Below are 103,816 nucleotides of genomic sequence, written 5' to 3' on the forward strand. Positions count from 1 at the left end.
TACCAGCGTACGGCCCACAGAATGATGTCACGCTGAAAATGCCGGCCTTTGAATGGGTTCATGTGCAGCTCCATCAGCAAAAGGGGATGATAAGTTTATCACCACCGACTATTTGCAACAGTGCCATCGATCTTGAGCGCGACATCCTGGCGCATATGGATTTTCGTCCGGCGATCGCCGCGGATCTTCAGGTTATGGACAGTCGCTTGTTCACCCCGCAGCCCTGCGGCCTCGCGGAACATCTGTCCCGGAATTCATCCTCTGACTCACAAGGAAATTAGCTATGAAACTTGCCAGTAAAACCGCCATTGTTACCGGCGCCGCGCGCGGTATCGGCTTTGGCATTGCTCAGGTGCTTGCGCGGGAAGGCGCGCGAGTGATCATCGCCGATCGCGACGCGCACGGCGAAGCCGCCGCCGCGTCCCTGCGCGAATCGGGCGCACAGGCGCTGTTTATCAGCTGCAATATCGGTGAAAAAGCGCAGGTCGAAGCGCTGTTTTCCCAGGCCGAAGAGGCGTTTGGCCCGGTGGATATTGTGGTGAATAACGCCGGAATCAACCGCGACGCCATGCTGCACAAACTCTCCGAAGCGGACTGGGACACGGTGATCGATATCAATCTGAAGGGCACTTTTCTCTGTATGCAGCAGGCCGCCGTCCGCATGCGCGAGCGCGGCGCGGGCCGCATTATCAATATCGCTTCCGCCAGCTGGCTTGGCAACGTCGGACAAACCAACTATTCGGCGTCAAAAGCCGGCGTGGTGGGAATGACCAAAACCGCCTGCCGCGAACTGGCGAAAAAAGGCGTCACGGTTAACGCCATCTGCCCGGGCTTTATCGATACCGATATGACGCGCGGCGTCCCGGAAAACGTCTGGCAAATCATGATCAACAAAATCCCTGCGGGCTACGCCGGGGAGGCGAAAGACGTTGGCGAGTGCGTGGCGTTTCTGGCGTCTGACGGCGCGCGCTATATCAACGGTGAAGTGATTAACGTCGGCGGCGGCATGGTGCTGTAAGGAGAAAAACGATGACACAGGCTAATGATATTGTGGTTGTCAGCGGCGTCCGTACCGCTATTGGCACGTTTAACGGCAGTCTTAAGCATACCCACCAGCATGACCTCGGAGCAGCGGTCATTCGCGAAGCGATCGCCCGCGCCGGACTTGCGCCGCAGGATATCGACGAAACGATCGTCGGCAACGTCGGGCAAATCGCCGAAAGCGGTTTTATCGCCCGCATCTGCCAGCTGCGGGCGGGGATCCCGCAGGAGAGCACCGCGTATTCGGTTAACCGCCAGTGCGGCTCCGGACTTCAGGCCCTGGCGGACGGCATGATGCAGCTGCAAAGCGGCCAGGCCGAGGTGGTCGTCGCCTGCGGAACAGAAAATATGACCCAGCTGCCCTACTACCTGCGCAAAGCGCGCGATGGCTATCGCATGGGCCACGGCGAGCTGGAAGATGGACTGATCTCCATCCTCACCTGGCCGGAAGGGCCTTATCACAACGGCATCACGGCGGAAAACGTTGCGCAACGCTTCGGTATTACCCGTGAAGCGATGGACGATTTCGCCTGGTCGAGCCAGCAGAAGGCGCTGAAGGCGATCGCTGAGGATCGCTTCCGTGAGCAGATTCTGGCCCTTGAGGTGCCGGACGGCAAAAAAGCGACCCGCCTGTTCGCGACCGATGAACACCCGCGCGACACCCCACGCGAAAAGCTCGCCGCGCTGCGTCCGGCATTTAAAGCCGACGGCGTGGTGACGGCAGCCAACTCCTCCGGCATTAACGACGGCGCGGCCGCGCTGGTGATGATGACCCGCCAGCAGGCGGAACAGCGCGGCTTAACTCCGCGCATGCGCATTCGCGGCTGGGCGGTCGCCGGCTGCGGCGCGGAGATTATGGGGTTTGGCCCCTCTCCCGCCACCCGACGCCTGATGGACCGTCTCAATATGGATGTTCACGCCATCGATTTAATTGAACTCAATGAGGCCTTCGCCGCCCAGGCGCTGGCGGTGATGAACGATCTGCGTCTCGATCCAGCCCGCGTTAACGTCAACGGCGGCGCGATCGCCCTCGGCCACCCGGTGGGCGCCAGCGGTGCGATCCTGCCGGTCAAACTGATGTATGAAATGGCGCGCAGCGGCGCGCGCACCGGTCTGGTCACCATGTGCATCGGCGGCGGCCAGGGGATTTCTATGCTGTTCGAGCGCGAAGGCGCTTAGGAAAAGACGGCCCGAAGTGGGGCTTCGGGCCGGGCGTCGTTCGGGTCAGCACCCGGCGACAACCTGTGAGCTGACGAACGGGATCGTCTCGATCCCGGCAAGGCTTCTGACCACGAATACGGGGAAATAATAACCATGTCCGCAATAAATGAAAAGGCGGTAAACGGGACGCCGCTACAGCGCACCCATAAAAAGATCTACCGCCATTTGATGCCGCTGCTTATCGTGGCGTACATCATCAGCTTTATTGATCGCACCAATATTGGCATGGCGAAAGCGACCATGTCGGTGGATATCGGCCTTTCCGCAACCGCATTCGGCCTCGGGGCCGGGTTGTTTTTTCTCACCTACGCGGTGCTGGAGATCCCCAGCAACCTGTTTTTAACCCGGATTGGCGCGCGGCGCTGGATCGCCCGCATCATGATCACCTGGGGGATCATCTCCTGCGGTATGGCGTTTGTCACCGGGCCTACGTCCTTTTACGTGATGCGCCTTTTGCTCGGCGCTGCCGAAGCGGGGCTCTATCCGGGCATTATTTACTACCTGACCCTCTGGTTTGGCCGCGAAGAGCGCGCTAAAGCCACCGGTCTGTTCCTGCTGGGGGTCTGCCTGGCCAACATTATCGGCGCGCCGCTGGGCGGTTTGTTATTAAGCCTTGATGGAATGTCCGGCTGGCACGGCTGGCAGTGGATGTTCTTTATCGAAGGGCTGCCCGCGATAGCGCTGGCTTTCGTCGTCTGGCGCAGACTGCCGGATAAACCGGCCGACGCCCGCTGGCTGGACAGCGACGACGTGCAGGCTATCAACGCGGTACTGGAGAAAGAAGCCGAGGAGACGCGCCATACGCCAAGCCGATTTTCCCTGAAAACCGCGCTCACCACCCGGGTGTTTTTGTTACTGGTGCTGATTTACTTTACCCATCAGTTTTCGGTTTACGGCCTGAGTTATTTCCTGCCGGGGATCATCGGTAGCTGGGGCCTGCTTACTCCGCTGCAGATCGGTCTGCTGACCGCCATCCCGTGGATCGCAGCCGCCGCTGGCGGGATCCTGCTGCCGCGTTTCGCCCGGACGGAACAGCGTTCGCGCAGCATGCTGATGGCCGGATATCTGGTCATGGCGACCGGCATGGCGATTGGCGCGATTGCCGGCCACGGCGTGGCGCTGCTTGGCTTCTCGCTGGCCGCCTTCATGTTCTTCGCCATGCAATCCATCATTTTTAACTGGCTCCCCTCGATCATGAGCGGGCATATGCTGGCGGGCAGCTTCGGCCTGCTTAACTGCCTCGGGCTGTGTGGGGGCTTTCTCGGGCCGTTTATTCTCGGCGCGTTTGAGGATCGCACCGGCGCGGCAACGTCCGGCTTATGGTTCGCCGTCGCGCTACTGATCATCGGCGCGCTGGTGTCTCTGTTCATCAAAAGTTCGTCATCTCCTGGCAGAGCATCGGCAAAACAAGCCGGCGGCGAAAAAGCGTAATCAGGAGGTCCTTATGCGCATCGAAGTCTTACTGGATTTAAAAACTCGACTCGGCGAAAGCCCGGTCTGGGATGTCGAACAGCAGCGTCTTTGGTGGGTGGACAGCCTCGACGGGCGCCTGTTCGCCTGTAACGCGCAGGGCGACGCGATTAAGAGCTGGGACGTGCGGCAGAAAATTGGCTCGTTCGCCCTGCGCCAGAACGGCGAAGGCGCGGTGGTGGCGCTACAGAATGGCGTGCATCTGCTCGACTTCGCCAGCGGCGAGCTGACGCTGCTGCACCATCCGGAAGCGGACCGGCCCTTTAACCGGCTCAACGACGGCAAAGTCGATCGTCAGGGACGTTTTCTGTTCGGTTCGATGGATATGCGTGAAGAGGAGCCGAGCGGCGCGTTATATCGCCTGGACGCCGATCTGTCACTACACGTGCTGAAGAAAAATATCATCGTCTCTAACGCCCCCTGCTGGAGCCCCTCCGGCGAGACGTTCTATTTTGCCGATACCTGGACGGGCGAAATCTGCGCCTGGGACTACAACACCGCGACCGGCGATCTCTCCGGAGAACGAGTCTTTTGCCGTGTCGATAGCAGCGAAGGCGGCGCGGCGGATGGCGCCACCGTGGACAGCGAAGGCTATCTGTGGAACGCGCTGGTCTACGCGGGCAAGCTGGTGCGCTACACGCCGGAGGGCAAGATCGATCGCATCATTGAGATGCCGGTGAAAAAAGTGACCAGCGTTATGTTCGGCGGCGAAAACCTCGACGTGCTGTACGTCACCTCAATGGCGCAGCCGCCCCTCCCGCGCTTCCCGGAAGATAATCAGCTGCGCGGCAGCCTGTTCGCCCTGTACGACCTGGGCGTGACCGGCGTAGCGGAACGGCGTTTTGCCGGCTAAGCGAACCTCCGGCTCGCCGCGATAACAATAATACCCGGCGAACTGACTCTGACCCTGACACCAGGCGGCGCGCATCATGCTGTCGCGACGCCGCGGAGTAAACACGACTATGACAACAATCAATCACACACCTGCCGGCGAACAAGGTGGAAAAAAGCGGCTGATACATCGTTTCTCCTGGGTTTCGCTGCTGGTTTGCTGGCTAATCTGGGTGCTTAACGCCTACGATCGCGAGATGATCCTGCGCCTTGGCCCGGTCATCTCTAAAGAGTTTTCGCTCTCGCCGGAACAGTGGGGCAACGTCGTCGCCCTGATTATGGTTGCCCTCGCGGTGCTGGATATCCCCGGCTCCATCTGGAGCGATCGCTACGGTTCAGGCTGGAAACGAGCGCGCTTTCAGGTACCGCTGGTGCTGGGCTATACCGCCCTCTCTTTTCTTTCCGGTATTAAAGCGATCAGCCACGGGCTGACGGCCTTTGTGCTGCTGCGCGTTGGCGTCAACCTCGGGGCCGGCTGGGGCGAGCCCGTCGGCGTCAGCAACACCGCAGAGTGGTGGCCGAAAGAGAAACGCGGCTTCGCGCTGGGGGTGCATCATACCGGCTATCCGATTGGCGCGCTGCTGAGCGGCGTGGTGGCAAGTCTGGTGCTTTCCGCATTTGGCGAAGGCAGCTGGCGCTACTGCTTCCTGCTGGCGCTGATCGTCGCCATCCCGCTGATGATTTTCTGGGCGAAATATTCCACCGCCGATCGCATCAACACGCTTTATCTGCATATCGATAGCCAGGGGATGACGCGCCCGGCGACCCAGGAAAGCAGCCATGTTGCCAAAGGCGAAGGGATGAAGACCTTTTTACGCACCCTGCGCAACCGCAATATTTCGCTAACGGCGGGCAATACCCTGCTGACGCAAATTGTCTATATGGGCATTAACGTTGTGCTGCCGCCGTATCTTTATCACGTCTCCGGCCTGTCGCTGGCAGCATCCGCCGGGCTAAGTATTATCTTCACGCTTACCGGTACCGTGGGCCAGATAATTTGGCCCTGGCTGTCCGATAGCTTTGGCCGTAAACGTACTCTGATCGTCTGCGGTCTGTGGATGAGTATCGGCATTGCGCTGTTCTATTTCGCCACCAATATGCCGCGTCTTATCGCCATTCAGCTATTTTTTGGCCTGGTGGCCAACGCCGTGTGGCCTATCTACTACGCAATGGCTTCGGACTCCGCCGAAGAACGCGCCACCTCTACCGCCAACGGCATTATCACCACGGCGATGTTTATCGGCGGCGGCATTTCGCCATTGCTTATGGGCTGGCTCATCCAGTTCGGTGGGGGATGGGAAAATCCGGCGGGTTATATCTACGCCTTCTTTACCATGGCGGGATGCGCGCTGCTGGGGATGTTATTGCAGCTCATGACCACCGATAAAACGCCGCGCAAAGCGCATTAACGCAGGAGAACGCATGAAGATTGTTATCGCGCTGGATTCGTTTAAGGGTAGCTGTAGCGCGCAGGCCGCTTGCGCAGCGGTAGCACAGGGGTTGCGCCGGGTTGACGAGGGGCTGGAGCTGGTCGAAATGCCCGTGTCGGACGGCGGAGAGGGGCTGCTCTCGGCCCTTGCGGAAAGTCCGCAGCTGAAGGGCGCAAGGTGGCAGCAGCAGCATTGCACCTCGCCTTACGGTCTCTCCGTAGAGGCCGCGTTTCTGATCCTGCCCGGCGAACGGGCCATTATCGAGATGGCGCAAAGCTGTGGGCTGGAGCTCACGCCGAAAGCGCAGCGGGATGTGCGTCTGGCCAGCAGCTTTGGGCTGGGCGAGCAGGTAAAAGCGGCGCTGGATGCCGGTTGTCGGCGTTTGATTATCGGGCTGGGCGGCAGCGCGACCAACGATGGCGGTATCGGTTTTGCCCAGGCGCTTGGCGCCCGCTTCTGGCGCGAGGACGGCACGCTGCTGCCGGTTCCCGCAGCGGGTCAGGATCTTGCGCATATTCAGCGCATCGATTTAAGCGCCATGGATCCACGCTTACGACAGGCCGAAATACAGGCCTCCTGCGACGTCACGAATCCTCTGCTTGGGGAAAATGGCGCCACCTGGGTGTATGGCGCGCAGAAAGGCGCGGACGAGGCCGCGCTCAGGGAACTGGAGGCGGGTATGGCGCACTACAGTCGGCAGCTTACGCAAACGCTCGGCTACGACGTCAGCGAACGGCCCGGCGCCGGGGCCGCGGGCGGTATGGGGGCCGCGCTGATCGCTTATGCGGGCGCCACGCTGCGCCCGGGCATTGACCTGGTGCTGGAACTGCTTAACGCCGACCGCCATCTTAGCGATGCCTCGCTGACCATCGTCGGGGAAGGCTGGCTCGATCGTCAGAGCGCCTTTGGTAAAGCCCCGGTGGGCGTGGCGGGCAAAGCGGCGCGCCACGGCGTACCGGTTGTGGCCCTTTGCGGCGGACGCGATGAGAGCAGTCGGCAATTGTATCAACACCATATTGACGCGATGTGGTCTATTTGCCAGCGCCCTATGCCGCTGGCGGAGTCGATGAACACATGCGAACAGCTCCTCGCCGACGCAGCGGAGAATGTTCTACGAACCTTTCTGAGCGGGCGGCGCGGAGAGGCACATAAGCGGATAACTGTATGATTATTACGACGGCGCTGGCTAATGAAATTGTCGCCCGGGCAATGGCGATAATTCATCATAACGTGAACGTGATTGACCATCATGGACAGATCATTGCCTCAGGTGAACGGCATCGTATCGGCGAGCAGCATGAGATCGCCCGTGAGGTGATACGCACCGGTAAACGCATTTGTATTAACAACACCGCGGAAGCCGCGCGTTTCCAGAATGTGCATCCCGGTATTAATCATCCCATTATCTATGACGATCGCGTGGTGATGGTGGTGGGCATCAGCGGCGATCCCGCAGCGATCAGCCGCTATGCTGAACTGGCGGTACTCACCGCCGAGCTGCTGGTCCGCCAGGCCATAGAGATGCGGGAAACCAACTGGCGACAGCGTCTGCGCGATACCCTGTTTGGTCAATATCTTGATCAAGGCGCTTCGCCCGCCGGACAGGAAGCGCTTCATCGCCTGATGGAGCTTGGCTTCGCTTTTGATGCGCCGCTGGTGCCGGTCGTGGTGACCGTGCAGGTTGAACAGCATCAGCTAAGCGAAATACTGAGTACGCTGCTGCGAGAATTCTCGCAGTTGGCCGGGGTAAGAGACGTCATTTTGCTGGGCAGCAATGAGATCCTGATCCTCAATACGCTGAGCGAATCCCAGGAAACGCTGCTGCGGGGCATCGAGTTTGTCCTCAGCAATCAGATCAGCCATTACCATATCGGCATTGGCGTGCAGGCGGACAGCGCTCCGGATATTCGCGAGGCCATCCGATTCGCCCGTTCGGTGATTGAGGTCGGGAGCAAAGTACAGCCGCAGCGGCAGATCTACTACTTTCGCGAAATGGCGATGCTCTGCCTGTTCCGGGTGCTGGAAGACAGCTATATGGTCAATTTTTTTATCAATAACGTACGCCAGCTGCTTGAGCATGATTCCGGCGAAGTGCTGCTGGATACCCTCAGCAGCTTTATTGCCAATAACGCCGAGCCGGGAAAAACGTCGCTGCTGTTGGGGATTCATCGCAATACGCTCACCTACCGGCTGCAGCAGATTAAAAAGCATATTCAGCTCGATCCGATGGTTTTCACCGACCTGACGCAGCTGGCGGTGTCGGTACACTGCTATCGTCGGCAGAACCCGCGCCAGAGCGAATGGATTGATACCTTAAGCTAACGTGCGCCGGGCGAGCAGGCCGGTACGCGCCCTCGCCCGCCCTTCACAGCAAACACCGTGCCGGTCGCGTTCTGCTGGCCAGCAGAGGAGAGCGCTGACGTCAAAGACGCTCAGCGCCGCACGCCATCGCCACCTCGCACCGCGTATCACTCTGAGATCGACGTTTATCAAAATAATAGCGCGCCCGGCGATTTTATCCCGACAGGCGCCTTCGTTGCCGAGGGCTGGCTTTTCGCCTCATCCCTTCAGCGAAGCTTGCTCGCTTCAGTCGCCATTTTTGTACACAAATTAATCAAATGGCACCTTTCTTGCCTTTTATCTACGTTCCCCGACCGCAGCATTCGTCGGCCAATGTAGATAAAAAGGACAGGAAAATGGCGCAAATGAATGAAAACATCGCGACCGCACCGGTCTCTCCCCTACGCGATTTTTTCGCGAAACCACGTATCATCGCCAGGCCCGGTTTTAACCGCTGGCTGGTGCCACCGGCCGCACTGGCCGTTCATCTCTGCATAGGTATGGCCTATGGGTTTTCCGTTTACTGGCTGCCTATGTCGCAGCTCATAGGAGGAAGCGAGTCCCTTCAATGCCCCGTCAATATGTCGTTCTGGCAGCAGCTGTTTACCCGCGATTGCGACTGGAAAATCTCCATGCTCGGCTGGACCTACACGCTGTTTTTTGTTTTTCTCGGCTGTTCGGCGGCGCTGTGGGGCAGCTGGCTTGAGAAGGTTGGACCGCGGCTGGTGAGCTTTATTGCCACCTTATGCTGGTGCGGCGGCCTGCTGCTATCCAGCGTCGCCATCTATTTCCATCAGCTATGGTTGCTGTGGCTGGGGGCCGGGGTCATCGGCGGAATCGGTCTCGGACTGGGCTATATTTCACCGGTTTCGACGCTGTTGCGCTGGTTCCCTGACAAGCGCGGAATGGCGGCCGGGATGGCGATCATGGGTTTTGGCGGGGGAGCGCTGGTGGGGGCGCCGCTGGCAAATGGTCTGATGAATTACTTCGCCGGTCCGACCGGCAACGGGGTATGGCAAAGCATTCTGGCGCTGGCGGCGATTTATGCGCTATTTATGCTTGCCGGTACCTTTGGCTATCGCCTGCCGCCCATGGGCTGGCACCCTTCGGGCGAGAAGGCGCAAAAAACGATCCGCAATAATCCCACGATCCAGGTGCACGTCCGCGTCGCCTGCCGTACCCCACAGTTCTGGCTGCTGTGGATGGTGCTATGGCTCAACGTCACCGCGGGGATCGGTATTCTCGGTATGGCTTCGCCGATGCTGCAGGAGATCTTTGCCGGCAAACTGCTGTCGCTCGATCTCAGCTGGCATGAGCTGAACGGCGAGCAGCTGAAACGCATTGCTACCATGGCCGCAGGATTTACCGGCCTGCTCAGCCTGTTTAACATCCTGGGACGGTTTTTCTGGGCATCGGTATCCGATCTGTGCGGGCGAAAAATGACCTTTGCGATCATTTTCTGCCTGGGCGCCGTGCTGTACGGGACGTTGCCGCTGGTGAATCACGGCGGCTATATCGCGCTTTATGTCTGCGCGATGTGCATTATCATTTCGATGTACGGCGGAGGTTTTGCCAGTATTCCCGCCTATCTGGCTGATGTCTTTGGCTCACAAATGGTGGGCGCGATTCATGGACGCTTGTTAACCGCCTGGTCGGCGGCCGGGATCAGCGGCCCGGTTCTGGTGAACTATCTGCGCGAGTATCAGTTGACGCACGGGGTCCCGCCCGAGCGCGTCTACGATATAACGCTGATGGTCCTGACCGGCCTGCTGGTGTTGGGTTTTATCTGTAATCAGCTGGTGCGTCCGCTGACGGAAGAGCATGCGATGACCGCGGAACAGCAGCAGCAGGCGAAAGGTCTGTATACCATCAATAAGGATGCTCAGCTCACGTGGGAGGCCCGCCCGTCCACGCTGCTGTTAACCGTAAGCTGGTTAGCGGTGAGCGTGCCGCTTTTATGGGGCGTCGGCACCACCCTCCAGCAGGCCGTGAAGTTCTTTATGTAAAGTCTTGCCGCCGATGCCGGGCGGCATCGGCCAGACGAGAGAAAGCGCACTTTGCCGCACGTAACATAGTCAGCATCCATCGATAAAGTTATTCTAACGACTCAGGTGAATAGACTAACTGCCTATCAGGGAAGAAGACTGTCAGGCGAACTTTTACCGGTCGACTGCAGCCTTCAATGAATCTTCAGGAGAATCGATTGATGGTAAATATTTATATTGCGAGTCCTTTTTTCAGCGACGACCAGGTTGATCGCGTCCAGCGCGTCGAACAGGCGCTGACCGTCAATAAAACGGTAGATAAATTTTTCTCACCGCGCCTGGCCGATGCGGAGAATCTGGAATACGGCACTTTACCCTGGCGCGATTTCATCTTTAAGAACGATATCAAGCATCTCGACGAAGCCACGGTGGTGGTTGCCGTTGTTGATTTCTTTGACGATCACGTCAATAGCGGTACGGCGTACGAAATCGGCTATGCCCACGCGTTTAAAAAGCCGTTGATTATCGTTCAGGAAAAAGGGAATAAGCTAAACCTGATGATTTCAGAAAGTCTGACTTACTATACCCAAAGCGCTGAAGAGCTGGCGACTTACGACTTTACTCAACTGAAAAAGAATATCTTTACCGGCGACGTTTTCTGATACCACGCGGTCGTCTGAGCGACCGCTTTTTTCCCTCGCCTGGGGAGTGTTCATAGGCTTACCGGCGGTGCGACTCAATATGCGCAACGATCCGCTCTACCGCCTCTTCGGCGCTCAGTACTGAGGTATCCAGCACCAGGCTGGCAGAATGCCAGGGTTCGTAATCACGGGTGATGACCTTTTGCCAGTCCGGCAGGATATGGCCGCGAATGTCCGCTGCGCGGTTTTCCACGCGATACCGATGCTGCGTTTGGTCGGAGCAGGTCACTTCTATCTCCAGATAAGGCGCGGCATTCTCGGTCGCGACCTCTCTCCAGGCCTGGCGGGTAATGGCGATGGGATTCACCGCATCGGCAATCACCACGTTGCCCAGCCTGAGGTTATCCGCAGCAATGGCGTACGCCGCCAGATATCCGGCCGGTCCTATATCGTGCCGGGTGACGGTTTCGGCGCGGATCAGCGCCTGTTCAATCGAATCGATTCGTAACCAGACGGCCCCCAGCCTGGCGGCCAGCAGGCGAGCAATGGTTGATTTCCCGGTACCGGGCAGGCCGCCAAAGATCAGTAACATAGATATCCCGTTATTCAAGAGCCTTTAATGGATGACAATTTCCGCACGTTGATGACAATAGAGCGCCGATTGCCTCACGTCCAGCGCTGATGCGCGCACGTGGTATAAGGCCCAAAAACCACACAAAAAACAGGATTATTTTATCTCCGTTTAGGGTCGGTTGAGTTGGTTTACAGATACTAAGATGCAGGATGGCAGATCCCCGGAGCCCGCATGAATACCCCGCCACGGCGTTTAATCCAGTACGGCAGCGTCATGTTGTTTCCGCTGGCGATGATTATTTATGATTTTTCGGCTTACCTGACCACGGATCTTATTCAGCCAGGCATCATTCATATCATCAACGAGCTTCAGGCTGATGTCACCCTTGCTCCGGCATCGGTCAGCCTGTATATGGCTGGAGGCCTGGCGCTGCAGTGGCTGCTGGGCCCTCTGTCAGATCGTATCGGCCGCCGCCCCGTTCTGCTCACCGGCGCCCTGGTTTTTGCTCTCTCCTGCCTGAGCATGCTGTTTGTCGCTTCGATCGCGCAATACTTCGTCGCCCGCTTTATCCAGGGAACCAGCATCTGTTTTATCTCGACCGTGGGCTATGTGTCGATTCAGGAAGCGTTTGGGGAAACCGATTCAATCAGAATCATGGCTGCGCTGACCTCTATCGTCCTGCTTGCGCCGGTTATCGGACCGCTGGCCGGCGCGGCGCTAATGACGGTGATGCACTGGAAACTGCTGTTTGCCATTATTGGCGCGCTGGGCCTGGTGGCCTGGGCCCTGCTGCTTTTTAAGATGCCGGAAACCGTTATCTCTCAGGGGCGGGGATTTAAACCGGGGGAAGTGCTGGCTGATTTCATCGCGGCGTTTCGTCATCCCGTGGTGCTGACAGGTTCGCTGGCGGTGGCCTTTGGCAACGTGCCGATGATCACCTGGGTGGCGCTCTCTCCGGTGATTCTGATTGAGCACGGCGGCATGTCTCCCGCGGCATATGCCTGGACTCAGGTGCCGGTGTTCAGTGGGCTGATTATCGCCAGCGCGATCGTGGCGAACGTGGTAAAAGACCCCACTTCGCCGCGCTTTATCTGGCGTACCGTTCCGATACAGCTGACCGGCCTGCTGATCCTGCTGGCCGGTAATCTTATGTGGCCGCATGTCTGGTTCTGGTCGGTGCTGGGTACCAGCATTTATGCGCTGGGGATTGGGCTACTTTACCCGGTGCTGTTCCGCTTCACGCTCTTTTCCCATCATCTGCCAAAAGGCACCGTGTCCGCCACGCTGAATATTCTGGCCCTGAGCGCGTTTGCCGCTTCCATTGAGGCAACCCGTTGGATCTACTTCCATGCCGGTGGCAGAATCGCCTTCCACTGCGCGGCGCTGATGGCCGGTCTCGCCGTGGTAATACTGGTTTCCCGGCTGCTGAAACTGCGTAAGCGGTATCAGGATAGTTCTGCGCCGCCGCAGACCGACGCTCAGAAACTGTAGTGCAAAACGAGGAGGTCGTATGCCTTCCTGCGAGAGCGGATGCCAGCGATTTGCCGCGCGCAGGCTCTAGGATCTCCTGGCATTCATCGACACAAAGTTCCCGTCTACGATCCTCTTATAGCGCAAGCCTATTTCATTCATTTCTAATAAATCGCGGCAAAGTAAAAAGCCATTCATTTTCGTGGATTTAAAACCAAATTTTTTTATAGTGTGATTCTTAATGGCATAAACAGCTTTTTGCGTGATATTCAAGGTTTCCGCGAGATCCTTCACACTGGCTCCTGCCGACAGTCCTTTAAATATCCTTTTAGACCGCTGCGAGCTTTTTCTATACACGCTTCTCTTTGCTGATTTTATTTTTTGCAAAAACTCTTTTTTCGATAGGAATGAAGGAATGATCATAGGGTCCTTATCATTGTTGCAATCTGATACTTTACAATGAGTAATAACAAACACCTGCAGATTATAAGCCGCAACAAGGCGTAATAATACTCGTCGTTTCCTGATGCAATGAATATATAAAATAACTTTTTGATCGTAGGTAGCAAAAGATCTCACCACCGCTCTCAGTCCCGATGCATTTATGTCATTGTATAACACGGCATGATTTTCTGCCGCCTCATTCAATAAATGCCTGGCCCCCTGCAAAAAATACACATCGTCGGTAATTATGTTGATGATGTTCAAAGCTATTAAACTCCGGTTTAATATTTATTAATAAACAATATAAATCACCGACCACCAGCCTGTTAATCACAGAAGTCAAAAACAAAGTAAAAAACCAATATAAACAATAGGCTGCATGAGAAACCAAATGGGTAATGCCCTGCAGGTTTAAGAGGTTAAGAAACTTAAATCATATAAAATGGCGGGGGGTACGTCGTTTAAATTTTCAATCGTTCAAGGCCGTGAGCAGACATCATAACCGAGTATGGTCATTTAGAATGGCACCCCGGTCGTCAACATAGTAGAACTGAATCTCGCTGGCGCTCGTCACCGGTATATTCCCCGAAAGAGCATAACGGCGCTGACTAAAAGGCGCGGTCATCATATCCATTTCCCGCTCAACATGCCGTTGCGTTTTTCCGTGACGAACAATAATGTCCGTAAACGATATATGCCAGGGCGTGGGATTGTCGCACTCCACGTACCAGCGCCCGCCTTCTTGTACTGCCCGGAATTTAAGACGTGCGGCCGCACTCTCGGGAGCGGGAGAGAGACCTTGCGGACGATAAAATATTTTTAACTGGGTGTTCATTGCCAGCTGCAGCCGGGATTGCTCCGGCATATTTTTACTGACGGGCGGAATTTCATAGAGGTTAATCCAGAACACGCTCTCGCGGTCTCGTGGCAAAGGGGTCTGGTTATAGACAATCCGCAGCCCCTGTATTCCTTCCGGCTGCAGGCGAAACACGGAAGGCAGCACAATAAAAGGCGCCCCCGTATAGGCCGGATTGCCGCTGCCGTCATCAACCCAGCTCTGCACAATGACCGGCCAGGAATTGGTATTAGCCAGCATCAGGCTGATTTCCCGGGTTCCTTCGGTATAGATGACTCGCGTGCCGCTCGCTATCAGTCCGGCATAAACACGTAATGGCGCGAGAAACATTATCAACAGCACCGTTATCCAGCCAACGCGGCGAACTTTGTTCACTGTATTTTCACCAGAACATAGGCTGTGGCATAAACTTTACCGGGGGTGACCGCCTGGCCGTCCAGTTTCTGCAGGGTGGCTAAAAATGTGCTGCTGTAGTGCGTATATCCCGCCATGGTGCTTCCAGCGTTATCGGCCGCCTCCAGTACCGGATACCATCCGGCATTTTCGCCACCGGGCGTGGTCAGGGATACCGTCCCCGGCTGGCCCACGAAGTTCATTCTTTTCCCCTGCGCATTCTGCAGGGTAATTCCCACGCCCTGGGCCATGTTTTCGCCAAAATAATCATCAGAGAGCAGATACGTCACGCCGCCGCTGCCGTTCACCAGCCCCAGCGTGCTGGCCGCGCTGTATGACCCCGGCGAAACCTGAATACCAATCGCCGTCTGGCCTGCAGCCGTACCCGACTCGGCTGAATCACTGCACTCTACCTGCACGGTGAAGCTGGCGCTGGCGCTCCCCCCCTGTTCGAGTTCAGCAATAGAAATTGTGCGAAATAAAACCTGCGGGGTGGCATTGCGCGCCACGCAGGTAGGCAGGGAATAGAGGGTGTTCGCCAGCCGCATGCCGTAGCCAAAACCGTTATCCGCTCCCCAGAAATCGTAGTTATAGGCGCTGTCCTCACCCGGGAAATCGCGTGCGAAACTGAAGCTGACGCTGCTGTCGCCGGACAGCTGGATGTAGGCGTTGGGCTGAGTCATGACGGAATTTTGACAGTAATAGTTACGCCCCGTCGCGGAAGCATAGCCAATACCAACCCCATCATCATTGTTGTTACCACAATAGGCCGATGCGGCGGAGGTTCCCGGCAGGCTGCTGATCCGGTACAGCTCGGCGACCAGAGGCGGGATATCCTGCAGACGGATCTGAATCTTCCCCGTTGAGCTTGTGGCGTATGATGTGATGGGAACCTTCTGCCAGTGGCGGGTCAGCGTGACGCCGGACATGGTCTGTCTGATTCCGACGTAGGCGAACCAGGTGGCATAGACGTCGCTCAGGCCGTCGACCGTGCCAATATCATAAAAACCGCCGACGCGATCGTCGCCATTCGTGGCGACCAGAAAATAGATATTGGGAAGATCCGCGGCATCACATTCCCAGAGTACCGAAGCGCCGTTAGCCCCGCCGTGAGTGTAATTCGTTGGCGGCACCACGATGCTGGCCAGCATGGTACCGACCGGCTGCAGATAAGTATCCGTCAGGTTAATTTTCCCGAACGGTATCTGCGCGACATAGGAGTCTTCGGTCTGGGTAACCAGGGTCAGGGAACAGCTGGCGCCGGCCCGGAGGCTGAAAAGCGTCAGGCAGGCAAACAGCAAGTTAAGCAGGAAAGTTCGTCTTTTCATCATCATTATCTTCATCGCTGCGCATCAGGCGTCTGTCGGCAGACTGCGCTGAGTTTTGTCAGGTGCCGGGTGGTTTCTTTGGGGTTTATGCGGTAGGCCAGACGGCAGCGATCCCGCTCGTCGTCACCCCAGCGAACGATCAGCTCTCCCTCAGCGTGCTCCGTACGTAAATAGAGCTGTCCGTTCTGTCCGGCCATACCGATAATCGTCCCGTCCGGTTCAGTGACATCCGCCCCGAGCGGGACCGGCTCTCCGTCTGGCAGACGAGCATTAATCAGCATGGCATGGCCCGTCCTGGTGCGGAATACCACCCTGACGGCAGCGCCGGCCACCGGCGCGACCCGCCGCTCGCTGTCAACCAGTTCTGCGTTGCCATCAATTCCCTGGGGATCGAGCGTTACCCTGCTGTAACGATAGGGTGTGACGGAGGGCACCAGGGCGTAACCCTGGCTGTCAATAATCGACTGGCCGGAGTTATATACGCTTGCCCCTGAAGCGCCTTTAGCCTCAACCAGCGCGAAGGTGTCGCTCAGATAAGGTCCGAACGTCACGCCGCCAGAATGAATGGCGAGCGCCCCCTGCGCATTACCCGACGCCTGCCAGTACCCCTCACCCCGGGAGGCATTGAGCCCCACGCTGACGTTGGGCAGCCGTTTTTGCAGGCCGCCGCTTATCGTTGTCTGATGATACTGCTGGTCGCGCATCACCCCCAGGTTATAACTCAGCGTCCGGGCATCATCGATCATGCCTGAGGTATTGCTCTGAAACTGGTCGCCGCCGCCGGAGGCGTGGGTCCAGGAGTTGCTGATAATCTGGGTGTTATTTTTATCGCTGAATCCCAGCGGAAAGGAGACGGATACTGCGGTCACGGTTTCCTTTCTGCCGGCCTCATAGCTCCCGCCTGCGTGCTGGCGGGAAAGGGAAATGTTGAAGCTCATACCGTTATGAAAACTGTTGCTGTAACCCGCCTGCAGCTGCGTATCCCGGCTCCGGCCGTCCCGGTAATTCTGCGTGGAGCCTGAGAGATAAATATTGCCGAAGGAACCAAACCCCTGGTTAAGGGAGATATCAAACCGGGATTGTTGCTGCCAGGAGGATGAGGTCCAGCGATCGTGGTCGCGCATGGCTTTTCTTACGCCCAGGACGTCACCAAGTTCGCGATAGCCTGAGGTCGAATAGCGGTAGCCCGCAAGCGTCACGGTGGTTGCTGTCGGCTGGAATGTTTTACTCCAGGAAATGTGGGCCATGTAGCCCTTCACGTCATCGCCCTCCGGCATCCCCGCACGGGAGGCGGTGATGTCCAGGCCCAGAGCGCCTACAGAAGAGGCGTAGACCCCACCGCCAATGACCGCCTGATAGTCATCCGCGATCCGCAGCCCCGTATTGAGCGTCAGGGCATTGCTCAGCCCGTACTGCCAGGTCAAGTCGCTGAACAGAGAGTTATCGCCGGCGTCAACGGTACGCCCGACAGCCAGTCCATAGCGTGAGATCCCCGGACGCATGGACTCCGGTACGGCGGAGAACGGCACGCTGAACCGGCTTACGCTGCCGTCGGCCCCAGTGACTTCAACATCCAGATCGCCGCTGTAGCTGGTCGGATAGAGATCGTTAATATCAAACGGGCCAGGAGCGACCGTGGTCTGGTAAATCTGCCGTCCATTCTGGGAGACCGTCACCTTCGACGTACTGCCTGCCACTCCGCGAATGGCCGGGGCATACCCTCGCATGGAATCCGGCAACATTCTCTCATCGGTGGCCAGGCTTATCCCCTTATAGCTCAGACCTGAAAACAGACGCCCGGTCGTGCTCAGTTCACCGGCGGTAAGCTGGCTGTTGAATGCCGGCAACGGGCGCTGCAGATACCGGCGGAGGGTATTCCAGTTTGCGCCCGAATCACGATTCCACTGTACATTTGATAACTGGCGGAACTGCCACAGCCCCAGATTTATCCCGCCGTTCATGGACAGCCAGCCGGAGTCCAGGTCCCGGGCGTTATTACCGGAGTAAGAGACGTGATAATAGTTTGTGATGTAGTTAATAAATCCCAGAGAACTGCCGGCTTCCAGTTCGCCGGGATCAACATAGCCGCGCGGCCGGATATTCATGTCAGCCTGCGGTATACTCAGCTCGAGCCGCAGCCGGGATGTGTCAAAATGGCTGCTGCTGCCTTCAATCAGCGAGCTGAGGGAGAGACAGGTATTGTTCTCTTTTGCGCCGGCAGGCAGACCGTTGCGGGGCGCAATCCCGGCTGCCGCAAGCTGACCGGGCGTCAGGCACGGCCGCACCTGCCCGCTTTCTGTTTCACTGAAGGTAATATTATCGCTGCTGACGAATCCACCATTCACGTAAACATCTACTTTGAAGTTGCCGGGGGCAATATTTCCCGGTTTGCTCAGCCGCATCAGCGCGGTTTCACTGAAACGACCGCCGCGAAACAAAGCAGGGTCAAAAGTATAATCATTTTCTTCAGCTATCCCTGCCGCTCCGGTAATACTCGTGCCGGAAGCAAACGTTACGGAAGCGGGGATTAAAAGGGTCAGGAGAAATAACCTGATACCTGCCATGGGATATTCGCTCAAATAAAAACGCATTACAATCGACGCTCAGTCACAATATCCACCCCATAGTCGTTAACAAGCACAAGACGTAAAAGAAGGCCTCTGAGGCTGGTTATTTCTGACGACGGGGTAACGACCAGTCCGGATTTAGGTGAAATCATCACCCCTTCCGCGAGGCGAATATCCTTTCCGTTGCGGACAAGCGTGGCCCGACGAACAGAGGCGTGATATTCGCTCTGGTTTACTATCCTGATCTGCTTACCTTCCATGCTGAGATGGATATGCTCTGACGTTTTTTCCGGATGCCCCGAAAGCGACGCCGGGCGGTAGAAAACTTTCACCCGATTAGTGATGGCGAAAATTAACTTATTTTGTTGCGTCGTTCCGGCTTTTAACGACGGCAGCTGGCTGAAATTAAAATAGAAGACAGATTCCCGATCGCCCGGCAACGGCTCTCCGGAATAGGTCAAACGGACAGACTGACCGCTATGAGGCTCCATACGAAAAACCGGCGGAGTGACTATAAACGGGGCAAAACCCTCCGGCGTTCCATTGTCAATCTGTACCTGTACAATATAAGACTGAGACTCCTGGTTAGTTAACTGGAGCGTTTTATCTTTGGCGCCTTCCGGATAAATAATTCGCGTACCCGTTAATATCACGCCTGCATTTGCATAGCCGGTAAAACCGAATATCAACAGAACAAACAATCGCAGTATCAATCGCATCGGGAAAATATTCCGCAAGATTATTTTAATATTAATATCATTTACTTTTTAAAACACAGGCCGGGTATACGGCCTGTGTTTTTATAAACTCAGAGGTAGCTCAGGGTATATTCCGCTACGGCAGTAATCGCACCCGGCGTAGCAGAAGCGGCATCAATAACATAATATTGTGCCCCAAAGGAGTGGCTGGTGGAGGTGTCTCCCTCGGGTAAAGAGAGGCCTGCAACATCGGTTACTCCTGACAGCACGACAGGCGTCGTTCCGGCATCGGTGGTGGTCAGCTGGATACCATAACCGACCGCAGCATCAGTGACTGCGCGGTTACCCAGCGTACCGCTGGCGCTGTCGACATCAAACCCCAGGAAACGGGTTTTAATCAACTGAGGGCCCTCGCCTGCCGCCGGGGCAGTACAACCGCTCACCGTCACGGTAAATGGCGTCAGCCCGGCGGTCTGTCCATTCGCCAGGTTTCCGCCAAAGTCAGCGGTAGAGACTGTCGGTAACAGAACAACGGAGTTTGTCTCACCATTGATGCTGACCGAGCAGGTCTGGCTGGTGACTTCGCCCTGGAATGTGACCGTCGGCGTTACCGCAAATGCAGACCCGGATAATGCTGCAAATGAAAATAAAGCCAGCATTGTTTTAATTGAAGTTTTTGTGTTCACTTTTTCCTGTCCTTTGTTTATTGATTGTTTATTGAAATATTTTATGTAGTGCCTAGAATCAATCGTTTCCATGCACTCTGGATTTAGAGTGCCCCCTGGTAGTGACGCCATACTGATGTGATAAAAGTGACTTAAAATTCATAAATCATCTATAATATTCCCTCGTGAAAATCATCAAGAACCCACCATTACCATGGCTGTTCAGGCCTGTGCGCTGGAAGATTCTTATGATGCGGGAAGATTCCTGGTCGGGGTAGTTTATTAACTAAAAATGAATTCAAAATACAATTAAAACAATGAGTTAAAAACCATAACAAAATTTCATCATTAGTTGTCAAAATTATTTTTTTGGCGAATTTTCATATTTTTCCGGGCTCCAGTGAGAGAAAATATTTAAGGTTAAAGGTTTGGAATTTGTTTCATAAATTTTAGTTTTTGGTGATTTTTATGGTTAAATACATCATGAATAAGCAAGTTATTTTCCTTCCCGGTGAGAAACAATTGTTATCGATAAAGGATGGGACCCGATTTACGATACTTAAGAGTAGCGCCCATTGCCTGGAGTTACTTCTGGAACGGCAAGGACAGCTGGTATCGCACTCTGATTTAATGGTTGCAGGTTGGGGTGAGGATGCTAAGCGTACGGTATCAAATTCGGCTTACTATCAGTCCTTTGTTAATTTACGCAACGTATTAAAAAAACTGGGTTGCCCGGATAACATTCTGTTGACTATTCGTGGCAAGGGTGTGCGGCTGAATGCCTACATTGCCGTGGAAAAGTATGAGGATAATCCACAAAATTCGATAGAGCGTATCCACTCAGTCTCAGACGATCGTAATATCTTTCCCGTTACAGATAACCGGTATCAGGATGACCAGCTAGCGGATAAAAAAGGCATACAAACCGGTGAAATTTTCGCGCAGCCTGACACAGTAGCACCGCTTACGCCTGAAAATAAAAAAACCATCAAAATGATCTCGTATTGTCTGGCAATTTTCCTTCCATTGATAGGTTTGTTCGCCTTTTTTTTATATCGTTCCCCTTTTCATCATGAATTCATTATCGAAGGTTACTCGCATATCAACGGCACGCCACCTTGCTACTTTGCCAATGCCAGAAATATAAATAACGATTTTGCCATTAACTTTATTCATGACGAAGGGTTAGTGTGTAATAAAGACATCAAATATTTCATTTCATATTTTTCAACGTCACCACGGTTAACCGTGTTTACGTGCGGAAAGGAAGCGTCTTTAAAATGTGACTCAACAACTTACATTGTGGCAAAAAATGAAAAAAATTAAATGGCTCGCTTTCTTATTGTTCTTTACAGGGTTACCTCAACAGGTTAACGCCAATGCTAATGACAAAATCGTTTGCGAAGCGAAACACTCTTTATATCATGGCCAATTTGCAATTAAAGCAACTTACCGGTTTATCATGAATGATAACAGCGGCGTTATTTTGATTAATGGTACCGCGCACCTTGGCCCGGAACGATATGCGATAAGTCGCGAAGTCTATTTTAATTATAAAAGACAAAGCGGTGATGACTATCTTCTCACCAGCCAAAGAGTCTATACCAATCCGATTGATACGTTGCCGGAGTTATTAGCACAACAACACTACCCCTCTTTTTTCCTTAAAGAAAATAAAAAGTTAAACTTCCTCATTAATTCCGTTAATCAAACAGACTATATCATCAGCTTTGTCAGCACGCCTTTATTTTATTGCAATGGGGAATAATGCAGACAGAAACTCAACGATTTTTTTAAGTTATAGCAGATTCTTACTATTAGATAACCTGGAGTAAACCCAAATATAATTTTATAAAAAACCATATTTGGGTTCGCATCAATCCGAAATGCTCACTCTTGCGCTAACAATGTTGCACTGGCAGGCTTGATCTGCGGCAGTTTCATCACAGCACACCGCGTCATTCCCCCTGCGGCATGCTGCTCTGCCTGCTTCGTCGCCTTTTATCTCTTCCGCCCCCGCCCCGGCGACGTCACCAGAATCATGCGGGTTAGCCCGCTCAAGTGATGCCCGGGTCAATCCTGGTCAATATTAAACCACAGCCGTCACGCTTATGCAGCCCGGCGTGAGGAAGGGATGCGCGACGGAAACATCCGTTACTGCGGCGCGGGGAGGGATGGGGTAAAAAAACAGGGTTCAACTCTCTTTCGCCATAATGATTGCGGTATAGGTTCGCCAGTTTCCGGAGTCATTGATCACCGCATAGTTTACCGTCGTTCCCACGGCCGGTGCCTGAGAGAGCACCACATCCCGCCGCTCATACGGCGCGAGCATCATGTAACCGATCCTGATTCCTTTTGTTGCCGTTACTGTCAGGCTCATATACCACGGCGTTGGGTTGGTTATCGTGATGCCCTGCGAAGCGATGCTGAAGCGCAGTTTCTGTTCATCATTGACGGTGGGCGCCTTTAAGCCGGTCGGACGAATAAATACTTTCAACCGCAGCCGTAGGGGTAACACTAGCTTGCGGGTAGCGCTTTTCGTCGCGCTCAGTTCGGGCGGTATCTGGTAAATGTTGAGCCAGAACAGGCTCTCCCGATCCTCTGGCAGACTGCGCCGCGAGCTCAGCATCACGCGAAGCGTTCTCAACTCATCCGGCTGCATTTTAAAGACGGGCGGCAATACCACCAGCGGCGTACGGCTATTATCGGGTGAGGAGGCGGTCTCTCCGGCATCGGTCCAGACTTGTAACAGCATTGGCGTTACGCTGTCGTTTGCGAGCGTCAGCGACTGGGCAATATCGTTAGCGGCGAATACGAGCCGGGTTCGGTCAACGTTAACCGCAGCAAACGGCGCGGAATTGACGCCTGCCAGCAACAGCAGCGCTAACACCGCCTTACTGAAAACTAACCACTGCCTGTAACTGCGCATTCACGCTCCCTACCGTTACCGGTTGTCCACCGAGCGCCTCAAGGGAGGCGGTAAAATCACCATGCCAGACCTCTACCGAACCACGGTCTTTTTTGCTCGTTAGTACGGTGAGCTCTTTATATCCATACCAGCCACGGGAGTTGCCCGTCCCGGTACTCACTTTGTCCGGCAAAAGGTTAAGCGGCACACCGCCCTGATCGTAAATCCGTATTCCTACTCCGGAAGCCACGCCCTTTCCGCCATAATGCGTGTCCAGTAACCAGGTCAACCCACCGCCGGTGGTCGTCAGGCCAAGGCGGCGCGCGGCGGCCACGGCGCCGGGCTGATTGACTAAAAAACCCATGGCTACGTTAGCGACACTAGTGGTGGGATGAGTCGAGGACATCGCGCCAGCTTCGCACTCCAGCGTTATGCTGAAAGGCGCTTCGCTGCTTTCGCCAGAAGAGAGCGCCTCCGCTGTAATGGTAGGAAGCAGCACCGTCGCGGGATAATCTTCAATGGAGCAGGCCGCGCCGCGAATATAGGTGACCTGATTGTAGCTACTCCACGCACCGGGCCAGGATTCGGGCCAACCATAATAACTTGAAGCATGATCCATACCGGGTTGAATAGCGGAGGTCAGTAAGCCAGGCCCCTTGAATGCGATATAACCGCGCGGCTGGTTATAGGTGTCTTTGTTAATTCTGTCGTTAAAAATATATTGATCCGAGGCGGCGATTTTAAGCATCTCATACAGGACATTACTAAATGCGCCTGCGGGAATATAAATTGCGCGATCGTCCTGAAACCAACTATCCGCAGTGAGCTGGCGCTGCTTCCAGAAGCGGCTATAGTATTCGCCGGTACTCAGATTCGTCATGCGTACCGCGACGTTACGTTCCGCGTCATAGTAGGCTCCCTCCACTTCTTTCGCCCGACGCCCGCCAACAAAGTAGTTATCGCCGTTGGTTGAATACAATTCATACAGCTTCCCGGCGTCCTGCAAATCACAGCGGTAAAGCACCTGCTTTGCCGTATAGGACGTCTGAACGCCTGCAGTGAGGAAATTACCCACCGTACTGGCAAGCACGGTGCCGGAAGGCTGAAACTTATTATTCGCGCTAACGCTAATGACTGACGGCAGACCAAGATGACCGATATTGTCATCAAAGGCGCCGCGCCAGAAGCGCGCGGTATAGCCTGCTTTAATCGCCGCCTCCGAAAGGAAACTATTATCCGTCACTTTAACGCAGTTAGCCCAGGACGCGGTGCTGAAAAGCAGGGTAGCAGCAAGTAGCAGCGTTTGGCGAAGATAACACATGAGACTATTCCCTCTCGCAGGTCGTTGTAAGATAAATCACGTTTTCAGGCGAATGTAGATCGAACTGGTAGGGCACATGGCAACGTCGATCGGTCCCTTTTCCCCAACGCACCAGCAATGAGCCTGAGGGAGTGCTGATACGGGCATAAACCTGCCCACCCTGCCCGACCATCCCAATGACGGCCCCTTCGCTGTTAATGACCTCGGCCCCCATCGGCGGGATGCCGCCATCCGCCATTTTCACCGCGATAAGCACCGCTTTGCCGGTAATCGTGGAGAAGTTCACCCGCGCGATCGCGCCGGCATAGGGAACAACTTGTTGGCTTCCCCCCGTCAGTTCAGCATCGCTGCGCATCTGGCGAGTATCGAGTGAGACGTTGTTGCGACGATACGGAGATAGCGCAGGTAAAATGGCGTAACCGAAACTGTCGATTACCGCCCCCTGACCGTTCTGGACGACTGCGCCCTGCGCGCCATCGGCGTGAATTAATGCAAAAGTGTCGCTGGCGTAAGGACCGAGCGTTACGCCACCGGAATGCAGCACCAGGGTCCCGGAGGAGCCCAGCGCCACCTGCCGATAGTCCTTTCCCTGGTCGTAGCCCGCACGCAGCGCGCCAAAACGGGTGTTTTGCTGGAGATTACCGCCGAAAGTCGTCGATGCCCCTTCGTCCCCATTGCGATAGCGCTCATAGCCGCCATAAACAGACCAGGAGAGTTCGCTCTGCTCGCCACGGGTCCCGGTCATCGACAGGGTTGAAGAGTGATTCGCGCGCGACTGGTTATAGTTCATCGCTACGGATGTCGGGCTATCGCCCCAGTCAAATGGAATGGAGAGAGTAAAAGACAGCGTCGTCTCGGTATATTTTTGCCGCTGGCTCAGATCCTGCGGTTCGTTAACGCTGCGGTAGAAGCGGCCATAGTCCCAGGTGGAACGCTGCCTGGCGAGGTTAAATCCATAACTCACTTTTTGCCACTGGTTGCTGTAGCCTAGCTGCAGCTGCGTGATCCGCGACTGATTATTGTAGTAATCGGCGGTACTGGCGCTGAGATTGAGCGTACCTGAATGGCCTAAGGGCTGGCTGACGGTCGCCGAAAGGCGTTGACGTTGATGCAGCGTATCGGAGTAGTAATCAATGCCGTTTTGCGCCTGTCGACGTACGCCAAATACATCCTCCAAATCGCGGAATCCACCGGTTGAGTAGCGATAGGCCGCCAGCACCAGATTCGTGCCTGTGGAAAAGGTCTTGCTATAGCTCAGCTCCGCTCGCCAGCCCTGCTGACGGTCATTATGCTCCACTCGCGCGCCAGACCAGGTGGCGTTCATGCCGAATGCGCCAAGGCGGGTCGCCCATACGCCGCCGATCAGCCAGGCCTGATAATCATGCGCCAACCGCGATCCGAGGTTAAGAGTGAGATTATTATTTACCCCGTGCTGCAGCGTCCCCTCAAGGAAGCGGTTGTCGATGCGGTAGTACTGGCGGACCTTGCCAACAGCAAAAGAGTAGTGCCAGTTGCCTGGTCGCACCGAGTCGGGAACCGCAGAATAGGGCACGGTAAAGCGCGATACTTTTCCGTTAGCCTCAATCACTTCAACCTGCAAATCACCCTGATAGCGGGTGTTGTAAAGATCGTCAATAGCGAACGGTCCGGGCGGAACATGGGTTTCATAGATAACTTTGCCCAGCTGTTTGACGACCACCCGCGCGCTGCTTGCCGCCACGCCGCGTACCTCTGGCGCATAGCCGCGTTTGCCCTGCGGCCACATGCGCTCATCCGTGGCGAGTTTCATACCATTAAACGACAGGCTGCCGAATAAACTGGAGTCAGTGTAGTTATCGCCAAACGTCAGGATGCTGTCGATTGCGGCGAGTGGTCGCTGCACCCAACTGCGTACGCGATTGTAATGCCAGTCGCTACCGCTCTGGTTGCTGTCGGCATAGCGCAGGTTACCCTGATGGCGGAGCTGCCACAGTCCAATGTTGCTGCCAGCGTTGATCCCGCTCCACAAATACTGGTAGCGGAAGTGCTGGCGGGTGTTGCCCGTGTGGGTCCAGTTGGTGTTATGGCGTAAAAACAGAGCCAGCACGCCGCTGTCCCACTGCGAAGGCGGAAGATAGCCGCGCGGCCTGTGTATCAGCTCGCTCATCGGCAGCGTAAGCCGGAGCTGTAGCATCGCGCTATCAAATTGCCATTCGCCCTGGGATACCCATTCCCTGAGCGGACGACAGCTATTTTGAGGCGCTTTGTCCGGGAGCGATTTTACCCGAGCGGCCTGCATCAGCGATAACGGAAGGCAGGGCTCCGTGCGTTGTTCGCCATTGACTGGAGTAAAGCGGATCTTTACGCCGGATTTTAGCAGCGAGCCATTGACCATAACGTCAACCAGATACTCTCCGGCGGGCGTACCGGGTCCGTTAACGCTCGCCATACCTTGCCCGTAAGCCGTCCCCTGCAGCAGAGAAGGATCAAAATAGTATTCTTCGCCAAAAGCCTGACCGGAGCAGGCTACGGCTAAGAAAACGAAGATGTTTTTGCGACAGAACTTAACCTTCGGCGACATGATAACGCTCGCTTATCCTTGCACCCTGGTCGTTAACCAACGTCACGGTGACGGTACCGTTAAGCGAGTTGGCGCTGAATTTTCCAGGTATCCAGAAAGTACGGCTGGAGAAAGGTGGAACCATTTCGACATTAAGCTGACGTGATACGCCGCTTGCCGTCACGCTCAGGTTGCTGAGGGATGCATACCAGGGCTGCGGGTTGCTGATAACAATACCGGCACCTTTTCGGGCATTACGCACTACGGTAACGTGCAGCTTTTTAGCCAGATTGCCCGGTGAACCAATCCCTTCCGGCCTGTAAAAAAGTTTGATCCGCGTCCGTAACATCACCAGCACTTTATTCTGCTGACGGCCGCCGATATTGGCCGGCGGTACCTGCAATGCATTGAACCAGAAGACAGATTCACGATCGGGCGGCAGCACTTTACGCTGGCTATACACCACGCGCACCACCTGGCCTGCTTTTGGCTGGATACGAAATACCGGCGGCGTCGAGATAAAAGGAATGCCGCTCGCGTTCTCTGGCCCAATACGCATATCGCCATCGTCAAACCAGGTTTGTACGACATAGGGAAAGTCATCGTTATTTTTTAGCTGTACATCGACAGAGGGTACGGTCGACGGGTAGATAATCCGACTGCCTACAATGGTGACGCTGGCCCATACCGCGGCAGCGGGAAGAAACAGGAGTAGCAGCGCCATCAGATAGCGCAGCCCTGAACGGGTAGCATCCTTTTTCATTGCAACAACTCCATTGCTATCAAAAGGGTCCGACGACAAGCACCGGACCAGGAAGCGTTTTTACAGGTAGGAAACGGCGTACTGGAGAGTGGCTTCGACCGTACCAGCCGATGCCGCGCCGTTGGCGTAATACTGCGCGGTATAAGTGGCGCTGGCTTCCGTCTCTCCCGGCTTCAGCTGCAGATCGCCTTCACCTTTGAAACCGTTGGTCAGATTGATAACTTTCTCAGCCGTATCGAGAATCTGGACTTCTACATTGGCGGCGTCCCCGGTATTTCCAAGATTACCGTTGCTGGTCACCTGGTTACCGACAAAAACGGTAGAGATTTTGGTCGGTTTATCGGCATTACCCGTACAGCCGGTGAGACCAATATCAAATGTCACCTGACCTGCGGTATCGCCGCCTTTCGCCAGTTCTTTGGCACTCACCGTCGGCAGAATAACTACCGGTTTTGCCTGATTACCGTTAATGGCTACAGAACAGGTTTCATCGGAAACTTCACCACGAAAGGTAATGGTATTATTGGACATCGCAAATGTACTGGTAGAAATAAAAAGTGAGGCTGTAAGCAAAGCCAGTGTCGTTTTCTTGAACATGGTCGTTTATTCCTTTATTGCTGTTTATTTTCAACTAACGCTACTCGCTCTGCTAATAAAGCAGATAAAGCAAACGTCCTTTGGTTGAGGCCAAACAAAATAGCTTGTCGCCGGGCAAGTTTTATTGTGCGCCCCTTTGAAACAGGGCGTATAGCAACTGGCGTTATAGCCCCGCGGCGCTATCATGCTTAAGGCCAATCTTAGAAATAATTTTCGGAAAAGAGCTTCCTGACGTGCTGAATAACCCTTAAATTTTCCTTACTTACCTGGCATGCGGAAATTCATAAATTCAAATGCCGGTAAGAAAAATTCACAAAAACCAAATAACCACATGATTTAAAAGCAAGTAAACTAAATAAAAAACATTTTTAGCATCAGTATGAATGTCGTCACAGAAGGCTACTGATGCAAAGAGGGATGAAATCCTCCTGCCCCATGTTAATATAGCAAGCGACAGCAAAACGTATTAAAGATCGGGTTTGCCATGGATGAGAAATCGTTACTAATAGCTAAAAAGGTGATATTTGACAGCGCTAAAATGACATTAACCAACGGTGATAAAATCATTAAAATTTCAGAATCGGAGACAAATTTACTCCTTGCCTTCTATCGCGGAATATATAAAAAGGAAGATATTATTAATTTTGTCTGGAAGAACCGTGCGGGTTGTGTTTCCGAATCGAGTTATTACAAGCTCATTAACCAGATGCGGAATAACTTTGTTCTTGTTGGCCTGAATGCGGCCGATATTGTTACGCGACCACGAATTGGCGTCTCGTTATCATTGGCGTTAGAACCCATCAAAAAAGAACCTACGCCACGATGCGAAAACGTCAGGGATGCAGGGTGCGAAAAAGATAGCCAACGGGCTCTCACGCCGGACGTTAAAAAGATTTCAGCCAAAATACGCCCTCTCGTCCTGACCATTACACTATTGTTGTTAACGGGTGTTGCGATGCTATTTCAGCATGCGCCAGAGCAAAATAAACACAACAGTAGCTTCAGGATGCTCGGTAATGAGGATGACTATATCTTCTTTAAGATGGCCACCGATAAAGTGACATTTAAGGAGGTGGTTTCGGCTTATCACACCCTGACGCTGCCGCTATCTCGCCAGAACGGACATTATCTTTATTATCTCCGCGAACCGAATATGAATCTTTTTTTGCAGTGTCTGAACCCTGTTGAAACGGCGGTACCTAAATGCATTACCATCAAAGAACGCTACTAGTCATCCTGTGCGGTCTGCTCTGCGGATGTATCATGCTGGCAACGCTGGTATATCAAGGAGCCAGGCGCGACGCAGACGAAATACATAATCTTATTTGCACTGCCAAATCAACTATTTATATAAAGCCGAGAGAGCTCATACTGAACGGAACTTTGGTGCTGGATCTTAAGTCGAACCGCATTGCTATTCATTATTCCGTGCAGGATCAACGGCGAGAGCAGCGGTTATTCTTTCAGGATGTTGCAATCACCCCGCTTAACCGCACCGGCATGAAAACCTACACCTTTCGGGTTAAAGCCGTGCACAAATTTAATTCTGATACGACGGGTGAGATGTTTTCCTGGCTGCGTCTCCTGCAGCCGGCAACCGAGAATGAGCTGACGATAAATAAAATCGGTCCGAGGGCCTATCTTTTTTCACTGAACCGGCAGATCTATAATTTCTGCACCACCAGCGGCGGCGCTAAAGCATAATGAGTATTGCGACCATCGAGACAGCCGCGCATCCCTTCGTGAATGAGAGACAAAACCAGTGAAACTAAAGCTATCTTTTGTGATTTGTTCAGTGCTTTTGCCGCTGGTCGTGATGATTATATTAGCGCTGCTGGTCAGCGTACTACAGTTTAAACAGGACGTCGCCCTGAGCGCGAATACCTTATTACGTTTCAGTAACGATGTATCAACCGCCTCATGGCGGGTCACCGCAAAAACCGTAAAAATAGCGGACAGACCCTGCGCTGAAATGCTGTCGGAGCTTAACCGAACCCGCGCCTTTACCCCTTATATCCGCGATATCGGTCTGCTGGAAAACGGCAACCTGCTCTGTTCCTTTGTTACCAGGGAGCAGGCGCACCCTTTTCCTTTGCCGCCGGGTAAATCGCTCCCGACGCCATTACCTGCCAGATGGGTCCGTTCATTTGACTTGATGGCCGGAGGACCAGGCAGACCCGCGGTGGTTTACACGGAGCAGGTGACGGCGCAAAAATCAGCGTTTGTCATCGTCGATTCTCGCTATATTCAGGAACTGATGGATGTCCTCGCAGAGGAAAGAGCCGCCGTATTCAGCCTGCGGTTTGGCGAGGGCGATAGGATTATCAGCCAACCAGCGCAGCGTGACAGAATAGTGATGACCCAGCATTTCGTCACCGCCGACGGTAAGATTTCGCTTACCGTCGGCGCGCCTCTCGCGGCATTGATGGCTCTGTGGATGAAATCTCTGCTTATCTTTATCCCTTTCTCGCTTTGCTTCTCATTTATGACCCTTTTTCTTTACCGACATTGGGCCCAGAAACGGCTATCCATGGCCCGAGAAATCACCCGCGGTATGAAAAACGGGCAGTTCACAGTGCATTATCAACCTGTATTTAACGTCAGCCGCGCTCATTGCGGCGGCGTGGAGGCATTAATGCGCTGGCCCCTTCCGGATGGGAGTTTTATTACTCCCGACATCTTCATCACCGCGGCAGAAAACGAAGGGATGATCGTTCCGCTTTCGCGTCACTTATTTAAGCTCATCGCCCAGGATGTCGAACGGTGGCAGGTTGCCGGGGATTTTTATATCAGCGTAAATATTTCACCTGAACATCTGGTGCATGAGAGTTTTATTGCCGATGTTGAATCGCTACTGGCAAGCTTAGGGAAACTGCGCCTCATGCTGGAGCTCACCGAACGCAGCCTCATTGTCCAACCGGCTTTAGTGTCAGATAAGCTCATGCAGCTGCGTGAGAAAGGCGTACTGATAGCGATTGACGATTTTGGTACCGGCTACTGCTCGCTTTCTTACCTTCAGCAGCTTCCGGCTGATTATCTGAAAATCGATCGTACTTTTGTCGATACGATTGATACCAGCGGCAGCGACGTGCCCATTCTGGATACCATTATTATGCTTAGTCAAAGACTGGGACTTAATATCGTTGCGGAAGGCGTCAGTTCAGAGCATCAGCTGCGCTATATCCTCGATCATAACGTAGGTTTTATACAGGGCTATCTTTACGCAAAGCCGATGAATTCAGCTGATTTTACGGTCTGGCTTGATACACGGGGCAATGAGCAAAATGAAAGGATTAAAAGTAAAAACCTTTCAATAGATCGGTAGGCGCTGAGGTAACATAATGGTTAAACCAGAACGACTCATTCTTAGCAGAAGGCCCTATGAGTAAGAATAAGTACCTAATTGATAAGAAAGTCATTCTTGATTGCGAGCGGATGACCTTATCACGCGATCGCGAAAGCTTAAAAATTTCTGAATCTGAATGCAATTTGCTCCTTGCTTTTCATCAGGGACTCTTTAAAAAAGATGATTTAATCGCCTGGGTGTGGGGACGAAAAGGTGTGGTGGTTTCCAGTGCCAGCTATTACAAATTAATCAATCAATTACGCGGTTCGTTTGAAAAAATCGGCCTTCCCAGTTCTGCGGTATTAACGCGCCCTAAGGTTGGTGTGACGCTCTCGGTAACTATCGAACCACTGCCAGATGAATCAACACCCGTAACGCAAAATAGAGCCAGCGACACCGTTGCGCCAGTTGCAGAATCGTTGCCTGAGCCAACGCAGTCTTCGCAGGCAGTTTCAAACCGAAAAGAGTGGCTATTTTTAATCTGCGCAACGCTGTTCCTGCTGATGGTCATTTATCTCTACAGCAAACGCCATCCAGACTACTTTTCTGAGCTGGGAACCTATAACGGATATACCTTTTATGGTGTCACTGAAGATAATCGGTCTCTCGAGGATGCGGTGGGGGCTTTTTCCGAACTGAGTCAGCAAGTCTATAAGCAAAACGGCAATTTCATTTATTATATTCGCGTTCCTGACACCAATATTTTTGTTCAGTGTCTGAATCAACTGAATGTTTCGGAGCCCAAATGCATCACTATCAAAGAACGGTATTAAGAGGCATTACGCTACTTATTCTGGCAGCATCTTTTGTGCTGCTGATTTTACAGACACGCCAGCAGCGCTATCCTCTGTCAGATGCGGATTCATTTCTATGCACCACTAAAACGGTAACTTCAGTCCTGCCTGGCAATTTTCTCGCTAATGGCAATATCGTCCTCGATTTCAAAAACAAACGCATTACATTGCAGTATGACATCACCACTAAAGAGCAAATCAAAAAAGTGTTGTATCGCGATGTGTATATGAAGAACCTGCAAATGCCTGGCCCCGGCATTTATACATTTGATGTCGATTCGGTAAAAGTTTTTTCTACCGACACCGCCGGTGATTTTTTAGCACATTTTCGCGTATTGCACCCCGATGCCGCCAATGAAATTCGCATCACCAGGGTCGGTAACAGCACTTATTTGTACTCAATCAATCGGCAGATATATAACGTATGTACCGCGCAATAAACCAACGCCGGCGTGAAAGAATTGATATAAAACCAGTAATATCAAAAAGTTATAAAATCTTACTTTTTTCTGAAAACGTCGGTAAAATACATGTAAGACTAATTTCATAACTTTTACTCGCTTTTTCTGGTTATATGGCTGCCGCAATCATCCTTCTACGGTTATTGCTTATACATAAGCATTGTTCTTTTCACCAACAAGGAGCTTTACATGCAGCGTGCTTTTTCACCATGGATTATGGCAGCACTATTATTTTCGCCCTCATTAGCGTTGGCGATGGAAAACCATACCCTCTCCCTTGGCTATGCCCAAACGCATCTTAGCGCGTTAAAGAAATCTGCAAGTAAGGATCTTCGCGGGCTCAATCTAAAATATCGCTATGAGTTCAATTCTGACTGGGGTGTATTGACCTCTCTCACGGCAACTCGTCATGAAGTACAACATTACCGTTGGGACGCAGGAAAACTACATAAAGATGGCGATAATACCACTAGCTATAGTTCGTTAATGGTAGGACCGACCTACCGGATTAATGACTATGTTAGTTTATATGGTAATGTAGGTATGGCTGGTATGAAGGTCAAAAACCGTGACAATCAATCTTCCTCAGAAGATGCTTTTGCCTATGGTGCAGGTCTTATTTTTAATCCATTCACTAACCTTTCCCTGGATGTGTCATGGGAAACAGCCAAATTACTTTACGTTGATACAAACACATTTGGCGTGAGCGTAGGTTATCGTTTTTAATAAATAAAGATGCCTCTGTTTATGGCAAGGAATTCATCATCTCTGACAAAAAAAAAGAATATCATCACTACGGTAAGAGACGTTATAGCCCTTTTAAGTATTTATATAAAATTATTCTTATAAGCTATACACCCCTTAAATCCTCCGGGTAGAACATTTTATTGCCAGCACGATGCGCCTCAACATCCGACTGGCTTCGCACCCTATTTGATTATTTTTAGCGATTTTGATTAAGGATTTTACATGAACAAAAAATTAGTCTTTCTCTCCGCTCTTATGCTCACAGCTTGCAGCGCTAATTCCCTCCAGCACGGTGCTGAAGGCGTGCGGGTAACGCATAATGAACCGGACACTTCGTGCACCTATTTAGGCGATGTCACCGGTAGCCAGGGGAATTTTTTCACGGGAGGCTGGACGTCAAACAGCAATCTGGAGACGGGTGCCCGTAACGATCTAAAAAATAAAGCGTGGAAAATGGGGGGGAACGTGGTGGTACTGTTAACCCAAAGGGCTGGCCAAACCGGAAGCGCCTATCATGGCACAGGCTCAAGCCAGCAAACCAATGTGACATTAAGCGGAACCGTTTACCGCTGCCCACGTTAAAATACGCTATTCTGGCTCACCATCCGGCGGCCCTGCCAAAGATATCCCTAACGCAGTTGAGATGCTCATCGACCCGTGAGCATCTCAACTGCGATTCTCGCATTGGAGAACGCATCTTGATCCAGTCTGGCTGAAGAATACGCCTAACCCCATAGCAGAAAAGGGATTTTTTCTTACAATTGCACTCCTGCCAAACTACAGATTCTGCGCTTCATATTGTTTTATGTACGGGTTACGCCTCCCTCGGCCTGACGGGACAATAAGGTAGATGGCAGAAAATGAATGTGACAAGAAGGCTTGCAACCACCTATGTCCTGCTGGTTGAACCCCTCAACGGGTTACTGAAAAACACCAGTGCTTCCCGGGTTGTTACTGAAGTGCGTAAAGCCGTACTGAAAATTTCGGAAGCGCAGAGGCTTAACCTGACGGCTAACGCTCATATCGGGATTGCCATGCATCTGTCCTGTCTTATCGATAAAAAGTTGACTGAAGGACCTGCTTCCGCTCCCATTCGTCAAACACGTGCCGGAAATCAGGCCTTTTCCAGGGATCCGGTACTGAAGATTTTCTCAAAAGAGCTACATGCTCTGGAGACTAAGTTTCAGATAGAATTCAGTGATGATGAAATTGTGTACCTGAAATCACTGTTTGAACAGAATACTTTTTAAAGAGCTGATGAAAAGAGCCTTCATTATATTGAATCATGTGAATCCAGGGCTTCGATATGCTCATGTATGCCATCTCATGGATGGCAGTAGGCAGTTGCGCGCAGTTCATTAAGCTTTACTGGCGACATGGCGTTAATCATATACAAATCAGGGGGGGCTAATTGTGGCTCAGCATGCAGGATCAATCTGCAACCGCATGATATACCGCCCCAGACCTGGTGCCTGTTATCCCACTGAACGTTAATTACTTTCACGAGAGCAAAAATGAAATTTCTACCTGCAACAAACTTGCGGTCGGCGAAACCATGCCTGTCCCCCGTTGCTGCCTGACAAATGCTGCTTGCATGCTTGCTGGAATAACATTATGACCGACACACCATTCAGTGATGAAACGGTAATTCAGAACATATCGATCCCGGTATTACTCTCGCTAATGCCATTAACTTTCTAGTGGAAAAGTACGAACTAGTTCGTATCGATTGCAGAGGGTTTAGCTGGCAAGAACAAACGCCATATCTCACGATTATTGATATCATGAGGGCCCGCCGCGATCTGGGTTTAATGAATCGTAATTAGTCTGATGTTAACGGTATCGCTGCTTTTGAGTATGCCTGCCATTTGGTATCTTCTCGCTTCCTGCTGATTCATCGACAAAGGTAATTGCTTGAATTTAAAGCCTCTGTGCTTTGGGGGTATAAGTAAAGTTATAACTTGAAAACTTCATATTTTTCAATTTACTGAACAGCTTGTTCTAATCCCTTCGCCCTCCAGAATATCTCTTAAATTTCACTAATCTACTGAATCCGCAAGGATAGGTTTCAATGTCGATAATCGCCTGAAGAGTGGTAATGTTTTCTTCCCACAATATTTCATCGAGACGCAGGGTACGCCACTGACTCGGGATTGGAATATTGGTAATAACCGATACAATAACCGACTGATGCACCTTGGTCTGTCCGTCAGCGTGGTAGGAGAAATTAGCTCTCCACATTCTCGCAAAAACGACTTGATGATCGTTGGTTCAGGCTCCGGAGAGACCCAACGCCTGATCAACCAGGTGAAAATAGCAAAGAATAGATCCAGATGTCCCTATTGAAGATGTTGCGGGAACGGTGAAAGACCTGATCGCTGAAGGCAAAGTTAAACATTTCGGTCTGTCCGAAGCGGGTGCGCAAACTATTCGTCGTGCGCATGCCGTACAACCTGTCACTGCCCTACAAAGCGAATACTCAATGTGGTGGCGCGAGCCTGAGCGGGAGATCCTGCCGTTGCTGGAGGAATTGGGTATTGGTTTTGTACCCTTCAGTCCATTAGGTAAGGGCTTCCTGACAGGATCGATTAGGCCAGGAACCACTTTTGGCAAGGATGACTACCGCAGCACAGTACCGCGTTTCGCCGGGCAGGCGATTGAAGCCAATGAAAAGCTGGTTTCATTGCTGGGTGAACTGGCGGCAGAGAAAGGTGTGACGTCTGCACAAATCGCGCTGGCGTGGCTGCTGGCACAAAAGCCGTGGATTGTTCCTATCCCTGGTACCACCAAACTGCATCGACTGGAAGAAAACCTTGGGGCTGCCGACATCATCCTTTCTCAGGATGACTCACGGCAGATAACCCAGGCGCTTGAAACCATTAAAATCGTCGGCGAACGTTACTCCCCTGAACATCAGGCTCGCGTGGGCCGTTAATACCCGGACGGGTCCGTGCTCTATTGCGGACCCTTATTTCGTTTGATTAATCAGGCAGATAACTCAGATAGTTTTGAATCAGATACATATCTGCTAACGCCATAGTGATAGATGCCGCCGGAGAAGTCGTGAATAGACATGCCGGAAACAGATTATCCTGCCTACCCCCGCACCATTTCATGAACCTGTTTGTATTAGCTTTAAATTTGTGATCCATATTGCAAAAACGGTTCAAAAGCCAGAAACAAAAAAACAAACTAAATCAAACAAGTAATTGAGAATTAATCATTCATAAATATGACAAAAGTCACAAAATCACAATCAGGTTACTATTTTTAAGAAAAGGTCACTTTTTTACTATGTCATCACCGTTGCGAACAGGGAAAGATAGCGAGATCGGCAACACATTGACGCGCGAAGGCATTCAGGAGTCGAGATGGCGGTGGTTATAACCTATGTATGTGAGCTTCACGAAGGTGTTCATGCCCGGCCTGCCGGATACATCGCGCGGCTATGTAATCTGTTCCGGGCAGATATCGACTGGGAAAACACCCGTACGGGACTACTGGCAAATGCGAAAAGCGCCCTCTCGCTGATTGCCAGTGACACGCTGGTAAACGATACATGCCGCATCACCCTTTGCGGAGAGTTTGATACGATGGACGCAGTCAAGTTGCTCACGCTGCTTTCGGATCTCCCGACTTTTAGCTTTGAACCGGAACCAATAACCACGCAGGGGTATCTGCCCCGCTGCCTGCGCGAGTTGAACCCACAGGTGATTCAGGGAACTCGCATAAATAAAGGCGCAGCCATCGCCAGACCACAGATAATGCAGAGCCTGACTTTCACCGATATTATCGCCCGCAATCCAGGGTATATCGGCAATATTGAAAGTGAAAAAGCCCGCTTTCTTACCGGATTAGATGCGTTACGCGTAGAGCAAGAGGCCGCACTCGGAAAAAACCAGGGTATTGAACACGATCTTATTGCGGCACATCTATCTCTGATAACCGACATCGCATTTCAGGATAGTGCGATCGGTTATCTGAATAACAACATGAATGCCTGGTCGGCCATCGCGCAGGCGTCCCTTGACTTTTGCCATCAGCTTGAGCGCTCGCCTAGCCAGTATCTGCAGGAGCGCGCCCTGGATATTCTTGATATTGCGACGCAGCTCATCAGTGCGATCTATGGCGAACAGGCTCTGGCTTACCACCCACCTTTGCTAAATGAACCGACAATTGTTTTCGCCAGTCATCTGACCCCCAACCAGTTTCTGGCGCTAAACCGCAAACACCTTGCAGGTCTGGTGCTCTCCTCTACGGGGAAAACCTCCCATACAGCCATACTGGCTCGTTCGTCAGGTATCCCAACCCTGGCGGATATCGATTTTTCATCGCTGGATTTCGATGTCGATCAGCTGATAATCATTGATGGTGAGCCGGGGATCCTGATTACCCATCCGGATGAGAAAGTTCTGCGCTACTACCGTCATGAAATTGCCGTCCAGCAGGATATGCAGCAGCGGCTGCGGGAAAATGCTTTAGCGCCCGCAAGAACCCGCGATGGGCATCGCGTAGAGGTAGCCGCTAATATTGCAAGCCTGGCCGAAGCGCAGGCGGCCTTTGAAAACGGCGCGGAAAGCATCGGCCTGTTTCGCACCGAGATAACCTATATGGGCCGCGATTACCCGCCCTCCTGCGCTGAACTGACAAACCTGTATAAACAGGTTGTTACTCTGGCAGGGGGGAAGCCCGTTATCTTTCGCACCTTCGATATCGGCGGTGATAAACCGGTTGGATACCTAAGCGTCGACAATGAAGAAAACCCGTTTCTTGGTTTCCGGGCAGTGCGTACTTATCCGCAATATCGCGACCTTTTTTCCACCCAACTGAAGGCTATTCTGAGCGCCTCAACATCAGGTAAAGCCAAAATTATGCTGCCGATGATTTCTCGGGTGGAAGAACTTATCTGGTGTCGTGAGGTACTGGAATCGGTTAAACAGGAGATGCGCCACGAGGGTCTGGCATTTGATGAACAGACAGCGCTCGGAATCATGCTGGAAGTACCTTCGGTACTCTTTTCTATGGCAGAGATGGCAGAACATGCGGATTTCTTCAGCGTGGGCAGTAATGACCTGACGCAATACTTTTTCGCCGCAGACCGAGGTAATGCACAGGTAAAAACGCTTTATGACAGTTGCACGCCACCGTTTTTACGCGCCCTGCAATTCGCAGTGAAAGAGGCTCATCGCGCCGGTAAGCCTGTCGGGTTGTGCGGTGAACTCGCTGCTGACGAAACCATTCTCCCACTGCTTATCGGCATTGGCTTTGATGAATTGAGTATGAACTACACCGCGATTCCGGGGATTAAGCACGCCCTGGGCCAACTCAGTGCCGGAGATTGCCGGTCGCTGACGCAGAATCTTTTGCAAAATCACAACGCACAACAGTTCAAAGCCGCATTACAAAACTCGAGCGTTAGTGCGGCGCAAAAGCCGCTACTGTCGCCGGAGATGGTTTTATGGGGAATTGACGCCGCTGATAAAAACGAGGCTATCAAAATGATGGTTGATAACCTGTGGCTTCAGCAGCGCACCAATACACGTGACAGGCTCTGCAGTGATATCTGGGCTCGCGAAGTGCCTTTTCCTACCGTCGTTGGCTCGGGCTTTGCTATCCCCCATGCCCAAACGGACGCTGTCAGGGATTCCTCCGTCAGTATTGCCACGCTCAGGCAACCTATCGCCTGGGGCGGCGTCATGGTGGATACCCTGTTCATGCTGACGATTAGCAAATCCGCGCAGGATAACGAGCATATGAAGTACTTCTCCAGCCTGGCGCGCATGCTCATGAATGATGAATTTGTCAGCCAGATTAAAGCGGCAAAAAGCCCGGAAGCGCTTTACACGCTGATATCCAGAACTCTGGTCTTCTGAGCAGCAAACGTTACGAGGCTGACATGTTAAAACTATTAAAAAATACTAAACGACATTTTATGACCGGCGTCTCCTACATGATCCCGTTTGTCGTCGCTGGTGGTGTTCTGTTGGCGCTCGCGGTGATGTTTAACGGGGAAGCCGCCGTACCGGACCATGGTTTCCTGAAGGCCATGTCGCAAATTGGTATGGCTGGCTTAACCCTGTTTATCCCCATCCTGTCAGGATTTATCGCGTATTCGATGGTCGATAAACCGGGCATCGCGCCGGGTGCCATCGGCGGCCTGATGGCTTATCAGATGGGCGCCGGATTTTTAGGCGGCATGCTCTCCGGGATTATTGCCGGGCTGGTCGTCTATGTTCTGTTGAACCTGATCGCCCGGCTTAAAATCCCCCACTTCCTGCGCATGGTATTACCGATATTTATTATTCCGCTGATCGGGACCTTCCTCACCGGCATGGCGGTGTATTACATCATTGGCGACCCGATTGCCGGGCTGATGAAGTGGCTTAGCGTCTGGCTTGGCAATATGCAGGGCGCGTCGTTTATTATCCTCGGTACCATCCTGGGCTGCATGATCGCCGTTGACATGGGCGGCCCAATGAATAAAACCGCTTTTTTCTTTGCTGTTGCACTGATCTCAACGAACCCGCAGCTGATGGCGGCAGTCGCTGCCGCCGACTGTACTCCGCCTCTGGGGCTGGCGCTGGCAACCTTTCTGTTTAAAGACATCTTTAATGATGTGGAGCGAGAAGCCGGTAAGCCAGCGATAATTATGGGCTTTATGGGGATAACAGAAGGGGCAATTCCGTTTGCGGCGGCGGATCCGGTACGGGTGATCCCGGCAATTATGCTTGGCAGTGCGGTTGCGGCGATCCTCTCACTATGGTTTGGCGCAACCAACGCCGCCCCGTGGGGCGGACTTATCGTATTACCGGTAGTCAGCAACCATTTTGGCTACATCGTTTCGGTGGTCGCCGGGAGCATCACCACCGCCTTTGCGGTGAAAATCCTGAAGACAGTTATCAAACCTCGGGCATAATATGGCTACATTTATTCAATCTATTCTCAGTGAATTCAGCGCTCAGGGCTCGATAGACAAAGGCGTCATGGTAGCTAACGGCAATACGCAGGCTCCGGCGATGGCCTACCATCTGCACGTTCCGCGCATTGAGTTGACGGTAAAGGGCACACTTCGCATGCTGCTGCCGAAAGGCGTGGACCGCATCGTGAAATATGAACGTCCGGTCGGCACCATCACCTATATCCCCGCCAATAGCTGGAACTCGCCGCTGTGGGAAAGCCCGGTTATTTGCATGTCGATAGTCTTCTGGAAGCAGGACGTCGGTTTCAGCATCAGCAACTGGGATGGCACGCAGTTTAAAGAGGTAGAGAAGTACAATCTGCAAAACTCAAGCAGTACGGTTCGCGATCGGCTTCTCGACCTGGCTGAATCGCTGGCGTGGTCGCAAGATACCACCAGCGAGACCTTTGCCCACGTGGTCTATGCGCTGCTTAACGACCTGCTATATCAAATTACCGATGGCCTGAATAACCAGCGGGCTCCCTTCTCACTGCTGGACGAAATTAAGAGCCATATCGATAGTCACTACCACACGGACATTAGCCGGGAAAGCGTCGCCGAAACGTTTAATATTTCCCCAGGCTATCTGTCGCGTCTGTTTTCGAAGGAGTCAGACGTGAAATTTAACGAATATCTCAAGTTAGCCCGCATTTCACGTTCAAAAACGCTGCTGACCAATACCAATCTGAAAATAAACGAAGTTTCAGAAAAGTGCGGTTTCACAGATACTAACTATTTCTGCAAGGTGTTTCGCGATATCAACGACTGTACGCCGCTTGAATACCGCCGCAAAAATAAAGGAGCAAGATCATGACCACTCGTGCAACAAGAGATGAGATTCAGCCTTTCTCCAGCGAACGTCATCTGCATATTGTGGCGGTGACCGCGTGCGCGACCGGCGTGGCGCATACGTACATGGCCGCAGAGCAGCTGGAAAAACTGGCGAAGCAGTATCACTTTGCGATCAAAATTGAGACTCAGGGCGTACTGGGGCTTAAGAATCCAATTACCGATAAAGATATTTTCGAGTCTGAGCTCACCATCATCGCATCCGATATTACTATCGATAATCCTTCACGCTTTGAGGGTTGCCGTATTCTGAATGTTTGTATTAATTCGCTGTTACTCAAACCAACTGAGGTTATCGCCGCCATTCGTAAGTCTTTAAATCTGCCGCGAGGCAACGTTATTGACCTGTAGGTGGTTTTCCCTGGCTCTAACAGTCCAGTCTCAAAACCGCACAGACACGCCGAACTTCCTCTCCCATTATTGGGAGAGGGTTTAACCCACAAGATTTTTAGCCAGGAAGCGCATAAAGCTCGGCTATCCGCCCCCCGCCGTGCTGTTCCAGAAACGTCAGCACTCGTCGCACAGAGGTATTCAGCACTCTTGATGCTGGAAAATCAGCCTCCACCAGCAGATGCTGACAGGCGCTAAAGTCCCCCAGAGAAAACGCGCTGTGTGAATCGCTACCCAATGAGAGAAGTCCGCCGCTGTCGCGCACGGCTGCTACAATTTTGCGACAGTTCCCCTCACTGCCCTTACGTGAATGGACGAAAGAGGCGTTATTGACCTCCAACGCCACATGACACTCCTTAGCCACGGCCACCACCGCCGGGATATCAATCGGATACTCCGGGTTACCGGGGTGGCTGATAATATGCACCTTACCGCTCGCTATTACTGCAATCAGCGCATCGGTATTGGTGGTAATGTCCGCTGGCGCAAACACCTGCTTATGGAATCCAGCAATCACTAAATCCAGCGACGCACGCATTTTGTCGCTACAGTCGGTCTCACCACCAGGTTTGATATTGGCCTCAATACCGCGCAGGATCCCCACACCATCGACAACGCGCGGCAGCACACGCAAATTATTAAAGTGAAACGGATGCGGCGCATCAACCATTTCCGGGCCATGGTCGGTAATGGCGATCAGGCGAATATGTTTACGCACCGCGGCGGCGATATAGTCATGAACCGTGCTATAGGCGTGGGTGCTGGCCAGGGTATGCATATGAAGGTCAACGGGATACATGTTATCTCTCCCTTTAATGAAAAGCGGCCCCTTAGCATGTAAGGGGCCGTTAAAGGTTAAGCCAGAAGCGCTTTTGCCTGCTGCAACACCACCTCAACGGTAATGCCAAACTCCTGATAAAGCTGTTCCGCCGGGGCGGACTCGCCGTAGGTCTGCATACCGATAATCGCGCCATTCAGCCCGACATATTTAAACCAGTAATCCGCGATCCCCGCTTCCACGGCAATACGCGCAGAAACCGCCTGCGGCAACACCGCTTCACGATACGCCGCATCCTGCTTGTCGAAGACATCGGTGGACGGCATGGAGACCACCCGTGCCTTCACACCTTCAGCCGTCAGTTGCTGCCATGCGGCTACCGCCAGCTCCACCTCCGAGCCGGTCGAGATAAGGATCAGCTGCGGTTGCCCCTCGCAATTCTTCAGTACATAGCCGCCGCGCGCGATATCCTGCACCTGCTGCCAGGTCCGTTCCTGCTGGGTCAGGTTTTGCCGGGAAAAAATGAGCGCAGTCGGACCGTCCTGTCGCTCAACACCATATTTCCACGCCACCGCCGATTCAACCTGATCGCAGGGACGCCAGGTGCTGAGGTTCGGCGTCATGCGTAGTGAGGCAATCTGCTCGACCGGCTGATGGGTCGGGCCATCTTCGCCCAGGCCAATGGAGTCATGGGTATAAACCATCACCTGACGCTGCTTCATCAGCGCCGCCATGCGCACCGCGTTGCGTGCGTATTCGACAAACATCAGGAACGTCGAGGTGTACGGCAGGAAGCCACCGTGCAGCGCAATACCGTTGGCGATAGCTGTCATACCGAACTCACGCACGCCGTAGTGAATGTAGTTCCCGGCGCTGTCTTCGTTAATCGCTTTAGAGCCGGACCACAAGGTCAGGTTCGATGGAGCCAGATCCGCAGATCCGCCGAGGAATTCCGGCAACAGCGGACCAAAGGCTTCAATCGCATTCTGCGACGCTTTACGGCTGGCGATTTTCGCCGGTTTGGCCTGCAATTTTTCAATAAACGCCTGCGCCTTGCTGGCAAAATCTGCAGGCAGTTGCCCATTCACCCGACGGGTAAATTCATCTGCCAGCTCGGGGAACGCTTTCGCGTATGTGGCAAACTGCTGGTTCCACGCAGCCTCCTTAGCCTGCCCTGATTTGCGGGCGTCCCACTGCGAAGCTATCTCAGTGGGGATAACAAACGGTGGATACGGCCAGTCCAGCGCTTCACGCGTTGCCGCCACTTCAGCCTCGCCCAGCGGCGCGCCGTGGACATCATGAGTACCCGCTTTATGCGGAGAGCCAAAACCAATCACCGTTTTGCAGATAATTAACGTCGGCATGGTGGTAATCGACTTTGCAACATCAATCGCGGCACGGATGGATTCAGGATCATGCCCATCGACTCCGCGTACCACATGCCAGCCGTAAGCCTCAAAGCGTTTGGCGGTGTCGTCGGTGAACCATCCCTCGACGTGACCATCGATAGAGATGCCGTTATCGTCGTAGAACGCCACCAGCTTACCGAGCTTCAGCGTCCCGGCCAGGGAGCAAACTTCATGAGAAATGCCCTCCATCATGCAACCGTCGCCCATAAAGGTATATGTGAAGTGATCGACAATGTCGTGGCCCGGGCGGTTAAATTGCGCCGCGAGAGTTTTCTCGGCGATAGCCATGCCGACCGCATTGGCTATCCCCTGCCCCAGCGGCCCGGTGGTGGTTTCGATGCCCGCGGTGTAACCCACTTCCGGGTGCCCCGGCGTTTTCGAATGCAGCTGACGGAAGTTTTTCAGCTCATCAATCGGCAAATCGTAGCCGGTAAGGTGCAGCAGGCTGTAGAGCAGCATTGAGCCGTGACCGTTGGAGAGTACAAAACGGTCGCGGTTGGCCCACGCGGGGTTATTCGGGTTATGGTTGAGAAAATCCCGCCACAGGACTTCGGCAATATCCGCCATTCCCATCGGTGCGCCCGGATGACCGGAATTTGCCCGCTGAACGGCATCGACACTCAGCATACGGATGGCATTGGCCAGGGTTTTTCGTGATGACATTTAAAACTCCCTCTGAATCTTAAGTAAAAAATCTGCCTCGCCCTTGCGCGTTACGCGCAGGTCGAGGTAGTTATCAATGGTTTTCCAGGTATCGATATCGTGAACTACAGACTGGCGGGTCAGGACTTCAACCACCACGCACCCTGCCTGGGTGGCAGAAAGCAGACCGGCAGTGGAGTCTTCAAAAGCGAGGCAATTAGCGGGAGAAAGACCGAGTCGGGCTGCACCCGTCAGGAACGGCTCCGGATGCGGCTTGCCATGATGAATATCTTCGCTGGTCACCAGCACCGGCGGAACGGGGAAACCGGCTTGTCGGATCCGTGCTGAGGCAACCTTCAGCGACCCGGAAGTCACAATGGCCCAAGGGACCTGCAACTGCTCAAGCTGGCGGAGAAAATCAACAGCCCCGTTAACCGCAGTGATGCCGTCAGTATTGCTCGCTTCAAACTCTTCCAGCGCGAGAAATTCGTCGATGATGATCTGTTCGCTGGCATCGGGCATAAAGTGGCGCAGCGTACTCAAAGCGGGTTTACCGTGGAGATAATGGCATACCGCCCTCGGATCCAGCTCTTTTGTAGTGGCCCATAAACGCCAGGAGGCCTCAACGAAATCCAGCGAGTTCACCAGCGTCCCGTCTAAATCCAGTAATATTCCACGAAAATGCATCGTAATTACCACAACGAAATAAATAGAGTGTGTATTATTTTGTACTCCATTACCCATGACCATTGAATAGAAAGAAAGTCACTTTAATAGCAATTACGTGACCACTGCTCACCCGTTAATAATAGTACGGCTGCCATCACAATTACTTAAATCATCTCGCAATACACACATCACAGTAATTCTATATAATTTCATGACCTCGATCACAAAATAATAATCAGGCTTTTTTATTCAAGCAAAGGTCACTTTTTTTCTATTCAAAGCTAGCTGAGAACGATGAAGGATATAAAACATGAAAGGCAGGCACTCAAACCTGCAGAAAAAATTAATTAGCCAGGGCTAAAAGATTATCGGGAGCAATGATGTCACAGATAATTACGTATCAATGTGAGCTGAAGGATGGTATTCACGCCAGACCGGCGGGACATATCGAACGATTGTGTAATACCTTTCAATCTGAGGTGTGCTGGAATAATATTCGCAGCGGCATTCAGGGTAATGGTAAAAGCGCTCTCTCGATTGTCGCCACCGATACCTTACTCAACGACGCCTGTGAAATTACCATCAGCGGTAAAGATGCTGCAAACGCGGCTCAGCAGCTGAGTGCGCTGCTTAAAAAACTGCCCTCCTTCGAGGTTAGCCATGCAGATGAAGCCGCAGTGCCTGCGGGTTATCTCCCGCGTTCGCTGCGGGAGACTCAGCTCAGTTTTATTCAGGGTTCACGCATCAGCGGCGGTGTTGCCATTGCCAAACCCGTTCGTATTCAGAGTCTGTCTCTGGACGAAATGCTGGCGCGTAACCCGGGCGGTGAGTATTCCACGGAGCATCAGCAGCGTATTTTTCTGGCGGGTTTAGAGGCGCTTAAGCAAGAGAAGCAGGCTGCGCTGGAAATTAAAAAAGGCGTTGAACACGATATTTTACAGGCGCATTTTTCCATTATCACCGATGCGACCTTTCAAAGCCATATCTCCTCGGCGATTTCCGGTGGTGACAATACCTGGGATGCGGTGATTAAAGCTGCAATGGAATTCTGTGAAATTCTTACTCGCTCATCAAGCAAATACATTAAAGAGCGGACCCTGGATGTTCTCGATATTACCGGACAATTACTTTCTGCGATCTATGGCCCGGGTATATTACCGCAGAACAGTCTTGAATTAACGCAACCATCGATTATTCTGGCCAACAGTCTGACACCAAGCCAGTTTCTCGGGATCAATAAAGAGTTTCTTGCCGGGATGGTATTATCCGCCACGGGTAAAACGTCGCACACCGCTATCCTTGCACGTTCGCTCGGTATCCCGACTCTGACAGATATTGATTTTTCGACCCTACAGCTGAATGCAGACATGGACATTATTATCGATGGCAATCCGGGTATTTTAATTATCGCACCGGATGAGAAAGTTCTGCGCTATTACCAGAATGAAATTGCCGTTCAGCAGAGTATGCAGCAGCAAATGCTGGCTAACGTCTATCAGGCAGCAACCACCAGCGATCATCATAGCGTTGAGATAGCCGCCAATATTGCCAGCCTGGCGGAAGCCGAGGCAGCCTTCAGTAACGGCGCTGAAGGCATCGGACTATTTCGTACCGAAATGTCATTCATGGACCGCGAATCCGCACCGGACTACCACGAACTGGCTGAGCTCTACAGCCAGGTGATACAGGTTGCACAAGGGAAGCCGGTTATCTTCCGCACCTTCGACATTGGCGGTGATAAGCCTGTCGACTATATGAGCATCGGCGAAGAAGAAAACCCGTTTCTCGGCTTCCGGGCGGTGCGAACTTATCCGCGTTATCGCGACCTTTTCGCCATGCAGCTCAAGGCTATCCTCAGCGCCTCGGCTTTTGGCGATGCCAAAATCATGATCCCGATGATCGCCAACGTTGATGAAGTTATCTGGTGCCGTGAAGTCCTCGAAGAGGTCAAAAGTACGATGCGTGATGAAGGGCTGGCATTCAACGACAGCATCTCGCTCGGCGTGATGCTGGAGATCCCCTCCGTTATCTTCGCGATTAGTGAAATAGCGGAATACGCAGATTTCTTCAGCGTGGGCAGCAACGACCTGACGCAGTACTTTTTTGCCGCCGACCGTGGAAATACGCAGGTTGAGGCGGTATACGATAACTATGCTCCGGCATTCCTGCGCGCCATGCAGTATGCCGCCGCCGAAGTCCACCGCGCGGGCAAGTGGATAGGTATCTGCGGAGAGCTGGGTGCCAGCAAAGATTTTCTGCCGCTGTTCGTTGGCATGGGCTTTGACGAACTCAGCATGAGTGGCACCTCTATTCCGGGTGTAAAACATGCGCTGCGGGAGCTGAGTTTTGCCAAATGCCAGGGGCTGGTACAGGATATTGTGGCGTTAAAACGTTCCGCTGATGTCAAAGTCGCGCTGAGTTCACCGGACGTAAAAGCGGTCAGCAAAAAGCCGATCCTCGCTCCAGAGTTTATTCTCTGCGGACTACAGGCCAGCGATAAAAACGAAGTTATCAAAAAGATGACCGACAATCTGTGGCTGCACCATCGCACCGATAATCGGGATCAATTAACCGATGATATCTGGGCCCGCGAAGACTCATTCTCCACCGCCGTGGGCTATGGCTTCGCCATTCCGCACACCAAGTCAGACCATATTCACTACTCCACCATCAGTATGGCAACCCTTGCGTCGCCCATTATGTGGGGCGATCAGGAAGTCGAAACCGTATTCATGCTGACGGTGAGTAAATCCGCCGACCCTAATGAGCATATGAAATATTTCTCCACGCTTGCCCGAAAGCTAATGAAAGAGGATTTCCGCAATGAAATAAAACAGGCCGAAAACGTCAACGTACTCTACAACCTGATGGCCAATACTTTGGCCGTATGAAATCAGGATTTATTAAGCAATGTTTAAAACCACAGCCAAATAAAAAATCAGGAGTCACTCATGAAGATTGTCGGAGTCGCAGCATGCATTACCGGTGTCGCCCACACCTATATGGCACAGGAAGCTATCGAGCAGGAGTGCAAAAAAAGAGGTTATGACGTCAAGGTCGAAACTCAGGGCGGCATGGGAATTGAAAATGAATTAAGCGAAGATGAGATTGCCGAAGCGGACGTGGTTATTCTGGCGATTGCTATTGGTATAGAAGGCGTCGAGCGTTTTGAAGAAAAAGAAGACGCCGGACTGGTTATTTCGCTGAACCCGGCAGAAGTGGTTCGCGATCCAGCAGCGATTATTGACCGGGCTGAAAAACTGGTGCAATAAAACAACCCACCGGTCCTTATTTACTTTCGACATTCGGTACCGGTGAATAATAACGTTAATTAAATTTCTGCGAACTCTTTATTTAAATTACGACGCAAACGCGTCCGGGGATGATTGTGCCTGAATATCGCAGTCATCATAAAAATAAAGGGTCCTGGAGGATGAAAATGTCGGAAAAAATGAAAGTCATCAAGGATGATTTAGTTAAAGCATTCAGTACCGGGGTGTCATATATGATGCCGGTGGTGGTGGTCGGCGGTATCTGCCTGGCACTCTCCTTGATTGGGGGTGAGCCGGTCGCGGGTAAAGGCATGGTGGTGACCAACCCATTCTTATTAAACCTCGGCGCTATCGGCAGCGCGGGCCTCGGAATGATGATCCCGGTGCTGGCGGCTTATATCTCCTACTCTATCGCCGGTAAACCGGGGCTGACTCCGGGTTTAATCACCGGTTTTATGGCCAGCACGCCGCTGGGCGCAGATCACGTGGTAACCGGTTTTCTGGGGGCGATGCTGCTCGGTATTCTCAGCGGCTACGTGGCTAAATGGGTAAAAGGCTGGAAAGTCGGTAAGGTGCTGATGCCGGTTATGCCGATCATGATTATTCCTATCGTCTCAAGCGTCATCGTCGGCATGCTCTATCTGTATGTACTGATTGGACCCATCGGTTTTGCCATGAAATGGCTGGTTTCCATGCTCTCCCATATGCAGGGAAGCAGTGGACTGGTACTTGGTCTGATTGTCGGTGCCATGGCAGCCTTTGATATGGGTGGCCCGGTAAATAAAACCGCAACGGCATTTACTCTCGCATTAATGGCTGAAGGTATTTATGGTCCTAACGGCGCTTACCGTGTTGCCTGCGCTATTCCGCCACTGGGCATTGCTCTCTCTACTTTTATTTCACCACGTAAATGGGCTGAAGATGAAAGACGAATGGGAACCTCTGCTGCCTTTATGGGGTTAATTGGCATTACCGAGGGCGCCATTCCTTTCGCCGTTAAAAACCTGAAGACCGTTCTGCCATCAATAATTATCGGCAGCGCTGTCGGTGCTGGCCTGGCAATGGTTCACGGCGTTGAATCTATGGTTCCCCACGGCGGGTTAATTGCTATCGCAGGCGTCAATAAAGCACCTGTATGGTATGCCATCGATATGGTTATCGGCGTTATTGTCACCGCAATCTGCCTATATATTCTGCGCCCCAACATAAGCGAGCCGGTAAAAAAAGAGTCGGCTAAAAAAACAATCACTTCTGATATGAATAAAGTCTGAGGAGTCATCATGAAAAACACAATGAAACAGTACGTCGATTATATTGTTAACGGTGGAAAATCAACAATGCTGGGAATTGGCCCCATGTCTCCGGCATTAATTCAGGCCTGTTTTGAGCTGGGTAAAGAAAAAGACCTGCCGCTGATGTTTATTGCCAGCCGCAACCAGGTTGATGCAGATGAGTTTGGCGCGGGTTACGTTAACAACTGGGATCAATTTCGCTTTGCCGCCGACCTGAAAGCGATGGCGGAAAAAGTCGGCTTCGACGGTGATTACTTCCTCTGTCGTGACCATGGTGGCCCATGGCAGCGTGATAAAGAACGTAAAGACCATATTCCGGAAGCCGAAGCGATGGCGCTAGCGCGCCGCTCTTATCAGGTAGATATGGACGCCGGTTTCGACCTGTTGCATATCGACCCGACAAAAGACCCGTATGTCGTCGGTAAAGTCATTGATATCGAACTGGTGCTGAGTCGTACCGTTGAGCTGATCCGCTTCTGCGAAGAGTACCGTAAGGCAAATAACCTGAAGGAGTTCTTCTATGAAGTCGGAACTGAAGAGACCAATGGCGGCCTGACCGACGTCAGCGCCTATGAAGGGTTTATTATTGAGCTGAATAAGCGTCTTGCTGCCGAATCGCTACCGCAGCCGCTGTTTATCGTTGGTCAGACCGGTACCCTGACCCGCCTGACCAAAAACGTTGGCCATTTTAACGATAAGCAGTCCGCAGAGCTTTCGGCTATCAGCACCCGTCACGGCGTCGGTCTGAAAGAGCATAATGGTGACTATCTTCCGGATGAGATCCTGTTGAAACATCCAGGTCTGGGCATCACGGCAATGAACGTCGCCCCAGCCTACGGCACCATTGAAACCCGCGCTTATCTGAAGCTGGCGGAAGTCGAGAAAGATCTGGCAGCGAAAGGCTTTATCAAGTCAGCATCTGATTTAAAAACCGTCCTGACCCGCGAGTGCGTGCTGAGCCACAAATGGGAAAAATGGATGACCGATGAGCACAAAAATAAGTCCGAGGAACAGATCTTTAACGAGCCGGAATTGTTGAAAGAGATTCTCGAACTCAGCGGCCACTACAACTACGAAAAACCAGCGGTAGTCAAAGAGATGCAGACCATGTTTGCTAATCTGAAGTCGTTTGGTGTCGAACCCGAGCGTTATGTGGTTAATAAAATTAAAGATATGATCCAGAACGAAGCAGAGTGCTTCAATATGCCAGGCCTGACCACCCGCGTCGCGCAGGCAAAATAACCACCTATCCAGCTTAGCAATAAGGAGCGGGCTCTGGCCCCTCCTTGCTATTTGCTGCCCAATTATGAAATACAGGTTTATGCCATGAATCAGCTTGAACAACTAAAGCAGCGAACCACAATTGTTGCCGACAGCGGGGATATTGACAGCATTATGGCTTACCAGCCTGAAGATGCGACCACCAACCCTTCGCTTATTTATAAAGCGGCGCAGCTTCCGCAATACCAGAAACTGGTGAAAGATGCCGTCGCGGCGGTGAAGTCCCGCCAGAATGGAAAGCCGGTACAGCCTGCGGATATTGCCGATTACCTGGCGGTGAGTATCGGGGTGCTGATCCTGAAAAACGTTCCGGGTCGTATTTCAACTGAAGTGGATGCTCGCCTCTCGTTTGATACCCAGGCCAGTATTGCTAAAGCGCGGGAAATTATTGCACTGTATGAAGAGAAAGGTATTGGTAAAGATCGGGTTTTGATTAAGCTTGCTGCCACCTGGCAAGGGATCCGTGCCGCAGAAACGCTGGAAAAAGAGGGTATCCAGTGTAACCTCACGCTACTGTTCTCCTTTGCCCAGGCCAGAGCCTGTGCCGATGCCAATGTTTTCCTGATTTCCCCGTTTGTGGGCCGTATCTACGACTGGTACAAGAAAAACAACCCTGATACCACCTTCACCGTCGAGAACGATCCGGGTGTCGAATCAGTGCAGAAGATCTATCGCTTTTATAAAATGCACGGCTACCGCACCGTGGTGATGGGGGCCAGTTTCCGTACGCCGGAACAGGTGCTGGCGCTTAACGGATGCGATCGTCTGACCGTTTCCCCGGCGTTGCTGGCGCAGTTGCAGCAAACTCAGGGGGCGGTACCAATGCCGCTGACGTATGAAGGTGAAATCCAGGCGAAGCCCACAGCGATGACCGAGGCTGAGTTCTACTGGGCTCATAATCAGGATGCGATGGCAGTGGAAAAGCTCGCCGAAGGTATTCGCCTGTTTGCCGTGGACCAGAACAGTCTTGAGGCACTGCTGAGTCAATATCTGTAAGCTCCCCTTGCAAATATCCTATGCAGGTAGTTGATTCTTAGACGGGTCCGCAGTAAATATCGGACCCATTATTCCACGTAGCGAAGTGCATCGATCATCAGCGCAAAAGCGGGCGGATGCTGCTTACGGCTCGGGTAGTAAAGATAGTATCCGGGGAAAGATGGGCACCAGTCCTGCAGAACCTGAATAAGCTCTCCTGACTTTATATAATCCTGCACCCTGTCTTCAGGTATACAGGCGATGCCAAAACCGGATAACGCCGCATCAATTCGTTCCGCCTGCAGATTAAACGTAACCTGCCCTTCCACTCTAACCCGTAACGGCTTCCCATCCTTCTCAAACTCCCAGTGGTAAAGCCCACCGGCTGTCGGCAGGCGCATATTGATACACCGATGATTTTGCAGCTCGTGCGGCGTTTCAGGTGCAGGATTTGCAGCGAAATAAGACGGCGCTCCTACCACAGCCATTCTCATGTCCGGCCCAATTCTTACCGCAATCATGTCCTTATCCACGCTTTCGCCCAGGCGGATCCCGGCGTCAAAACGCCCCTCAACAATATCGACAAAGCCGTTATCCACCACCAGTTCGAGATTAATTTCCGGATATTCCCTGAGGAAGGGTTTTAGCTTCGGCCATACCAGACTTCGCACGGCATGCTCCCCGGCAGATAAACGGATATTGCCAGAGGCGGTGCCGTTCAGTTGAACCAGCGATTCTAGCTCCTGCTCGAGATCGGCAATACGCGGTTCAAGGCAGGCAATAATTCTCTCACCGGCTTCTGTAGGGGCAACGCTTCGGGTCGTACGGGTCAGAAGGCGTATATTCAGCCTTTCCTCCAGGGCCTTCATCGCGTGGCTGAGTGCAGACTGAGAAACGCCCAGTTTACCCGCCGCTTTGGTGAAACTTCGCTCCCTTGCTACTACAAGAAAGATTTGCAGTTCGTTGAAATTTTCTTTGAGCATCGGCGATTTCCTTAAAAACCAACGCTATCGGCCAGTTTCCAAGGGTTCTCTTTGGGTTTAGCAGTTTCAACCTGACGAGCAGTCAGCTTCATTGGGGTACCTCTCAGCAGGGGGTACAATTATACCCCCATCCATACCCCCACATTGAGCTTGACCCTGGGGGAGTACAATTGAGTTCAATAGACTAATAGAATGCTATAACTGCTGATTTATCAAGGGAAAATTGAGTTGAGTGGACTTCAGGAGACTTGAGTCTGGAGCGGGCGAAGGGAATCGAACCCTCGTATAGAGCTTGGGAAGCTCTCGTTCTACCATTGAACTACGCCCGCGAGGAGGTGCGAGGGTCATTATAGACCTTACGCACCCGCTGACAAGCCCATAACAGGCTAACTGTCGATAAAATAACCTTTTAGCACTTAGGCTTACTGCCCTGCGGCGGCAAATAGCGCAGCGGGTCGATCGCCGTCGCCCGGTAGCGAATCTGGAAGTGCAGGCGCACGGAATCCGCATCCGAGCTGCCCATGGTGGCAATCTGCTGGCCGATCTTCACACTCTGGCCGTTATTCACCATCAGCTTGTCGTTGTGTGCATAGGCGCTGATATAGTCCTCATTATGTTTAATCATAATCAGGTTGCCGTAGCCGCGCAGCTGGTTACCCACGTACACCACTTTGCCCGCCCCTGCCGCATACACCGGCTGGCCGCGCTTACCGGCAATATCGATACCTTTATTGCCGCCATCGCTGGTGGAGTACGGCAGTATAACTTTGCCGCTGGTCGGCCAGCGCCAGCAGCGTTGCCCGACCGGCGGCCAGGAGGATTGCGGCACCGCCGAAGATGGCGTCACGGCAGCGGTGCGCTTCGCGGAGGATTTCTTGCCGGATGCCCCCGCCTTCGCCGTGGCCCCTGAACCACTGTTCAGCTTCAGCTTTTGCCCAACCTCGATGGTATAGGGAGGTGAAATATTGTTGAGACGGGCGAGATCCCTGACGCTGGTGCCAGTGGAACGTGAAATAGCGTACAGCGTGTCGCCGCGCTTCACGGTGTAGGTGGACCCGGAATCGGATGAGCTGGAACACCCCGCGACGATCAGGCTGCTCAGCAACATTATTGCAATAACAAAGCGTTTTCTCATCAGGCGTCCTGCGCTTAACACGTACATTCACCTCTCAACCAGAGGCGATTATCATACCAGTCCCTAAGGCAATCCCCAATCGCTACCCTTCATACAGAAGTATTAAACGGATAGCCATGCGTAATAATATCCATCAACGCGGGCAGATAAGGCATAGACGGCAATTTTACCAGCGCCGGGTAGAATATTTGCGGCGAGGGGAAAACATCGACCACGTAGCACTGGTTAAGCTTATCAGCATCCACTTCAGAAGAAGGTAGCAGCGTCGCAGCCTGCAGTCCGGACTCCAGCCAGTCGAGAATTACGCCCGGCTGCGTAATGTGCATAATCACCTTCGCGTTGACCCCGGACTTACGAAACAGCTCCATTAGCATCTCGTAAGTCCCTGAATCTTTTGCTCTATGAAGTAATACCAGCGGCAGCGCCGCCAGCGATGTGTAGCTATACGGATTAGACGGCGGCTCCGGCAGGCAGCTTTTATTGATCACCGCGACCAGCTTAATCGGGTCAAAAGAGACATAATCAAAGCCTTCGCTACGGTAGGGGCGCTGGATTAAGGCTAAATCAATTGCGCCCTCGGTTAATAACGTTTCGAGATGGCTGGAGTCAGTAACGGAAATATTTATGGAAGTGTCGGGATGACGTCGATATACCTCCATCAGCAATGCTTTAAAATAATTCTGATAGAGATGAGTTAAGCCGATTCTCAATTCAGTTCTGTTTTTGTGCGCAATATCCGTCGTTTCCCGCGCCGTATCCTCTACCTGGCGTAATATTTCACACGCTTTTCGATAGAGAAAAAAACCGGCTTCCGTAGGCTCAATGCGGTTTCCCCGGCGAACAAAAAGCGATACCTGAAGCTCCTCTTCCAGCTCCTGAATTCGCTTGCTGAGCGGCGGCTGCGCCATGTTCAGCGACTTCGCCGCCTGGCTCACCGAACCTTGTTCCACCACCCGACAAAAATAGCGTAAGCGCTTTAAATCCATCATCATTATCCGCAGTGTAATTTATCACCAGTATCACACTTAGCCGGAGAAATAAAAAGCCGCAGCGTTGCTCCTCATATTAATTAATCATTATTTAACACCTTGTTAAAATAAACTTTTTTGATCTACTGACCATCCGGTAAACGGTATTTGTTTATCCGCGCCAGGGAAAATATTGTGCCGGGAGCAAAGCTTCTTTTCCGAAGGAATATCCCATGACAAATAGTGATAACAAAACACCCTCATCGGTACATGATTTACGCTCCGCGCTGGAGCTGCTGAAAACGCTTCCCGGCGAGTATGTTGAAACCAATACCGAAGTCGACCCGCACGCCGAACTCTCCGGCGTCTATCGTTACGTAGGCGCCGGCGGGACCTGCCAGCGTCCGACCCGCAAGAATGGCCCGGTCATGGTCTTCAATAAAATCAAAGGTTTTGAAAATATCAGCGTGGCGATTGGCCTGAATGGCTCCCGCCAGCGCGTCAGCCATTTTCTCCAGTGTGAACCGGCTAAACTGGGGCATCTGCTGAAGGATTCAGTAGAAAACGCAATAGCCCCGGTGATGACCCAGGGCGCAGCGGTATGCCAGCAAGTGGTCCATCTGGCAAGCGATGCCGATTTCGATCTGCGCAAGCTGCTGCCGGCACCGACGAATACCGAAGAAGACGCCGGCCCCTATATTACGATGGGCCTGTGCTACGCCTCCGATCCAGAAACACATGAGTCCGATATCACCATTCATCGCCTGTGCGTCCAGAGCCGCGACGAACTCTCCATGTGGCTAACGCCCGGCCGCCATATCGATGCTTTTCGCATGAAGGCGGAAGCGGCAGGCCAGCCGCTGCCGATTTCAATCAGCATCGGCGTCGATCCGGCCATTGAAATTGCCGCCTGTTTCGAGCCGCCGACCACCCCGCTGGGCTTCAACGAGTTAAGCATCGCCGGCGCGCTGCGCGGCAAAGCGGTGGAGATGACGCAGTGTAAAACCATTAACGAGAAAGCGATCGCCCACGCTGAGATCGTGATTGAAGGCGAACTGCTGCCCAACGCGCGCGTACGAGAAGATCAGAACACCCATACCGGCCGCGCGATGCCTGAGTTTCCGGGCTATACCGGCGAAGCTAAAGAGGCGATCCCAGTCATCAAAGTGAAAGCCGTCACTCACCGTATCAATCCCATCTGGCGCACCACCGTTGGACCAGGCGAAGAACACGTCAATATGGCCGGTATCCCGACCGAAGCCAGCATTCTGGATATGGTCGAACGCGCGATGCCTGGCAAGCTGCTGAACGTCTTTGCCCATTCGGCTGGCGGCGGCAAGCTGCTGGCGGTGCTGCAGTTCAAAAAATCCTCCCCGGCGGACGAAGGGCGCCAGCGTCAGGCTGCTCTGCTGGCGTTCTCAGCCTTCCCGGAACTGAAGCACGTCATTCTGGTTGATGAAGACGTCGATATTTTCGACAGCGACGACGTGCTTTGGGCCATGCAAACCCGCTACCAGGGCGATGTCGATACAATCACTATTCCCGGCGTTCGCTGCCATCCGCTCGATCCGTCGCAGGTACCGGAATACAGCCCGAGCATCCTGCAGCAGGGAATGTCCTGCAAAACGATATTCGACTGCACCGTGCCGTTCCATCTGAAGCACAACTTCCAGCGCTCCAGATTTAAAGAAGTGGACGTGAAGCGCTTCCTGCCGGATTTCGAATAAAAGGAGAACCTCATGACGGCACGCATCATCATTGGTATCAGCGGCGCATCCGGGTTTCAGTACGGCGTTAAGGCGCTGGAGCTACTGCGCCCGCATCCCGTTGAAGTCCACCTGGTCGTCTCTAAAGGCGCGGAAAAAACCTGCGAGCTGGAGACGGATTACCGCCTGGACGAGGTGATGGCGCTGGCCGACGTGGTGCATCCCATCGCCAATCTTGGCGCAGCTATCTCCAGCGGTTCATTTAAAACGCTGGGGATGCTGGTCGCGCCGTGTTCAATGCGTTCTTTAGGCGCCATCGCCCACTGCCTGACCGACAACCTGCTCACCCGCGCGGCAGACGTGGTGCTGAAAGAACGTCGCCGCCTGGTGCTGCTGGCCCGGGAAACGCCGCTGAACCTCGGCCACATCCGCAATATGGCCGCCGTAACCGAAATGGGCGGAATTATCTTTCCGCCGGTCCCGGCGCTTTACCAGCGTCCGCAAACGGCGGACGACATCGTTACCCATAGCGTCAATCGCGCGCTCGATCTGTTTGACCTGCAGGTCAACAACATCCCCCGCTGGGGTGAAGGCGAGCTACGTTTTAATTAACCGGAAATTATTCAATGTTAATCGGCCCATATGTAAACGGAGCCGCCGTGATTATCGGCGGACTCATCGGCGCTGCGGCGGGCGGCAAGCTCCCCGAGCGCGTCAAAACGGCGCTGCCGATGACCTTCGGCCTGTGCTCCGTTGGTCTTGGTATTACGCTGGTGCTCAAAGTGAAATATATGCCCGCCGTCGTGCTGGCAATGGTGATTGGCGCCATCCTCGGCGAACTGCTGCATCTGGAAAAGGGCATCGGTAAAGCCGCAGGTTCCACCCGCGGTTTGATCAACAAAGTGCTGCCGCCGGTCAATGGCCTCGGCCATGAAGAGTTTACCGAGAAATTTGTCGCCATCCTGGTTCTGTTTTGCGCCAGCGGCACCGGTATTTTCGGCGCGATGACCGAAGGCATGAGCGGCGATCCGTCAATTCTGTATATCAAAACGATTCTCGATCTATTTACCGCCGGGATTTTCGCGACGCTGCTGGGCTACGCGGTGATGACCATTGCTATCCCGCAGGTCATTATTCAGGTGGCGCTGGCGATGCTGGCGGTGGTTATTCTGCCGTCGATCTCGCCTGATATGATGGCGGATTTCTCCTGCGCCGGCGGGCTGCTGATGGTGGCGACCGGGTTGCGTATCTGTAACATTAAGCTCTTTCCGGTAGCCAACATGTTGCCAGGGCTTGTTTTGGTAATGCCTTTGTCCCATTTATGGGCTACCCTAGTGGCCTGAGTACATGACCCGGCGGGTTTGTGCCGGGTCATTTTCTATTTCAGGAGTTGTCATGGCCGGGGAACATGTCATTTTGCTGGACGAGCAAGATAAGCCTACAGGTATGCTGGAGAAGTATGCCGCCCACACCCTCAATACCCCTCTGCATCTCGCGTTTTCCAGCTGGCTGTTCAATGAACAAGGCCAACTGCTGGTCACGCGCCGCTCGCTGGGCAAAAAAGCCTGGCCAGGCGTATGGACGAACTCAGTCTGCGGGCATCCGCAAACCGGTGAAACCTTTGAACAGGCCGTTGAGCGCCGCTGCCGCTTTGAGCTCGGCGTCGAGATAACCCGTATCGTCCCGGTCTTTCCGGGGTTCCGTTACCGGGCCGTCGCGCCGAATGGCATTGTCGAAAACGAGGTCTGTCCGGTCTATGCGGCACGAGTAGCCAGCGCGTTACGGATAAATCCTGACGAAGTGATGGATTTTCAGTGGAGCCATATTGAGGATGTTTTAAGCGCAATTCGCGCGACGCCCTGGGCTTTTAGCCCGTGGATGGTCATGCAGGCTGCGGATGATAATGCGCGTAATGCCTTAATAAGCTTTAGCCGCCAGGCATAAAAAACCCCAGCAGCGCTGGGGTTTCGTTTATTACAGTCTACCCGCCATACTTCAGGTTGCATGTGCGTTGGCTTTCATGCAACTCGAATGATTCAGGGTTCAGAACTTATTTTACCGGACGCATCGCCGGGAACAGGATCACGTCGCGGATAGTGTGGCTGTTGGTAAACAGCATCACCATACGGTCGATACCGATACCGAGGCCCGCGGTCGGCGGCAGGCCGTGCTCCAGCGCGGTGACGTAGTCTTCGTCATAGAACATGGCTTCGTCGTCACCGGCAGCTTTCGCGTTAACCTGATCGAGGAAACGCTGCGCCTGGTCTTCCGCATCGTTCAGCTCGCTAAAGCCGTTACCGATTTCACGCCCGCCGATGAAGAATTCAAAACGATCGGTGATTTCCGGGTTCTCGTCGTTACGACGCGCCAGCGGAGAGACTTCTGCCGGATATTCGGTGATGAAGGTTGGCTGAATCAGATGCGCTTCCGCCACTTCTTCGAAGATCTCGGTCACGATGCGGCCCAGACCCCAGCTCTTCTCAACGTGAATGCCGATGCTTTCCGCAATGGCTTTTGCAGAATCGAAGTTATCCAGATCGGCCATCTCGGTTTCCGGACGGTACTTCTTGATCGCTTCGCGCATCGTCAGTTTTTCAAACGGCTTGCCGAAATCAAAGGTCTGATCGCCGTAAGGCACTTCGGTATGGCCGAGAACGTCCTGCGCCAGGGTGCGGAACAGGGATTCGGTCAGCTCGATCAGGTCTTTATAGTCCGCATAGGCCATATAGAGTTCCATCATGGTGAACTCTGGGTTATGACGAACGGAGATACCTTCGTTACGGAAGTTACGGTTGATTTCGAACACGCGCTCGAAGCCGCCAACCACCAGACGCTTCAGGTACAGTTCCGGCGCGATGCGCAGGTACATATCCAGATCCAGCGCGTTGTGATGGGTGATGAACGGACGGGCGGAAGCGCCACCGGGGATCACCTGCATCATCGGGGTTTCCACTTCCATAAAGCCGCGGCCGACCATGAACTGGCGGATGCCGGCCAGGATCTGCGAACGCACTTTAAAGGTGTTGCGCGATTCATCGTTGGAGATCAGATCCAGGTAGCGCTGACGATAGCGCGCTTCCTGATCCTGCAGGCCGTGGAATTTGTCCGGCAGCGGGCGCAGGGCTTTGGTCAGCAGGCGCAGCTCGGTGCAATGGATGGAGAGTTCACCGGTCTTGGTTTTGAACAGCTTACCGCGCGCCGCGATGATGTCCCCGAGGTCCCATTTTTTGAACTGCTCGTTGTAGACGCCTTCCGCCAGATCGTCGCGGGCGACGTACAGCTGAATGCGGCCGCCAACGTCCTGCAGCGTAACGAAGGAGGCTTTACCCATGATACGGCGGGTCATCATGCGGCCAGCAACGGCGACTTCAACGTTCAGCGCTTCCAGCTCTTCGTTTTCTTTGGCATCGAATTCAGCGTGCAGTTGGTCAGAGGTGTGGTCACGACGGAAATCATTCGGGAACGGGATACCCTGCTCACGCAGCGCAGCCAGCTTCTCACGACGGGCTTTCAGTTCATTATTAAGGTCAATTGCCGCGTCAGCGCCCTGTGCTTGTTGTTCAGACATGTTGGTTCCTCATAACCCTGCTTTCAAACTTGCTTCGATAAATTGATCCAGGCTGCCGTCCAGCACCGCCTGAGTGTTGCGGGTTTCCACCCCGGTACGCAGATCTTTAATGCGGGAGTCATCCAGCACGTAAGAACGGATCTGGCTGCCCCAGCCGATGTCGGATTTGGTATCTTCCATCGCCTGCTTCTCGGCATTTTTCTTCTGCATTTCCAGCTCATAAAGCTTCGCTTTCATCTGCTTCATGGCCTGGTCTTTGTTCTTGTGCTGTGAACGGTCGTTCTGGCACTGAGTCACTAAGCCGGTCGGAATATGGGTGATACGCACCGCGGATTCCGTACGGTTAACGTGCTGACCGCCCGCGCCGGATGCGCGATAAACGTCAATGCGCAGATCCGCCGGGTTGATTTCGATATCAATATCGTCATCCACTTCCGGATAAACGAATGCGGAGCTGAAAGAGGTATGGCGGCGGCCGCCGGAATCGAACGGGCTCTTACGTACCAGACGATGAACGCCGGTTTCGGTACGCAGCCAGCCGTAAGCGTAGTCGCCAATAATCTTGATGGTCACGGACTTAATGCCCGCCACTTCGCCTTCAGACTCTTCGATGATCTCGGTCTTGAAGCCGCGCGCTTCGGCCCAGCGCAGATACATGCGCATCAGCATGCTCGCCCAGTCCTGCGCTTCCGTACCGCCGGAACCGGCCTGGATGTCGAGGTAGCAATCGGCGCTGTCGTATTCGCCGGAGAACATGCGGCGGAACTCAAGCTGCGCCAGCTTCTCTTCCAGCACATCAAGCTCAGCAACGGCTTCGTTAAAGGTCTCTTCGTCGTCGGCTTCAACGGCCAGCTCCAGCAGACCGGAAACATCCTCCAGCCCCTGAGACATCTGATCCAGCGTATCAACGATGGCTTCCAGCGAGGAACGCTCTTTGCCCAGCGCCTGCGCACGTTCTGGTTCGTTCCAGACGTCAGGCTGCTCCAGCTCGGCGTTTACTTCTTCAAGACGCTCTTTCTTAGCATCGTAGTCAAAGATACCCCCTAAGAACGTCCGAGCGCTCCGTGAGGTCCTGAATACGGTTTTTTACCGGATTTATTTCAAACATGGTCGGTTTCTTTTAATGGATTCGTCAAAATGCGGTGATAAGAGCGGAATTCTACCGGATTCGCGCTCTCATTAATATACTGTTCTCAATTTGGCCAGAGGTGGTCAATGATCAGCTGCAGGCTGCGGTTGCCGCGGAACTCATTGATATCCAGCTTATAGGCAAGCTGAACTTCGCGAACGCCGTTATCCGGCCAAATGGAAGTATCCACATTGAACGCAATACCGTCCAGCAGCGGGCCGCCGCCGACCGGCTCAACCATCACCTTCAGGTGACGCTCGCCGACCAGACGCTGTTGTAGCAGACGAAAACGGCCATCGAACAGCGGCTCAGGGAACATCTGCCCCCATGGCCCGGCGTCGCGCAGCATTTGTGCGACCTCCATGCTCATCTCTGCCGCCGCCAGCGGGCCGTCGGAGACCACTTCGCCCTGCAGTAGCGCAGGATCGAGCCACTCGGTCACCAGTTCGCCGAAACGCTGCTGAAACTCCTCAAAACGCGCCTCTTCTAACGACAAACCCGCCGCCATGGCATGACCACCGAACTTCAGAATCAGCCCGGGATAGAGGGTATCCAGACGCTCCAGCGCATCGCGCATATGCAGCCCCTGAATCGACCGACCTGAGCCTTTGAGCGTACCGTCACCGGTGGGCGCAAAGGCGATAACCGGGCGATGGAAGCGCTCTTTAATACGCGAGGCCAGAATGCCGACGACGCCCTGATGCCACTGCGGGTGGTACATCGCCAGGCCGCCGGGCAGCGTCTCGCTGCTGCGTTCCAGCTTTTCACACAGGGTCAGCGCTTCCGCCTGCATCCCCTGTTCTATCTCTTTACGCGTCTGGTTTAACGCGTCCAGCTCATTGGCCAGCACCCGCGCTTCGCCGGTGTTGTCGCACAGCAGCAGCGCCACGCCGACGGACATGTCGTCCAGCCGCCCTGCCGCATTAAGGCGCGGGCCAAGCGCGAAGCCGAGATCGCTTGCCGCCAGCTTTTGCGGATCGCGGTTGGCGATTTCCAGCAGCGCCTTGATGCCCGGACGGCATTTACCTGCCCGAATGCGGCTCAGCCCCTGCCAGGTCAGAATACGGTTGTTGGCATCCAGCGGTACGACGTCCGCCACGGTGCCAAGCGCCACCAGATCGAGTAAATCCGCCAGATTCGGCGGCGCAATGCCGCGCTCATCAAACCAACCTTTATCACGCAGAAAAGTGCGCAGCGCCAGCATCAGATAAAAGGCCACGCCAACCCCGGCCAGCGATTTTGACGGGAACTCGCAGTCCCGCAGGTTCGGGTTAATAATCGCTTCGGCGGCAGGCAGCGTATCCCCCGGCAGATGGTGATCGGTCACCAGCACCGGAATACCCAGCGCATGGGCGCGCTCGACGCCGGCGTGGGAGGAAATGCCGTTATCCACGGTCATTATCATCTGCGCGCCGCGGGCGTGAGCCTGATCGACCACTTCCGGACTCAGGCCATAGCCATCCTCAAAACGGTTTGGCACCAGGTACGAGACGTTGCCGTAGCCCAGCCCCCGCAGGGCCAGAACGCTAAGCGCAGTGCTGGTAGCGCCGTCGGCGTCAAAATCGCCGACCACCACAATGTGCAGCTCCTGCTTAAATGCGCCGTAGAGCATCTCTACCGCTTTTTCGACGCCGGTCAGCTGCGACCATGGCAGCATACCTTTTACACCGCGTTCCAGCTCCTGCGCGCTACGCACGCCGCGGCTGGCGTACAGCCGCTGCAGCAGCGGAGGGAGATCGTCAGGTAAATCGACGCCGTCAGCCGCCTCGCGGCGGCGTAGTTGTATCTGTTGTTTCACGCGAATCAGTTACCGCTTATCTGTTTTTGATGCTCATCAAGGAGCGCTTTCAGGTCTTTAGGATCGCGATAGCCAGGCATCAGCGTACCGTCGCTCAGCACCATCGCCGGCGTGCCGTTAACGCCAAGCTGCACGCCGAGCGTGTAGTGTTTAGCGATATCAACATCGCAGCTCGCTGGCTGCACGCCTTTGCCGCTCATCGCGTTATCCAGCGCTTTGTTGCGATCTTTGGCGCACCAGATAGCCTTCATATTCTGCTCGGCTTCGCTTTGCAGCCCCTGGCGCGGGAAGGCCAGATAGCGCACGGTAATCCCCAGCGCGTTATAGTCGCTCATCTGCTCATGCAGCTTGTGGCAATAACCGCAGGTAATATCGGTGAAGACGGTGATGACATGTTTTTCCTGCGGCGCTTTGTAGACGATCATCTCTTTTTCCAGGGCGTTTAGCTTCCCCCCCAGCAGCGCATTGGTAACGTTTACCGGCTGCGCGCCGCTGACATCGTACATCGGCCCCTGGATAATGTGTTTACCATCATCGGTGACGTACAGCACGCCGCTGTCCGTCAACACGGTGCTGATGCCTTTGACCGGCGAAGGCTGCACGTCCGAGCTCTGCACGCCAAGCTTCGCCAGCAGTTGCTTGATCGCCGCGCTATCGGCATGCGCCGCACCGGATAAGGTGGTCGCCAGCAGAGTGAACATCAGTAAACCTTTTTTCATACTCAGTCCTTTTTTTCAGCACTCACGCACGCGGGTGATGCTGTTGATGGAGTTGTCGCAGACGCTCGGTCGCCACGTGGGTATAGATCTGCGTCGTGGAGAGATCGCTGTGTCCTAACAGCATCTGCACCACGCGTAAGTCGGCGCCGTGATTAAGTAAATGGGTAGCGAACGCATGGCGCAGCACGTGCGGAGAGAGCTTTTCGCTATCAATTCCCGCCAGTACGGCATAGTGCTTAATTCGATGCCAGAACGTCTGGCGCGTCATCTGCTGCGCGCGCTGGCTGGGAAAAAGCACATCGGAAGCCACGCCGTTCAGCAGCCAGGGACGCCCGTATTCCAGGTAATTCTCAACCCACAGTACCGCCTCTTCGCCTAACGGCACCAGACGTTCTTTATTTCCTTTACCGATCACGCGCAGCACGCCCTGACGCAGGCTGATATCGCTCATGGTCAGGCCCACCAGTTCAGAAACGCGCAGACCGGTGGCGTACAGCACTTCCAGCATCGCTTTATCACGCAGTTCCAGCGGTTGTTCAACCAAAGGGGCCTGAAGCAGGCGTTCAACCTGCGCCTCGCTCAGATCCTTCGGCAGCCGCTGCGGCAGCTTTGGCGATGCGAGCAGCGCGCTGGGGTCATCGGGGCGAATTTTTTCCCGGTACAGATGCTGGAAGAAGCGACGCACGGCGCTTAGCAGGCGCGCGGTGCTGGTGGCTTTATAACCGCCGGTTTGCCGCTCCGCCAGCAGCGACTGGAGATCTTCGCCGCTGACGCTAGCAAGCGACAGGCCACGATGATGCAGCCATTCCACGACCATCGTCAGATCCCGGCGGTAGGCGCTCAGCGTGTTTTCCGCCAGATTCCGCTCCAGCCACAAGGCATCAAGAAACTGCTCGATTTGTGCGAGATCCTGTTCCACTCCGGCCTCTTTGTATATTAAAACGGCGCCATTATACCCTAAATAATTCGAGTTGCAGGCGGGCGCGGCCTTTCTGGTACACTAAGCGCAAAGTCACAGCAAGAATTGAGACGTTTCCGCGATGAACATAGGTCTTTTTTACGGCTCCAGCACCTGCTACACAGAAATGGCGGCGGAAAAAATCCGCGATATCATCGGCCCTGAACTGGTGACGCTGCATAACCTGAAAGATGATTCCCCTGCCCTGATGACGCAATATGATGTGCTGATCCTCGGCATTCCAACCTGGGATTTTGGCGAGATCCAGGAGGACTGGGAGGCGGTCTGGCAGCAGCTTGATACGCTGGATCTGCAGGGTAAAATCGTCGCGCTCTATGGCATGGGCGACCAGCTAGGCTACGGCGAATGGTTCCTTGACGCGCTCGGCATGCTGCACGATAAGCTGGCAACAAAAGGGGTTAAGTTCATCGGCTACTGGCCAACCGAAGGCTATGAATTTACCAGCCCGAAACCGGTCATCGCCGACGGCCAGCTGTTCGTTGGTCTGGCGCTCGATGAAACCAACCAGTATGACCTGAGCGATGAGCGTATTCAGAACTGGTGCGAGCAAATCCTCGGCGAAATGGCTGAGCAGTTCGCCTGAGTCCAGGCTTAATCTTGCGTCGGTTTCTGTAACACCAGCCGACGCAGATCGCGCCACTCGCCCGCGTCCATGCTATCCGCCGCCACCCATAGATGCTGAGTGCGTTGGTTTTCCGTATTTCGCAGACGCAGCAGCATTCCGCTATTGATTACCCACGGGGTGCCGACGATATCCCACTCCGCTTTTTGCCAGCGCAGGCGAGAGTCAATCAGCAGCTTTATTTCCCCCTGTCGGGCATGGATCCGCCGCTGGCTGCGCACGCAGTCGAACACCACCAGCGACAGCAGTATCAGCCACAGCGGGGTATAGCTCAGCGGCCAGGGCAACACCAGCACCAGCGCCGCCACCACGCCGTGCATCAACAGTGAGAACCATTGCGCTCGCCACGAGATGCGTAAATCAGATTGCCACAGGACCACGTTCCCGATTCCGTGTCTGAATTAATTTTACCATCCGCTGCAGTTCTGCATCAGCCGGTTCGCCATGGTTCATCAACCAGTTGAACAGGTCCGGATCGTCATTTTCCAGCAGGCGGATGAACAACCGCTTATCGTCATCACTGAGCGTATCGTACTCATGCTCAAAAAACGGCATGATGGAGATATCGAGTTCACGCATTCCCCGGCGGCATGCCCAGTGGATGCGAGCTTTATTGTTAATATCCATGTTTTACTTCCTGCTTATAAATATTGCTTAGTTTAACCCGTTTTCGCCGCTGACTTCACTGGAATATCAAGATTCACGAGCGCTATTCCATGAAATCTCTAAAATAATCAGGTTATTGATAATTTCGTTCGCGTTAGCGCCCAGTTTTGAGGGCACGAATGGCCTGGCAAAAGCGCTTGCATTGCACCATAGCTCTTTTACCATTAGTCACACACTCTGCGTTAAGCTATTCAGGATATGACTATGGCTTTTACACCTTTTCCTCCGCGTCAGCCCTCCTCTTCCGCTCGTCTGCCGTTAACGCTGATGACGCTGGATGACTGGGCGCTGGCGACGATTACCGGGCCGGATGGCGAGAAATATCTGCAGGGGCAGATCACCGCTGACGTCAGCCACCTGACCGACGAGCAGCATCTGCTTGCCGCGCATTGTGACGCCAAGGGCAAGATGTGGAGCAATCTGCGCGTTTTCCGTCGCAACGAGGGTTTTGCGTGGATTGAGCGCCGCAGCCTGCGCGATGCGCAGCTGACTGAACTGAAAAAGTATGCGGTGTTCTCTAAAGTGACCATCGCCGCCGACGATGAATCCGTGCTGCTGGGCGTTGCCGGGTTCCAGGCACGCGCTGCGCTGACGCCGCTGTTTAACGAGCTGCCAAATGCCGATAAACAGGTTGTCAGCGAAGGTGCCACCAGCGTGCTGTGGTTTGAGCATCCCGCCGAGCGCTTCCTGCTGGTGACCGATGTGGCAACCGCCACCCGCATCACCGACGCGCTGCGCGGCGAAGCACAGCTAAACAATAGCCAGCAGTGGCTGGCGCTGAATATTGAAGCTGGCCTGCCGGTCATCGACAGCGCCAACAGCGCGCAGTTTATTCCGCAGGCCACCAACCTGCAGGCGCTGGGCGGCATCAGCTTCAAAAAAGGCTGCTATACCGGTCAGGAGATGGTTGCCCGCGCTAAATTCCGCGGTGCCAATAAGCGCGCCCTGTGGTATCTGGCCGGGACCGCCAGCCGCGTGCCTGAAGCCGGGGAAGACTTGGAAATGAAGATGGGTGACAACTGGCGTCGTACCGGTACCGTTTTAGCGGCCGTGCAGCTGGATGATGGTCGCCTGCTGGTGCAGGTAGTGATGAATAACGATATGGAGCCGGGCAGCGTATTCCGCGTGCGCGACGATGCCGGCAGCCTGAGCATTGAGCCGCTGCCGTATTCGCTGGAAGAGAGTTAAAGCGATATTCCCCGCCGCCTTCTTCCTGGAGGCGGCGATAACGCGCCTGTCCCGGCTACCAGCCCTCAGACGACGGTGAACCTGTAGCCCGGCTAAGCGTAGCGCGAGCCGGGAGATTTCTCAAAATTTAAGCCTGCCCGACGTACAAATAAATCGCCAGGAAGTGGCACACGCTGCCGCCCAGCACAAAGCCGTGCCAGATAGCGTGGTTGTACGGAATACGCTTACAAACGTAGAAAATAACCCCCAGCGAATAGACGACCCCGCCCACCGCAAGCAGCGTCACGCCGCCAATCGCCAGCTTAATCGCCAGCTGATAAACGACGATCAGCGACAGCCAGCCCATAGTCAGATAGGTCACTAAAGAGAGGATCTTAAAACGATGCGCAATCGTCAGCTTAAACAGGATCCCCAGCAGCGCCAGGCTCCAGATGACGATCATCAGCCCGCGCGAGAGCGGCGAATTTAGCCCCACCAGCAGAAACGGCGTGTAGGTTCCGGCAATCAGCAGGTAGATGGCGCAGTGGTCGAATTTTTTTAGCCACAGCTTAGCCCGCTGATGCGGAATCGCGTGATAGAGGGTCGAGGCGAGGAACAGCAAAATCATGCTGCCGCCGTACAGACTGTAGCTGGTGATAGCCGTTGCGCCGGCGTTGCTATCTACCGCCTGCACCAACAACAGCACCAGACCAACGATACCGAACACCAGCCCGATCCCGTGACTGATGCTGTTGGCAACTTCCTCTGCCAGAGAATATCCCTGTGTGATTAACGATTTGCGAACCATATTTGACTCCGAAAACCCGTACGCTTTCAATGCACACTTAGGTTAACTGAGAATGATTCCAGTGAACACCTGTTCGCTAAAATAAAAAGGTGAATATTTATGAACAGTATAAAATCAAAAGCTTACATAAAAATTTCAACTAACAGACGTTCACTATTTTATTAAAGCTTTTCGAATTCAATAACATAAAACTGCTTTTCTTCAGGATAGATCTCCGCAATCACCTCACGCAGCTGCGCCAGCGTCATGTTTTCCTGCTGCGCATGCAGTTCGGTCAGCGTATCCAGCGTTACCGTTGAGGTGGCCACCACACGAATAGTGCAAAAATAGCCGTCATCTTCATAGCGGCCAACGCGCAGCACATCGCCCATTTTAAAGTGCGATTCAGCAGCATCGCGGATGGTAATCGTTTTGCGTCCGGCGAGAATGTCGTCCTGAAAACGCTGAAAAAAGGTTATGTCATTTGGCTGCATGATATCATTCCGTCCTGGTCATTATGAATTGTGAGTTTGCCACTGTGAGTATCTTCTCCCACGCCGCTATCGCCAGTCTCAATAATCTTGAGATGATGGTCTATCACTACGTCATTAAAAATCGCGACAAAGTGATGTACATGACCATCCGCGAGCTGGCGGAAGCGGCCGGAGTCTCCACGACTACCGTTCTGCGCTTCTGCCGCAAGCTGCAGTGCGAAGGCTACTCGGAGTTTCGCGTACGCTTTAAATTATATCTGGAGCAGAATGAGCCTCAACAGGCAAATATCGGCGCCAGCGAAATAATGAGCTTTTTTAAAAGCATCAATAACGATGAATTTGACCAACTGCTCGAGCAGGCGGTTGATATTATACTCGCTTCGGAAAGAATTATTTTCGTCGGCGCCGGCACCTCCGGCGCGCTGGCAAAATATGGCGCACGTTTCTTTTCTAACGTCGGAAAATTCAGCAATCATATCGACGATCCTTATTTTCCGGTGACCAATGATATGGCGCGTAATGCTCTGGCTATTGTGCTGTCGGTCTCCGGTGAAACCGAAGAAATCCTGCGCTTTGCCAGCCAGTTCAGCCTGCATCGCTGTAAAGTGATGTCCATCACCAGCCACGAGCACTCGCGGCTGGCAAAGCTCGCCGACTTCAATCTCTCCTGGCACGTTCCGCAAACGCGCATCGGCGGCGTCTACGATATTACCACGCAGATCCCGGTTATTTATATTCTGGAAACGTTGGGCCGTAAATTAGCGCGCAAACTCGTCTGAAAATAACAGGGTGTTTTTCCGATGTAACAAATTCCATTTCAGGCAAATTGTTATATCGTGACATTTATATTCCCTTTGTTAGACTCGCAGCCAACAGCCATTATGACGAGATGAGCAAAGATGAAAAAAATCCCTTTACCAAAAGACTTTTTATGGGGCGGTGCGGTCGCCGCACATCAGGTTGAAGGCGGCTGGAATAAAGACGGCAAAGGCCCGAGCATCTGCGACGTGCTAACCGGCGGCGCGCACGGCGTACCGCGTGAGATAACCCAGCAGGTCGAGCCGGGTAAATACTACCCCAACCACGAAGCCATCGACTTCCACGGCCGCTATAAAGAAGACATCAAGCTGTTCGCCGAGATGGGCTTCAAGTGCTTCCGTACTTCCATCGCCTGGACGCGCATCTTTCCGCAAGGCGACGAAACCCAGCCAAATGAAGAAGGGCTAAAATTTTACGATGACATGTTCGATGAACTGCTGAAGTACAACATCGAGCCGGTTATCACCCTCTCCCACTTTGAGATGCCGCTGCATCTTGTTCAGCAGTACGGCGGCTGGACCAACCGCAAAGTGGTCGATTTCTTTGTGCGTTTTGCCGAAACGGTCTTCGAGCGCTATAAGCACAAAGTGAAATACTGGATGACCTTCAACGAGATCAACAACCAGCGTAACTGGCGCGCGCCGCTGTTTGGCTACTGCTGCTCCGGCGTAGTCTATACCGAACATGAAAACCCGGAAGAGACCATGTACCAGGTGCTGCATCATCAATTCGTCGCCAGCGCGCTGGCGGTGAAAGCGGCGCGTCAAATCAACCCGGAAATGCAGGTTGGCTGCATGCTGGCGATGGTTCCTCTCTATCCGTACTCCTGTAAGCCGGAAGATGTGATGTTTGCGCAGGAATCGATGCGTGAACGCTACGTCTTTACCGACGTACAGCTGCGCGGCTACTACCCGAGCTACGTCCTGAACGAGTGGGAACGCCGCGGTTTCAATATCAAAATGGATGAAGGCGATGCGCAAATCCTGCGTGAAGGCACCTGTGCGTATCTCGGTTTCAGCTACTACATGACCAACGCGGTGAGAGCGGAAGGCGGCACCGGCGACGCAATTTCCGGCTTTGAAGGCAGCGTGCCCAATCCGCATGTCAAAGCCTCCGACTGGGGATGGCAAATTGACCCGGTTGGCCTGCGCTATGCGCTGTGCGAACTGTATGAACGCTATCAGAAACCGCTGTTCATCGTCGAAAACGGCTTTGGCGCGTACGATAAAGTAGAAGAAGACGGCAGCATCAACGACGACTACCGCATCGACTATCTTCGCGCTCACGTTGAAGAGATGATCAAAGCGGTGACCTACGATGGCGTTGAACTCATGGGCTACACCCCGTGGGGCTGCATCGACTGCGTCTCCTTCACAACCGGTCAGTACAGCAAGCGCTACGGCTTCATCTACGTCAACAAGCATGACGACGGCACCGGGGATATGTCCCGCTCGCGCAAAAAGAGCTTTAACTGGTACAAAGAGGTTATCGCCAGCAACGGCGAGAAACTGTAATCATCTTGCCCCTCCCCTCGGGAGGGGCAAAACTTCCCACAAAACAGACACTTCTTTACAGCATTAGCGTTGCTTACGCGCCCTCAACCGATAAGATAAACCGCAACAATCGTTGAGCTGCTGACGTTTACTCAGTGAATCAACGCCGCACGCTGCCGGCCGTTACGGCGCATTACAATGTAGAAAAATGATGCTTAAAGTCTTCAGACAGCTCCTGACATGGATCCTGATTGTTGCCGCCGTCAGTCTGACGGTGGATTATCTACGCAGGCCCGCACTGCCGCAGAATTTCTCCAGCATGCCGCTGCAAACGCTTGATGGCCGAACGGTCGATCTGGCGGCAATGAGCCAGGAGCGTCCCTTATTGCTATACGTCTGGGCAACCTGGTGCAGCGTATGCCGCTATACCACCCCGTCGGTGGCTGCTTTAGCCGACGATGGCGGTAATGTTATGACGGTAGCGTTACGTTCGGGCGATAACGCCACCCTGGCGCGCTGGCTGGCGCATAAAAAAATAGCGCTGCCGACGATCAATGACGCCAGCGGTCAGCTATCCCAAGGGTGGGAGGTACAGGTCACGCCGACCCTTATCGTTATCTCGCGCGGTGAGGTGAAGTCAGTCACCACCGGCTGGACCAGCAACTGGGGAATGCGCCTGCGGCTATGGCTGGCGTCATAGCGTATTTCCCTGCTCGCGCTGCGCTTAGCAGGGCTACCCGTTCGCTGCGATATACCGATTTTGTTCCCTGGGCAAGGCGTTAGCCGCGCCCCGGGAAATGGATTGCCTGCTATCTCCCGCCCGCCAGCTCGAGGAAGCTGCCGGTAACGTAGGAGGCCTTATCACTCAGTAGCCAGACGATCGCCTGCGCCACCTCTTCCGGCTGCCCGCCGCGCTGCATGGGCAGCATCGACTTGACGCGATCCACGCGTCCCGGCTCGCCGCCGCTGGCGTGCATATCGGTATAGATTAATCCGGGGCGCACGCCGTTAACCCGAATGCCCTGCGCCGCGACCTCCAGCGACAATCCGGTGGTCAGGGAATCAACCGCGCCTTTTGAAGCGGCATAATCCACGTACTCTCCCGGCGCCCCGAGGCGCGATGCTGCGGATGAAACATTCACAATCGCCCCACCTTTACCGCCATGCTTGTGTGACATCCGCTTTACCGCCTCCCGGCAGCAAAGGAAGTAGCCGGTAACATTGGTGGCCAGCACCCGGTTAATTCGCTCGGCGCAAAGGCTTTCAATCGTCCCCTGGGTAAATAAAATCCCGGCGTTATTGACCAGCGCGGAAAGCGGTTCACCGAGGCGGTCGATAGCGGCGAACATCTCCATCACCTGTGCTTCATCGCTGACGTCCGCCCGGAGCGCAACGGCGTTGCCGCCGCAGGCGCGAATCTCATTCACCACGTCGGTCGCGGCAGCGCTATTCTGATGGTAATTCACTACCACGGTATAGCCTTCCTGCGCCAGCAGCAGCGCCGTTGCTTTACCTATTCCGCGGCTACCGCCCGTCACCAATGCTATCGTCATACCATTCTCCCAAAAAATAAAGGCGCCGCAGCGCCTTTAAAAAATAGCCTAATCAGCAGATTACTGATATTCACTCATCGGTACGCAGGAGCAGAACAGATTGCGGTCGCCGTAAACATCGTCCAGACGCTTAACGGTCGGCCAGTATTTATTGTTCAGCCCGGCCGGGAACACCGCCAGTTCACGAGCGTACGGATGGTTCCACTCGCTCACCAGTTCACCCTGAGTATGCGGCGCATTCACCAGCGGGTTATCCTCCAGCGGCCACTCGCCGGCTTTCACGCGGTCGATCTCGCCGCGAATCGCCAGCATCGCATCGATAAAGCGGTCCAGCTCCACTTTGCTTTCCGATTCGGTCGGTTCCACCATCAGCGTGCCGGCGACCGGGAAGGACATGGTAGGGGCGTGGAAACCATAATCGATCAGTCTCTTAGCGATATCCAGCTCGCTGATGCCGGTCTCTTCTTTCAGCGGACGAATATCCAGAATGCATTCGTGCGCCACGCGACCGTCACGGCCGGTATACAGCACCGGGAACGCGTTTTTCAGACGGGTAGCAATGTAGTTGGCGTTCAGAATCGCCATCTGGCTTGCCTGTTTTAGCCCTTCTGCGCCCATCATCCGGATATACATCCAGCTGATCGGCAGAATGGAGGCGCTGCCGAACGGCGCGGCGGAAACTGCGCCCTGACGGGTCAGCATGCCTTCAATTTGCACCACGCTGTGGCCCGGTACAAACGGCGCCAGGTGCGATTTGACGCCGATAGGTCCCATCCCCGGACCGCCGCCGCCGTGCGGAATGCAGAAGGTTTTATGCAGGTTAAGGTGCGAGACGTCCGCGCCGATAAAGCCCGGAGAGGTAATGCCGACCTGGGCGTTCATATTGGCGCCGTCAAGGTAAACCTGGCCGCCAAACTGATGCACCACTTCGCACACTTCGCGGATGGTCTCTTCGTAGACGCCGTGGGTGGAAGGATAGGTGACCATAATGCACGAGAGGTTCGCCGCATACTGCTCGGCTTTGGCCCGCAGATCCGCCAGGTCGATATTGCCGTTTTTATCGCAGGCGACCACCACCACCTGCATCCCCGCCATCTGCGCGGAAGCCGGGTTAGTACCGTGTGCGGAGCTTGGGATCAGGCAAATATCGCGATGCCCTTCGTTACGGCTCTCGTGGTAATGGCGAATCGCCAGCAGGCCCGCGTATTCACCCTGCGCGCCGGAGTTCGGCTGCATGCATACCGCATCATAGCCGGTCAGCTTAACCAACCAGTCGGAGAGCTGAGCGATCATCTGGTGATAGCCTTCGGCCTGATCGACCGGGCAGAACGGATGCAGTTCGGCAAATTCCGGCCAGGTGATAGGGATCATCTCGGCGGCGGCATTCAGCTTCATCGTGCAGGAGCCCAGCGGGATCATCGCCTGGTTCAGCGCCAGATCCTTACGCTCCAGCGCGTGCATATAGCGCATCATCTCGGTTTCGCTGTGATAGCGGTTGAACACCGGATGAGTGAGGATCGCATCGTCGCGCAGCATGCTGGCCGGGATTGAACGGCTGTCCAGAGCCACGTCTTTATCCAGAGCGTCGATATCCAGGCCACGATCGTCGCCAACGATAGCGTGGAACAGGTTCAGAACGTCTTCACGAGTGGTGGCTTCGTCGAGCGTGATCCCGACGGCGTGATGAATATCGCTACGCAGGTTGATCTGCAGCGCTTCCGCCCGCGCCAGCACAGCCGCTTTATCAGCCACTTCCACGCACAGGGTGTCAAAGTAGTGCGCATGGCGGAGCTTGAGGCCTTTTTTCTGCAGACCTGCGGCCAGAATATCGGTCAGGCGATGAATGCGGCTGGCGATACGCTTCAGGCCGGCCGGGCCGTGGAACACGGCGTACAGGCTGGCAATATTAGCCAGCAGTACCTGGGAGGTACAGATATTGGAGTTCGCTTTCTCGCGGCGGATATGCTGCTCGCGGGTCTGCATCGCCATGCGGAGCGCGGTATTGCCCGCCGCATCTTTCGATACGCCGATAATACGGCCCGGCATGGAACGTTTGAATTCATCTTTTGCGGCAAAAAACGCCGCGTGCGGGCCGCCGTAGCCCATAGGTACGCCGAAGCGCTGGGCGGAGCCAAACACAATGTCCGCGCCCTGCTTGCCCGGAGCCGTCAGCAGAACCAGCGCCATAAAATCGGCTGCGACGCTGACAATCACTTTGCGCGCTTTCAGATCAGCAATCAGTTTGCTGTAATCATGAACCTCGCCGGTCGTCCCTACCTGCTGCAGCAGCACGCCGAAGACGTCCTGATGGTCGAGGGCTTTCTCCGCATCATCGACAATCACATCGAAACCAAAGGTTTCCGCGCGGGTGCGCACCACGTCCAGCGTCTGCGGATGAACATCGGCGGCAACAAAGAAACGGTTAGCGTTTTTCAGTTTGCTCACGCGTTTGGCCATTGCCATCGCTTCCGCGGCGGCAGTGGCTTCGTCCAGCAGCGAGGCCGAAGCAATATCCAGACCGGTCAGGTCGAGCGTTACCTGCTGAAAGTTCAGCAGTGATTCCAGGCGACCCTGGGAAACCTCCGGCTGATAAGGCGTGTAGGCGGTATACCAGCCCGGGTTCTCCAGCATATTGCGCTGAATAACCGGAGGCAGCTGCACGGCGGTGTAACCCATGCCAATGTACGACTTGAAGCGCTTGTTACGACCGGCAATCGCCTTCAGCTCCGCCAGCGCGGCGAATTCTGTGGTTGCTTCACCCACCTGCGGCGGCGTCGCCAGCTGAATATCCTGCGGCACAATCTGGCCAATCAGGTCGTTAAGCGAATCGGCGCCAACGGTATTCAGCATCTCCTGCTGCTGTCGGGCGTCCGGGCCGATGTGACGTTCAATAAAGGCGTCACGGTTTTCAAGCTGGCCTAAAGTCTGGGTCATGAGCGATGGTTCCTGAACGTGCGGTGAATCGTGATTGTCTGACTGGTTTGCCCGGCGAGCACTGATGCTTACCGGGCCAGAATATGCAAAATCATTCGCGTTGCAGGAAGCCAACGCCACTGCTACGTGAAGGAAGATGCGTATTTATTCGTCTTCTAACAGAGCTTCGTATGCGGTCGCATCCAGCAGCGCGGCAACCTGAGCTTCATCGCTGGCTTTAATTTTAAAAATCCAGCCGCCGGTGTACGGCTCGCTGTTGACCAGCTCAGGTGAGTCGTTCAGCTCTTCATTGACGGCAACGATTTCGCCGCTAATTGGCGCGTAGATATCGGAAGCCGCCTTGACGGATTCGGCCACCGCGCAGTCGGCGCCCGCTTCAACGGCGGCGCCCACTTCAGGCAGGTCAACGAAAACCATATCGCCAAGCAGCTCCTGCGCGTGCTCGGTGATTCCGACGGTATAGGTACCGTCCGCTTCTTTACGCAGCCATTCGTGTTCTTTGCTGTATTTCAGTTCTGCTGGTACGTTGCTCATTAATTCATCTCCAAATGGGAAATCACACCACGGCTTTGCCGTTGCGTACAAAAACGGGTTTCGTCACTTTGACCGGCATTTCGCGGTTGCGAATCTGCACCACGGCGGTTTCACCGATGCCTTCCGGTACGCGCGCCAGGGCAATACTGTAGCCCAGCGTCGGGGAGAAGGTCCCGCTGGTGATAATGCCTTCTTTCTGATTGCCCTCGGCATCGCTGAAGCGTACCGGCAGGCCGCCGCGCAGAACGCCTTTCTCGGTCATCACCAGACCGACCAGCTGTTCGGAGCCTTTTTCACGCTGGAGTTCCAGCGCCTCACGCCCGATAAAGTCACGGTCAGCAGGCTCCCAGGCAATGGTCCAGCCCATGTTAGCCGCCAGCGGAGAGACGCCTTCGTCCATCTCCTGGCCATAAAGATTCATTCCCGCTTCCAGACGCAGCGTATCGCGCGCGCCAAGGCCGCACGGCTTAACGCCCGCGTCCAGCAGGCCGCGCCAGAAATCCACCGCCTGCTCGTTCGGCAGCGCGATTTCATAACCCGCTTCGCCGGTATAGCCGGTGGTTGCAATAAACAGATCGCCCGCCTGCACGCCAAAGAAAGGCTTCATGCCTTCTACAGCCTGGCGCTGCGCGTCGGTAAACAGCGTCGCCGCTTTCTCTTTTGCCTTTGGACCTTGTACAGCGATCAGGGAAAGATCGTCACGCACGGTCATTTCAAGACCATAGGATTCAGACTGCTGGGTGATCCAGGCGAGGTCTTTTTCACGGGTGGCGGAGTTAACAACGAGGCGGAAATAATCTTCAGAAAGGAAATAAACAATCAGGTCGTCAATGACGCCGCCAGAGGCGGTCAGCATGCCGCTATAGAGCGCTTTGCCCGGGATGGTGAGCTTCGCCACGTCGTTAGCCAGCAAATAGCGCAGGAACTCGCGAATTCGGCTGCCGTGAAAATCAACGATGGTCATGTGCGACACATCGAACATTCCGGCATCACCGCGTACCGCATGGTGCTCATCGATCTGGGATCCGTAATGCAGCGGCATCATCCAGCCATGGAAATCCACCATGCGCGCGCCGCATAGCGTGTGTTGTTCAAACAACGGAGTCTGTTGAGCCATCTTTTCCTCATCGAATAAAACGGAACCAGCCACTATTTTTGCCAATATTGCGCCACGAAACGCGCCGCCAGCATCGCAAACGGATGCCGACGCAAACGTTCTCTTTGGCCTGAACTTACCACCGATATCCGCACTAAACCATAAGCCCGGTCAGGACATCACATTAGCTTATGACCAAAATCACCCGAAGAGGCTACAGAATTTTTACCTACAAAAAAGCGATTAAGCCCGCACAAAAACAAACAACAGCGTTAAAAAAGCAGAGCATGATGATATTTTCTGCGAAAAGATGAGCCTAATTTCTATAACAAAAAAAAGGTGACATTAATAAAACTAATGCGAAAAAAGAGGTGAAATTAGATTATTTCAAATGAGAGGGAAAACCCGGCGCGCAGGCCGGGAGAGAGAAGTGTGACGTACTTAACGTAACCAGGCCGGGAGATCGTTTAGCCCCATTGCTTGTCGAATAAGCTGCGGCTTCACGCCAGGGAGAGTATCCGCCAGCTTGAGTCCAATATCGCGCAGCAGCTTTTTCGCCGGATGGCTGCCGGAGAACATGTCGCGGAAGCCCTGCATCCCTGCGAGCATCACCGCAGCGCTGTGCTTGCGGCTGCGCTCATAGCGACGCAGATAGAGATGCTGGCCGATGTCCTTGCCCTGCGCATGCAGGCGCTTCAGCTCATCAATCAGTTCGGCGGCATCCATAAAGCCAAGATTAACGCCCTGCCCCGCCAGCGGATGAATGGTATGGGCGGCATCGCCAACCAGCGCCAGACGGTGGGCGGCAAACTGCCGCGCGTAGCGGCCGGTGAGCGGAAAAACCTGACGTTCGCTCTCTACGGAACACAAACCCAGACGGTTATCGAAGGCAATATTCAGCGCCTGATTAAAAGCGGCCTCGTCTGCCTGCCGCATTCGTTCCGCCTCTTCAGGAGACAACGACCAGACAATAGAACAGAGATGAGGATCGCTTAACGGCAGGAACGCCAGAATACCATCGCCGTGAAATACCTGACGCGCCACCGCTTCGTGCGGCTCTTCGGTGCGAATAGTGGCAACCAGCGCATGATGTTGATAATCCCAAAAGGTCAGCGGGATATCGGCTTTATTACGCAACCACGAATTGGCGCCATCGGCGCCAACCACCAGCCGGGCGGTTAACATGCTGCCGTCCTGCAGGCTAAGAAAGGCCTCATTCTCGCCCCACGCGACCTGCTGCAGCTGCGCCGGGGCCAGTAGCGTGACGTCAGCACAGCGCTGCGCTTTTTGCCACAGAACATGATGCACCACGGCGTTTTCAATAATATGCCCAAGGTGGCTAAAGCCCATGCTCTGGTCATCAAAGCTGATACGGCCAAAACTGTCTTTGTCCCACACTTCCATACCGTGGTAGCAGCTGGCGCGCCGGGCGACTATGTCCTCCCAGACGCCCAGTTTGTTCAGCAGCTTCTCGCTGGCGGCATTAATTGCCGACACCCGCAGCGCCGGCGGCGCATCCGCGCTTAACGGCTGCGGCGCGGCCTGCTCCAGCACGGCGACGCGCAATCCACTGCCCTGCAAACCACAGGCAACCGCCAGCCCCACCATTCCACCGCCAACAATAGCGACATCAACACTTTGCACGTTTCACTCCTTAACGGGGGACCCAACCGAGGGTACGCTGCGCCAGCGCATCGCGCGCCGGGGTAAATAATTCCATCGCCATCAGGCCTGCGTTGCGCCCCGCCACCAGCGGCGCCCAGCGATTAGCGAACAGATGCACCAGCCCATCGGTCACACCGACGGTGGCGGCTTTATCTGCGGCGCGGCGGGCCTGATAGCGGCTCAGTAGCGAATAGCCACCCGGATCCTCTCCTTCGGCATGCGTCTGCGCCAGCATTTCCGCCAGGCTCATCACGTCGCGCAGGCCAAGGTTAAAACCCTGTCCGGCAATAGGATGCAGCGTTTGCGCCGCATTGCCGACCAGCGCCAGACGATGGGCAATGGTGCGGGTAGCTCGGGTGAGCGAGAGCGGATACGCGCTGCGCTTGCCTGCCTGGACGATCCGGCCAAGACGCCAGCCGAATGCCTGCTGAAGTTCATGACAGAAGCGTTCGTCCGACCAGCTCAGAACCTCTTCTTGCCGCGACTGCGGATGACACCACACCAGGGAGCAGCGGCCCTGCGACATGGGCAGCATCGCCAGCGGGCCGTGTTGGGTAAAACGCTCGAAGGCGCGCCCGTTGTGCGGCACAGCGGTACTGACGTTGGCAATAATCGCCAGCTGTTCATAGGGCTCTTGCTGCCAGCTGATACCGCAGCGGGCCCCGAGCGTTGAGCGCGAGCCATCGGCCGCGACCAGCAGTTTACCGCTGAGCGTTTCGCCGTTGTCCAGAACCAGGCTTACGCTCTCTTCACTGCGGCTAACATTTTCCACTTTTGCCGGACAGTGTAGCGTCACGCCCGGCGCTTTACGCAGCTGGGCAAACAAGCGTTGGCCGACGTCGTGCAGCTCAACCACCTGCCCCAGCGCCGCCAGCCCATAGTCCTTAGCCTCGAGCGTCACAAACCCGGCGTGACCGCGATCGCTGACGTGAACGCGCTGAATAGCCGTGGCGCGGTCGGCAATTTCCTGCCAGATATCAACGCGAGCCAGCTGCTGACAGGTGCCGGCAGCAAGTGCGATTGCCCGGGCGTCAAAGCCCGGATGCCGGGCAGATTCCGGCGCTGTTGCTTCAATCAGGTGCACCGGCAGCTTGCCGCCGGTCAGACGAGATATTGCCAGCGCCAGCGTCGCGCCGGTCATTCCGCCGCCAACGATCAGTACGCTCATAGCTGGCGCGCCGCCGCCATCAGCGCCTCGATATCATCCGCTTTTTTCACTACGCCAGCGGTGAGGTTTTCATTACCGTCTTCAGTAATGACGATGTCGTCTTCAATACGAATGCCGATGCCGCGGTACTGGGCCGGGACGTCGGCATCCATCGCGATATACAGCCCCGGTTCCACGGTCAGCACCATTCCCGGTTCGAGAATACGCGAGCGGTCGACGTCATAGTTGCCGACATCATGTACGTCGAGCCCCAGCCAGTGGCTCAGGCCATGCATAAAGAAAGGACGATGAGCGTTATTAGCAATTAGCTCATCAATTTCACCTTTCAGGATCCCCAAACGCACCAGGCCGGTAATCATGATCCGCACTACCTGCTGATTAACCTCGTTAATGGAGGTGCCGGGGCGATAAAGCTTCAGCGAGGTTTCCAGAGACTCAAGAACGATATCGTAAATCTCGCGCTGCGCCGGGCTAAACTTGCCGTTTACCGGGAAGGTTCGGGTGATATCGCCCGCATAGCCGCGATATTCGCAGCCTGCGTCAATCAGCACCAGATCCCCATCGCGCAGTTCGCTTTCGTTTTCGGTGTAGTGCAGGATGCAGCCATTTTCGCCGCTGCCCACGATGGTGTTGTAAGAGGGATAGCGCGCGCCGTGACGGTTGAACTCGTGGAGGATCTCGCCTTCCAGATGATATTCAAACATCCCCGGACGACATTTTTCCATGGCGCGGGTATGCGCAAGGGCGGAGATCTCGCCTGCGCGGCGCATCACCTCCAGCTCTTCCGCCGACTTAAACAGGCGCATCTCATGCACCATCGGCCGCCAGTCAATGACCGAGTTTGGCGCCTGCAGATTCTGCCGCACGCCTTTGCGCAGTTTTTCCAGCGCGTTGAACACGATTTCGTCGGCGTAGGCATATTCGCCCTGCGCAAAATAGATAGCATCGAGGCCGTTAAGGAGCTGGAACAGCTGCTGATTGATTTCACTAAATGCCAGCGCGCGATCGACGCCCAGCTTCTCAGGCGCGGCATCCTGCCCAAGGCGTCGGCCAAACCAGATTTCAGCAGTCAGATCGCGCACGCGGTTAAACAACACGCTGTGGTTATGCGTCTCATCGCTTTTAATCAATACCAGCAGCGCTTCAGGCTCATTAAAGCCGGTGAAGTACCAAAAATCGCTGCTCTGGCGGTAGGGATATTCCGAATCTGCGCTGCGTACCGCTTCCGGCGCGGCAAAAATTAACGCGGCGCTGCCTGGCTGCATCTGCGCCAGTAGAGCCTGGCGACGAGAGAGAAATTCCTGCTGAGTCATGACGCCCCCTGAACGATTTAATGATTAATTAGTGTAGCGTCGGTTTTTGCACTTCCGGCGCAGTGGGTTTCTGGAGAGAGAAAGTGTCGTGACACAGCAACGCGGCAACGCGTACGTATTCGATAATCTCTTCCAGAGACATTTCGAGCTCTTCCTGATCCTCGTCTTCGTCATACCCGAGCTGAGCAATATTGCGCAGATCGTCGATGGCTTCACCCGTTTCGTCTTTGACTTTATCCAGCTTGGGCTGCGTTACGCCCAGCCCAAGCAGAAAATGGTTCACCCAACCCGCCAGCGCATCGGCGCGATCGAACACGCTCACCTCATCGCCATCCGGGAGGTAGAGCTGGAATAAGAAGCCGTCGTCCTCCAGCGAATCACTGGTGGCGGAATGCATGTTACGCAGCGACTGCGCCAGCTCATGCCCAAAAGCCAGGCCTTCGTTGGTCAGGTCGTGCACCAACGGCTGCCAGCTGCTGTCTTTATTGCCGCCGCACAGGATCCCGCTGATCAGACCGTGCATTTCGGCAGGGGTTAATCCTACCCCTTGTTGGTTCAGTAACTGGTCTACAGCGTTGTAACCAGGCATTTCGTTCTGTATAGACATGCGCATTCGTCATCGTTGGGAGGAATATTCATGATATGCTACCACTTTGGACCCTGGTGAACCAGAATAGGGCTTGTATCTTAGAACCAGGGTAGCTATAGTGTCGCCCCTTCGCAGACCCTCCCAGGGCGTGAAGGCCGCGCAGTCAATCAGCAGGAAGGTGGCATGTCTGCACAACCCGTAGATCTCCAAATTTTTGGCCGTTCACTGCGAGTGAATTGCCCGCCTGAACAAAGGGATGCCCTGAACCAGGCAGCTGACGACCTGAATCAGCGGTTGCAAGATTTAAAAGAACGCACTAGAGTCACAAATACTGAGCAGCTGGTCTTCATCGCCGCGTTGAACATCAGCTATGAGTTGACTCAGGAAAAAGCGAAAACCCGCGACTACGCCGCCAGCATGGAACAGCGTATTCGGATGCTTCAGCAGACCATCGAGCAAGCATTGCTTGAGCAAGGTCGCATAAGCGAAAGACCCGGGCAGAAGTTTGAATAACACTTTGCATTTAACTGTGTTAGAGTAATCGCAAGAACAAAATTTCTCTGAGATGTTTGCAAGCGGGCCAGTCCCCTGAGCCGATATTTCATACCACAAGAATGTGGCGCTCCACGGTTGGTGAGCATGCTCGGTCCGTCCGAGAAGCCTTAAAACTGTGACGACACATTCACCTTGAACCAAGGGTTCAAGGGTTACAGCCTGCGGCGGCATCTCGGAGATTCCCTTCCTTTCGTTTTATCCCCCATAAGTTAATTTTCGGCTTTTACCGTCGTGTATTAGACTACGCCTGTTTGTATCGTTTGCTCACCGATGAGACTCAGGTATGACCCTATTGCCAGATGCCCCCTATACCAGACAGCAAATTCGCCAGCAGATCCGCCAGCGCCGACGCGCGTTAACGCCGGAGCAGCAAACGCAGTTCGCCCTCCAGGCGGCGGACAGAATGATGGCTTATCCGCCGGTTCTGCTCGCGCAGACGGTCGCGGTATTTCTTTCGTTTGATGGCGAGCTGGATACGCTGCCGCTTATTGACCAGCTCTGGCGGGCAGGCAAACGGGTTTATCTCCCCGTGCTTCATCCGTTCAGCCCCGGCAATCTTCTGTTTCTGCACTACCACCCAAGCAGCGAGCTGGTGGTGAATCGTCTGAAAATCCGCGAACCGAAACTCGACGTGCGCGATGTCCTCCCGCTTAGCCAGCTGGATGTGCTGGTAACGCCGCTGGTAGCATTTGATGCCGCCGGACAGCGCCTGGGTATGGGCGGCGGATTTTACGACCGGACGCTGCAAAACTGGCGGCAGCATCGCCTGCAGCCGGTCGGCTACGCGCATGATTGCCAGCAGGTCGACGCGCTGCCAACGGAGCAGTGGGATATCCCGCTGCCAGCGGTCATCACGCCGTCAAAAACCTGGCTCTGGTAAAACGTCCGAACAATTGACATTGCTGTTTTTTTCACCTAAATTCCTGGGTAAAGGGTGAGGGAGGCGAACCTCCCTCCTGCATTCTCTCTGTTAATATGCTGGCCAGGCGATGATTAACAGGATAAGCAGCATGATGAAGAGTCTCATCATCGTCCCTTTCCTTTTAGAGCCCCTGCCTCGGTAGGGGCTTTCCCGTTTCAGCCCCACGCTGAGTCTTTATCGTAAATACCTTTCTTTCAGGCACAACGACATCCGACGGTTTTAATCGCCGTTTGCGGCAAGACTCGCAAGCTTTGGGTGGCGACGGGAAATTGCAGAAGGGTCTAGCAGGAGAAAAGGGGCAGGTCGATGACCTGCCCGCTGGCATAAAAGGAGTTAGAACAGCAGACGGGCGCGGATGGTACCAGGAATAGCCTTCATCGCCTGCAGCGCAGCCTGCGCCACATCTTCTTCGGCTTCAATATCAATGACCACGTAGCCCATTTGCGGAGTGGTCTGCAGATACTGCGCCGCAATGTTAATGCCCTGCGCGGCGAAAATCTGGTTAATCGCGGTCAGAACGCCCGGACGGTTTTCATGGATATGCAGCAGACGGCGCCCGCCGTGCAGCGGCAGCGACACTTCCGGGAAGTTCACCGCCGAGAGCGTAGAACCGTTATCGGAGTATTTCGCCAGCTTGCCCGCCACTTCCAGACCGATGTTTTCCTGCGCTTCCTGAGTTGAGCCGCCAATATGCGGGGTCAGGATAACGTTGTCGAACTCACACAGCGGAGAGTTGAACGGATCGCTGTTGGTCGCCGGTTCGGTCGGGAACACGTCGATCGCCGCGCCCGCCAGGTGCTTGCTCGCCAGCGCATCGCACAGCGCCGGAATATCTACCACGGTACCGCGTGAGGCGTTGATCAGCAGCGCACCCGGTTTCATCAGCGCCAGCTCTTCCGCGCCAATCATATTCTTCGTTGAGGCATTTTCCGGCACGTGCAGGCTTACCACATCGCTCATGTTCAACAGATCGGAGAGATGCTGTACCTGAGTCGCGTTACCCAACGGCAGTTTGCTTTCAATATCGTAGAAATAGACGTGCATCCCCAACGATTCGGCAAGAATGCCCAGCTGCGTACCGATGTGACCATAGCCGATAATACCCAGCTTTTTGCCGCGTGCTTCAAAGCTGCCAACCGCCAGCTTGTTCCATACGCCGCGGTGCGCTTTGGCGTTTGCCGCCGGCACGCCGCGTAGCATGAGCAGCAGCTCGCCGATCACCAGCTCCGCAACGGAACGGGTATTAGAGAACGGGGCGTTAAATACCGGAATACCGCGTTTTGCCGCCGCATTTAAGTCAACCTGATTAGTACCGATACAGAAGCAGCCAACCGCAACCAGTTTTTCCGCCGCCGCGAAGATCTCTTCAGTCAGATGAGTACGGGAACGCAGGCCGATGAAATGGGCATCACGAATGGACGCTTTCAGCTCTTCGCTGTCCAGCGCGCCTTTGTGAAATTCGATATTGGTGTAGCCTGCTGCGCGGAGGCTGTCCACCGCTTTTTGATGCACACCTTCAACCAGCAGAAATTTAATTTTGTCTTTTTCCAGTGATACCTTAGCCATTTCCCCGTCCTGTTTTTGTCTTAACTGATGTCGTGCGGAACGAAAGTTCTTCTCAGCAACATATCAAAAAAAACTATTGCGGCAATATGAACGTTTGCGTCGACAACCGGAAGAAATATCAATCAGAGGGAAATTGCAGGACAAAACACCAGAAAGTAAAAGAAAGGTAGGTTGTTACTAAGACAAGGCGCATAAATGTGACAGAAGTCACCAAAATAGGCCTGGAGAAAAAATATTTGCGAGGGAGCCATTCGCTCCCTCGGATTGGTCTATTTAGTGATAGTTTTTACACCATCAGCGGTGCCAATCAGCGCGACGTCTGCGCCACGATTGGCGAACAGGCCGACGGTCACGACGCCCGGGATACCGTTAATGGTATTTTCCAGCGCAATAGCGTCCAGGATTTCCAGACCATACACATCGAGGATCACGTTGCCGTTATCGGTCACGACGCCCTGGCGGTACTCCGGACGGCCGCCCAGCTTAACCAGCTGACGCGCCACGGCGCTGCGCGCCATCGGGATCACTTCCACCGGCAGCGGGAATTTACCCAGGATGTCCACCTGCTTGGAAGCATCAGCGATACAGATAAATTTGTCAGCGACCGAAGCGATAATCTTCTCGCGCGTCAGCGCCGCGCCGCCGCCTTTAATCATTTGCATATGGCCGTTGATTTCATCAGCGCCGTCGACATAGATGCCAAGACGGTCAACGCTGTTAAGATCAAAAACCGTAATACCGAGGCTTTTCAGTTTTTCAGTAGAGGCATCAGAGCTGGAAACCGCGCCTTCAATCTGACCTTTCATGGTGCCCAGCGCATCAATAAAATGCGCCGCCGTGGAGCCCGTGCCGACCCCAACGATGGTGCCCGGTTGTACATACTGCAATGCCGCCCAGCCTACTGCTTTTTTCAGTTCATCTTGCGTCATGATTATGGTCCGAGATGTGAATTCCTGTGGCGCATTATAGAACATCAGGGGGGTCATTGTCCCTGCGACGGCGATCACACAACGCAGTCGCCATTTTTTCATCTTCATCAAAAACAAATTTATGTCATAGTGCGAGTTAACGAAAAGTATTAGGGGGCACGCCAGAGCAATGAAACGACCGGACTACAGAACACTACAGGCGCTGGACGCGGTAATCAGGGAACGAGGGTTTGAGCGCGCCGCGCAGAAGCTTTGTATTACGCAGTCCGCCGTCTCTCAGCGCATCAAACAGCTGGAAAACATGTTTGGACAACCGCTGCTGGTACGCACCGTACCGCCGCGTCCCACCGAACAGGGGCAAAAGCTGCTGGCCCTGCTGCGCCAGGTTGAACTGCTGGAAGAGGAGTGGCTGGGCGATGAACAAACCGGCTCAACGCCGCTGCTGCTGTCGCTGGCGGTCAACGCCGACAGTCTCGCCACCTGGCTATTGCCCGCGCTCTCCAGCGTGCTTTCCGACTCCCCTATTCGCCTGAACCTACAGGTGGAGGACGAGACCCGAACCCAGGAACGCCTGCGCCGCGGTGAAGTCGTCGGCGCGGTCAGTATCCAGCCGCAGGCGCTGCCAAGCTGCCTGGTCGATCAGCTCGGCGCCCTCGACTATCTGTTCGTCGCCTCGAAAGAGTTTGCCCAGCGCTATTTCCCCAATGGGGTGACCCGCTCGGCGCTGCTCAAAGCGCCGGTGGTGGCATTCGATCATCTCGATGATATGCACCAGGCCTTTTTACAGCAGAACTTCGATTTGCCGCCGGGCAGCGTTCCCTGCCATATCGTGAACTCTTCGGAAGCCTTTGTGCAGCTGGCCCGCCAGGGGACAACCTGCTGTATGATTCCGCATCTGCAAATTGAGCGAGAGCTGAACAGCGGCGAACTTATTAATCTCACGCCGGGCCTGTTCCAGCGCCGGATGCTCTACTGGCACCGTTTTGCGCCGGAAAGCCGTATGATGCGCCGGGTGACCGATGCGCTGATCGATTATGGCCATAAAGTGTTGAGACAAGATTAAGCCTCCCGGGCAGGTCGGCGCCGTCCGGCCTGCATGACCCACCTTCTTCTATTCATATCTTTGAAATTCATCACAAAATAGAACATTTCATGCGGCAAAAAACGACGCGCTGATGGCTATTTTTTGCTGGCGACAGAGCGTCTTAAAAAGCTCACCGTATTTGCAACACCCTATTTTATTGCGCATACGGAGCACAAAATGTCAGAGTTACGAGAGTGGCAAACGCTCGCCAACAAGGAGCTTAGCCGGCGGGGAAAAACCGTCGATGCTCTGGTAAAACAGACGGCAGAAGGGATTGCCGTTAAACCGCTGTATACCGAAGCCGATATTGATAATCTGGAAGTGACCGGCACCCTGCCCGGCCTGCCGCCTTACGTCCGCGGCCCCCGCGCCACCATGTATACCGCCCAGCCGTGGACCATCCGCCAGTACGCTGGTTTCTCAACCGCGAAAGAGTCCAACGCCTTCTATCGCCGCAACCTCGCTGCCGGGCAGAAAGGGCTTTCCGTCGCCTTCGATCTCGCGACCCATCGGGGCTATGACTCCGACAATCCTCGCGTGGCGGGCGACGTGGGGAAAGCGGGGGTAGCGATCGATACCGTCGAAGATATGAAGATTCTGTTCGATCGCATCCCGCTGGATGAAATGTCCGTGTCGATGACCATGAACGGCGCGGTGCTGCCGGTAATGGCGTTTTATATCGTCGCGGCGGAAGAGCAAGGCGTTGCGCCGGAACGGCTCACCGGCACGATCCAGAACGATATTCTGAAAGAGTATCTGTGCCGGAATACCTATATTTACCCGCCGAAGCCCTCAATGCGCATTATTGCCGACATCATCGCCTGGTGTTCGGGCAATATGCCGCGCTTTAATACCATCAGCATCAGCGGCTATCACATGGGCGAAGCCGGAGCCAACTGCGTGCAGCAGGTGGCCTTTACCCTGGCCGACGGCATCGAATACATTAAGGCCGCGCTCTCCGCCGGCCTGAAAATCGATGACTTCGCCCCGCGCCTGTCGTTCTTCTTCGGCATCGGCATGGATCTGTTTATGAACGTCGCGATGCTGCGCGCCGCACGCTATCTGTGGAGCGAAGCGGTGAGCGGCTTCGGCGCCACCAATCCAAAATCGTTAGCCCTGCGCACCCACTGCCAGACTTCCGGCTGGAGCCTCACCGAGCAGGATCCCTATAACAACGTGATCCGCACCACCATCGAAGCGCTCGGCGCCACGCTCGGCGGCACCCAGTCGCTGCATACTAACGCCTTTGATGAGGCGCTCGGCCTGCCCACCGACTTTTCCGCACGTATCGCGCGTAATACGCAGATCATCATTCAGGAGGAGTCGGAGATCTGCCGCACCGTGGATCCGCTGGGGGGATCGTATTACGTCGAGTCGCTGACCGATCAAATCGTTAAGCAGGCGCGAGCCATTATGCAGCAGATCGACGAAGCGGGAGGGATGGCGAAGGCGATCGAAGCCGGATTGCCGAAACGGATGATCGAAGAGGCCTCTGCCCGCGAGCAATCGCTGATCGACCAGGGCAAGCGCGTCATCGTCGGCGTCAATAAGTACAAGCTGGAAAAAGAAGATGAAACGGCAGTGCTGGAGATCGACAACGTCAAGGTACGCAACGAGCAGATCGCCTCGCTGAAAAAAATACGGGCCAGTAGGGACGATGTGACGGTAAAAGCCGCGCTGAACGCCCTCACCCACGCCGCGCAGCATGATGAAAATCTGCTGGCCGCCGCCATCAACGCCGCCCGCGTGCGCGCTACGCTGGGTGAAATCTCCGACGCACTGGAGGTGGCCTTTGACCGCTATCTGGTGCCCAGCCAGTGCGTCACCGGCGTGATTGCGCAAAGCTACCATCAGTCAGATAAAGCCGCCTGCGAGTTTGACGCCATTGTTGCGCAAACCGAAAAATTCCTCGCGGAACGCGGCCGTCGCCCGCGCATTCTGATCGCCAAAATGGGTCAGGACGGTCACGATCGCGGCGCCAAAGTGATCGCCAGCGCCTATTCCGATCTTGGCTTCGATGTTGACCTGAGCCCGATGTTTTCTACCCCGGAGGAGATCGCCCGCCTCGCCGTGGAGAACGACGTACACGTGGTTGGCGCCTCATCGCTGGCGGCAGGCCACAAAACGCTGATCCCCGAGCTGGTCGATGCGTTGAAAAAATGGGGACGGGAAGATATCTGCGTCATCGCCGGCGGCGTCATTCCGCCGCAGGATTACGCGTTTCTGCAGGCGCGCGGCGTGGCCGCTATTTATGGCCCCGGCACGCCGATGCTGGAGAGCGTACGCGACGTCCTGATGAGGATTAGCCAGCATCATGATTAACTCATCCACCCTGAGCGACGCCATTCGGCGATTACGTTTGGGCGAGCGGGCCACGCTCGCCCAGGCCATGACGCTGGTAGAGAGTCAGCATCCCCGCCACCAGGCGCTGTGCGCCCAGCTGCTGGATGCGATTATGCCCTTCACCGGCAACGCCCTGCGCCTCGGCGTCACCGGCACGCCGGGAGCCGGAAAGAGTACCTTTCTGGAAGCCTTCGGCATGCTGCTGATTCGCCATGGCCTGCGGGTCGCGGTGATAGCGGTCGATCCAAGCAGCCCAATCGGCGGCGGCAGCATTCTTGGCGACAAGACGCGCATGATCGAACTGGCGCGCTCGGACTCGGCATTTATCCGCCCGGTGCCCTCGAGCGGCCATCTGGGCGGCACCAGCCTGCGCACGCGGGAGCTGATACTGTTGTGCGAAGCGGCGGGCTATGACGTGGTCATTGTCGAAACCGTCGGCGTCGGCCAGTCGGAAACGGAGGTCTCCCGCCTGGTGGACTGCTTTATCTCACTGCAGATTGCCGGCGGCGGTGACGATCTACAGGGCATTAAAAAAGGGATCATGGAGATGGCGGATATCGTGGTTATCAATAAAGATGATGGCGAGAACCGCGCCAGCGTGGCTATCACCCGCCATATGTATGAATCCGCCCTGCATATTCTGCGCCGCAAGCACGCCGCGTGGCAGCCGCGCGTTTTGAGCTGTAGCGCGCTGGAGCAGCGCGGTATCGAAGCCGTCTGGCTCGCTATCCTTGACTTCAACACCACCCTCACCGACAGCGGCGATCTTGAAAAGCTGCGCCAGCGTCAGGCGCTGGAGTGGCTGCAAAAGCAGACCGAAACCGAGGCGCTGCATCTGCTGTTTGCCCGAGCGGACTTTGATCGCTACTTCCAGCAAACGCTACAGGCGGTGAAAAACAATGGCCTCTCGCCGCGCACCGGCCTGCGGCAGATTAGCGAATTCCTCCAGAATCATTACTTTGCATAAAGGGATAGTTATGTCTTATCAATATGTTAACGTCGAAATTATCCAGAAGGTTGCGGTGATTGAGTTCAACTATAGCCGCAAGCTTAACGCCTTAAGCAAGGTGTTTATCGACGACCTGATGCAGGCGTTGAGCGACCTCAACAGGCCGGAAATTCGCTGCGTCATTTTACGCGCGCCTGGCGGATCAAAAGTTTTCTCCGCCGGCCATGACATCCACGAATTACCCGGCGGACGCCGCGATCCGCTTTCGTATGACGATCCGCTGCGCCAGATTACCCGCATGATCCAAAAATATCCGAAACCGGTGATCTCCATGGTCGAAGGGAGCGTCTGGGGCGGCGCGTTTGAGATGATCATGAGCTCCGATCTGATCATCGCCGCCAGTACGTCAACGTTCTCCATGACGCCGGTGAATCTCGGCGTGCCCTACAACCTGGTCGGCATTCACAATCTGACCCGTGACGCTGGCTTTCATATCGTGAAAGAGCTGATTTTCACCGCCCTGCCGATTACCGCCCAGCGCGCGCTGGCGGTCGGTATTCTCAATCACGTGGTGGACGCTGGCGAACTGGAAGATTTTACCTTACAGATGGCGCACCACATTGCCGAGAAAGCGCCGCTGGCGATAGCGGTCATTAAGGAAGAGCTGCGCGTGCTTGGCGAGGCGCACACCATGAATTCCGATGAGTTCGAACGTATTCAGGGAATGCGCCGCGCCGTCTACGACAGTGAGGATTATCGGGAAGGCATGAGCGCGTTTATGGAAAAGCGTAAACCTGAATTCGTCGGCCATTAATCATCCCGGTTAAGGAGTGCAAAATGAAACGGATGAGCGCCGATGAAGCGGCGGAGATTATCCAGCACGACCAGATGGTGGCGTTCAGCGGCTTCACTCCCGCCGGTTCGCCCAAAGCGCTGCCCGCGGCTATCGCTCGCCGCGCCGGTGAGTTACATCGGGCGCAGAAGCCTTTCCAGATCCGCCTGCTGACCGGCGCATCAATTAGCGCCGCCGCCGATGATGCATTATCGGCAGCCGATGCCGTCTCGTGGCGCGCGCCGTATCAGACCGCGTCGGGCCTGCGGCAAAAAATCAATCAGGGGAAGGTGAAGTTTGTCGATCTGCACCTGAGCGAAGTGGCGCAAATGGTTAACTACGGCTTCTTTGGTGAGATTGATGTCGCGGTGATCGAAGCCTCGGCTATCGCGCCGGACGGGCGGGTCTGGCTCACCAGCGGTATCGGCAACGCGCCCACCTGGCTGCTACGGGCGAAGAAAGTGATCATCGAACTCAATCATTATCACAGCCCTCGGGTTGCCGAGCTGGCCGATATCGTGCTCCCCGGCGCCCCGCCGCGGCGCAACAGCATTGCCATCTTTCATGCGATGGATCGCGTGGGTAGTCGGTACGTGCAAATCGATCCGAAAAAAATTGTCGCGGTCGTGGAGACCGAACTGCCCGACGCCGGAAACCTGCTCGATAAAAATAATCCGGTTTGTCAGAAAATTGCCGATAACGTGGTCACCTTTCTGCTGGAAGAGATGGCTCGCGGGCGCATCCCGCCTGAATTTTTGCCGCTGCAAAGCGGCGTGGGTAATATCAATAACGCGGTCATGGCGCGGCTGGGTGAGAATCCAGATATTCCCTCTTTTATGATGTACTCCGAGGTCTTACAGGAGTCGGTAGTCCATCTACTGGAAACAGGGAAAGTCACCGGCGTCAGCGCCTCCAGCCTGACAATATCCGCCGATTCGTTGCGCAAGATTTACGCCAATATGGATTTCTTCGCCAGCCGCATTGTCCTGCGCCCGCAGGAGATCTCCAATCATCCGGAAATTATCCGCCGTCTGGGGGTTATCGCCCTCAACGTGGGGCTGGAGTTTGATATCTACGGACACGCCAATTCCACGCACGTAGCCGGGGTGAATCTGATGAACGGCATCGGCGGTAGCGGCGATTTTGAACGCAACGCCTGGCTCTCTATCTTTATGGCGCCGTCCATCGCCAAAGACGGGAAGATCTCCACTATCGTGCCGATGTGCAGCCATGTCGATCACAGCGAGCACAGCGTGAAGGCGATCGTTACCGAGCAGGGTATCGCCGATCTGCGCGGGCTGTCGCCGCTGCAGCGCGCCCGCGCTATCATTGATAACTGCGCGCATCCGCTCTACCGGGACTATTTACATCGCTATCTGCAGAGCGCTCCCGGCGGGCATATTCACCACGACCTCACCCACGCCTTCGACCTGCATCGTAATCTGCTTGAGCACGGTTCAATGCTCGGTTAGCCCTCCGTACCGTCGCGATCTTCAGTTATGTGCTGAAGCATCGTGGCGGTATAGCGATGGTTTTTCAGCGAATAGAGATACTCCTGCATATACATGGCGCTACCGGGCGCGTCGAAGTACTTCAGCTTCGCCGGATTTACCAGACGCCAGGCGAAGTAAGGAATAACCGTTAAAAACTGCCCCCGCTCTACGGCGCTAATTTTCGCCATAAAGCTATAGGGGCGATAGATAACCGTCGGGTTGATTCCGCAGGGGCGCATATAGGCGTCCAGCATCGCCTCAAAATTGGCCCGATTCTGGAAACGCATCTGCAGCCAGGGCAGTTCACGTAACAGATCCTGCGGCGGCTTATCTTCATAACGGCGAGAAACAAGAAACCCCAGACGCAGCGGCGCCAGTTCGCTGATGGTCAGATTTTCCAGCTCCTGCACGCGGGGCGAAACATGCTGCGGCGAAATAATAAAATCCAGCTGACGGTCGAAAAGATTATCAATCACGCCATTCTCGCTGAACTCCACGGCCTGGGTGGTCACGCCATCGTATTTATCGCCCAGGCTGATGAGCTGGTCGAAAATTATCGTCGGATAGGTGTTGTCGATGCCGATAACAACGTTGCGCGAGCGGCGCGCGGAATAGTGTATTTCGTTATCGATGGCCGATAGGCGCTGGTAAATAGGAAACAGCTTCTGATAGAGCTCCTGCCCCGCTTTATTGAGACTGATGCTGTTATCTTTGCGGGTAAATAACGTATAGCCGATCTGATCCTCAAGCGCAGCAATGCTTTTGCCAAAGGGCGATGCGGTCATATGGATTTTTTCCGCCGCTCTGGCGATGTTATTGGTCTGCGCCAACAGAATGAAATTGCGCATCTTTTTAGAAATAAAGATATCCATGCTCACCTCACAGGAAAACAGGGATCTATCCTTACCTCATTCAGGGAAAAGACTTGTGCTGCGCTCTCATTTTTACAGATAGTCACAGAAAAAGCCCGGCGCGAAGGCCGGGCAGGAGGATTACTGCGCTGCTTTTGGCTCTTCAGCCGGTTTCGCTGGCGACGCAGGCTGGGTCGGCTGCAGCTCAAACACCACGTCCACCTGGTCATCAAACTGAATGGTCGCCTGCTCGTAGCTTTCCTGAGCAGATACCGGCGCCGCATCGGCTTTCATCATCCGCACCATCGGGCTCGGCTGGTAGTTGGAGACATGATAGCGAACGCTATAAACCGGCCCCAGTTTGCCGTGGAATCCGCTAGCCAGCTCCTGAGCCTGATGAATCGCATCGTCAATCGCCGCTTTTCGCGCCTTATCTTTGTAAGCGTCCGGCTGCGCCACGCCCAGTGAGACCGAACGGATCTCGTTCAGACCGGCTTTTAATGCTCCATCTAACAACCCGTTGAGCTTATCCAGCTGGCGCAGCGTGACTTCAACGCTACGCACCGCGCGATAGCCCTTAAGAATGCTTTTGCCGTTCTGATAATCATAATCAGGCTGGGTACGCAGGTTGGCAGAGTTAATGTCTTTCTTCGCAATGCCGCTCTTTTCCAGGAAGGAGAGATACTGAGCCACGCGTTCATCTGCCTGTTTTTTAGCGGATGCCGCATCTTTCGCGGAGACGTTAACTTCAATCGCCAGCGTGGCGATATCAGGAACCGCAGCGACGCTGGCGGTACCTGAAGTAACAATATGTGGGCCGTTTGGCAATTCATTGGCCTGAACTGCCATTGCGCTAAATCCGAGTGCCGCCGCCAGGGCCATGACTTTTAACTTCACTGTCGTTTCTCCATCTTACATTGGTCGTCTATACGCAGACGCATGCCTGCAAGCTTAGCGCTTACGCGGAGAAAGTCCATCGGACAAGGCTTAGTTAAGCAGCGCCTGCACATGAGCGAAGCCGTCTTTCGCCAGCTCCAGCGCGATGATCCACATGACCAGACCGACCAGCACGTTGATAATTCGCTGCGCTTTTGCCGTGCGCAGGCGCGGGGCCAGCCAGGCGGCCAGCAGGGCCAGACCAAAGAACCATAAGAATGAGGCGCTGATGGTGCCCAGGGCAAACCAGCGCTTTGGCTCCATCTCCAGCTGTCCGCCGAGGCTTCCAAGCACCACAAACGTATCCAGATAAACGTGAGGATTCAGCCAGGTCACCGCCAGCATGGTGACGATGATTTTCCAGCGCCCCTGCTTCATCACCTCCGCGCTGGCCAGCTCCAGATTGCTGCTAAAGGCCGTTTTCAGCGCGCCAAAACCGTACCACAATAAAAAAACGACGCCGCCCCAGGTCACCAGCGCCAGCAGCCACGGGGACTGCATCAGCAGCGCGCTGCCGCCAAAAATTCCGGCGCAGATAAGCAGCAGATCGCTGATGGCGCATAGCAAAGCAATCATCAGATGGTACTGACGACGAATACCCTGATTCATCACAAAAGCGTTTTGCGGACCGAGCGGCAAAATCATAGCCGCTCCCAGGGCAAGGCCCTGAAAGTAATACGATAACATCGAGAGGAATTTCCACTGAAAGAGTCAATGCCGGGGAATATAGCGTGCAGAAATCATTAGAGGAAATTGAAAATTTTAATCGCTAATAAGGACGACTAATACTGGGTACAAAAAAGGCCGGATATACCGGCCTGTATTAAAAGGGAAATTATTCTGCTTTTTCCTGCGGACGAATGACATGAACATCCATCTGCGGATACGGGAAGCTGATGCCGTTGGCGTCAAAATCGCGCTTAATACGCTCCAGGACGTCCCAGTACACGCTTTGCAGATCGCTGCTCTTACTCCATACGCGCACCACGTAGTTCACAGATGAAGCGCCCAGTTCATTCAGGCGAACGGTCATTTCACGATCTTTGAGAATACGTTCATCCGATTCGATGATGTTGGTGAGCAGCTGCTTCACTTGGTCGATGTCCGCATCGTAGGCCACGCCGATAATAAACTCGTTGCGACGTACCGGCTCGCGAGAGAAGTTGATGATATTCCCGGCAATGATTTTACCGTTCGGTACCACCACAATTTTGCCATCTGCGCTGCGCAGGGTCGTGGAGAAAATCTGCACGTTCAGCACGGTACCCGCGATACCGCCAAGGTCAACGTATTCACCAGCGCGGAATGGGCGGAAAACGACCAGCAGGACCCCAGCGGCAAGGTTAGACAGCGACCCCTGCAGCGCCAGACCGACGGCTAAGCCCGCGGCGCCAAGTACCGCGATAACCGAAGCGGTTTGCACACCCACGCGGCCGAGGGCGGCGATCAGCGTGAAAGCAATGACGGCGTAGCGTACCAGCGCAGAAAGAAAATCGGCAACGGTGGCATCAATATGTCGAGCCCGCATCAGGCGATTGACGGTGTTGGAAACAATCCGCGCCACGATCAGACCAACAATAATAATCGCGATGGCCGCGACAATGTTGACGGCATAGCTCAGCAGTAATGCCTGATTGCGCACCAGCCATGAACCGGCGTTATTTATGCTATCGACAACGTTCAAATCTTCCATTCAACTTTCCTTATGGATACCCGGACGGGAAATAAAATAACCAAACCTGATAATTGCAAACAGGTTAAGGGTAAACAAAAAGAGTCCGTTTTGCCAAATTGATCACATTTATTTAGCAACATTTCATGTCGTTGAGATAATAAAAAAGCCCGCATTTCTGCGGGCTTCCGGGTAAGAAACGAAACTTTCTTACAGAACGTCGATCGCGTTCAGCTCTTTAAATGCCTGCTCCAGACGAGTCACCATGGACGTCTGTGCAGCGCGCAGCCATACGCGCGGATCGTAGTATTTCTTGTTCGGCTGGTCTTCGCCTTTCGGGTTGCCCAGCTGACCCTGCAGGTAAGCTTCGTTAGCTTTGTAGTACTGCAGGATACCGTCCCAGGTTGCCCATTGGGTATCGGTATCGATGTTCATTTTGATCACGCCGTAGCTTACGGAGTCTTTGATTTCCTGAGCGGAAGAACCGGAACCGCCGTGGAAGACGAAGTTCAGGCTGTTGTGCGGCAGGTTATGTTTCTTAGAAACGTATTCCTGAGAGTCGCGCAGGATAGTCGGGGTCAGCACCACGTTGCCCGGCTTGTAAACGCCGTGTACGTTACCGAAGGAAGCGGCGATGGTGAAACGCGGGCTGATTTTGCTCAGCTCAGTGTAGGCGTAATCAACGTCTTCCGGCTGGGTATACAGAGCGGAAGCGTCCATGTGGCTGTTGTCCACGCCGTCTTCTTCGCCGCCGGTGCAGCCCAGTTCGATTTCCAGAGTCATGTCCATTTTGGCCATACGCGCCAGGTACTTAGAACAGATCTCGATGTTTTCGTGCAGGGACTCTTCAGACAGGTCAATCATGTGAGAAGAGAACAGCGGTTTACCGGTCGCGGCGAAGTGTTTTTCACCCGCGTCCAGCAGACCGTCGATCCACGGCAGCAGTTTCTTAGCGCAGTGGTCAGTGTGCAGGATAACCGGAACACCGTAGTGTTCAGCCATCTGATGAACGTGATGCGCGCCAGAGATAGCGCCCAGGATGGCTGCGCCCTGAGGAACGTCAGTTTTCACGCCTTTGCCCGCGATGAACGCTGCGCCGCCGTTAGAGAACTGAACGATAACCGGAGAACGAACTTTTGCAGCTGCTTCCAGAACGGCGTTGATGGAATCAGTACCCACGCAGTTTACCGCTGGCAGAGCAAAGTTGTTTTCTTTAGCTACCTGGAACACTTTCTGAACGTCGTCGCCAGTGATGACGCCCGGTTTTACGAAATCAAAAATTTTAGACATGTTACGTAGTCCTGTATCTGTATCTTCGACCGTTGAAGAAGGTTCGCGAGCTTTTACGCGCGCTGAAAAACAGGCGGGTCTCCCCGCCTGAACTGAATTACTGCTTAGCGCGCTCTTCGAGCATGGCTACTGCCGGCAGAACTTTACCTTCCACGAATTCGAGGAATGCGCCGCCGCCGGTGGAGATGTAGGAGATTTTGTCAGCAATGCCGAACAGGTCGATTGCTGCCAGGGTGTCGCCGCCGCCTGCGATGGAGAACGCTTCGCTATCTGCGATGGCGTTAGCCACGATTTCAGTCCCTTTGCGGAAGTTCGGGAATTCGAACACGCCGACCGGGCCGTTCCACAGGATGGTTTTGGCGTTTTTCAGGATTTCAGCCAGTTTCTCTGCGGAAGCATCGCCCAGGTCCAGAATCTGCTCGTCATCTTTAATGTCGTTGACAGATTTCAGGGTAGCGGTTGCGGTTTCAGAGAACTCGGTCGCTACGCGAACGTCAGTCGGAACCGGGATATCGCAGGTCGTCAGGAGGCGTTTAGCTTCGTCAACCAGATCGGCTTCGTACAGGGATTTACCCACGTTGTGGCCCTGAGCGGCAACGAAGGTGTTGGCGATGCCGCCGCCGACGATCAGCTGGTCAGCGATTTTAGACAGGGAGTCCAGAACGGTCAGTTTAGTGGAAACTTTAGAACCACCGACGATAGCCACCATCGGACGAGCCGGTTCTTTCAGCGCTTTACCCAGGGCGTCCAGCTCAGCGGCCAGCAGCGGACCTGCACAAGCGACGTCAGCGAATTTGCCGATACCGTGAGTAGAAGCCTGCGCGCGGTGAGCAGTACCGAACGCATCCATAACGAAGACATCGCACAGCGCAGCGTATTTTTTCGACAGCGCTTCGTCATCTTTTTTCTCGCCTTTGTTAAAGCGAACGTTTTCCAGAACCACCAGCTCGCCGGCAGCGACTTCAACGCCGTCCAGGTAATCTTTAACCAGACGTACCGGGTTAGACAGTTTGTCTTTCAGGTAGTTAACAACCGGCAGCAGAGAGAATTCTTCGTTGTACTCGCCTTCGGTAGGACGACCCAGGTGGGAAGTGACCATCACTTTCGCACCCTGTTTCAGGGCCAGTTCGATGGTCGGCAGAGAAGCACGGATACGCGCATCGCTGGTTACTTTCCCTTCTTTAACCGGTACGTTCAGATCCGCACGGATAAAAACGCGTTTACCAGCCAGATCCAGATCGGTCATCTTAATTACAGACATGGTGAATCCTCTCGTTGATTCTTGATAAAGTTTTGCAGGCGCCTGAGCGCCTTACCTGAAACCTTGTGCGGCCATCGCTAACGTGGTGTCGAGCATCCGGTTAGCAAAGCCCCATTCGTTATCGCACCAGACCAGCGTTTTGATCAAATGCGCGCCACTTACCCGCGTTTGCGTGCCATCGACGATGGCGCTATGCGGATCGTGGTTGAAATCTATCGAGACTAACGGCAATTCCGTATAGTCAACTATACCATGAAATGCACCCTGTGCTGCTTTTTGCAGCAACTGGTTGACTTCACTCGCTTTTACCGGTTTTTTCACCGTGACGCTAAGGTCGATCGCCGTCACATTAATCGTCGGAACACGGACCGCGATAGCTTCAAAGCGATCGTTAAACTGAGGGAAAATACGCGTGATCCCCGCAGCAAGCTTAGTATCAACCGGGATGATCGACTGACTGGCCGCTCGCGTCCGGCGCAAATCCGGATGGTAAGCATCGATAACCTGCTGATCGTGCATCGCGGAGTGAATCGTGGTTACCGTTCCTGACTCTATGCCGTAGGCATCATCTAACAGCTTAATGACCGGAATAATGCAGTTGGTGGTGCAGGAGGCGTTGGAGACGATACGGTGCTCAGCGCGCAGCTCATCATGGTTGACGCCAAACACGATCGTCGCGTCGAGATCGTTGCCGCCAGGATGTGAAAAGAGCACTTTCTTCGCGCCGGCCCGCAGATGGGCTTCGCCATGCTCGCGGCTGCCATAAGCGCCGGTGCAGTCAAGCACCACATCAACCGCCAGTTCCCGCCAGGGCAACGCCTCAAGGGAAGATTCATGCAGCAGACGGATGGCGTCATCGCCGACAAACAGCTGCTCTCTCTCCTGGCGCACAACCCAGGCAAAGCGTCCATGGCTGGTGTCATATTTCAATAAATGCGCGATGCCGGCAGCATCCGCCAGTTCATTGATTGCCACCACGGTGATTTCCGCACGACGTCCGGATTCATACAAAGCACGAACCACGTTACGCCCGATGCGACCGAAGCCATTAATCGCAATGCGTATGGTCATAGGTCTCCTGCAAGGCTATCCATGATATGAGGTGGCTGACAGAGTAATGCAGCGACGCTCTAAGGGAAACCTTACCTGTCGCAAACTGCGACTGATTGATTAATTGTCGAACATTTAGACGACTGAAACGCTTCAGCTAGAATAAGCCAAACGAGGAATAAAAGGAATGATTGTCCAGCTGGAGAAACCATTTATCTGACTTACATCACACTTTTACCCCTTCTGGGGCGGCATTTATTCCATATTCCAGAATTAAGAATAAGCGTAGCAAGATCTTTTCGTTGTCGTGCCGCAATTACTGATTTATATCAGAAACCATACTGAACAGCGGCGATATTATTGCCGCTACGTCCGAGTCTCGGAGTCCCTCGAAAAAGATGACCATTCCCCACTTGCAGCCCTCTGCGGCACGTTACTATGCGCTTCGCTTACTTCCGGGCGAGGAGGTTTTTTCACGCCTGCGCGCCTTCCTGCAACTGCACCATATTCAGTCAGCCTGGATCGCCGGCTGTACCGGTAGCTTAAGCAATGCGGCACTACGTTTTGCCGGCCAGGATGAGACCACCTTACTGAACGGAACCTACGAGGTTATCTCGCTGAATGGCACGCTGGAATTGAAAGGAGAACATCTTCATTTAGCGATATCCGATCCGCAAGGCGCGATGCTCGGCGGCCATATGATGCCCGGCTGTACCGTCCGCACCACCCTTGAGCTGGTGATAGGCGAACTGACCTCCCTGGCATTTAGCCGTCAGCCGTGCGCACTTTCCGGCTATGACGAACTGGTCATCTCATCCCGATAACTTTTCCCTTAAAGAGGTTTCTATGGCTCGTCGCCAATTTACCAGCCAGTCCCTGGTGCTGATTGCGATCGCCGTCGCCATCAACATGATCGGCGGACAGCTCATCAGTATGTTAAAACTTCCCATTTTTCTCGATTCAATCGGCACCTTGATCAGCGCGGTTCTACTCGGACCGGTCATTGGCATGTTGACCGGTTTACTGACCAATCTTCTGTGGGGTCTGCTGACCGATCCGATTGCCGCCGCCTTTGCGCCAGTGGCTATGGTGATTGGCCTGGTTGCCGGATGGCTGGCGAGAGCGGGATGGTTCCGCACTTTACCTAAGGTGATCATTAGCGGGGTTGTCATTACCCTCGCCGTGACCGCGGTTGCCGTGCCGCTGCGGACGGCGCTGTTTGGCGGCGTGACGGGAAGCGGTGCGGATCTGTTCGTCGCCTGGATGCATTCGGTAGGTCAGAATCTGCTGGAGTCGGTGGCAATTACCGTCTTAGGCGCCAATCTGGTGGATAAAATTCTTACCGCGATTATCGTCTGGACCCTGTTGCGCCAGCTGCCGCTGCGTACGTTGCGCCATTTTCCTGCTATGTCCGCCGTACGCTAAATGCACCCTTTTACCTCCTTAACGCTCTGGGCGCTGGCGGCAGTGACCACGCTGCTGCTACCGACGGATACGGTGCTGCCGGTGTATAGCGCCGCGGCTTTTCTCAGTTTAGTGCTGCTAAAAGCGACGCGACGGCGGGCAAAATATGTCGCCTGGCTACTACTCTCGCTGGGCATTGGCCTGTGGCTGGTCCACGGCGGCTGGTTTACCCAGTGGCTGAGCGGCCAGCCCCGCGACCCGCAGCGCTGGGCGAACGCCATCACGCTGTGGCTGAGAATTCTGGCGATTGTTTCCACGTCACAGCTCTGGATGGAGTACGTACCGGTACAGCGCTTTATTCGCGCCCTGTTTGCCTCACGCCTGCCGCCGGGCGTCGCTTATCTGTTCGCTGGCCCGCTGCTGGTTGTCGAACAGCTAAAGCGCCAGTTGACGATTATCCACGAAGCCCAACGCGCCCGCGGCGTACCGCTGGACGAGAATGGATATCAGCGGCTGCGCGCAATGCCTGCGCTCATTATCCCTCTGACCCATAACGCGCTTAACGATCTGGCGATACGCGGGGCGGCGCTGGATATGCGGGCATTTCGTTTACATCGTCGGCGCACTACGCTTTGGGCGCCGAAAGACAGCACCTTACAACGTCTGGCGCGTTACGGCATGCTGCTGGCGATGGTCGCTGAAGCGGGAGCCTGGCTATGGTTACGTTAGAACAGTTCCGTTATCACCCGACCCGGGCAACGGGTCCTTCATCATGCTTTGATTTCCATTATTCGCAGCCCGGCATGGTGGCGATTTTTGGCGATAACGGCAGCGGGAAAAGCACTCTGGCGCAGATCATGGCGGGCTGGTATCCGGATTTTCTGCCCGGCGATATCGAAGGTCATGGCACTCTGCTTGGCATCCCTATTGGACAGCAATCGCTGGTCGAACGGGCGCAGACCATCCAGCTGGTCCAGCAATCCCCCTATCTCCAGCTTTCCGGTTGTACCTTCAGCGTCGAAGAAGAGGTCGCTTTTGGCCCTGAAAATCTTTGCCTTCACGAAGACGAGATTATGCGTCGTGTTGACGCGGCGCTCTCGCTGATGGAGTGCCAGGAGTTACGTCACCGCCATCCGTCCACGCTCTCCGGTGGAGAAACTCAGCGCGTGGCGATCGCCTGCGCGCTGGCTATGCAGCCAACGCTACTGATCCTTGATGAAGCCTTTAGCCGCCTGACGGCGCAAACTACCGCCATGCTTCTGACACGTCTGCGGCACTGGGCGCTGGCGCAGCATTCACTGATCATCCTTTTTGAACGCACCCCTTCGCCTTTTCTTGCCTGGTGTCAGCAGGGATGGCGACTACATGATGGAGCGCTTTCCCCGCTATGTTGACGTTGAATCAGGTAACCTGGCGCTGGCCCGGCGCGGCGGATGACTGTTTGCAAAATATCTCCCTGACGCTCGGCCAGGGCGAATGGCTGGCGCTTACCGGCGATAACGGCGCGGGAAAATCCACCCTGCTGCGGGTAATGGCCGGGCTGCTGTCGGCAACGTCCGGTAGCGTCAATCTGTTGAATAAGCCGATGGCGCAGTATAAAAATCGTCAGCGCGCCAAAATTATCGGCGTCCTGTTTCAGGAGGCCGAAAACCAGCTCTTCCACAGCAAAGTCTCTGAAGAGGTCGCCTATGGGCTGCGGTTACAGAAATTACTGGCAGCGGAAGTTGCGCAACGCACCGCGGCGGCGCTGCATTTATGCAGTCTGGAGAGCGTAGCTGATGCGCATCCGCTGGATTTGCATACCGCCCAGCGCCGTATGGTCGCCGTCGCCTGTCTGGAAGCTATGGCGCCAGAGATCCTGCTGCTCGACGAACCCAGCCGCGATTTTGATCGGCACTGGCTGGCAATATTTGAAGCGTGGCTGACGGTTTGCCGCAAAAGAGGAACCAGCGTAGTGGCTATCAGCCATGACGCGGCTTTTACACAGCGGCACTTTTCCCGCCAGGTGCGCATGGAAAAAGGCAGACTGCTGCGAGTGGTTTAAAAAAAACGGGCCGCCTGAGCGACCCGTTTTATCAGGCTGTGAGAATAATCACAGCTGCGCTTCCGCTCTGGCAACCGCGTTTTCCACGGTGATACCAGACGCTTTTCCCGCTGGCGGTGCCGCGCACCGGTCCGGACTACCCGACCGCGCTGGCCCCGTAGCCCGGGCAAGGCGCGGCTTTACCGCGCCGCCCCCGGGAAGGGGGAAAGGACTACAGCAGCGCTTTCGCTTTCGCGACAACGTTGTCCACGGTGAAGCCAAACTCTTCAAACAGCTGCTCCGCCGGCGCTGACTCACCGAAGGTGGTCATGCCAACGATCGCGCCGTTCAGGCCCACGTATTTGAACCAGTAGTCGGCGATACCCGCTTCGATGGCCACGCGCGCAGAGACCGCTTTCGGCAGCACCGCTTCACGGTAAGCCGCATCCTGCCTGTCGAACGCGTCGGTGGACGGCATGGAAACCACGCGCGCCTTCACGCCTTCGGCAGTCAGTTTTTCGTAAGCGGCAACCGCCAGCTCCACTTCAGAGCCGGTGGCGATGAAGATCAGCTCCGGCTGACCGGCGCAATCTTTCAGCACGTAGCCGCCGCGGGCGACGTTCGCCAGCTGCTCTTCGGTACGCTCCTGCTGCGCCAGGTTCTGACGGGAGAGGATCAGCGCGGTCGGACCGTCCTGACGCTCTACGCCGTATTTCCACGCGATGGCGGATTCCACCTGGTCGCACGGACGCCATGTGGACATGTT

The 103,816-nt window shown here is 54.3% G+C and carries 96 protein-coding genes, 1 tRNA gene, 1 other RNA gene and 5 pseudogenes; 55 read left to right on the top strand and 48 right to left on the bottom strand.

All coding sequences use genetic code 11. The annotated features are described in order from the left end of the window. Positions 1-62, bottom strand: a 62-nt coding sequence (locus tag ACSIPU_RS25385; RefSeq protein ID WP_001549973.1) for a hypothetical protein, incomplete at its 3' end; no start/stop codon positions are given. A 63-nt stretch (positions 63-125) separates the two neighbouring features. Between ACSIPU_RS25385 and ACSIPU_RS25390 the strand changes: the two are divergent. The 10 genes and pseudogenes from ACSIPU_RS25390 to ACSIPU_RS25435 all read left to right on the top strand — a co-directional run. Then, positions 126-281 (top strand): annotated as a pseudogene (locus ACSIPU_RS25390) (hypothetical protein); the annotation flags it as partial. A gap of 2 nt (positions 282-283) precedes the next feature. After that, positions 284-1,018: a 3-oxoacyl-ACP reductase FabG gene (fabG, locus tag ACSIPU_RS25395; protein ID WP_053064404.1), complete on the top strand. Its 735-nt coding sequence runs from the start codon at positions 284-286 to the stop codon at positions 1,016-1,018. Positions 1,019-1,029: 11 nt separating this feature from the next. Beyond that, on the top strand, positions 1,030-2,220 hold the full coding sequence (locus ACSIPU_RS25400; protein ID WP_004105426.1) for a thiolase family protein: 1,191 nt from the start codon (positions 1,030-1,032) through the stop codon (positions 2,218-2,220). Positions 2,221-2,355: 135 nt separating this feature from the next. After that, positions 2,356-3,693, top strand: a complete 1,338-nt coding sequence (locus tag ACSIPU_RS25405) for an MFS transporter (RefSeq protein ID WP_126489531.1) — start codon at positions 2,356-2,358, stop codon at positions 3,691-3,693. A 13-nt stretch (positions 3,694-3,706) separates the two neighbouring features. Then, positions 3,707-4,585: an SMP-30/gluconolactonase/LRE family protein gene (locus ACSIPU_RS25410; RefSeq protein ID WP_285160005.1), complete on the top strand. Its 879-nt coding sequence runs from the start codon at positions 3,707-3,709 to the stop codon at positions 4,583-4,585. A 76-nt stretch (positions 4,586-4,661) separates the two neighbouring features. Beyond that, the gene (locus ACSIPU_RS25415; protein WP_435322437.1) at positions 4,662-6,032 is read left to right on the top strand and encodes an MFS transporter; all 1,371 of its coding nucleotides are present in this window, start codon (positions 4,662-4,664) and stop codon (positions 6,030-6,032) included. Positions 6,033-6,045: 13 nt separating this feature from the next. Beyond that, a complete protein-coding gene (locus ACSIPU_RS25420) occupies positions 6,046-7,221 on the top strand; it encodes a glycerate kinase (RefSeq protein WP_142448271.1) in 1,176 nt (391 codons plus the stop codon). After that, positions 7,218-8,375, top strand: a complete 1,158-nt coding sequence (locus tag ACSIPU_RS25425) for a CdaR family transcriptional regulator (RefSeq protein ID WP_047720701.1) — start codon at positions 7,218-7,220, stop codon at positions 8,373-8,375. The genes ACSIPU_RS25420 and ACSIPU_RS25425 overlap by 4 nt, the downstream gene beginning before the upstream one ends. 374 nt (positions 8,376-8,749) lie before the next feature. Beyond that, complete coding sequence (locus ACSIPU_RS25430; protein WP_047720700.1) at positions 8,750-10,399, top strand: OFA family MFS transporter; 1,650 nt, start codon at positions 8,750-8,752, stop codon at positions 10,397-10,399. Between the two features lie 200 nt (positions 10,400-10,599). After that, the gene (locus ACSIPU_RS25435) at positions 10,600-11,040 is read left to right on the top strand and encodes a nucleoside 2-deoxyribosyltransferase (RefSeq protein WP_435322438.1); all 441 of its coding nucleotides are present in this window, start codon (positions 10,600-10,602) and stop codon (positions 11,038-11,040) included. 58 nt (positions 11,041-11,098) lie between these two features. On the opposite strand, the gene ACSIPU_RS25440 is transcribed toward ACSIPU_RS25435, so the two are convergent. Then, positions 11,099-11,611: an AAA family ATPase gene (locus ACSIPU_RS25440; protein WP_023321589.1), complete on the bottom strand. Its 513-nt coding sequence runs from the start codon at positions 11,609-11,611 to the stop codon at positions 11,099-11,101. 213 nt (positions 11,612-11,824) lie between these two features. Between ACSIPU_RS25440 and ACSIPU_RS25445 the strand changes: the two genes are divergently transcribed. Beyond that, positions 11,825-13,084, top strand: coding sequence for an MFS transporter (locus ACSIPU_RS25445; protein ID WP_032729047.1), 1,260 nt, complete (start codon positions 11,825-11,827; stop codon positions 13,082-13,084). A 66-nt stretch (positions 13,085-13,150) separates the two neighbouring features. Here the strand turns inward: ACSIPU_RS25445 and ACSIPU_RS25450 are convergent, their stop codons facing one another. The 6 genes from ACSIPU_RS25450 to ACSIPU_RS25475 form a co-directional block, all read right to left on the bottom strand. Further along, positions 13,151-13,771, bottom strand: coding sequence for a hypothetical protein (locus ACSIPU_RS25450; protein WP_004105453.1), 621 nt, complete (start codon positions 13,769-13,771; stop codon positions 13,151-13,153). 232 nt (positions 13,772-14,003) lie between these two features. Further along, positions 14,004-14,738, bottom strand: coding sequence for a fimbrial biogenesis chaperone (locus tag ACSIPU_RS25455; RefSeq protein WP_016809691.1), 735 nt, complete (start codon positions 14,736-14,738; stop codon positions 14,004-14,006). After that, on the bottom strand, positions 14,735-16,084 hold the full coding sequence (locus tag ACSIPU_RS25460) for a fimbrial protein (protein ID WP_227628711.1): 1,350 nt from the start codon (positions 16,082-16,084) through the stop codon (positions 14,735-14,737). The genes ACSIPU_RS25455 and ACSIPU_RS25460 overlap by 4 nt, the downstream gene beginning before the upstream one ends. 11 nt (positions 16,085-16,095) lie before the next feature. Next, positions 16,096-18,648 carry a fimbria/pilus outer membrane usher protein gene (locus ACSIPU_RS25465; RefSeq protein WP_196558195.1) on the bottom strand — a complete coding sequence of 851 codons (2,553 nt, stop codon included), beginning with the start codon at positions 18,646-18,648 and terminating at the stop codon, positions 16,096-16,098. Positions 18,649-18,674: 26 nt separating this feature from the next. Further along, positions 18,675-19,352: a fimbrial biogenesis chaperone gene (locus ACSIPU_RS25470; protein ID WP_016809688.1), complete on the bottom strand. Its 678-nt coding sequence runs from the start codon at positions 19,350-19,352 to the stop codon at positions 18,675-18,677. A 107-nt stretch (positions 19,353-19,459) separates the two neighbouring features. After that, positions 19,460-20,008: a fimbrial protein gene (locus ACSIPU_RS25475; protein ID WP_032729050.1), complete on the bottom strand. Its 549-nt coding sequence runs from the start codon at positions 20,006-20,008 to the stop codon at positions 19,460-19,462. Between the two features lie 489 nt (positions 20,009-20,497). On the opposite strand from ACSIPU_RS25475, the gene ACSIPU_RS25480 reads away from it, so the two are divergent. Together ACSIPU_RS25480 and ACSIPU_RS25485 are read left to right on the top strand one after the other, a co-directional pair. After that, complete coding sequence (locus ACSIPU_RS25480) at positions 20,498-21,340, top strand: winged helix-turn-helix domain-containing protein (RefSeq protein WP_224226421.1); 843 nt, start codon at positions 20,498-20,500, stop codon at positions 21,338-21,340. Further along, positions 21,327-21,782, top strand: a complete 456-nt coding sequence (locus tag ACSIPU_RS25485; RefSeq protein WP_004105463.1) for a hypothetical protein — start codon at positions 21,327-21,329, stop codon at positions 21,780-21,782. Before ACSIPU_RS25480 ends, ACSIPU_RS25485 begins: the two co-directional genes overlap by 14 nt. A 426-nt stretch (positions 21,783-22,208) precedes the next feature. Here ACSIPU_RS25485 and ACSIPU_RS25490 read toward each other — a convergent pair whose 3' ends face one another. From ACSIPU_RS25490 to ACSIPU_RS25510, 5 genes are read right to left on the bottom strand one after another with little or no spacing between them, the layout of a single operon-like run. Continuing rightward, positions 22,209-22,943, bottom strand: coding sequence for a fimbrial assembly chaperone (locus tag ACSIPU_RS25490; protein ID WP_196558196.1), 735 nt, complete (start codon positions 22,941-22,943; stop codon positions 22,209-22,211). Further along, a complete protein-coding gene (gene stbD, locus ACSIPU_RS25495; RefSeq protein ID WP_032729051.1) occupies positions 22,909-24,243 on the bottom strand; it encodes a fimbrial usher protein StbD in 1,335 nt (444 codons plus the stop codon). Before stbD ends, ACSIPU_RS25490 begins: the two co-directional genes overlap by 35 nt. A gap of 4 nt (positions 24,244-24,247) precedes the next feature. After that, positions 24,248-26,803: a fimbrial outer membrane usher protein gene (locus ACSIPU_RS25500; protein ID WP_032729052.1), complete on the bottom strand. Its 2,556-nt coding sequence runs from the start codon at positions 26,801-26,803 to the stop codon at positions 24,248-24,250. Then, positions 26,787-27,545, bottom strand: coding sequence for a fimbria/pilus periplasmic chaperone (locus ACSIPU_RS25505; protein ID WP_435322439.1), 759 nt, complete (start codon positions 27,543-27,545; stop codon positions 26,787-26,789). The genes ACSIPU_RS25500 and ACSIPU_RS25505 overlap by 17 nt, the downstream gene beginning before the upstream one ends. A gap of 60 nt (positions 27,546-27,605) precedes the next feature. Further along, a complete protein-coding gene (locus tag ACSIPU_RS25510) occupies positions 27,606-28,142 on the bottom strand; it encodes a fimbrial protein (RefSeq protein WP_004105475.1) in 537 nt (178 codons plus the stop codon). 484 nt (positions 28,143-28,626) lie between these two features. Here ACSIPU_RS25510 and ACSIPU_RS25515 point away from each other — a divergent pair, with 484 nt between their 5' ends. The 15 genes and pseudogenes from ACSIPU_RS25515 to ACSIPU_RS25585 all read left to right on the top strand — a co-directional run bounded on the left by ACSIPU_RS25515 (position 28,627) and on the right by ACSIPU_RS25585 (position 41,648). Beyond that, a complete protein-coding gene (locus ACSIPU_RS25515; protein ID WP_032729053.1) occupies positions 28,627-29,373 on the top strand; it encodes a winged helix-turn-helix domain-containing protein in 747 nt (248 codons plus the stop codon). 32 nt (positions 29,374-29,405) lie between these two features. Continuing rightward, a complete protein-coding gene (locus ACSIPU_RS25520) occupies positions 29,406-29,846 on the top strand; it encodes a hypothetical protein (RefSeq protein WP_023321600.1) in 441 nt (146 codons plus the stop codon). 58 nt (positions 29,847-29,904) lie between these two features. Continuing rightward, positions 29,905-31,467 carry an EAL domain-containing protein gene (locus ACSIPU_RS25525; RefSeq protein WP_077254693.1) on the top strand — a complete coding sequence of 521 codons (1,563 nt, stop codon included), beginning with the start codon at positions 29,905-29,907 and terminating at the stop codon, positions 31,465-31,467. A gap of 56 nt (positions 31,468-31,523) precedes the next feature. After that, a complete protein-coding gene (locus ACSIPU_RS25530; protein WP_004105479.1) occupies positions 31,524-32,261 on the top strand; it encodes a winged helix-turn-helix domain-containing protein in 738 nt (245 codons plus the stop codon). Further along, positions 32,234-32,722, top strand: a complete 489-nt coding sequence (locus ACSIPU_RS25535) for a hypothetical protein (protein WP_196558197.1) — start codon at positions 32,234-32,236, stop codon at positions 32,720-32,722. The genes ACSIPU_RS25530 and ACSIPU_RS25535 overlap by 28 nt, the downstream gene beginning before the upstream one ends. Positions 32,723-32,932: 210 nt before the next feature. Then, a complete protein-coding gene (locus ACSIPU_RS25540) occupies positions 32,933-33,469 on the top strand; it encodes an Ail/Lom family outer membrane beta-barrel protein (RefSeq protein WP_004105482.1) in 537 nt (178 codons plus the stop codon). A 243-nt stretch (positions 33,470-33,712) separates the two neighbouring features. Beyond that, the gene (locus ACSIPU_RS25545; protein WP_004105483.1) at positions 33,713-34,072 is read left to right on the top strand and encodes a DUF4156 domain-containing protein; all 360 of its coding nucleotides are present in this window, start codon (positions 33,713-33,715) and stop codon (positions 34,070-34,072) included. A gap of 278 nt (positions 34,073-34,350) precedes the next feature. Continuing rightward, positions 34,351-34,740 (top strand): PRD domain-containing protein, encoded by a 390-nt coding sequence (locus ACSIPU_RS25550; RefSeq protein WP_023321603.1) that lies wholly within the window; start codon positions 34,351-34,353, stop codon positions 34,738-34,740. Between the two features lie 264 nt (positions 34,741-35,004). Continuing rightward, positions 35,005-35,316: pseudogene (locus tag ACSIPU_RS25555) on the top strand (TA system toxin CbtA family protein). A gap of 349 nt (positions 35,317-35,665) precedes the next feature. Then, positions 35,666-35,794, top strand: a pseudogene (locus tag ACSIPU_RS25560) (6-phospho-3-hexuloisomerase); the annotation flags it as partial. A 16-nt stretch (positions 35,795-35,810) separates the two neighbouring features. Continuing rightward, positions 35,811-36,425: pseudogene (locus ACSIPU_RS25565) on the top strand (aldo/keto reductase); the annotation flags it as partial. A 436-nt stretch (positions 36,426-36,861) separates the two neighbouring features. Further along, entirely contained in the window at positions 36,862-39,363 is a 2,502-nt protein-coding gene (gene ptsP / locus ACSIPU_RS25570; protein WP_435322440.1) for a phosphoenolpyruvate--protein phosphotransferase, read from the top strand. A gap of 23 nt (positions 39,364-39,386) precedes the next feature. After that, the gene (locus tag ACSIPU_RS25575) at positions 39,387-40,406 is read left to right on the top strand and encodes a PTS fructose transporter subunit IIC (RefSeq protein WP_196558198.1); all 1,020 of its coding nucleotides are present in this window, start codon (positions 39,387-39,389) and stop codon (positions 40,404-40,406) included. Between the two features lies 1 nt (position 40,407). Then, entirely contained in the window at positions 40,408-41,262 is an 855-nt protein-coding gene (locus ACSIPU_RS25580; RefSeq protein ID WP_032729062.1) for a helix-turn-helix domain-containing protein, read from the top strand. After that, complete coding sequence (locus tag ACSIPU_RS25585) at positions 41,259-41,648, top strand: PTS fructose transporter subunit IIB (protein ID WP_001515329.1); 390 nt, start codon at positions 41,259-41,261, stop codon at positions 41,646-41,648. The genes ACSIPU_RS25580 and ACSIPU_RS25585 overlap by 4 nt, the downstream gene beginning before the upstream one ends. A 97-nt stretch (positions 41,649-41,745) precedes the next feature. Here the strand turns inward: ACSIPU_RS25585 and ACSIPU_RS25590 are convergent, their stop codons facing one another. The 3 genes from ACSIPU_RS25590 to ACSIPU_RS25600 are packed head-to-tail and all read right to left on the bottom strand — an operon-like array spanning position 41,746 to position 45,203. Then, positions 41,746-42,486, bottom strand: coding sequence for a phosphatase (locus ACSIPU_RS25590; protein ID WP_004105529.1), 741 nt, complete (start codon positions 42,484-42,486; stop codon positions 41,746-41,748). Between the two features lie 56 nt (positions 42,487-42,542). After that, a complete protein-coding gene (gene tkt / locus ACSIPU_RS25595; protein ID WP_004105531.1) occupies positions 42,543-44,537 on the bottom strand; it encodes a transketolase in 1,995 nt (664 codons plus the stop codon). Then, positions 44,538-45,203: an HAD-IA family hydrolase gene (locus tag ACSIPU_RS25600; RefSeq protein ID WP_024191304.1), complete on the bottom strand. Its 666-nt coding sequence runs from the start codon at positions 45,201-45,203 to the stop codon at positions 44,538-44,540. A gap of 362 nt (positions 45,204-45,565) precedes the next feature. Between ACSIPU_RS25600 and ptsP (ACSIPU_RS25605) the strand changes: the two genes are divergently transcribed. The 5 genes from ptsP (ACSIPU_RS25605) (at position 45,566) to tal (ending at position 52,026) form a co-directional block, all read left to right on the top strand. Beyond that, on the top strand, positions 45,566-48,076 hold the full coding sequence (ptsP, locus tag ACSIPU_RS25605; protein ID WP_004105536.1) for a phosphoenolpyruvate--protein phosphotransferase: 2,511 nt from the start codon (positions 45,566-45,568) through the stop codon (positions 48,074-48,076). 60 nt (positions 48,077-48,136) lie between these two features. Further along, positions 48,137-48,457, top strand: a complete 321-nt coding sequence (locus tag ACSIPU_RS25610; protein WP_001515335.1) for a PTS fructose transporter subunit IIB — start codon at positions 48,137-48,139, stop codon at positions 48,455-48,457. 167 nt (positions 48,458-48,624) lie between these two features. Next, positions 48,625-49,728, top strand: a complete 1,104-nt coding sequence (locus ACSIPU_RS25615; protein WP_001515336.1) for a PTS fructose transporter subunit IIC — start codon at positions 48,625-48,627, stop codon at positions 49,726-49,728. 9 nt (positions 49,729-49,737) lie between these two features. Next, positions 49,738-50,991: a class II D-tagatose-bisphosphate aldolase non-catalytic subunit gene (locus ACSIPU_RS25620; protein ID WP_001515338.1), complete on the top strand. Its 1,254-nt coding sequence runs from the start codon at positions 49,738-49,740 to the stop codon at positions 50,989-50,991. Positions 50,992-51,075: 84 nt separating this feature from the next. Beyond that, the gene (gene tal, locus ACSIPU_RS25625) at positions 51,076-52,026 is read left to right on the top strand and encodes a transaldolase (RefSeq protein ID WP_001515339.1); all 951 of its coding nucleotides are present in this window, start codon (positions 51,076-51,078) and stop codon (positions 52,024-52,026) included. Positions 52,027-52,094: 68 nt separating this feature from the next. Here the strand turns inward: tal and ACSIPU_RS25630 are convergent, their stop codons facing one another. The 5 genes and pseudogenes from ACSIPU_RS25630 to ACSIPU_RS25650 form a co-directional block, all read right to left on the bottom strand. Beyond that, positions 52,095-52,988, bottom strand: coding sequence for a LysR family transcriptional regulator (locus ACSIPU_RS25630; protein ID WP_023321608.1), 894 nt, complete (start codon positions 52,986-52,988; stop codon positions 52,095-52,097). Positions 52,989-53,005: 17 nt separating this feature from the next. Continuing rightward, positions 53,006-53,080, bottom strand: a pseudogene (locus ACSIPU_RS25635) (Arm DNA-binding domain-containing protein); the annotation flags it as partial. Positions 53,081-53,243: 163 nt separating this feature from the next. Next, positions 53,244-53,317 (bottom strand) — tRNA-Gly (locus ACSIPU_RS25640). An 80-nt stretch (positions 53,318-53,397) separates the two neighbouring features. Beyond that, complete coding sequence (gene actS / locus ACSIPU_RS25645) at positions 53,398-54,123, bottom strand: amidase activator ActS (protein WP_004105542.1); 726 nt, start codon at positions 54,121-54,123, stop codon at positions 53,398-53,400. An 89-nt stretch (positions 54,124-54,212) separates the two neighbouring features. Then, complete coding sequence (locus tag ACSIPU_RS25650) at positions 54,213-55,109, bottom strand: LysR family transcriptional regulator (RefSeq protein ID WP_016809684.1); 897 nt, start codon at positions 55,107-55,109, stop codon at positions 54,213-54,215. A 215-nt stretch (positions 55,110-55,324) separates the two neighbouring features. On the opposite strand from ACSIPU_RS25650, the gene ACSIPU_RS25655 reads away from it, so the two are divergent. From ACSIPU_RS25655 to idi, 4 genes are read left to right on the top strand one after another with little or no spacing between them, the layout of a single operon-like run. After that, the gene (locus ACSIPU_RS25655; RefSeq protein WP_023321610.1) at positions 55,325-56,818 is read left to right on the top strand and encodes a UbiD family decarboxylase; all 1,494 of its coding nucleotides are present in this window, start codon (positions 55,325-55,327) and stop codon (positions 56,816-56,818) included. A gap of 12 nt (positions 56,819-56,830) precedes the next feature. Further along, the gene (locus ACSIPU_RS25660; RefSeq protein WP_023321611.1) at positions 56,831-57,409 is read left to right on the top strand and encodes a UbiX family flavin prenyltransferase; all 579 of its coding nucleotides are present in this window, start codon (positions 56,831-56,833) and stop codon (positions 57,407-57,409) included. 14 nt (positions 57,410-57,423) lie between these two features. Beyond that, on the top strand, positions 57,424-58,140 hold the full coding sequence (locus ACSIPU_RS25665) for a DUF554 domain-containing protein (protein WP_004105549.1): 717 nt from the start codon (positions 57,424-57,426) through the stop codon (positions 58,138-58,140). Positions 58,141-58,192: 52 nt separating this feature from the next. Continuing rightward, the gene (idi, locus tag ACSIPU_RS25670) at positions 58,193-58,741 is read left to right on the top strand and encodes an isopentenyl-diphosphate Delta-isomerase (protein ID WP_032729068.1); all 549 of its coding nucleotides are present in this window, start codon (positions 58,193-58,195) and stop codon (positions 58,739-58,741) included. 106 nt (positions 58,742-58,847) lie between these two features. Here the strand turns inward: idi and lysS are convergent, their stop codons facing one another. The 5 genes from lysS to xerD form a co-directional block, all read right to left on the bottom strand. Further along, positions 58,848-60,365, bottom strand: a complete 1,518-nt coding sequence (gene lysS, locus ACSIPU_RS25675; RefSeq protein WP_004105551.1) for a lysine--tRNA ligase — start codon at positions 60,363-60,365, stop codon at positions 58,848-58,850. Positions 60,366-60,374: 9 nt separating this feature from the next. Continuing rightward, positions 60,375-61,473, bottom strand: a protein-coding gene (gene prfB, locus ACSIPU_RS25680; protein ID WP_097365639.1) for a peptide chain release factor 2 whose coding sequence is annotated in 2 segments (ribosomal slippage) — positions 60,375-61,397 and positions 61,399-61,473 — 1,098 coding nt in all. Because the reading frame shifts where the segments join, the coding sequence is not laid out codon by codon here. Between the two features lie 85 nt (positions 61,474-61,558). Continuing rightward, positions 61,559-63,292 carry a single-stranded-DNA-specific exonuclease RecJ gene (recJ, locus tag ACSIPU_RS25685; RefSeq protein ID WP_004105553.1) on the bottom strand — a complete coding sequence of 578 codons (1,734 nt, stop codon included), beginning with the start codon at positions 63,290-63,292 and terminating at the stop codon, positions 61,559-61,561. Between the two features lie 5 nt (positions 63,293-63,297). Then, positions 63,298-64,011, bottom strand: coding sequence for a bifunctional protein-disulfide isomerase/oxidoreductase DsbC (dsbC, locus tag ACSIPU_RS25690; RefSeq protein ID WP_004105554.1), 714 nt, complete (start codon positions 64,009-64,011; stop codon positions 63,298-63,300). 22 nt (positions 64,012-64,033) lie between these two features. Next, positions 64,034-64,930, bottom strand: a complete 897-nt coding sequence (gene xerD, locus ACSIPU_RS25695; RefSeq protein ID WP_004105555.1) for a site-specific tyrosine recombinase XerD — start codon at positions 64,928-64,930, stop codon at positions 64,034-64,036. A 121-nt stretch (positions 64,931-65,051) separates the two neighbouring features. On the opposite strand from xerD, the gene fldB reads away from it, so the two are divergent. Beyond that, positions 65,052-65,573 carry a flavodoxin FldB gene (gene fldB / locus ACSIPU_RS25700; RefSeq protein WP_004105557.1) on the top strand — a complete coding sequence of 174 codons (522 nt, stop codon included), beginning with the start codon at positions 65,052-65,054 and terminating at the stop codon, positions 65,571-65,573. Between the two features lie 8 nt (positions 65,574-65,581). Here the strand turns inward: fldB and ACSIPU_RS25705 are convergent, their stop codons facing one another. After that, on the bottom strand, positions 65,582-65,992 hold the full coding sequence (locus ACSIPU_RS25705) for a protein YgfX (RefSeq protein ID WP_004105559.1): 411 nt from the start codon (positions 65,990-65,992) through the stop codon (positions 65,582-65,584). After that, positions 65,973-66,239 (bottom strand): FAD assembly factor SdhE, encoded by a 267-nt coding sequence (gene sdhE, locus ACSIPU_RS25710; protein WP_004105561.1) that lies wholly within the window; start codon positions 66,237-66,239, stop codon positions 65,973-65,975. The genes ACSIPU_RS25705 and sdhE overlap by 20 nt, the downstream gene beginning before the upstream one ends. A gap of 243 nt (positions 66,240-66,482) precedes the next feature. On the opposite strand from sdhE, the gene ygfZ reads away from it, so the two are divergent. Next, entirely contained in the window at positions 66,483-67,466 is a 984-nt protein-coding gene (gene ygfZ / locus ACSIPU_RS25715) for a tRNA-modifying protein YgfZ (protein ID WP_004115279.1), read from the top strand. 127 nt (positions 67,467-67,593) lie between these two features. Here ygfZ and trhA read toward each other — a convergent pair whose 3' ends face one another. Further along, positions 67,594-68,253: a PAQR family membrane homeostasis protein TrhA gene (gene trhA / locus ACSIPU_RS25720; protein WP_004105569.1), complete on the bottom strand. Its 660-nt coding sequence runs from the start codon at positions 68,251-68,253 to the stop codon at positions 67,594-67,596. A gap of 161 nt (positions 68,254-68,414) precedes the next feature. After that, on the bottom strand, positions 68,415-68,726 hold the full coding sequence (yqfB, locus tag ACSIPU_RS25725) for a N(4)-acetylcytidine aminohydrolase (RefSeq protein ID WP_004105571.1): 312 nt from the start codon (positions 68,724-68,726) through the stop codon (positions 68,415-68,417). 50 nt (positions 68,727-68,776) lie between these two features. Between yqfB and ACSIPU_RS25730 the strand changes: the two genes are divergently transcribed. The 3 genes from ACSIPU_RS25730 (at position 68,777) to ACSIPU_RS25740 (ending at position 71,738) form a co-directional block, all read left to right on the top strand. Further along, a complete protein-coding gene (locus ACSIPU_RS25730; RefSeq protein ID WP_064352017.1) occupies positions 68,777-69,505 on the top strand; it encodes a MurR/RpiR family transcriptional regulator in 729 nt (242 codons plus the stop codon). Between the two features lie 120 nt (positions 69,506-69,625). Continuing rightward, entirely contained in the window at positions 69,626-71,059 is a 1,434-nt protein-coding gene (locus ACSIPU_RS25735) for a 6-phospho-beta-glucosidase (RefSeq protein ID WP_004105576.1), read from the top strand. A 187-nt stretch (positions 71,060-71,246) separates the two neighbouring features. Further along, entirely contained in the window at positions 71,247-71,738 is a 492-nt protein-coding gene (locus ACSIPU_RS25740; protein ID WP_004105578.1) for a protein disulfide oxidoreductase, read from the top strand. A gap of 109 nt (positions 71,739-71,847) precedes the next feature. Here ACSIPU_RS25740 and ACSIPU_RS25745 read toward each other — a convergent pair whose 3' ends face one another. The 8 genes from ACSIPU_RS25745 to ACSIPU_RS25780 all read right to left on the bottom strand — a co-directional run bounded on the left by ACSIPU_RS25745 (position 71,848) and on the right by ACSIPU_RS25780 (position 81,908). After that, the gene (locus tag ACSIPU_RS25745; protein WP_004105581.1) at positions 71,848-72,591 is read right to left on the bottom strand and encodes an SDR family oxidoreductase; all 744 of its coding nucleotides are present in this window, start codon (positions 72,589-72,591) and stop codon (positions 71,848-71,850) included. Positions 72,592-72,651: 60 nt separating this feature from the next. Beyond that, positions 72,652-75,525 carry an aminomethyl-transferring glycine dehydrogenase gene (gene gcvP, locus ACSIPU_RS25750; protein ID WP_023321616.1) on the bottom strand — a complete coding sequence of 958 codons (2,874 nt, stop codon included), beginning with the start codon at positions 75,523-75,525 and terminating at the stop codon, positions 72,652-72,654. A gap of 144 nt (positions 75,526-75,669) precedes the next feature. Continuing rightward, the gene (gene gcvH / locus ACSIPU_RS25755; protein WP_004105585.1) at positions 75,670-76,059 is read right to left on the bottom strand and encodes a glycine cleavage system protein GcvH; all 390 of its coding nucleotides are present in this window, start codon (positions 76,057-76,059) and stop codon (positions 75,670-75,672) included. 22 nt (positions 76,060-76,081) lie between these two features. Then, entirely contained in the window at positions 76,082-77,176 is a 1,095-nt protein-coding gene (gcvT, locus tag ACSIPU_RS25760) for a glycine cleavage system aminomethyltransferase GcvT (protein WP_049094377.1), read from the bottom strand. 420 nt (positions 77,177-77,596) lie between these two features. Next, on the bottom strand, positions 77,597-78,799 hold the full coding sequence (gene ubiI / locus ACSIPU_RS25765; protein ID WP_004115291.1) for an FAD-dependent 2-octaprenylphenol hydroxylase: 1,203 nt from the start codon (positions 78,797-78,799) through the stop codon (positions 77,597-77,599). 10 nt (positions 78,800-78,809) lie between these two features. After that, positions 78,810-79,988, bottom strand: a complete 1,179-nt coding sequence (ubiH, locus tag ACSIPU_RS25770; protein ID WP_016809849.1) for a 2-octaprenyl-6-methoxyphenyl hydroxylase — start codon at positions 79,986-79,988, stop codon at positions 78,810-78,812. After that, positions 79,985-81,301: a Xaa-Pro aminopeptidase gene (gene pepP / locus ACSIPU_RS25775; RefSeq protein ID WP_004105594.1), complete on the bottom strand. Its 1,317-nt coding sequence runs from the start codon at positions 81,299-81,301 to the stop codon at positions 79,985-79,987. The genes ubiH and pepP overlap by 4 nt, the downstream gene beginning before the upstream one ends. A 28-nt stretch (positions 81,302-81,329) precedes the next feature. Continuing rightward, positions 81,330-81,908, bottom strand: a complete 579-nt coding sequence (locus tag ACSIPU_RS25780; protein WP_016809851.1) for a YecA/YgfB family protein — start codon at positions 81,906-81,908, stop codon at positions 81,330-81,332. 165 nt (positions 81,909-82,073) lie between these two features. Here ACSIPU_RS25780 and zapA point away from each other — a divergent pair, with 165 nt between their 5' ends. The 3 genes from zapA (at position 82,074) to ACSIPU_RS25795 (ending at position 83,325) form a co-directional block, all read left to right on the top strand. Next, positions 82,074-82,403 carry a cell division protein ZapA gene (gene zapA / locus ACSIPU_RS25785; RefSeq protein WP_004105598.1) on the top strand — a complete coding sequence of 110 codons (330 nt, stop codon included), beginning with the start codon at positions 82,074-82,076 and terminating at the stop codon, positions 82,401-82,403. Between the two features lie 41 nt (positions 82,404-82,444). Beyond that, a non-coding RNA gene (ssrS, locus tag ACSIPU_RS25790) (6S RNA) lies at positions 82,445-82,628 on the top strand. A gap of 100 nt (positions 82,629-82,728) precedes the next feature. Then, on the top strand, positions 82,729-83,325 hold the full coding sequence (locus ACSIPU_RS25795) for a 5-formyltetrahydrofolate cyclo-ligase (RefSeq protein WP_016809852.1): 597 nt from the start codon (positions 82,729-82,731) through the stop codon (positions 83,323-83,325). 375 nt (positions 83,326-83,700) lie between these two features. Here the strand turns inward: ACSIPU_RS25795 and serA are convergent, their stop codons facing one another. Together serA and rpiA are read right to left on the bottom strand one after the other, a co-directional pair. Then, entirely contained in the window at positions 83,701-84,933 is a 1,233-nt protein-coding gene (serA, locus tag ACSIPU_RS25800) for a phosphoglycerate dehydrogenase (RefSeq protein WP_004105602.1), read from the bottom strand. 269 nt (positions 84,934-85,202) lie between these two features. Next, positions 85,203-85,862 (bottom strand): ribose-5-phosphate isomerase RpiA, encoded by a 660-nt coding sequence (rpiA, locus tag ACSIPU_RS25805; protein ID WP_004105606.1) that lies wholly within the window; start codon positions 85,860-85,862, stop codon positions 85,203-85,205. A gap of 169 nt (positions 85,863-86,031) precedes the next feature. On the opposite strand from rpiA, the gene argP reads away from it, so the two are divergent. The 5 genes from argP (at position 86,032) to ACSIPU_RS25830 (ending at position 92,542) form a co-directional block, all read left to right on the top strand. After that, on the top strand, positions 86,032-86,925 hold the full coding sequence (argP, locus tag ACSIPU_RS25810) for a DNA-binding transcriptional regulator ArgP (RefSeq protein WP_004105608.1): 894 nt from the start codon (positions 86,032-86,034) through the stop codon (positions 86,923-86,925). Positions 86,926-87,123: 198 nt separating this feature from the next. Continuing rightward, complete coding sequence (gene scpA / locus ACSIPU_RS25815; RefSeq protein ID WP_004115300.1) at positions 87,124-89,268, top strand: methylmalonyl-CoA mutase; 2,145 nt, start codon at positions 87,124-87,126, stop codon at positions 89,266-89,268. Then, positions 89,261-90,256, top strand: a complete 996-nt coding sequence (gene meaB / locus ACSIPU_RS25820) for a methylmalonyl Co-A mutase-associated GTPase MeaB (protein ID WP_049094378.1) — start codon at positions 89,261-89,263, stop codon at positions 90,254-90,256. Before scpA ends, meaB begins: the two co-directional genes overlap by 8 nt. 10 nt (positions 90,257-90,266) lie before the next feature. Next, the gene (scpB, locus tag ACSIPU_RS25825; RefSeq protein ID WP_004105613.1) at positions 90,267-91,052 is read left to right on the top strand and encodes a methylmalonyl-CoA decarboxylase; all 786 of its coding nucleotides are present in this window, start codon (positions 90,267-90,269) and stop codon (positions 91,050-91,052) included. Between the two features lie 23 nt (positions 91,053-91,075). Then, positions 91,076-92,542 carry an acetyl-CoA hydrolase/transferase family protein gene (locus tag ACSIPU_RS25830; RefSeq protein ID WP_004105615.1) on the top strand — a complete coding sequence of 489 codons (1,467 nt, stop codon included), beginning with the start codon at positions 91,076-91,078 and terminating at the stop codon, positions 92,540-92,542. On the opposite strand, the gene srsR is transcribed toward ACSIPU_RS25830, so the two are convergent. The 7 genes from srsR to epd all read right to left on the bottom strand — a co-directional run bounded on the left by srsR (position 92,539) and on the right by epd (position 99,644). After that, entirely contained in the window at positions 92,539-93,435 is an 897-nt protein-coding gene (srsR, locus tag ACSIPU_RS25835) for a LysR family transcriptional regulator SrsR (protein ID WP_004105617.1), read from the bottom strand. The two genes, ACSIPU_RS25830 and srsR, sit on opposite strands and share 4 nt — an antisense overlap. A 120-nt stretch (positions 93,436-93,555) precedes the next feature. Continuing rightward, positions 93,556-94,311 (bottom strand): oxidative stress defense protein, encoded by a 756-nt coding sequence (locus ACSIPU_RS25840; RefSeq protein ID WP_004105619.1) that lies wholly within the window; start codon positions 94,309-94,311, stop codon positions 93,556-93,558. Positions 94,312-94,401: 90 nt separating this feature from the next. Next, positions 94,402-95,037, bottom strand: coding sequence for an arginine exporter ArgO (gene argO, locus ACSIPU_RS25845; RefSeq protein WP_049094380.1), 636 nt, complete (start codon positions 95,035-95,037; stop codon positions 94,402-94,404). Between the two features lie 148 nt (positions 95,038-95,185). Then, a complete protein-coding gene (locus ACSIPU_RS25850) occupies positions 95,186-96,043 on the bottom strand; it encodes a small-conductance mechanosensitive channel MscS (protein ID WP_004115311.1) in 858 nt (285 codons plus the stop codon). A gap of 189 nt (positions 96,044-96,232) precedes the next feature. Continuing rightward, a complete protein-coding gene (gene fbaA, locus ACSIPU_RS25855; RefSeq protein ID WP_004105626.1) occupies positions 96,233-97,312 on the bottom strand; it encodes a class II fructose-bisphosphate aldolase in 1,080 nt (359 codons plus the stop codon). A 97-nt stretch (positions 97,313-97,409) separates the two neighbouring features. Then, a complete protein-coding gene (gene pgk, locus ACSIPU_RS25860) occupies positions 97,410-98,573 on the bottom strand; it encodes a phosphoglycerate kinase (RefSeq protein ID WP_004105627.1) in 1,164 nt (387 codons plus the stop codon). A 51-nt stretch (positions 98,574-98,624) separates the two neighbouring features. Then, complete coding sequence (gene epd, locus ACSIPU_RS25865) at positions 98,625-99,644, bottom strand: erythrose-4-phosphate dehydrogenase (RefSeq protein WP_196558200.1); 1,020 nt, start codon at positions 99,642-99,644, stop codon at positions 98,625-98,627. Positions 99,645-100,021: 377 nt separating this feature from the next. On the opposite strand from epd, the gene ACSIPU_RS25870 reads away from it, so the two are divergent. From ACSIPU_RS25870 to ACSIPU_RS25890, 5 genes are read left to right on the top strand one after another with little or no spacing between them, the layout of a single operon-like run. Beyond that, positions 100,022-100,447, top strand: coding sequence for a PPC domain-containing DNA-binding protein (locus ACSIPU_RS25870; protein ID WP_049101581.1), 426 nt, complete (start codon positions 100,022-100,024; stop codon positions 100,445-100,447). A gap of 22 nt (positions 100,448-100,469) precedes the next feature. Further along, positions 100,470-101,048, top strand: a complete 579-nt coding sequence (locus tag ACSIPU_RS25875; protein WP_023321620.1) for an ECF transporter S component — start codon at positions 100,470-100,472, stop codon at positions 101,046-101,048. Then, entirely contained in the window at positions 101,049-101,756 is a 708-nt protein-coding gene (locus tag ACSIPU_RS25880) for an energy-coupling factor transporter transmembrane component T (protein ID WP_016809860.1), read from the top strand. It begins immediately after the preceding gene. Further along, positions 101,744-102,421 carry an ABC transporter ATP-binding protein gene (locus tag ACSIPU_RS25885; protein WP_049101582.1) on the top strand — a complete coding sequence of 226 codons (678 nt, stop codon included), beginning with the start codon at positions 101,744-101,746 and terminating at the stop codon, positions 102,419-102,421. Before ACSIPU_RS25880 ends, ACSIPU_RS25885 begins: the two co-directional genes overlap by 13 nt. Beyond that, on the top strand, positions 102,415-103,071 hold the full coding sequence (locus tag ACSIPU_RS25890; protein WP_049101583.1) for an ABC transporter ATP-binding protein: 657 nt from the start codon (positions 102,415-102,417) through the stop codon (positions 103,069-103,071). The genes ACSIPU_RS25885 and ACSIPU_RS25890 overlap by 7 nt, the downstream gene beginning before the upstream one ends. Before the next feature lie 211 nt (positions 103,072-103,282). Here the strand turns inward: ACSIPU_RS25890 and ACSIPU_RS25895 are convergent. Then, positions 103,283-103,816 (bottom strand): transketolase-like TK C-terminal-containing protein (locus tag ACSIPU_RS25895; RefSeq protein ID WP_435322441.1); only part of this gene is annotated, 534 nt, incomplete at its 5' end.

The organism is Klebsiella sp. HN106 (genome assembly GCF_051209435.1).
In the GTDB taxonomy this organism is placed as follows: Bacteria; Pseudomonadota; Gammaproteobacteria; order Enterobacterales; family Enterobacteriaceae; genus Klebsiella; species Klebsiella oxytoca.

Coding starts and splice junctions, on each gene's coding strand:
- fabG (WP_053064404.1), top strand. CDS start 284: ATGAAACTTGCCAGTAAAACCGCCATTGTTACCGGCGCCGCGCGCGGT.
- ACSIPU_RS25400 (WP_004105426.1), top strand. CDS start 1,030: ATGACACAGGCTAATGATATTGTGGTTGTCAGCGGCGTCCGTACCGCT.
- ACSIPU_RS25405 (WP_126489531.1), top strand. CDS start 2,356: ATGTCCGCAATAAATGAAAAGGCGGTAAACGGGACGCCGCTACAGCGC.
- ACSIPU_RS25410 (WP_285160005.1), top strand. CDS start 3,707: ATGCGCATCGAAGTCTTACTGGATTTAAAAACTCGACTCGGCGAAAGC.
- ACSIPU_RS25415 (WP_435322437.1), top strand. CDS start 4,662: ATGCTGTCGCGACGCCGCGGAGTAAACACGACTATGACAACAATCAAT.
- ACSIPU_RS25420 (WP_142448271.1), top strand. CDS start 6,046: ATGAAGATTGTTATCGCGCTGGATTCGTTTAAGGGTAGCTGTAGCGCG.
- ACSIPU_RS25425 (WP_047720701.1), top strand. CDS start 7,218: ATGATTATTACGACGGCGCTGGCTAATGAAATTGTCGCCCGGGCAATG.
- ACSIPU_RS25430 (WP_047720700.1), top strand. CDS start 8,750: ATGGCGCAAATGAATGAAAACATCGCGACCGCACCGGTCTCTCCCCTA.
- ACSIPU_RS25435 (WP_435322438.1), top strand. CDS start 10,600: ATGGTAAATATTTATATTGCGAGTCCTTTTTTCAGCGACGACCAGGTT.
- ACSIPU_RS25440 (WP_023321589.1), bottom strand. CDS start 11,611: ATGTTACTGATCTTTGGCGGCCTGCCCGGTACCGGGAAATCAACCATT.
- ACSIPU_RS25445 (WP_032729047.1), top strand. CDS start 11,825: ATGAATACCCCGCCACGGCGTTTAATCCAGTACGGCAGCGTCATGTTG.
- ACSIPU_RS25460 (WP_227628711.1), bottom strand. CDS start 16,084: ATGAAAAGACGAACTTTCCTGCTTAACTTGCTGTTTGCCTGCCTGACG.
- ACSIPU_RS25465 (WP_196558195.1), bottom strand. CDS start 18,648: ATGGCAGGTATCAGGTTATTTCTCCTGACCCTTTTAATCCCCGCTTCC.
- ACSIPU_RS25475 (WP_032729050.1), bottom strand. CDS start 20,008: ATGCTGGCTTTATTTTCATTTGCAGCATTATCCGGGTCTGCATTTGCG.
- ACSIPU_RS25480 (WP_224226421.1), top strand. CDS start 20,498: ATGAATAAGCAAGTTATTTTCCTTCCCGGTGAGAAACAATTGTTATCG.
- ACSIPU_RS25485 (WP_004105463.1), top strand. CDS start 21,327: ATGAAAAAAATTAAATGGCTCGCTTTCTTATTGTTCTTTACAGGGTTA.
- ACSIPU_RS25490 (WP_196558196.1), bottom strand. CDS start 22,943: ATGCGCAGTTACAGGCAGTGGTTAGTTTTCAGTAAGGCGGTGTTAGCG.
- stbD (WP_032729051.1), bottom strand. CDS start 24,243: ATGTGTTATCTTCGCCAAACGCTGCTACTTGCTGCTACCCTGCTTTTC.
- ACSIPU_RS25500 (WP_032729052.1), bottom strand. CDS start 26,803: ATGTCGCCGAAGGTTAAGTTCTGTCGCAAAAACATCTTCGTTTTCTTA.
- ACSIPU_RS25505 (WP_435322439.1), bottom strand. CDS start 27,545: ATGAAAAAGGATGCTACCCGTTCAGGGCTGCGCTATCTGATGGCGCTG.
- ACSIPU_RS25510 (WP_004105475.1), bottom strand. CDS start 28,142: ATGTTCAAGAAAACGACACTGGCTTTGCTTACAGCCTCACTTTTTATT.
- ACSIPU_RS25515 (WP_032729053.1), top strand. CDS start 28,627: ATGGATGAGAAATCGTTACTAATAGCTAAAAAGGTGATATTTGACAGC.
- ACSIPU_RS25520 (WP_023321600.1), top strand. CDS start 29,406: ATGCTGGCAACGCTGGTATATCAAGGAGCCAGGCGCGACGCAGACGAA.
- ACSIPU_RS25530 (WP_004105479.1), top strand. CDS start 31,524: ATGAGTAAGAATAAGTACCTAATTGATAAGAAAGTCATTCTTGATTGC.
- ACSIPU_RS25535 (WP_196558197.1), top strand. CDS start 32,234: ATGCATCACTATCAAAGAACGGTATTAAGAGGCATTACGCTACTTATT.
- ACSIPU_RS25540 (WP_004105482.1), top strand. CDS start 32,933: ATGCAGCGTGCTTTTTCACCATGGATTATGGCAGCACTATTATTTTCG.
- ACSIPU_RS25545 (WP_004105483.1), top strand. CDS start 33,713: ATGAACAAAAAATTAGTCTTTCTCTCCGCTCTTATGCTCACAGCTTGC.
- ACSIPU_RS25550 (WP_023321603.1), top strand. CDS start 34,351: ATGAATGTGACAAGAAGGCTTGCAACCACCTATGTCCTGCTGGTTGAA.
- ptsP (WP_435322440.1), top strand. CDS start 36,862: ATGGCGGTGGTTATAACCTATGTATGTGAGCTTCACGAAGGTGTTCAT.
- ACSIPU_RS25575 (WP_196558198.1), top strand. CDS start 39,387: ATGTTAAAACTATTAAAAAATACTAAACGACATTTTATGACCGGCGTC.
- ACSIPU_RS25580 (WP_032729062.1), top strand. CDS start 40,408: ATGGCTACATTTATTCAATCTATTCTCAGTGAATTCAGCGCTCAGGGC.
- ACSIPU_RS25585 (WP_001515329.1), top strand. CDS start 41,259: ATGACCACTCGTGCAACAAGAGATGAGATTCAGCCTTTCTCCAGCGAA.
- ACSIPU_RS25590 (WP_004105529.1), bottom strand. CDS start 42,486: ATGTATCCCGTTGACCTTCATATGCATACCCTGGCCAGCACCCACGCC.
- tkt (WP_004105531.1), bottom strand. CDS start 44,537: ATGTCATCACGAAAAACCCTGGCCAATGCCATCCGTATGCTGAGTGTC.
- ACSIPU_RS25600 (WP_024191304.1), bottom strand. CDS start 45,203: ATGCATTTTCGTGGAATATTACTGGATTTAGACGGGACGCTGGTGAAC.
- ptsP (WP_004105536.1), top strand. CDS start 45,566: ATGTCACAGATAATTACGTATCAATGTGAGCTGAAGGATGGTATTCAC.
- ACSIPU_RS25610 (WP_001515335.1), top strand. CDS start 48,137: ATGAAGATTGTCGGAGTCGCAGCATGCATTACCGGTGTCGCCCACACC.
- ACSIPU_RS25615 (WP_001515336.1), top strand. CDS start 48,625: ATGTCGGAAAAAATGAAAGTCATCAAGGATGATTTAGTTAAAGCATTC.
- ACSIPU_RS25620 (WP_001515338.1), top strand. CDS start 49,738: ATGAAAAACACAATGAAACAGTACGTCGATTATATTGTTAACGGTGGA.
- tal (WP_001515339.1), top strand. CDS start 51,076: ATGAATCAGCTTGAACAACTAAAGCAGCGAACCACAATTGTTGCCGAC.
- ACSIPU_RS25630 (WP_023321608.1), bottom strand. CDS start 52,988: ATGCTCAAAGAAAATTTCAACGAACTGCAAATCTTTCTTGTAGTAGCA.
- actS (WP_004105542.1), bottom strand. CDS start 54,123: ATGAGAAAACGCTTTGTTATTGCAATAATGTTGCTGAGCAGCCTGATC.
- ACSIPU_RS25650 (WP_016809684.1), bottom strand. CDS start 55,109: ATGGATTTAAAGCGCTTACGCTATTTTTGTCGGGTGGTGGAACAAGGT.
- ACSIPU_RS25655 (WP_023321610.1), top strand. CDS start 55,325: ATGACAAATAGTGATAACAAAACACCCTCATCGGTACATGATTTACGC.
- ACSIPU_RS25660 (WP_023321611.1), top strand. CDS start 56,831: ATGACGGCACGCATCATCATTGGTATCAGCGGCGCATCCGGGTTTCAG.
- ACSIPU_RS25665 (WP_004105549.1), top strand. CDS start 57,424: ATGTTAATCGGCCCATATGTAAACGGAGCCGCCGTGATTATCGGCGGA.
- idi (WP_032729068.1), top strand. CDS start 58,193: ATGGCCGGGGAACATGTCATTTTGCTGGACGAGCAAGATAAGCCTACA.
- lysS (WP_004105551.1), bottom strand. CDS start 60,365: ATGTCTGAACAACAAGCACAGGGCGCTGACGCGGCAATTGACCTTAAT.
- dsbC (WP_004105554.1), bottom strand. CDS start 64,011: ATGAAAAAAGGTTTACTGATGTTCACTCTGCTGGCGACCACCTTATCC.
- fldB (WP_004105557.1), top strand. CDS start 65,052: ATGAACATAGGTCTTTTTTACGGCTCCAGCACCTGCTACACAGAAATG.
- sdhE (WP_004105561.1), bottom strand. CDS start 66,239: ATGGATATTAACAATAAAGCTCGCATCCACTGGGCATGCCGCCGGGGA.
- ygfZ (WP_004115279.1), top strand. CDS start 66,483: ATGGCTTTTACACCTTTTCCTCCGCGTCAGCCCTCCTCTTCCGCTCGT.
- trhA (WP_004105569.1), bottom strand. CDS start 68,253: ATGGTTCGCAAATCGTTAATCACACAGGGATATTCTCTGGCAGAGGAA.
- yqfB (WP_004105571.1), bottom strand. CDS start 68,726: ATGCAGCCAAATGACATAACCTTTTTTCAGCGTTTTCAGGACGACATT.
- ACSIPU_RS25735 (WP_004105576.1), top strand. CDS start 69,626: ATGAAAAAAATCCCTTTACCAAAAGACTTTTTATGGGGCGGTGCGGTC.
- ACSIPU_RS25740 (WP_004105578.1), top strand. CDS start 71,247: ATGATGCTTAAAGTCTTCAGACAGCTCCTGACATGGATCCTGATTGTT.
- ACSIPU_RS25745 (WP_004105581.1), bottom strand. CDS start 72,591: ATGACGATAGCATTGGTGACGGGCGGTAGCCGCGGAATAGGTAAAGCA.
- gcvP (WP_023321616.1), bottom strand. CDS start 75,525: ATGACCCAGACTTTAGGCCAGCTTGAAAACCGTGACGCCTTTATTGAA.
- gcvH (WP_004105585.1), bottom strand. CDS start 76,059: ATGAGCAACGTACCAGCAGAACTGAAATACAGCAAAGAACACGAATGG.
- gcvT (WP_049094377.1), bottom strand. CDS start 77,176: ATGGCTCAACAGACTCCGTTGTTTGAACAACACACGCTATGCGGCGCG.
- ubiH (WP_016809849.1), bottom strand. CDS start 79,988: ATGAGCGTACTGATCGTTGGCGGCGGAATGACCGGCGCGACGCTGGCG.
- pepP (WP_004105594.1), bottom strand. CDS start 81,301: ATGACTCAGCAGGAATTTCTCTCTCGTCGCCAGGCTCTACTGGCGCAG.
- ACSIPU_RS25780 (WP_016809851.1), bottom strand. CDS start 81,908: ATGTCTATACAGAACGAAATGCCTGGTTACAACGCTGTAGACCAGTTA.
- zapA (WP_004105598.1), top strand. CDS start 82,074: ATGTCTGCACAACCCGTAGATCTCCAAATTTTTGGCCGTTCACTGCGA.
- ACSIPU_RS25795 (WP_016809852.1), top strand. CDS start 82,729: ATGACCCTATTGCCAGATGCCCCCTATACCAGACAGCAAATTCGCCAG.
- serA (WP_004105602.1), bottom strand. CDS start 84,933: ATGGCTAAGGTATCACTGGAAAAAGACAAAATTAAATTTCTGCTGGTT.
- rpiA (WP_004105606.1), bottom strand. CDS start 85,862: ATGACGCAAGATGAACTGAAAAAAGCAGTAGGCTGGGCGGCATTGCAG.
- argP (WP_004105608.1), top strand. CDS start 86,032: ATGAAACGACCGGACTACAGAACACTACAGGCGCTGGACGCGGTAATC.
- scpA (WP_004115300.1), top strand. CDS start 87,124: ATGTCAGAGTTACGAGAGTGGCAAACGCTCGCCAACAAGGAGCTTAGC.
- meaB (WP_049094378.1), top strand. CDS start 89,261: ATGATTAACTCATCCACCCTGAGCGACGCCATTCGGCGATTACGTTTG.
- scpB (WP_004105613.1), top strand. CDS start 90,267: ATGTCTTATCAATATGTTAACGTCGAAATTATCCAGAAGGTTGCGGTG.
- ACSIPU_RS25830 (WP_004105615.1), top strand. CDS start 91,076: ATGAAACGGATGAGCGCCGATGAAGCGGCGGAGATTATCCAGCACGAC.
- srsR (WP_004105617.1), bottom strand. CDS start 93,435: ATGGATATCTTTATTTCTAAAAAGATGCGCAATTTCATTCTGTTGGCG.
- argO (WP_049094380.1), bottom strand. CDS start 95,037: ATGTTATCGTATTACTTTCAGGGCCTTGCCCTGGGAGCGGCTATGATT.
- ACSIPU_RS25850 (WP_004115311.1), bottom strand. CDS start 96,043: ATGGAAGATTTGAACGTTGTCGATAGCATAAATAACGCCGGTTCATGG.
- fbaA (WP_004105626.1), bottom strand. CDS start 97,312: ATGTCTAAAATTTTTGATTTCGTAAAACCGGGCGTCATCACTGGCGAC.
- pgk (WP_004105627.1), bottom strand. CDS start 98,573: ATGTCTGTAATTAAGATGACCGATCTGGATCTGGCTGGTAAACGCGTT.
- epd (WP_196558200.1), bottom strand. CDS start 99,644: ATGACCATACGCATTGCGATTAATGGCTTCGGTCGCATCGGGCGTAAC.
- ACSIPU_RS25870 (WP_049101581.1), top strand. CDS start 100,022: ATGACCATTCCCCACTTGCAGCCCTCTGCGGCACGTTACTATGCGCTT.
- ACSIPU_RS25875 (WP_023321620.1), top strand. CDS start 100,470: ATGGCTCGTCGCCAATTTACCAGCCAGTCCCTGGTGCTGATTGCGATC.
- ACSIPU_RS25880 (WP_016809860.1), top strand. CDS start 101,049: ATGCACCCTTTTACCTCCTTAACGCTCTGGGCGCTGGCGGCAGTGACC.
- ACSIPU_RS25885 (WP_049101582.1), top strand. CDS start 101,744: ATGGTTACGTTAGAACAGTTCCGTTATCACCCGACCCGGGCAACGGGT.
- ACSIPU_RS25890 (WP_049101583.1), top strand. CDS start 102,415: ATGTTGACGTTGAATCAGGTAACCTGGCGCTGGCCCGGCGCGGCGGAT.